Raw genomic sequence first — 83847 nt, 5'->3', positions numbered from 1 at the left:
CTCTTCCGATCTCGCGCGTTGCGCGGTCAACGCCACAAGGGCTATCAATGCACGGATGCACAGTGGAGAGACGGCAATGAACATGCAGGTGCCGCAAGCGTGGTGGCGCGACCTTTCAGTACCGGCCCTCGTTGCCGGCTTCATTACTGTGCTGGTCGGCTTCGCCAGTTCGGCCGTCATCGTGTTCCAGGCTGCACAAGCTGTCGGTGCCAATCAGGCGCAGATCGCTTCATGGATGTGGGCACTGGGACTGGGCATGGGTGTCACCTGCATCGGACTGTCACTGCGCTATCGGGTACCGGTGGTGACCGCATGGTCGACACCGGGCGCGGCGATGCTGGTGGTCGGTGCCGGCGGCGCATCTCTTTCCGAGGCCACCGGTGCATTCCTGCTCGCTGCGGTTCTGGGCACGCTGGCTGGCTTCTCCGGCATCTTCGCCCGGTTGATGCAACGGGTACCGATGGCGCTGGCCGCCGGCATGCTGGCCGGGGTGCTGCTGCGCTTCGGTCTGGACGTGTTCGTGGCCATGAACACCCAGCTGGTACTGGCGCTTGCCATGTTCGCCACGTGGCTGGCCGGACGCCGCCTGTTCCCGCGCTATGCGGTCATCGCCACCCTGCTGGTCGGCATCGCGGTTGCGGCCAGCCGTGGCCTGCTGCACGCACAGCAGGTGCAGCTGCAACTGGCGGTACCGCAATGGGTGACCCCATCCCTGTCCTGGACCGCGGTGGCCGGCATCGCCCTGCCCCTGTTCGTGGTCACCATGGCCTCGCAGAACATTCCGGGCGTGGCGGTGATGCGGGCATCCGGCTACGACGCCCCGGTGTCGCCGCTGATCGGCTGGATCGGTGTGGTCAATACACTACTGGCGCCGTTCGGTGCGTACGCGCTGAACCTGGCGGCAATCACCGCCGCGATCTGCATGGGCCGCGATGCCCATGAGGACCCGGCACGACGCTATACCGCCGCCATGGCGGCAGGTGCCTTCTACATCGTCATCGGGCTGTTCGGTGCCACCGTGGCCGCACTGTTCGCCGCCTTCCCCAAGGAGCTGGTGGCCTGCGTGGCCGGTATCGCGCTGTTCGGCACCATCGCCAACAGCCTGGCCAGTGCGCTGGCGGTAGAGCGGGACCGCGAGGCGGCACTGGTCACCTTCCTGGTCACCGCCTCGGGCGTCTCACTGGCCGGCATCGGCTCGGCGTTCTGGGGCCTGGTGGCCGGTGCGCTGTGCCTGCTGGTGCTGCGGCCCCGTCAGGACCGCTGACCCACCCTACCCGGCCAATGCTGCGCCGACGATGCTCAGCGCCACCGCGATGACGATGGCGATCAGTGTGGCGACCACGCTGGTGCCGCCACGCGCGGTCAGCTCGCTGCGCAGCCGTGCATCATCGTCGCCGGTGACGGCACGGGCCTGGGCGATCAGGCGCTGGCAGTGCGCCAGGTACCAGCTGTTGCCAAAGATGCCTGTGGTGATGCTCAGCGCGAAGGTGATGACCAGCGACAGGCCATCCGGCACATCCAGCAAGGTCTCCACCACGCTGATCAGCAGCAGCAGGCCAGCCCACATCGCCGCCAGGCGATACATCCGGCGGTACATCATCCAGATCAGGCCGAGCAGGAAGGCCGGCCAATGCCAGGTGCCACTGCCCGTGGCAATGCCCTGATCCAGCCGCCAGCGCTGGCGATAGATCGGGAAGTTGCCGCCGACCACGCTGGCGTACAAGGCCATCTCGCCCTCCAGCCCGGCAGCCGCAGCCCTGTCCGGTGCAGCGACCGGTGCACGATAGGGATCGGACGGGTCGCCGACATCCGGCGCGATGCCCTCAACCGCAGGGGCTGCGTCGATATCCAGGGCCGGAACCACCTCGACGGGGGTGGAAGCCTGCTCCAGTTCCGCCAACGGCCGCCATGAGGGCATGCCTTCGCACCAGAGCAGGGTGCGCGCCGTAACCGTCCCTTCCTGCTGCAGCTGGCGAAGACCGGCCAGATCCACCGGCCCACTGCTCTGCCTGCCATTGGCGTACCACCATTGTGCTTCCTGCATGTTTTCCGTCCTTGCTACCTGCATCGACAAACTGAAATCGTTGTCCGCGCCTACAGCGCGGTACTGCCCAGGGTCTGCACCAGCTGATGGCGCGCACCCGGCGCAAGCGTAATCTGCTCCGGGCCTGCGTTGGCCACTTCCAGGCATACGTAATCGCGCCAGCCCTCGCCGACATCGGCCATCCTGGCTGCCGCCTCGGCGCCCGGATTCCAGACCACCAGCGTCTGGCTGCCTTCGCTGCGGATCTCGATCCGCCGCTGCAGTACGGGATCATGCAGCACGTAGTGGCCCCCGGCACTGGTATAGATGCGATCGCTGCGACCGGGATCACGCGGATCGCGCAATGACCACGGTCCCTGTTGCAGGCGCAGCTGCGCATAGTCCTCGTACTTGTCCAGGTACTGCAGGCCGTCAAGGCCCTCGACCTCGACCCGCTTGGCATCGCCCACCCGGAAATAGCTGTGCAGGGCCTGGGTGAAGGTCACCGGCGAGGTTCCGGTGTTCTCGGTGACCAGCTGCTGGCGCAGCTGGCGGCCAATGCGCAACTGCATCTGCAGGCGCAGGCCGCGATCGGCGCTGGGCGCAGGCGCCAACTGCAGCTCGACCTCGCCATCATCGCGCTGGCTGGCCTGCAGAAGCTCCCAGCGCGCGGTACGTACCAGGCCATGCGCCGGTACATCGGCGCTCTGGCCCTGGCGACCGAACCACGGCCAGCACACCGGGACGCCACCGCGGATGGGCGTGGGCAGCTCGGCGCGCGTGGGCGAAAGCCACAGCAGATCGGGCTGCCCATCAGGAACGAACGACAGCAGCTGGCCGCCGAACACGCTGACGACCGCCGTGGCGTTGGCGGTTCGCACCTGCCAGACCTCCAGGCCGTGATACAGGCCGGTGCTGATGTCCGGATCCGACTGCATGCGATGACGCTCCTTGAAGACCGCGGCGATGATGTCGCGGTCAACGTGCCGCCGGCAAGGCTTTCTGCCCAGCGGGTGCGATGGCGGCCGCCTCTTCCTGCAGCGTGCGCAGGATGCGCTGGCCTGCGCGGCCGTCCACCTCGCTCCAGCCCAGGCGCTGCTGCTCGGCCTGGATCGCGCGGCGCGTGGCGGTACCGATCATGCCGTCGGCGGCACCGATATCGTGGCCGCGGGCCAGCAGCAGGGTCTGCAGCTGGCGGCGCTCATCGCGGCCCAGGCCCGGGTCATCGGTCGGCCAGGCGGTGGCCAACCCGTTGCCGCCACGCAATTGGTCAGCCAGCGTCGCGATCGCCAGCGCATAGCTTTCGGCGGCGTTGTAGCTGTAGATCGCGTCGTAGTTGCGGAACACCAGCAATGCCGGGCCCTTGTTGCCGGCCGGCAGCAGCAGCGCCGCGCGCGCATCCGCCGGCAGATTGGCCGGAGCCAACACGCTGCCATCCAGCGCAGTCACGCCCTGCGCACGCCAGTCGGCCAGGGCGCGACGCTGGGTGCGGCCGGCCTGGCTGGCGTGGAAGCCCGCAGGAACGCGGACTTCCACGCCCCACGGCTCGCCGCTGCGCCAGCCGGCGCGCTTGAGGTAGTTGGCGGTGGACGCCAGCGCATCGGGAATGCTGCCGACCAGATCGCGGCGGCCATCGCCATCACCGTCCACGGCGATGCGCGCATAGGTGCTGGGCATGAACTGCGTATGCCCGAAGGCACCGGCCCAGGAGCCGGTGAGCCCCTGGGCCTGCAGGTCGCCGCGGTCGATCAGCTTGAGCAGCGCCAGCAGTTCACCGCGGAAGAAGGGTTGGCGACGGCCGGCGCAGGACAGCGTGGCCAATGACTGCAGCAGCGGGCGCTTGCCGAACACGCGGCCGTAGTCGCTCTCCACGCCCCAGACCGCGACGATGGTGGCCGGATCGACGCCGTACTGCGCCGACACGCGATCGAGCAGGTCGCGGTGCTGCTGCAGCAGGGCGCGGCCATCAGCCACGCGCGGGCGATCGACCAGCGCGGCCAGGTAGTCCCAGATCGGCGTGGTGAATTCGGGCTGTGCATCGAGCAGGCCGAGCACGCTGGGGTCCGGGGTGAGGCCGGCGGTGATCGCGTTGAAACGGTCGGGACTGATGCCTTGTGTCGCAGCGGTGGCCTGCAGGCCCGACAGGCAGCGGCTGAACGCCGGATCGATGTCGCCGGCAGGCGCGGCGGGCGCTGTCGGCGCCGAGGCAAGAGCGGCCGCCAGGCCGAGCGTGGTCAGAATGGGCATGGCGTCCTCCGTGTTGCCGTTGCACGGCCATCTTAGGGGTAGCGGTGCTGCTGAACCTGAAGCGGTACCGGCTGGCCGTCCGCCCTAGATGGCACGCAACAGGCGCAGGCCATAGGCCGGGCCTTCAGCATCCCAGCGCTGCATGACCTGCAGGCCAGCCGGCTGCAGCAGCGCTTCGAAGCTCTCGTCGGTGTACTTGTGGCTGTATTCGACGCGGATCGGTTCGTCGGCCTCGAAATGGAAGGTCCGGCCATCCAGATGGACGTCCTGTGCCCGCTGGCTGACCAGATCGGTCTCGATGCGCAGCCGCGCGACGCTGTAGCGGGCACGATGACGGAAGCCCTGCAGATCGAAGTCGCTGCCGACCTCGCGGTTGAGGCGGGCCAGCAGGTTCAGGGTGAATGCGGCGGTGACGCCCTGCGCATCGTTGTAGGCCGCCTCGATCAGCGCCGGGTCCTTGTGCAGGTCGATGCCTACCAGGGCCAGGCCATCACGCCCCATGGTCTGGCGCATCGCGCGCAGCAGCGCGACCGCGTCCTCGCCTTCAAAGTTGCCCAGCGTGGAACCGGGGAAGAACAGCAGCCGTCGCGCGGGTTCGCGTTCGGGCATGGGTACGGCGACGGGACGGGTAAAGTCGGCACAGACCGGCAGCATCTCCACCTCGGGCAGCGCCGGGGCCAGGTGGTCGATGCTGGACAGCAGCGCGGCACGCGAGATTTCAATGGGCGTGTAGGCCACCGGGTCGTGCAGGGCGGCCAGCAGCAACGCGGTCTTGCGGCCACTGCCGCTGCCCAGTTCCACCACGTGCAGGTGCGGCCCGACGCTTCGGGCGATGTCCGGCAGTACCCGTGAAAGCAGGGCCAGCTCGGTGCGCGTGGGGTAGTACTCGGGGGTCTGCGTGATCTGCTCGAACAGGCGCGAGCCGCGCGCATCGTAGAAGTACTTGGACGGCAGCTGGCGCGGCGTGCGCGACAACCCGGCCACCACGTCGGTGAGGATCTGCTGGCGGCCGGGGGTGAGATCGGTCAGCGCCTGCAGTGCGTCGTGCACCGTACTCATGCGAGGTCCCTGGCCAGGCGCAGCCCGGAGAACTGCCAACGCGCCGGGGGCATGAAGAAGTTGCGGTAGCTGGCACGCACGTGGCCACGCGGCGTGGCGCAGCTGCCACCGCGCAACACCCATTGCCCGCACATGAACTTGCCGTTGTATTCACCGAGGTTGCCGGCGAAAGGGCGGAAGCCCGGGTAGGCGCCATACGCGCTGTGGGTCCATTCCCATACATCGCCGAACAGCTGACGCAGTCCACTGCCCCCTGCAGCCTGCGGGTGCAGCCGATCGTCATCGGCAAAATGACCGCGAGGCGGCAGCGTTGCGGCGGCAGCCTCCCACTCGAACTCGCTGGGCAGGCGCGCACCGGCCCAGCGGGCGCAGGCATCGGCCTCGTAGTAGCTCAGGTGGCAGACCGGCGCATGCGGATCCAGTTCGCGCCAACCGCCCAGGGTGTACTCGCGCTGCAGGGCGTCATCCCAGTACAGCGGGTGCTGCCAGCTCTCGGCTTCGCGCAGCGCCCAGCCTTCGCTGAGCCACCAGCGCGGTTCGCGGTAGCCGCCGGCGTCGATGAAGGCGCGGTACTCGGCATTGCTGACGGGACGCTCGGCCAGTGCGTGCGCGGGGAGCAGCACGCGATGCGCCGGCGATTCGTTGTCGTAGGCGAAGGCGGTGTGCTGCGGCCAGGCTGCGGCGCCGATGGTGACGATGCGCTCGGGCGACTCGATCCAGCCCTGCGCACTGGCAGCGCTGGTTGCAGGCTGCAGGTCCTCGCGGTAGGCCAGCTGCAACGGATTGCACCAGAACGCGTGCTTGATGTCGGTGAGCAGCAGTTCCTGGTGCTGCTGCTCGTGCTGCAGGCCCAACTGCAGGTGCTGCAGTGCCTGCTCATCAAGGTCGCCTGCCGCCAGCCGCGATTGCACCTGTGCATCGACCTGCTGGCGGTAGTCGCGCACCTGCTGCAGCGATGGCCGCGACAGCAGCCCACGCTGCGGCCGGGCGTGCGCCGGGCCGAGGCTCTTGTAGTAGCTGTTGAACAGGTAGTCCCAGGCAGGGTCATGCGCCGGTGCAGGTGGGAAGCCGGCCAGCACGAAGCGTTCGAAGAACCAGGTGGTGTGGGCCAGGTGCCATTTGCTCGGGCTGGCATCGGCCATGCTCTGCAGCATGGCATCTTCGGCGCTGAGGGGGGCTGCCAGGTGCATGCTGCGGTTCCGCACACATGCGTACTGGCGGGCGAGATCGCGCTGCGGGGCAGCGACGGCGGTGGCTACGCTGTCCATCCGGGCAGCATCTGCGCAACAGGGTGAGTGCGATGTCATCGTTCGACGTCAACGCGTTCACATGCGTGACCATCCCGCATTCAAGAAGCCGGTGCGAACGCCGCTAACGGCAATGCTGCGGCCGCGTCGTCACCGCGCTGGAATTCCTGCTTGCCCCTGCATCCGCTCCGCCAGCCTGCGCATTACCTGTTCGTGCTGCCCGCCGTGCTGGTTGCCGTGGTGCTGTGGGCAGCACTGGGCAACGAAGACGTTGCCAGCCCGGCCCAACGCATCCTGCCCTGGCTGCTGGCCTGCCTCGGCGCCGGCCTTGCCCTGCTCTACCACCAGGTGCGTACGCTCTGCCTGCTGCTGGTGGTGGCGGTCATGTTCGCGCTGCTGCACCAGGACGTGGGCGGCTACCTGCACAGCGGCCATGTCACGGCGCTGACACCGCTGCGCTTCCATGCCATTTCGGCCTGGTTGCCCTTGCTGTTCGCGGGCCTGGCATTGTGGCCCGAGCGCGGCCGCCGCCGCCGCGACCTGCTGCTGCGGGGTGTTGCCAGTGGCGCCGCGCTGGTGATCTTCCTGCTGCTGGCCACGCAGCAACCCCGGGGCATGCACGATCTGCTGTCCAACCGCCACTGGAGCTGGATTCCGGCCGACTGGAACGCGCTGGCACAGCTGCCAGCGCTGCTGTTCCTTCTGGCAACCGCCGCGCTGGGCTGGCAGGCCTGGCGGCATCCGCGCCCGTTGCACACGGCGATGCTGCTGGCCCTGCTGTGCCTGTGGTGGATGCTGCCACGGGTGTTCCTGCAGCCGGTGCTGCTGCCGGCACTGGCCAGTGCGGCCCTGCTGCTGATGCTGGGCGCGATGATGCAGGAGTCCTTCCATATGGCCTTCCGCGATGAGCTGACCGGCCTGCCGGGGCGCCGCGCCTTCAATGAGACCCTGCAGCGGGCGCGCGGCACCTACAGCATCGCGATGGTGGACGTGGACCACTTCAAGTCGTTCAACGACACCCACGGCCACGACACCGGCGACGATGTGCTGCGCCTGGTGGCCTCGCGCCTGGGCCGGGTGGGCGATGGTGGCCGGGCGTTCCGCTATGGCGGCGAGGAGTTCGCGGTGGTGTTCCTGGATCGTCCCGCAGCGGCCTGCGTGGATGCAGTCGAGGCGCTGCGGCAGACCATCGAGGACACCCGCATGCAGCTGCGCGACCGGAGCACACGCAGCCGCGACGATGAAACGGGGCGCCGGCAGCGCGGACGCGGCGGAAGCGGGCAGACGGTGCAGGTAACGGTGAGCATCGGGCTGGCAGACAGCCGCGTGGATGAGCGGCCAGCGGCAGTGATCAAGGCCGCCGACCAGGCGCTGTACGCAGCCAAGGACGGTGGCCGCAACCAGGTCCGCGCGCATGCCGGCCAGCGCGTGCTGGCGGCACGCGGCGGCTGAGGTTCACACTGCGTCGAGGTAGTACCAGCGGCCGTCGACGCGCAGGAAGCGGCTGTGCTCGGCCATCTTCACCGCGCTGCCGCCGCCCACGCGGTAGCGGGCGGTGAAGCGCACTTCGGCGCTGTCGGCGCCGGTGACGATGTGCTCGTGCACGGTCAGGCCCAGCCAATGCGTACGCTGGCCGGGCGCATCATCCAGCGACAACTCGGCCGGGCGGGTATCCGGATGCCAGCTCTGGCGCAGATAGTCCGCCAGCGCCCGCACATAGGCGCTGTAACGCGATCGCATCAGGCGCTCGGCATCGGGGGCGGCCTCACCGGCATGGAAACGGCCACAGCAGGCGGCGTACTCGGCGGGAAGGCCGCAGGGGCAGGGATCGGTGGGTTTTCGGCTCATGCGGACATTGTCGCCGGGTTGTGCGGATGGATCCACGCGGGGCACCGGTCAACCAGTGCATGACAGGCGTATGCTGTCGCGCCCCCATATCGATTGATCGCCGTGCTGGAACTGGTTCCCCCTGAGTTGTGGTGGCTGGTGGTCATCGCCTTCATCGCCGGGCTGGTCGATGCCGCCGTCGGTGGTGGTGGGCTGGTGCAGCTGCCTGGCCTGTTCACGGTGCTGCCGCAGCAGACGCCGGCGATGCTGTTTGGTACCAACAAGTTCAGTTCGATGTTCGGTACCGGTGCGGCCGCCTGGCGCTATGCGCGCAACGTGCGCTTCCCGTGGAAGCCGGTGTTGTTCGCGGCCGGCACGGCCTTCATCTTCTCCTTCGCCGGCGCCACCGCGGTAAGCCTGCTGCCCAAAGACGCGGTGCGCCCGCTGGTGCTGGTGCTGCTGGTCGCGATGCTGGCCTACACGCTGTGGAAGAAGGACTTCGGCGCGTTGCACCGGCCACAGGAGATCGGCCGCCGTGAACTGGTGATCGCGCTGGCGATCGGTGCGGCGATCGGCTTCTACGATGGCTTCTTCGGGCCGGGCACCGGCAGCTTCCTGATCTTCCTGTTCGTGCGCTTCTTCGGGCTGGATTTCCTGCGCGCCTCGGCGGCGTCGAAGGTGGTGAACCTGGCGACGAATGTGGCGGCGATCTCGTTCTTCGTGCCGACCGGCAACATCCTGTGGCTGTTCGCGCTGCCGATGGCGGCGGCCAACATCATCGGTTCGGTGGTGGGCACGCGCCTGGCGCTGAAGGGCGGCACGCCGTTCATCCGCAAGCTGTTCGTGGGGCTGGTGGTGGTGCTGATCGCGCGGATGGCGTGGGATACGTTCCGCGCTGCGTGAACGCGGTTGCCGGCCAGCGGCCGGCACTACCGGGTCATGAACCCCGCCCATGGGTAGTGCCGGCCGCTGGCCGGCATCCCCATCCGATCAGGTCATGAACCCCGCCCATGGATAGTGCCGGCCGCTGGCCGGCATTCCCCATCCGATCGGGTCATGAACCCCGCCCATGGGTAGTGCCGGCCGCTGGCCGGCATCCCCATCCGATCGGGTCATGAACCCCGCCCATGTGGTGCCGGCCGCTGCCCGGCATTCCCCTTCAATCGGCCAGGTCAGGCCTCGGCTTCTTCCGGTTCGTTGGCCTGCTGGCGGCTGCGCTCGGGCAGCTTCAGGCGCTTGCCTTCCTCGTCATACTCGATCAGCAGCACGCCGGAGTCGTGGCGACCGCTGATTTCGACGAAGCAGGCGCCGCCGATGAACGGTTCCAGCGTCATCACCGACTTCAGCGGGGTGGCAACCACCATCTGGAAGCCGAAGTTGTCGAAGATGTTCATTGCCAGTGCGGTGAACTCGTTGTCGGCCTTGTCGAAGGCTTCGTCGAGCACCACTGCGGCGTAGCTGGGCAGCTGGCTGTCAGCACCGCCGAGCTGGTAGCGCAGCGCCGCGGCCAGGCAGGTGGTAGCCAGTTTCTGGCGCTGGCCACCGGACTTGCCGGCGCCGCTGCGGTAGATCTCGACCTGCTGGCGCGTTTCCGCATCCAGCTCGACGCCGATGAACTCCACGTGCATGCGCACGTCCAGCACCAACTCCCGCCAACGCTTGTCCTCGCCTTCCTGCGAGCCCAGGCGGTTGACCAGCTGGCGCAGCACGGTGAACTGCGATTCGGCCAGCTCGCGCTGCTCGGTCTGCTGCTGCGACAGCACTTCGCGCAGCTGCAGCTGGAACTCGCCCACTTCCGACAGGCGGCGGTCGCTCAGCTCGATGGTCAGCAGCGTACCGCGGTTGAACGGCACCTGTTCCAGGCTGGCGTTCACTTCATCCAGGCGCTGGCCGATCGACTTGCGGGCCTCGGCGCTGTGGCGCTGCAGGGCCAGCAGGTTGTTCTTGCTCTGGTTCTGCAGCAGATCGAAGAAGCGCTCTTCGTGCTGCGGCAGGCCATCGCGCTCCAGTCGTTCGAGGCGTGCGAGGAAGTCCTCGGCCGAGGCCACCGACACGGTGAAGTCGCCCGATTCCTCCGGCCATTGCTGGATGAAGCGACGGAAGCAGCCGATCAGCTGGTTCTCGATGCGGTTGAGGTCCTGTTGCGAGGACGACAGCTGCTCGTTCAGCGCGTTGCTGACCTGGCGCATGTGCGCTTCCAGCGTTTCCAGGCTGAGCGGACCCTGCTCCTGCAGGCGCTCGGCAAGGCCGGCTTCCTGCTCCTGGGCCAGGCTCGGCAGCACCAGCGCACGGCTCTGCTGGCGCGCGCGGTCCAGGCGATCGCGTTCCTTGACCAGCTGCCCGCGCTCGACGCGGACGTCTTCATAGGTGCGGCGGGCCTGCTCGATGTCGGCGCGCACGGCGTCGATCTGCTTGGCCAGCTTGGCGAGGTCGGCATTGCCTTGGCGCAGGTCGCGCAGCGTGGCCTCGATGTCGCTCAGGCGCTGCTGCGGGGCGGCGATGTCGATCTCGTTCCAGCTGATGCTGACCAGCTCGTGGCAGGCCAGGCGGCGTTCGTTGTCGCGGTCACGCTGTCCACGCAGGCGCGCGATGTCGGTCTCGCAGCTGGCGATGCGCTTGGCCAGTTCCTGAGCTTCGCGCTCGAAGGCGCCCACCTTGTCGTGGTTGTTGAAACCAAGGATCCAGCGACGGCGGTCGCCCACCGCACTGCGGTCATCCTTCTCGAAACGGTCGCCCGGATGCTTGACCTGGCCTTCGCGGGTGATGCCGCGGTCGACGTTGCGCAGCTGCTTGGCGTCCACGCACTCGTAGTCGAATCGCTTGCCGAGCTCGCGGCGCAGCCAGCTTTCGAACACGTGTTCGCGCAGTTCCAGCTTGTGCAGCAGCGACTTCGCCGACGGCTCACGGGCGAACGCATCATCGTTGCGGCGCACGCGGTAGTAGGTGAAGCGCATGCCCAGGTGGGTACGGTTCACCCACTCGGCGACGTCGTTGTAATGCTTGTCGTCGACCAGCAGCGACAGCGCGAAGCCACCCAGCACGCGCTCGATGGCACCCTGCCAGCCCTGCTCTTCCGAGCGGACCTGGATCAGTTCACCGACGAACGGCAGCGCCGCTTCAGCGATGCCGGTTTCCTCGGCCAGGCGCGCGCGCAGCTTCTGCATCGGCGCCGGGATGTTGGAGGGCGTGCGCTGCATCGCTTCGAGTTCCGCACGGACTTCGCCGAAGCGGCGCTCGTCATCGCGCTTGCCACCCAGGCGATCGCTGATCGCATCGTCCAGCGCCGAAGAGGCGCGCTGTCGGTCCTGCAGCTCGTTCTGTGCGCGCTCGACCAGTTCGGCGAAGCCGTGTGCGTCGTCCGGCAGTTCGGCCCCCAGCTGCTGCGCGGCCAGGCTTGCCTGCTCGCGCTTGGCCTGGCGGCGGTCGCGCTCGGCTTCGGCGCGGCCCTGCTCGCGTTCCAGTTCTTCGATGCGCTCACCGCCCTGCTGGCGGCGCTGCAGTTCCAGTTCGGCCAGGCGCTCGGTGTGATTGTCCAGTGCGGCACGGCGCTGGGCTTCTTCGCCGAGCAGGCCACGGTCACGCACGTCCATCTCGCGCAGGCGCGCTTCGATCAGCGCCTGGCGGCGGCTTTCACGGAAGCTGTCGACGCCGAGCTTGAGGGCTTCGTCGTCGCCGCGCCGGCGGTGCATTTCCTTCAGGTCGTTGTAGTAGGCGCGTGCCGGCAGCAGGGTCTCCACCTGGCGACGGGCGGTGACCACCGCCTGGTGCGCGCCATCGAGCTCGGCGAAGTCGCTGACCAGGCGCTCGGCGGCGTCGAAGGTCTTCGGCGTGTCGAGCATGAAGTCGCGCAGGAAGACGTTGAGGTCGCCCAGGTTCTTCGCCGACTGCGTCTTGTGCAGCAGGCGCAGCGCCATCTCGTTGTCGATGCCGAGCAGGTCGCGGAAGCGCTCGGCGTAGCCGGAGAAGGTGTCGAAGTGGTGCAGGTCGGACAGCTTCTGCTTGAGCTTGCGCAGGTCCAGGTCGAACCCACCAAGATCCTTGGCGATGTCGAACGGGCGCTCGGCAATCATGTAGTGCTTGCGCACGTCACCGGCCGAGGTGCCGTTGCCGGAGATCCACAGCAGGCGCACCAGGCTGACCACGCGGCCATCGCCGGCGCGGTATTCCAGCACCAGTGCGGTCCAGGTGGCGCCCTTGCGCAGGTACTGGGTGGCGATTTCGCCGGTGCCGCTGTCCTGCTGGTCAGCCCACGCGCCACGCACGTAGGACACCAGGTTGCGGTCGCGGCCACTGCGCTCGGCTTCACGCGCAGCAGCGTTGAAGTCGACGATGGCCGGCGGCGTCAGCAGCGCGGACATGGCATCGAGCAGTGTCGACTTGCCCGAGCCGGAACGTCCGACGAACAGGAAGCCGCGCTCGGCGATCGGTACTTCGGTCAGGCCGTTGAAGGTGCCCCAGTTGTGCACCTGCAGGCGGCGCATGCGGAACTGCTGCAGGCGCGGGTCCGGCAGGCCTTCGTTGAACAGGGCGGGAGTGTGCTTGGAGATAGCCATGCGATGGTCGGGTCTCTCAGGCCTCGGCGGCCGGGGTTTCGCGCAGCTGGCGGTAGACCGCCGAGAGCTGGGACACGTCTTCGGCGGAGAACAGCAGCTTCAGCGCCGGCGAGACTTCGTGGCGGTCTTCCTGGCCGCTGAGGCGGGTCAGGATGTGGTTGTCCTTCATCTTCTGCACCGCCGAGGCGACGCGGCGGTTGAAGCCGGCGCGGTCGGTGGACAGGTTCTTTTCGTAGATGGCCAGTGCTTCGGCCATTTCGGCATCGGCGACCACCGCGCGGTTGCCGCGCGCATCGGCTTCGGCCAGCTGCTGGCGCAGGTACAGCAACAGCACCGAGTCGATGAAGGTCAGCGGCGAGGTGCGCAGCAGCACCGGCGCGTCGACGTCTTCGGTATCGGCCTGGCGGGTGAACGCCACGCCGCTGTCACGGTCGAGCACCAGTTCCAGGAACAGGTCCGCCAGCGACGAGCGGATGGCCGCTTCGCTGCGGATCAGTGCCGGCCACAGCTTGGCGTGGCGCAGCTGGTCGATGCTGGGGCCGATCAGCAGCTGGCACAGCGCGCGGCGCGCATCCAGCGGCAGGCGCCCGGTGTCGCCGAGGTAATAGACGTCGTTGCCACGGCGGGGCTGCGCCACGGCCGCCACCGGTTCGGCCTCGTAGGCGTCTTCCGCCACGTCGGCCTGCGCTGCGTCGATGGGATCTTCATGCCAGCTCATGGCGTCTCTCCTGGGTGAACCAAACCAGCGGGATGCGGGCGCGACGGACCTGGCCGTCGCCACCACGCCATTGCGCAAGCTCCTGCTCGCCGGCGACCACGTTGCCGAAGCGCGTGCCCAGCGACAGATAGCCGATGACGCTGCCAAGACCCTGCGGCGCCTCGCGCTGCGACAGGGCCTGGGCGATGCTGAGCCGCGGCTGTGCGTCGAGCAGGTCGTGCAGGTCGCGGCGCAGGGTGCGGAAGTCGATTTCGGACGAAGCGACCAGGTCGCCGACGCTCTCCAGGCTGATCGCGGCCGCGTCGTTGTACTCGACATTGCCGTCGACCTGGGCGCTGCGCGGATCATGCAGCTTCCACTGCGACCACGAGCGCAGGCGGCTGGTGGTCAGCTGCAGGTCGCGGCCGATGCCGCGTTGTGCGGGGAATTCGTCGCGCAGGGCCAGCGCTTCGGACTGCGCCTGCTTCAACAACTGGTTGAGGCGGCGCTGTTCCAGGTAGCCACGGCTCTGCACGAAGCCGCGCAGGCTGCGCGCGAAGTTCTGCAGGACGTCGTGCACCTGGCCACCGCGCTCGAGCATGGTGCTGGTGAAGCTGCGCAGGAAGTTGCGTTCGTTGCGGTCCAGGCGGCGGGCGAAGCCGCGCGCCAGCACCGCTTCCAGCGCGGCATCGAGCTGGGCACTCTGTTCGGCGTCGTTGAGCAGGCGCCAGAAGGCCTGGAAACTGCGCCCGGCGTCACTTTCGCCAATGACATCCACACCTTCGAACAGCTGCGACAGCACATCGCCGCGCTCGCCCTCGTCGTCGATGATGCGTTCGCGGAAATCGCGGTTGAGCTGCTCGAAGTCATCGCGCACGCGGCGGAAGTCCTCGGTCAGCTCGTCGGCCAGGCCGATGATCTGGCGGGTGCGTTCCAGCGCGCGCTTGCCGTCCAGCGCAACCACGCGGCCGGTACCGACCCGGGCGATTTCGGCATCGATGCGGTCGCGCTCGTCGTGCAGCGCGGACAGGCGCGCATCGGGATCGGCTTCGGTCTGCGCAGCCAGCGCCGAGAGCTGTTCAATGACCAGCGCCAGGCGGCTTTCGGTGGCGGCCACGCGGGCCTGCTCGAGGCCGTCGGCGAAGCGGATCGCCTGCAGTGCCGCGGTCGCCAGCTCGTACTGCTCCTGGTCGGCGCCTTCGGGCAGACGGCGTTCCAGCCAGCCCTGGGCCAGCCAGTGCGCGATGTAGGCCTGCGCGGTGCGCGGCAGCTCGCGCGAGAGTTCATCGCCGGCCAGCTGGTCCAGCGCGCGCTGCAGTCGCTCGTTCAGTACCGAGGACGGCAACGTGCGCTCGCCGTCCATCAGCAGGCCCTGCAGCAGGCCGATGATTTCCGGAGCGTGGTCGGCGGCAAGCAGCTTCCACTGGGGCTGTTCGCGCAGGTGGCGATAACGGGCAATGCGTTCGCGATGCTTCATGCAGCGAAAGAAGTCTGTAGGGCTGACAGGGACAAACCGCCATGCACAGCTGCCGCGTGGACAGCCGTGGGCATGCCGGCCTGCAGGAGCCGGCGTGGTGCGGGCAAGCGGCTCAGCGCTTGCCGCCCACTTCGATGAAGCGCAGGAACTCGGCGCGGGTGCGCGCGTCGTCGCGGAAGCTGCCCAGCATCTTGGAGGTGACCATGCTGACGCCGCGCTTGTGGATGCCGCGGGTGGTCATGCACTCGTGGGCGCCTTCGACGACCACGCCGACGCCGATCGGCTGCAGCACATCCTGGATACACTGGGCGATCTGCGCGGTCATCTTCTCCTGCACCTGGAAACGGCGGGCGTAGGCTTCGACGACACGGGCCAGCTTGCTGATGCCCACCACCTTGCCGGCCGGCAGGTAGCCGACGTGCACGCGGCCGATGATCGGGGCCATGTGGTGCTCGCAGTGGCTTTCGTACTCGATGTCGCGCAGGACGATCAGCTCGTCGTAGCCGGCCACTTCCTCGAAGGTCCGCTCCATGTAGGCGCGCGGGTCGTCGCGGTAACCGCTGAACCAGTCGCCATAGGCTTCGGCGACACGGCGGGGGGTATCCAGCAGGCCTTCACGGGACGGGTCCTCACCGGCCCAGCGCAGCAGGGTGCGCACGGCATCCTCGGCCTGGTCCTGGGTCACGTCGCCCTGCGGGGCGGCCTTTTCGTTGTTCTTGCTCATTGCGTACAGCGTCCCGAACGGGGGGCGAGCATCGTACCCGACCGGGGGGTGGGTCGTCCTGTTGGGACGGTTCATCGGGGGGCGTTGTTGGCGCGTCGTTGCTAACGGTTTGGAGTGGGAGAGGGGGCTGCGCAGGACACGCCGTAAACCCGTCCATGGGGGCTCGGTCGGCGCATCCATGCGCCTCACGGTCCTGCCCTGCCGCCCTTCCCCATCCCTGACAGTTTCCCGCGGGCGCGGCCGGACCGCCCGAAAGCGGGGGCAAAAGCGGGGGTTCATGGCTTCGGAAGCGGCGCGCCGCTGCTGTGGTGTTTTGTGCTTTGGTGGGTGCGGACCGTTGGTCCGCACTGCTTCTGCGCTTGCTTCTAAGAGCCAACCCGCCGCGCTCGCGGGGGGATGGGAAGGCAGCGGGGGCCGGGCGGGGCAGGACCGTCCGCGGCATGGATGCCGCGGCCGAGCCCCCAAGGATGGGTTCACGGCGTGTCCTGCACCGTCCGGCGCCCGCTGCCCCACCCGACACCAGGCAGGCGCAACGCTTTCCTCACTACACCCACCCATTCAGAAAAACCTATTGATAGGAATGAAATTAGTAGTATCCTATCTATCTCTTATGGACCGCCCCCTCGACGAGCGCACCGTGCTGCAGATGCAGCTCAGCTCCGGCCTGCTGTACGCAGGGCGGCAGTGGCAGCGCCTGGCCGACAGCCGGCTCGGCAGCTACGGCATCTCCACCGCCTGCACCATGCCGCTGCTGATGATCGGCCGCTCCGGCGGTGGCATCCGTCAGGTGGCGCTGGCGCAGCAGCTGGGCATGGAAGGACCCTCGCTGGTGCGCCTGCTGGACAAGTTGTGCGCCAGCGACCTGGTCCGCCGCGAGAGCGACGCCAGCGACCGCCGCGCCAACCTGCTGTGGCTGACCGACGCAGGCCATGCGCTGGTCAGCGAGCTGGAAGACCAGTTGATCGGCCTGCGCCAGGACGTGTTCGGCGAGCTTTCCATGGATGAACTGCACGCCGTGCTGAAGGCATGGCGCCTGCTGGCCGAGGCCGCCGACCGCATCACGTAAGACCGCTGCCCCTGGACACCGCCGCTGCCGTGCACACGCCAGCGGCTTTTGCCCGTTGTCGTTGTTTCGCTGTTCCTCCCCTCCCCCCACCTCGCCCCCGCCCCTACCGATGCCCGGTGAATTCAGTCTCCACGGAGTATTCGTCCCGACCCTGCTCGGGTTGATGTTGTTGGCCTACCTGGTCAACAGCGGCCTGCACGCGCTGCTGCAGCGTGCCGGCGCCTATCGCCACGTATGGCACCCGGCGCTGTTCAACCTGGCCCTGTACGGGATCGTGCTTGGCCTGCTGTTCCACTTCCTGCGTTGGATGCAATCGTGAACAAGATCGTGAAGAAGACCCTGCCGGTGCTGCTCACCAGCGCAGCCGTGATCATCGCCCTGCTGGTGCTGCGCCAGCTGTGGGTCTATTACATGGATGAGCCATGGACCCGCGATGCCCATGTCGGTGCCGACGTGGTGCAGGTGGCGCCGGACGTGTCCGGGCTGGTGGAAACGGTGCAGGTGGCCGACAACCAGGCGGTGAAGAAGGGTGACCTGCTGTTCGTGGTCGATCGCGCCCGCTACCGCATCGCGCTGGAGCAGGCCCGCGCCAACCTGGCCGAGCGCCAGGCATCGGTGGCGCAGCTGCGCCGCGAGATCGGCCGTGACCGCAGCCTGCAGGACCTGGTCGCCGCCGAGGACGCCGAAGTGCGCCGCGCCAAGTTGCAGGCCGCACAGGCTGCGCTGGCCACCGCACAGGCGGCGGTCGACCTGGCCGAGCTCAACCTGGGCCGCACCGAGGTGCGCGCGCCGGCCGATGGCCGGGTCAACGACCGCACCCTGCGCGTAGGCGACTACGTGGTGGCCGGCAAGCCGGTACTGGCGCTGCTGGATACCGGCTCGTTCCGCATCGATGGCTACTTCGAGGAAACCCGCCTGCGCGGCGTGGCCCCGGGGCAGAGCGTGGACATCCGCCTGATGGGCGAGTCGGCCCCGCTGCGTGGCCACGTGGAAAGCATCGCCGCCGGCATCGAGGACCGCTACCGCAGCAACGGCAGCACCCTGCTGCCGAACGTGACCCCGGCCTTCGACTGGGTGCGGCTGGCACAGCGCATTCCGGTGCGCATCGCCATCGACGAAGTACCCAAGGGCGTGGAACTGATCGCCGGCCGTACCGCCACGGTGACCGTGGACACCGGCCGCCATCCGCACAACGACAAGGCCGGCACTGCGCCGACACAGGCGGGCCTGTGAACGCCGCCCTGCCCCGTCTCGGTCTGATCGTTGCGCTGGCCAGCCTGGCGGCCTGCAGGACCGTCGGCCCGGATTACGCCCTGCCGGAAGGGTCGGCCTTCAAGCGCCCGGAGGCCAATACAGCCTTCATCGATACGCAGAACCCGCAGATTGCCGCCAACCAGGCGCTGCCCGACCGCTGGTGGTCGCTGTACAACGACCCGGTGCTGGACGGCCTGATCACCCAGGCGCTGCGTGACAACGTGGAACTGAAGGCCGCAGATGCACACCTGCGTCGTGCCGCGGCGGTGTACGAACAGGCGCTGGACGCCGGTGGCTTCGAGTACGAGGCCGAGGCCGGTGTCAGCCGCGCGCAGCTGTCGGCCGAATCGTTCCTGCAGGAGCACGAGCTGCCGGTGATAAACCTGGCCGATGGCAAGTTCGCGGTCAGCTACCAGTTCGACCTGTTCGGCAAGCTCAAGCGCGGCGCCGAGGCAGCGCGTGCCGACGAGCAGTCGGTTGCTGCGGCGCGCGACCTGGCCCAGGTCAGCGTGGTCGCGCAGGTCGCCGACAGCTACCTGGAAATCTGCCACGCCAACCACGAACTGCACGTGGCCGAGCATTCGCTGCAGCTGCAGCAGCGCAGCCGCACGGTCACCGAGCGCCTGATCGCGGCCGGCCGCGGCACGCCGCCGGAACTGGCCCGCGCCAATGCGCAGGTGGCACTGCTGGAGGCGGCACTGCCGCCGCTACGCGCGCAGCGTTCGGCGGCCGCCTATTCGCTGGCCGCGCTGCTTGGGAAAACCCCGGGCCAGCTGCCAGCCGGCGTGATCGACTGTGCGCACGCCCCCGGCCTGGCGCAGCCGCTGCCGGTCGGTGATGGCCGGGCGCTGCTGCAGCGCCGCCCGGACGTGCGCCAGGCCGAGCGCAAGCTGGCCTCGGCCACGGCGCGGATTGGGGTCGCCACCGCCGAGCTGTACCCGGACATCCGCCTGGGTGCCTCGGTGGGTGCCGCCGGCCTGCTGGAAGACTTCGGCACGCCGATGACCCAGCAGTGGTCGATCGGCCCGCTGATCTCGTGGACGCTGCCGTCGTCCGGCACGCACGCACGCATCCACGCCGCCGAGGCGGGTGCCGATGCCGCGCTGGCCGAGTTCGACCACACCGTGCTGCAGGCGCTGCGCGAGACCCAGACCGCGCTGGACCGCTATGCGCAGGACCTGCGCCGGCTGCAGTCGCTGCGCATCGCGCAGGAGCAGGCCGCACTGGCCGCCGAGCAGAACCGCCGGCTGTACCAGGGTGGCCGTACGCCGTACCTGTCCAGCCTGGATGCCGACCGCAGCCTGGCCACCAGCGACGCCACCCTGGCCGCCGCCGAAGCGCAGGTCTCGCGCGACCAGATCCATCTGTTCCTGGTGCTGGGTGGCGGCTGGCAGGCATCGGTTGCCCCGCCCGCGCCGTCCACCGCACAGGCCTCGGCGAAGTAAGCCATGAACGCGCTGACCGATCGCCAGGCCTGGCTGTTCTCGATCAAGACCTACCTGGCCGCGGTGGCCGCGCTGTACATCGCCATGGCCGGCAACCTGTCGCGCCCGTACTGGGCGATGGGCACGGTGTACATCGTCAGCCAGCCGCTGCTGGGCCCAACCCGCGCCAAGGGCGTGTACCGCATCGTTGGCACCCTGGTGGCCGGCCTGGCTACCCTGCTGGTGCTGCCGGCGCTGGTGGAAACGCCGCTGGTGCTGAGCGCGGCGATGTCGATCTGGCTGGCCGGGTGCCTGTTCATGGCCCTGCTCAACCGCGGCCCGCGCGGTTACGCGTTCCTGCTGGCCGGCTACACCACCGCCTTCATCGGCTTCCCGGCCGTGACCTCGCCGGAGACCATCTTCGACACCGTGGTGGCCCGCAGCGAGGAGATCATCCTCGGCACCGTGGTGGCAGTGCTGTTTGCTTCGCTGCTGTTCCCGGCCTCGGTACGCCCGATGCTGCGCGCCCGCATCGGCAACTGGATGGAGGACGCGGCGCAGTGGTGCCGGCAGATCCTCGAACGCGGCCGCGCGCACGCGCCGCGCAACCGGCTCGCCGCCGACCTGGTGCAGTTCGAGGCGCTGATCGAGTTCCTGCGCCGCGACGACCCGCGCCATGCCGGTTCGGCCGTGTCGATGGAGCGGCTGCGCGAACGCATGCTGCTGCTGTTGCCGGTGCTGTCCTCGATTGCCGATCGCCTGAGCGCACTGCGCAGCGATGGCCAGGCCCTGCCGGAAGGCCTGCCGGCGCTGGTCGACGACATCCATGACTGGCTGGACGGGCCCACCAACGCCAGCGAGTACGCGCGCCTGCGCGCGCGTATCAGTGCGTTGAAGCCGCAGGTGGACCGCGACCTGCAGCACCTGCAGCTGGCCAGCCTGCTGCTGCGCCTGGAGGAACTGGTGGACCTGTGGCAGGACTGCCGCACCCTGCAGCACGCGATCGACCAGGGCACCGCGCCGCTGGACCGTGCGCACTACCGCATCCGCACCGAACGCGTGGCCGCCGACAAGCACGTCGACTACGGCATGGCGCTGTTCTCCGCGCTCAGTGCCGGCGTGGCACTGATGAGCTACTGCGTGCTGTGGATCGCGCTGGGGTGGGAAGGCGGTGGCAACGGCGCGATGATGGCCGCAGTGACCGCCGCGTTCTTCGCCGCACAGGACGATCCGGCGCCGAGCATGGTGTCGTTCCTGGTGTGGGCGATGGTCGCCTCGGTGGTGGCCGGCGTGTACCTGTTCGGCGTGTTCCCGGCGGTGCACGACTTCGGCCTGCTGGCGTTGGTGCTGGCGGTGGCGTTCCTGCCGCTGGGGCTGATGCTGCACCACCCCAAGAGCGCGCTGTTCGCGCTGCCACTGACCGTGAACCTGGCCGCGCTGCTGAGCCTGCAGAATACCTACAGTGCCAACATCCAGACCTTCCTCAACTCGTCCATCGCGATGTTCATCGGCATTGGCTTTGCGGTAGTGATGACGCGCCTGTTCCGTTCGGTGGGTGCCGAGTGGACCGCGCGCCGGCTGGTGCGGCAGGGCTGGACCACGCTGGCCGAAGCCGCCGAAGGACGTGGCCAGCAGGACCGCCAGCGCTTCGCTGCGCGCATGCTCGATCTGCTGGGCCTGCTCGCGCCGCGTCTGGCGGCGACGCCGGAGGGCAGCGACATCGCCTCGGTGGATATGCTCAATGAAGCACGCATCGGCCTGAACATCCTGCAGCTGCGCCGCGCCCGGCTGGAACTGCCCGAGCGCAGCCGCGAGGCGGTCGAGCACATTCTGGAAGAGGTCGCCGTGCACTACCGGCGGCAGATCGCTGCGCGCAAACCGATTGTGGCGGCCGAGGCGCTGCGCGAGCGGCTGGATACTTCGCTGGGCCGGGTCGGTAGCGTGGCCGCCTGCAAGGCCCGCGATGAAGCCCTGATGGGCCTGATCGGCCTGCGCTTCGCGCTGTTCCCGGAGGCGAAGGCGCTGGCGCCGGGCTTGGCGATGAGTGCAGCCGGACAGCCGTAGCGCGATACCCTGTGCAGTCACAGGACCCATTGCCGGGGTCGGACCCTTCGCCGCGGGCGAAGGCTCTGACCCCCGCTCCGCACAGGAAGCTCCAATGAGTTACGACATGATGGTGTTCGAGGCCAGCGCCGCGCCACGCGAGGCGGCAGCCTTCATCGCCTGGTTTGAGAAGCAGACGCAGTGGAACGAGCGCCACGAGTATGACGACCCGGCGGTCAGCAGCCCGGCGCTGCAGGCGTGGTTCGCGGAGATGGCGCAGGACTTCCCGCCGATGAACGGCCCATTGAGCAACGACGATGACGACCGTGCCGAGGTGACCGAGTACAGCATCGGCCGCGAGGTGATCTACGGCGCGTTTGCCTATTCGGTGGCCGAGCGCGCGCACGGCCGCGTGCAGGACCTGGCCGAGAAGCACGGCGTGGGCTTCTTCGACGTGAGTGCTGATGAAGCGGCGATCGTGTTCCCGGATGGGCTGGTGCTGATCGCGGAATAGGTGTGGCGGCAGGGCTGCGCCTTGCACCTGCCGAATCAACGGCAACGTCAAATGCGCGCTATCCGTGGTTGGCGGGGCGGGTCCGGCTGCGGGGGGCGCTGCAAGTCCCCCTTCGGGGCCCGGCCCAGCCCCTGGCGGCTGTGCGTTCGGGCGCTTGCGAAGCAGTGCTTCGCAAGCAAAGCGCCCTCACCCATGTAAGCTCGGTCGCCGCTTGCTCGTGTGCGCTGTCCTGCGCACACGGCAAGACCGGGGTTGGGCGTCCTGCCCAACCCGCCCGAGGCATGCCTCGGGCCCATGCGGCTCACGCCCCCTCAACCGGACCCACCCCGCCGTCGACAGTTTCCTGCGATCTGCCGGCACGGCGTTCTGCTCTGGTGGGTGTCGACCTTGGTCGACACGGTAGATCCACGGCATGCGTGGATGAACGTCGGAATGATCGAAGTACGCTGTTGTAAAGTCGAGCCATGCTCGACTGCTTCTGCCTGGCGATCAGGTGAAGGGGTCAGAGCCCGTTCCCGATGGGAACGGGATCCGACCCCGATTCAGAACAACTGGCCCTGCACCGTGGGCTGTTCGATGCGCGCCGGTGCTTCGGCCACCGCTTCCGCACCCAGCCGCCAGGCCAGGCCACCCAATCGGCTGGCGTGGCGTTTCAACGCGGCCTGCAGCACCTCTGCGCTGCCTGCCACATGCAGCACCTGGCGGGCGCGGGTCAGGCCGGTGTAGACCAGCTCGCGCGACAGCACGCGGCTGTCCTGGCGCGGCAGCTGCAACCACACTTCATCGAACTCCGAGCCCTGCGCCTTGTGCACGGTCATCGCAAAGGCGCTTTCGTGCGCGGGCAGTGCGGCCGGGTGGAAGGCGCGCGGCTGATCGACGCTGTCGCCAGGGAACCAGGCCACCATCGCGCCGCTGCCATCGCGCAGGCAGATGCCGATATCGCCGTTGAACAGGCGGTGCCGGTAGCTGTTCTCGGTGACCAGCAGCAGGCGGCCCTGGAAGTAGCCCGGGGTGTTGCCAGCCAGCAGCTGTTCGATGCGGCTGTTGAGCCCGCGCGCACCCTGCGGGCCTTCGCGCAACGCGGTCAGCACGCGCAGGCGCCCGGCCTGCTGCAAGGCAAGCACTGGATCGGCCGCGTCGGCCAGTGCACGCCAGTGGCCCAGCAGGTGCTCGCGCTGGCCACGCAATGGATCGGCCTCGCCTTCGTGGAAATGCACGCCTGCCAGCGACCCACCGCGCAGCAGCTGCAATGCGGTGCTGCTGTCGCCTTCGCGCACGGCATGCGCCAGCGGTGCCAGGTCCAGCGCATCGCTTTGCCGGTAACCACGTTGCAGCTGCACGCGGCGGCCGGCGAAGGCGCGCGGCGTGGCCCGCGGCTGCAACGTGGCCGGTGCCAACAGACCCTGCAGTGCCTGCGCATCATCGGCGCGGGTGCCGATGCCATCACCGCTGGCGCGCAGGATCGCGCTGAGCACATCACCGGCTTCGACCGAGGGCAACTGATCGGGGTCGCCAAGCAGGATCAGGCGGGTGCCGCTGGCGATCGCGTCGACCAGCTTGGCCATCATCGGCAGATCGATCATCGAGGCTTCGTCGACCACCACCACGTCCACCGGCAGCGGGTTGTCGGCGTGGTGGCGGAAGCGCGGCGAATCCGGGATCACGCCGAGCAGGCGATGCAGGGTGGTGCCGGTACTGGGCAATGCCGCGCATAGCGCCGGGTCCACGCCGTTCTCCTGCAGGCGCTGCACGGCCAGACGCAGGCTCTCGGCCATGCGCTCGGCGGCGCGTCCGGTAGGCGCGGCCAGCGCCACTTCGGGCAGCGGCTGGCCGGCATGCCGCGCCTGCGCCGCCAGCAGCAGCAACAGGCGCGCGATGGTGGTGGTCTTGCCGGTGCCGGGGCCGCCAGTCACCAGCGCCAGCGGATGGCGCAGGGTCACGCCGGCGGCACGGGCCTGGTGATCCTCGCTGCCCAGTGCCTGCGGGAACAGCTGCGCGAACAACGGTGCCAGCGCGGCCATGTCCGGTGCCGGCAGCGGATGCCGGCCGATGCGCTGCAGCCCGGCGGCCAACTGCCGTTCGTACTCGCGGTAGCGGCGCAGGTAGAGCAGGCCGTTCTCCAGCACCAGCGGCGCATCCTCGGCGATGGCGTCGGCCTGCTCGGGTATAGCCACCCAAGGCGATGCGCGCAGTTGTGCCAGCCAGTCCTGCGAGGCGGGCCACTCGGGCACCCCTTCCAGCAGGCGCTGCGGCTGCGCCGGATCGAAGCCGGCGTGGCCCTGCGCCACCGCCAGCGAGGCCAGCGCCGCCGCCAGCGCCACGCTCTCCGGCGTGTCGCCGCGCAGCCGCATCAGGCTGGTCGCCAACGCGTGGTCGAGGGTGCGCAGCAGGCCCTTCTGGTGCAGTTCCTTCAGCAGGCTCATGCGCCGGCCCCACGGGCACGTGCGGCCAGTTCGGCCTGGGCCTGTTCGCCACCGGCGAACAACGCATCCAGTGCATCCACCAGCGCCAGCGGGAAACGGTCCACATGCACGCCGTTGCCGGTGCCATCGAGGCCGCGGCAGAACAGGTAGCGGATGCCGCCCATGTCACGCTCGTAGTCGTAGGCCGCGCCCAGGCGGAAGCGCAGCCAGCGATGCAGCGCCACGGTATAGATCAGCGCCTGCAGGTCGTACTCGCTGTGGCGCATGGCGATGGCCAGCAGGTCCTGGCTGTAGCCGGGCAGACGATTGGATTTGTAGTCGAGCACGTACCAGCGCCCGTCGCGCACGTAGGTCAGGTCGATCATGCCGGTCATCAGCCCTTCCAGGCGGCGGCGCTGGCCGAAGCCTCGACGACCACTGGAAACACCGTGGGCATGCAGCACCTGCAGCAGCGCAGGCACCGTGGTCGGCTCGATGGCGAAATGGAAGTCGATTTCCGCGCGCCGCTCGCCTTCGCCCAGGCTGTAAAGGGCGCCGCCTTCGGGCAGCGGCACGGTGAGCGTGTGGCCGACCAGCGGCACCAGCACGGCCACGCCATCGTCCAGGTCGACGTCGGCATAGCCTTCGTCATGCAGCGCCTTGCGTAGCACCTCGGCCTGTCCCTCGGGCGCCTCCCGGCCCGGCTGCCAGTCACCCCAGGCAGCGAAGTCGACGTTCTCCATCGCCTCGTGCAGCACGTTGCCGAAGCGGCTGCCCATGAAGCGCGGGTCGATCGGCGCGCTGTCTTCGACGACGGCGGTGGGTTCGGGCAGCGCCGGTTCCAGCGGCAGCTCCGGGCCGGCCGGTTCATCGGCGGCCGGTGCCGGCAGCTCGGTGGCGGCGGCTTCAATATCACTGCCAGCGCCCGCATCGGCATGCGCCAGCTGGGTGAAGCTGTACACCCACCAGTCATGCGGCACGCGCCGGGTCAGTGCACGTACCGCCGGCAGGTCACCTTCCATTTCGGCCGCCAGCTGCGGCAGCGAGGCTGGTGCCTCGCTGTCATCAATATGCACATCGGCATGCGCGCGCAGCGCCTGCAGGTCACCCAGCAGTGGCGCCAGACGCGTCCTGCCGAGCCCGGCCAGATCACCCACGGCGATCCACAGCGCATGCTCGGCGCGGGTCAGTCCTACATAGAGCAGGCGCGCATCCTCGGCACGCTGCTCGCGCTCACGCTGCGCGTTGGCCGCTTCCCAGGCCTCGTCCTTGTCCAGCTTCCAGTGCAGCTGGCGCTGGCCCCCAAAGTGCACGGTGCAGTGCGAGGCGGTGTTCGGCGCGCCGCCGTCGATGCCGACGAAGGGCAGGAACACCAGCGGATACTCCAGGCCCTTGCTCTTGTGCAGGGTGATGATCTGCACGCGGCGCGCATCCGACTCCAGGCGCAGGAGCTGCTGCTCGTCATCCCGGTCGGCACTGGCCATCTGCCCCTGCAGCCAGTCCAGCAGGCCATGCATGCCCAGCGCCTGCGCCGAGGCCTCCTGCAGCAGTTCACCCAGCTGCAGGTAATTGGTCAGGCGGCGCTCGCCATCGATCAGCGCCAGCAGGCGTTCACCCTGTGCGGCACAGACATCGGCAATCACTGCGAACGGTCCGCCGCGCTGCCAGCGCTCGCGCCAATGCAGCAGCTGTGCCTGGAACCCTCGTTGCAGGTCACCTTCGCGTTCCATCGCTGCGATCGCGCTGGCCCGCTGGCCAAGCAGCACGGTGGCCAGCGCTGCACGCAGGCGGCCTTCGTCGGCCGGTTGCAGCAGTGCCAGCAGCAGCGCACGAAGGTCGCGGGCTTCAGCAGTGGCGAACAGGCTCTGCTTGCCGGCCGCCACTGCGGGAATGCCGACCGCGGCCAGCGCACGCTGTACCAGAGTGGCCTCGCGATGCGAGCGCACCAGCACCGCGATATCACCGGGCTGCACCGGTCGCCCACGCAACACGGCATTGCCCGCGCGCGCATCGACCAGGATCTGGTGAATCGCGGCGACGCAGGCCTGGGTCGCCGCATCGCGCGAGGCATCGGCGCTCATCGCCTTGTCACCGCTACTGCGCAGCACGCGCAGGGTGAGTGCCTTGGCGGCCTGGCCGGCGCGCAGGTAGTCCGCATCGCTGCGCACGCCACCGGGCCGCACCGGCTCGAACCGGATGTCGCGTTCCAGGAAGGCGTCTTCGCCACCGTTGTCGTACAGCGCCTGCAACGCGCGCAACACAGACGGTCGCGAGCGGAAGTTCTGGTCCAGCACCGGCGCCTGCTGCGCCACCTGCTTGGCCTTCAGGTAGGTGTGGATGTCGCCACCGCGGAAACCGTAGATCGCCTGCTTGGGGTCGCCGATCAGGAACAGCGCCGGCGTCAGGCCGAGTTCGCGCACCTCCGGCGAATCTCCGAACACGGTGTGGAAGATGCCCCACTGGCGATCGTCGGTGTCCTGGAACTCATCGACCAGCGCGATGCGGTACTGCGCACGCAGTTGCCTGACCAGCGTCAGCCGCTGCGGGCCTTCCAGGGCGAGCGCTACGCCATCAATCAGATCGTCGTAGGTCTGTACCCGGCGCGTACGCTTCAGCGCCTGCAGGCGCTGCGTGGCTTCGGCGCGAAGCGTGTGCAGGAAATCCAGCGCGGTGCCACGCAGCCAGGCATCGCGTTCGGCCAGCAGCGCAACATAGCGCGCCAACGGCGCCTGCAATGGCGACGACGGCGTGCGATCAGGGAATTTCTTGTTGGTCTTGTCGGACAGCACCTCCGGCAGCAGTGCCGGCAGGCGATCGCTGGCCAGCAGCTCGCGCGGGTCGGCGCGCTCGGCCCAGGCCAGCAGCTGCCGGCCCAGCGGGTGCAGCCAGCCCAGCTTGTATGACACGCCGTTGAGCCACTTGTTGTCGACGGCATCGCAGAGGTCGATGAAGAACTGCTCGCCATGCTCGCGCACGCTTGCGGACAGGGCTTCCGCCGCGCTCTGCAATGCCGGGCGTGGATCGGCCAGCGCCGCCGGCCGTGGCAGCGGATGCAGCGGCGGCGTGCCCAGCAGCGCGCGCAGATCGGCGGCCAGCGCGTCGGGGTTGGACCACAGCCAGGTCAGCGGCTCCAGCGTGGCCGGGTCGTTGGCATGTACGCGCCACAGATCGGCCGCGAGCTCCTCCAGCAGTTCACGGTCGCTGGCCAGCAGTTCCGGCGGATCAAAGGTGTGGCCGCTTTCCAGCGCATGCTCGCGCAGCACGCGGGTACAGAAACCATGAATGGTGAAGATGGACGCCAGATCGATCTCGTCTGCGGCCACCTGCAGGCGGCGTTTCAGTGCGGCGGCGCTCTCGGTGCCGCCCCGCAGATGGCGCTGCAGCACGCCACGCGTCAATCGTACCTCCGGTGCTTCACCGTCGGCCGCTTCCAGGTCGACCAGGCGCGCGGCCAGCGCCAGGCGCTCGCGGATGCGCTTGCGCAGTTCCTGGGTGGCGGCATCGGTGAAGGTCACCGCCAGGATCTGGCCGATGCGCAGGCCCTGCTCCACCACCAGGCGGGTGAACAACGTGGCCAGGGTGAAGGTCTTGCCGGTGCCGGCGCTGGCTTCGATCAGCCGGATGCCCTCCAGCGGCAGCGCCAGATAGGGATCGCGGCTGAGGGATTCGTGGCCGTCTTCGGCGATGGCGGTGTTCATGCGTTGCCCTCCTGGCGTGCTTCGGTGCCGAGAGCGCGGCCTTCGCGCACCGCGCTGAAGACCAGCTGGCTGTTGCGCAGCAGGTCAGCGTAGCCGGCATCGGTAGCGAACGGGTCGGCACCCCGCAGCAGCAGCTGCCAGGCGTCGCTGCTGGATTCACCCCAGCTGCGGTCGCTGCCGTGCCACTGCTTCCAGCCTTCGCTGCGCTGCTTTTCTGCTGGCGCGTTGTACAGCACCCAGCCGGTGTACGGGGCAAAGCGCAGCGGCTCGCGCAGGCCACGCTGGCGCAGCTGCAGCAGCGCACGCAGCGCCGCACGTGCAGCGGGAACGCTCAGTGTCGGCAGTACATGCGGGCCGGGACCGGCGTCGCCGCCATCATGGAACTGCACAAGCGGCAGCGCGTCGCCCGCCGCGTTCGCCAGCAGCCAGTCCAGGCCGTGGCGGATCACTGCATTGCCATTGAGCGTGCCGGCACGCAGGCGCACCAGCCCTTCCGGATGCCGATCGGCCACGCGGCCATGCAGGCGCACGCCATCGATGTCCACTTCGTAGCGACGGCTTTCCAGTGGTTCGCCCTGCATCCAGCCCAGCAGCGCACTGGCATACGGGCGTGTCTTCAACTGCTCCACCTCGAACTGACGCTCGCCCAATGGACCCGACGGCAGCAGGCCACGCGCGCGCAGCCGCGGGTACAACGGCTCGGTATCGCCGCTGAGCGTGGCGCGCACTACCGCCGCCTGCACGCTGCGCTTTTCCGGCCCGCGCGAGGACAGCACCAGCGGTTCCAGGTCATCCACCTCCTCGACCTCGTCGGCCAGGCGCAGGCCCAGCGACTGTGCGAGGAACTGCCCGGCCGGGTCGCACAGGAAGCGGCGCAGGGTATCGAGCGCGACCTCGTTTTCCACCGCATCGTCGGCCGGCGGCGGCAACGGTGCATCGAACCACGGCTGCAGGCCACCGCGCTGGCCGGTGAGGCGACCGGCGGCCGGATGCCACTGGCGGCGATAGCTGAAGCGACGCGGATCGCCATCGCCAAACGCCGCCGGTGAGAACGGCTGCAGGGCGTGGCGCACGGTGAAGTCGCGGACCGCCGTAGGCGGATCGAGGTGATACGCGGCGGCGGCATCGATCAGTTCGCTGACCAGCACCGACGGCTCGCGCGCGCTGCCATCGCGCGGATCGGCGCCGAGATAGCTGAGATAGAACACCTCCTGCGCGGCGGCGAACAGCTGCAGGAACAGGAAGCGGTCATCCTCGCGGGTGGAGCGGTCGCCCGGACGGCGGCGCGGCGTATCCAGCTCGGCGGTGAGTTGGTTGAGACCGGCAGCGGGGTCACGGCGCGGGAAATCGCCATCATTGAGGCCGAGCACGCAGATCACCCGGAACGGCAGCAGGCGCATCGGCACCATGCGGCCGAAACTGATGCCACCGGTCAGCAGCGGTGCGCGCGTATCGGCCTCGCCCAGCGCGCCGGCGAAGTGCGCGCGCACCACCTCCGGCGGCACGCCTTCCTCGAAGCCGGCCTTGGCGGCATCTTCGGCGAACTGGTTGAGCAGCTTGCGCAGGCGCTCCAGCGCGCGCTGGCTGTTGGGGGAACTGGGCGCGGTGGGCAGCAGTGCATCCAGCAGCGACAGCAGGCGTTGCCGCCACTGCGCCGGGGTCAGCAGCTCGCCCAGTCGGCGCTGGTAGATGGCCAGCACGCGCAGCAGGCGCAGCAGCCGGTCCAGCGCGTCCAGCGCGCCGCCTTCCAGTTCGATCCACGGCGCCACGCCGGCCAGGTCGGCCTCGCTGCCGGTGGCATGGCCGAGTACCAGGCGATCCAGCGCGAACTGCCAGGTGTAGGCGTCGTCGGCCGGTGCCTGGTGCTGGTTGCGGTGTTTCGCATCCAGGCCCCAGCGTGCACCGGCCTGTTGCAGCCAGCCATGCAGGCGGTCGAAGTCCACCGCTTCCAGCCCGGCCGCCTCGGCCAGCGGCGCGCTGGCCAGCAGGTCCAGCACTTCGTTCAAGCCAAAGCGCGAGACCGGCAGGCCCAGCAGGTGCACGAACACATCGGCCAACGGCTCGCCGGCCAGCGGACTGCTGTCGGCCAGCGCATACGGAATGTGTTCCTCCTCGCCGCCGCGACCGCCGAACACCGCTTCCAGGTACGGCACATAGGGATCGATGTCCGGCGCCAGCACCGCGATCTCGCGCGCCTGCAGCGGCGGGTCGAAGCGCGGGTCCTGCAGCAGGCTGCGCAGCTGGTCGTGCAGCACCTGCAGCTCGCGCAGGCGGGTATGGCAGGCATGCACCTGCAGGCTGGGGTCGTCGCTGCGCAGGCCGTCGCGCAGCTCGCCCGAGGGCAGCGCGCGGCGGTGGAACAGGTCACGCTGCAGGCGATGCAGCAGGCTGTCGGACAGGCCGCCTTCGTCCAGGGTCGGGCGGGTGTCCTCCTCCGGATCGGAATAGGCAGCGATTTCGCCGGCCGGATGCACCACCTCGTAACTGCCCAGCACCGCCATGAAGTCGCGCCCGGCCGCACCCCAGGCTTCCAGCAGGCGGTTCTCGCCGGCCGCTTCGCCGAAGGGGTCCGGTGCGCCGCTGCGCAGGCGTTCGGCCAGCGTCTGCAGGTCGCCCCAGTACGACTGCACCGGGGTAGGCATATAGAAATGCAGCTCGCCCACCCGCGCCTGGGTGGCCATCACCCGCAGCACGTCGGGCGAGATGTTGAGCGTTGCGAACGCAGACATGCGCGGTGGCAAGCCCTTCGGCAGCGGTTGGCCGGCCCCTTCGAAACGGTCCAGGTATTCCTGGATGCGGCGCGCGCGGTAGTCGTGGCCTTGGGTGATGGTGCGCCACAGGATCGCCTGCGGGTCGGCAGGATCGGCACCGGCTGCCCAGCGCAGCAGCCAGTCACGGCGCCACGCCTGGTACTTCTCGAATACCGAGGCCAGCTCGCCGGCCAGCGCCCAGGGTTTCAATGCGTCACCGCCGGCAAGATAGGACTGCAGCGCACGCATCGGTGGCTGCGCCAGCAATGTCGGGTCGCGCAGGGCCTGGTACAGCTTCCAATGCAGGCCGGCCGCGTCCAGATCGTCCTGCTCGCCGCTGACGTTGGCCTTCAGCGCGCGGGCCACGAACTCGCCCGGGGTGAGGAATTCGAGGTTGGCGGCGACACCGAATTCGGCGGCCAGTGTCGCTTGCAGCCAGCGGCGCATCGCCACCTGCGGGATCAACACCACTTCCGGCGCCAGCAACGGCTGGCCTGGCACCGGCGCACGCACGTTGCGCGCCAGCAGCGCGGCCAGCACGTCCAGCGAGTTGGAATGGTAGAGGCGGAAATCGCTGCCTGGGTCACTCATCATGCACAGTGTGCAGGACGGCAGGCAGTATTCAATGGTCGGCCCATCGACGGTACGGATTGTTCCGGGCTGCCGGCCGATTGTCCCGGCCTGCGCCACGCCCTGCCGTGCAACAATACTGGACCGTCCAGTCTGCTTATGTTCAGCCGGCTGGCCCGATCCTTCGATGTCTAAAAAACGTTAATGGTGCCCATGTCGGCTTCCACCTCCAGTCTGGTGCAGTTGTCCAACGTCCGCATCGACCGGAGCGGACGCACGATCCTGCGTGACGTGTCGCTGCAGGTGCCGCAGGGCAGCATCACCGCCGTGCTCGGACCCTCCGGCAGCGGCAAATCGACCCTGCTGGCGGCGCTGACCGGCGAACTGCGACCGGTGGCCGGCGACGTCACCCTGTTCGGCAAGTCGATCCCGCATGACAGCAGCGCGCTGCTGGAGATGCGCAAGAGCGTGGGCGTGCTGCTGCAGGGCAATGGTCTGCTGACCGACCTCACCGTGGCCGAGAACGTCGCCCTGCCGCTGCGTACGCATACCCGCCTGCCGGCCGCCGTGCTGCGCCGGTTGGTGGAGATGAAGCTGCATGCGGTGGGCCTGCTGGCCGCCGCCGACGTCTGGCCGCGCGAACTGTCCGGCGGCATGGCGCGCCGCGTGGCGCTGGCCCGTGCGCTGGCGCTGGACCCGCCGCTGATGATCTACGACGAGCCGCTGACCGGGCTGGACCCGATCGCCTCCGGGGTGATCATGAGCCTGATCCAGCGCCTCAACCACAGCCTGGGCCTGACCAGCATCATCGTCAGCCACCACGTGCACGAGACCCTGCCGATCTGCGACCAGGTGATCGCCATCGCCAATGGCGGCGTCGTGTTCCAGGGGACGCCCGAGGCACTGCAGTCCAGCCAGGATCCGCTGCTACGGCAGTTCCTGCATGGCCAGCCGGATGGCCCGATTCCGTTCGATGCCGCGCCACGCGCGAGGGTTGCCTGATGCCGTTCGTCCAAGCCACCCGCTCGCTGGGCCGCGCCGGGCTGTTCTCGCTGACCGTGCTGCGCGGTTCCCTGCCGACCCGTGATTTCCTGGCCGAGCTGACCCGCGAGATCTACAAGATCGGCGCGCGCTCGCTGCCGATCATCGCCGTCGGTGGCGCCTTCGTCGGCCTGGTGCTGACCCTGCAGGGCTACCGCACGCTGACCACCTTCGGCGCGGCCGACGCGTTGTCGACCCTGCTTGGCCTGTCGCTGTACCGCGAACTGGCGCCTGTGCTGACCGCGCTGCTGTTCATCGGCCGCGCCGGCAGTTCGATCGCCGCCGAGCTGGGCCTGATGCGCGCCACCGACCAGATCAAGGCGCTGGAGCTGATGGCGATCGACCCGGTGGCCAAGGCCGTGGCGCCACGCTTCTGGGCGGCGGTGCTGACCGTGCCGCTGCTGACCGGCATCTTCTGCTCGCTGGCGATCAGTGCCAGCTACTTCGAGGCCGTGCACGTGCTGGGCCTGGACAATGGCGTGTTCTGGTCGGCGCTGCGCAACAGCGTCGATTTCTGGGATGACTTCGGCGTGGCGATGCTGAAGTCGGCGATCTTCGGCGGCACCGCCGCGCTGGTCGCCGCCTATGTTGGTTTCCATGCCGAGCCGACCATCGAAGGCACGTCGGTGGCGACCACCCGTGCAGTGGTCAACGCTTCGCTGCTGGTGCTGATGTTCAACTTCGTTCTGTCGGCAATGTTGTTCACCTAACCCCTCCACCGGCGGTGCGCAGGCGCGCGCGGCCACCACGACTCGATCAGGTAATCCACATGGCCATCCGCGGTCCCAGACTCGAATTCTCCGTCGGCGCTTTCCTGCTGCTGGCCCTGGCCTCGCTGATGGTGCTGGCGGTGGCCTCGACCAACCAGCGCTGGAGCTGGGGCAGCCAGGGCTACGAGCTGAAGGCGCGCTTCTCCCAGGTCGGCCAGCTGCGCAAGCAGGCGCCGGTGAAGATCGGCGGCGTCACCGTCGGCCAGGTCGCCTCCATCGACCTGGACCCGGTGAAGTTCGAATCGATCGTGACCCTGCGCATGGACAGCAAGGTCAAGGACCTGCCGGCGGACACCTCGGCCGGCATCTTCACCAGTGGTTTGCTCGGCGAGAGCTATATCGGACTGCAGCCGGGCGGTGATCCGGACGTGCTGAAGGCCGGCGACGAAATTGTCTTCACCCAGCCGGCGGTTGACCTGATCCAGCTGGTCGGCAAGTACATGTTCAGTGGCGGTGCCGGTGGCGGCGCTGCTCAGAAGCCCAACGATGGCGCGCAGGCGCCTGCAACGGAACCGCAACCATGAAGATGAAACTGATCCCGGCCCTGCTCGCCTCGGCGCTGCTGGCGGCCACTCCGTTCCTCGCCCAGGCCCAGGCCGCCGCCCCCGCCGCTGCCGCGGCGCAGGGCCAGGCCGGCAAGGTGGTGATCGATGCCAGCACGCGCATCCTCACCACCCTGCAGCAGCGCAGGAGCGAATTCGGCAGCAACCCGGCCAGCCTGCGCAACTACATCGACAGCGAACTGAACCGCACCTTCGACCGCGACTATGCCGCGCGCCTGGTGCTGGGCCCGCACGCCCGTGGTGCCTCGGATGCCGACATCAAGCTGTTCGCCGATGCCATGGCCGACAGCCTCATGCAGCGCTACGGTTCGACCCTGCTCAACATCCAGGGCAAGCCGAGCTTCCGCCTGAAGGGTGAAAGCCCCCTGCCGGGCAACCGCGGCGTGCGCGTGAGCACCGAGCTGGTGCGTGCCGGCAGCGAGCCGACCCCGGTCGAGTACTGGATGCGCAACGTGAACGGCCAGTGGAAGATCTTCGACGTCAACATCGAAGGCATCTCCTACGTGCAGACGTTCCGCAACCAGTTCGACACCCCGCTGCGCCAGAAGGGCATCAAGCAGGTGGCCAGCGAGCTGCACAGCGGCAGCATGCAGGCCGGGCCCGCGGGCAATGGCAAGTAACGCACTGGCACTGCTGGAAGGCGACACCCTGCGCCTGCGCGGGGTGCTCGACCGCGCTGCGGTGATCGCGCTATGGCCGCAGCTGCAGGCCCTGCCGGCAAAGCTGGCACGGCTGGATCTGGCTGAGGTCGAACGCGTGGACAGCGCCGGCCTGGCCCTGCTGGCCGAGCTGGCGGCACGTGCGCGCAAGGCCGGCCATCCGCTGGTGATCGCCGGCGCGCCGGCTGGCTACAACGAACTGAGCGCGGCCTACCGGCTGTCGCCCAACCTGGATTTCAACGCTACTTCTGCTGCGAGCTGACATGAACGTCGTGCGCACTCTCCCCCTGATCGTCCTGGCCACCGCCCTCACCGCCTGTGCCGGCAAGCCCGCGCGCAGCGATGCACCGGCAGCCAGCACCGTGGTCCCGGCCAGTTCTTCCACCTCGCCCGCCGTCGCGGCCACCGATGCCGGCACGGCTGACGCTGCTCCGGTCGCGCCGGTGGCCAATCCGCCGGCTGCTGCCGCATCGTCGCCGGCTGCGCCCACCGACAGCGGCGACGGCAGCGCGGCGAAGACCTCAGCCGCCACCGCGCCCGGTGGCGATGACGACTTCGATGCCCTCTATGGCGGTGCCGGCAACACCACCAACGCAGCGGCCTACGATCCGTGGGAACCATTCAACCGCAAGGTGCACAAGTTCAACAACGCGGTCGACCGCGGCGTCGCGCGTCCGCTGGCCACCGCCTATACCCACGTGGTGCCGCGCTTCGCCCGCACTGGCGTCAGCAACTTCTTCAGCAACCTGCGCGCGCCGGTGACCATCACCAACCAGCTGCTGCAGGGCCGCGGTGCCGATGCATGGGACAGCCTCGGCCGCTTCCTGATGAACAGCACGCTGGGCATCGGTGGCCTGTTCGATCCGGCCAGCAAGGCGATGGTACCGCGCCGCAATGAGGACTTCGGCCAGACCCTGGGTGCCTGGGGCTGGCGTCGTTCACGCTACGTGGAACTGCCGTTCTTCGGCCCGCGTACCGTGCGCGACGTGTTCGGCCTGGCCGGCGACATTCCGCTGTCGCCGATCCGCCGTATCGAAGAGGACAAGGTCCGCATCGGCCTGCAGGGCCTGCAGCTGGTCGATACCCGCGCGCAGCTGCTGGCGATCGACGACCTGCGTGACACTGCCGTGGACGAGTACTCGCTGGTGCGCGATGCATGGATGCAGCGTCGCAACTACCAGATCGAGAACGATCTGCGCAGCAAGCGCGAGCGTGGCCACGACGACGCCAATTCGCCGATCCCGGTCGATGCGATGCCGATGCCGCAGTGGACGCACTGAGTCCTGTCAGCGACGCATGAAAAACCCCGCCTCGGCGGGGTTTTTCTTTGGCGCCGTGGGTGGGGTCGGAGCCCTTTCCCGTGGAAAGGGATCCGACCCCGGCCGATCAGGCAGCCAGCGCGGCTTCGATGGCTTCGCGCAGGCGCGCGTCGTCAGCCGCCACGTCCGGGGCGAAGCGGGCGATGACCTTGCCGTCGCGGCCGACCAGGAACTTCTCGAAGTTCCACAGCACCGCCGGCGCGGCGTGGATCGGAATCTCCTTGCTGGCCAGGCGCTCGCGCAGCGGGCCTTCGCCGATCGACTGCGGCTGCGCAGCGGTCAGCTGCTGGTACAGCGGGTGGGTGTCGTCACCGGCCACGCTGATCTTGGAGAACATCGGGAAACTGACATCGTAGGTGAGCTGGCAGAACTGCTGGATCTCCGCTTCGCTGCCCGGCTCCTGGCCGAGGAAGTTGTTGGCCGGGAAGCCCAGCACTTCCAGGCCCTGTGCGTGCTTTTCCGCATACAGCGCCTGCAGGCCTTCGTACTGCGGGGTCAGGCCGCACTTGGAGGCGACGTTGACCAGCAGCAGTACCTTGCCCTGGTAGTCGGCAAGCGAGGACGGCTGGCCGTCGATGGTGGTGAGGGAAATGTCCTGGATCGAAGTGCTCACGCGGGGGCTCCGGCAACAGCGGGGAATGGCCCACCAGCATAGCGCCGCGCGATGTCGGTCGTGCCGGCCGCTGGCCGGCAATCGTGCGATCGTTCGCAAGGCTTCATGAGGCTGCCGGCCAGCGGCCGGCACTACGATCAGTCCACGCAGATCATGCCCTGCGCCTTGCCCTCATCAATGCGCTGGCGGCAGCCGAAGTTCTGGCGGGCATCGCGCTGGCAGGTGCCGGTGGCGGGGCCGCCAACCGCCACTTCGCCGCCGGCAAGGCACTGGCCTGTGCAGTCGCTCTTGCGGCTGCAGGCCTTGCCGGCATCGGCGTAGGGAATCACGCACTGTTCGCGCTGCAGCCGGCCCAGCCGCTGCAGGGTGCCGCCAGCGGCCTGGCAGTCCACATCGCGCGCTTCGCGGTAGGCCTCGGCCGCTTCGGGGCTGGTGGCTGCGGCAGGTGCCGCCGCCGGATTGGCAGCCGGCGGTGCGCTGCTGCAGGCGACAAGCAGCGTGGTCAGGATGAGACTGGTGCAGAGGCGCAGGCGCATGGCGTTACCTGATCCAGTAGGACAGGCCGCCAGCATACGCATCGACCATGCAGGCGGCGTGTCGACGTAGCTCAGGCTTCGTCGCCGTCGTCGCCTTCGTCCTCGGCCGTGGCATCAGCATCGGCCAGGCCGCCCAGCAGGGATTGCGCCTGCTCTGACGCCAGCGACTCCACGCCGCGCAGGCGCCGTTCGATGGTGCGCGTCTTGCGGCTGGCTTCGCCGATGCTGCGGCCGACCGTGGTGATCTGCTTCTCGGCCTTCTCGAGAATGCCGGCGAACTTGCCGAACTCGCTCTTCACCGCACCCAGCAGGCTCCACACCTCGCTGGAACGCTGCTCGATGGCCAGCGTGCGGAAGCCCATCTGCAGGCTGTTGAGCAGCGCGGTGACCGTGGTCGGTCCAGCCACCACCACGCGGTGCTCGCGCTGCAACAGGTCGACCAGGCCCGGGCGCCGGATCACTTCGGCATACAGGCCTTCGGTGGGCAGGAACATCACCGCGAAGTCGGTGGTGTGCGGCGGCGCGATGTACTTGTCGCAGATCGACTTGGCCTGCACGCGCACCGCGCGTTCAAGCTGGATGCCCTGCAGGCGCACGCCCTCGGCGTCACCCTGTTCCTGCGCGTCGAGCAGGCGCTCGTAGTCCTCGCGCGGGAACTTGGAGTCGATCGGCAGCCACACCGGCGTGTCGTCGCTGCTGCGACCCGGCAGGCGCACCGCGATATCGACCATCTCGCCACTGTCCGGGCGTACCTTCACTGCCCGCGCGTACTGTTCCTGGGTGAGCGTCTGTTCGAGGATGTTCTCCAGCTGTACTTCGCCCCAGCTGCCACGGTTCTTGACGTTGGTCAGCACACGCTTGAGATCGCCAACGCCGGTGGCCAGCTGCTGCATCTCGCCAAGACCGCGCTGCACCTGTTCCAGGCGCTCGGAAACCAGCTTGAAGGAGTTGCCCAGGCGTGTTTCCAGCGTCGACTGCAGCTTTTCGTCCACGGTGTGGCGCATCTGCTCCAGCTTCTGCGCATTGTCGTTCTGCAGCGCGCGCAGCTGCTCTTCCAGCGTGGCGCGCATCTCGGCGATGCGCTGTTCGTTGCGCTGGGTCAGTTCCTGCAGGCGCAGGCCAAGGCTTTCGGTCAGGCGCTGCTGCGACTGCGCACCTTCCTCACGACCCTTGCGCGCATCGTCCACCAGGGTCTGGCGCAGCGCGCCCAGCTGGGTGTCGGTACGCCCGGTGAGTTCCTGCAGCTGCTGGCCGAAGGCGTGGATGCGCGCTTCCTGCTGCTGGCCGAAGGTTTCCAGCTGGCCGCGCAGTTCCTGCAGGCGCTGCCCCATGAGTGCGGCGCCACGCTGCTGGCTCTCCGCCGCCTCGGCACGCGCCTTGCGGGCGTCCTCGCCCAGCGCCTCGCGCAGCAGGTCCAGGCGCTGGTCGGTGCGGGTGGACAGATCGGTCAGCGCGCGGGCAAAGCCATCGAGCTGTTCGCGCAGCTCGCTGCGCCCGGCGCGCGCCTCCTCACGCACCGCCTGTTCGAGGCGGTCGTGCGGCGGGCGGCGCAGCAGGGCGACCAGCTGCAGGATGAGCACGGCCAATAGAAGGCCGCCAATGAGCAGATATTCGGTTTGCATGGGGCAAGTGTAGGCTGGCGGAGTCTCAGCTGCTGCGCCAGAACCATGCTCGCTCTGTACGGAAAGCCCACCTCCATCAACGTGCGCAAGGTGCTGTGGCTGTGCGCGGGGCTGGATCTGCCCCTGCGCCACGAGCCTGCGCCACCCGCGGACCTGCTGGCCGCACTGAATCCGAACCGGCAGGTACCGGTGCTGCGAGATGGCGACTTCGTGCTGTGGGAGTCCAACAGCATCTGCCGCTACCTGGCCGCCCGCGCCGGCCGTGACGACCTGTTGCCCGCAGCAACGCAGGCCCGGGCCCGGGTGGAGCAGTGGATGGACTGGCAGGCCAGCGACCTCAACAGCGCCTGGCGCCATGTGTTCATGGCGCGCGTACGCCAGCATCCGGACTACCCGGACAATGCCCGCGCCGAGGCCAGCCTGGCGCAGTGGAACCGGTTGATGGGGGTGCTTGATGCACAGCTGGCCGCTTCCGACGGCTATGTGGCGGGCGACACCTTTACCCTCGCCGATATCGTGCTGGGGCTGTCGACCCAGCGCTGGCGCAGCACGCCCGGCCACAAGCCCGCGCTGCCACACCTCGCGGCGTGGTTCGAACGCCTGCGCCAGCAGCCCGGTTTCGCCGAACACGTCGACAATGGCGTGGCCTGAGGCAGGGGTCAGATCCCTTTCCCGGGGGAAAGGGATCTGACCCCAAGAGCGACCCCAAGGGCGCGGGAACGACCCGGCCTTACCAGCCTTCCAGCACGATCTTGCCCTTGGCGCGGTGACTCTCCAGCAGCGCATGCGCGCGCCGCAGGTTGGCCGCGTCGATGCGCCCGAAATGCTCGCCCAGGGTGGTCTGCAGCACGCCGGCATCGATCAGCTCGGCCACCCGGTTCAGCAGGTCGTGCTGGCGCTGCATGTCCGCGGTCTTGTACAGCGGGCGGGTGAACATCGACTCCCAGTGCAGTGACAGTGCCTTTCGCTTGAGCGCCATCACATCCACCTGGCCGGGGTCGTCGATCAGGCCGAACTGGCCCTGCGGCGCCAGCAGCTCCACGATCTGCGCGTAGTGCTGGTCGGAGTGGGTCAGGCTGGCCACGTGCTGCACCTCGCTGATGCCCAGCCGTGCCAGTCCCTCGGCCAGCGGCAGGCTGTGGTCGATCACGTGGTGCGCGCCCATCGCATACACCCAGTCCTGGGTGTCCGGGCGCGATGCGGTGCCGATCACCGTCAGTTTCGTCAGCTTCCGCGCCAGCTGCACCAGGATCGAACCGACACCGCCAGCAGCACCGATCACCAGCAGGGTCTGGCCTTCACCGCCGCCCTCGGGAATGCGCAGGCGGTCGAACAGCAGCTCCCAGGCCGTGATCGCGGTCAGCGGCAGCGCGGCGGCGGCCGCATCGCCGAGACTGGCCGGCTTGCGACCGACGCTGCGCTCGTCCACCAGCTGGTACTCGGCATTGCTGCCCGGGCGGTCGATCACGCCGGCGTAGTAAACCGCGTCGCCAGGCTGGAACAGGGTGACTTCGCTGCCCACCGCGTCGACGATGCCGACCGCATCCCAGCCCAGCACGCGCGGGCCGTCGGTGGCCACGCCGCGGCGGACTTTGGTGTCGACCGGGTTCACCGCCACCGCGCGCACCGCCACCCGCAGGTCGCGTGGGCCGGGCTGCGGCAGTTCCAGTTCGATATCGATCAGGGCCCGGATGTCGTCGATCGGCAGGCCGGCGTGGGTGTAGGCAATGGCGCGCATGGCAGCGGTCCAGTGGGGAAGGAGTGCACAGGTTGCGCCGCGCACGGTCGCTCAGAAAGGCGCAGAATCGGGCAGCACTTTCACTCCGGCAATGAAGATGATCCGCTTCGACGACCTGCAGTTGTTCGTCCGCACGGCCGCACTGGGCAGCTTCTCGCAGGCGGCCCGCGAGGCCGATCTGTTACCCGGCCAGGTCGCTGCAGCCGTGGCGCGGCTGGAACGCGAACTGGACCTGCGCCTGTTCGTGCGTACCACCCGCAGCCTGCGCCTGACCGGCGAGGGCGCGCTGTACCTGCCGTATGCGCAGGAGGTGCTGGCTACCCTGCGCGAAGGGCGGGCCCGCGTGCAGGGCGAGGACACCGAACTGCACGGCACGCTGCAGCTGTCTGCACCGTCGGACTTTGGTCGCAACCTGCTGCTGCCGTGGCTGACCGCGTTCCGAGCCGCGCATCCACGGCTGCGCCTGCACCTGCGGCTGTCCGATGAAGTGGCCGACGTGTTCCGCGATCCGGTCGATGTGGCGATCCGCATCGGCCACTTCGACGACGCCAGCTACGTGGCCCTGCCCCTGCTCGAAGGCAACCGTCGTGTGCTCGCGGCTTCGCCCGATTACCTGCAGCGACGGGGCACGCCGGTGCGCCTGGACGAACTGCGCGAGCACGATTGCCTGGTCTACCAGCTCAGTGGCCGTGCCTACGATCGCTGGTCGTTCGAGGTCGACGGGCGCCGCACCGTGATCCCGGTGCGCGGCCCGCTGGTCTGCGACGACGCCGACGTGGTGCGGCGCTGGGCGGTGGCCGGCGAAGGCATCACCTACAAGTCCTGGCTGGACCTGCGCGAGGACGTGCTGGCCGGGCGCCTGCAGCTGCTGCTCGACGGTGTTGGCAGCAGCATTCCGTTGCAGCTGGTATGCCCGCACCGCAAGCAGTTCTCGCCCGCGGTACGGCAACTGCACGCGCAGCTGCGCCAGCACCTGCAACCGCTGCTGTCTGGCATGCCAGATGGACTTCCCCGCCCCCTGTCGCCCACCCCGGTGCTGGCCGACAATGGCGGCCCCCCGTAAGAGAGAACACCGCCATGCCGTGGATGGGCATCCAGGACCTGTGGACGTTTCTGGTCGCCGTGCTGGTGTTTCTCGCCCTGCCTGGCCCCGGCACCTTCACCCTGCTGACCGCCACCGGCCGGGGCGGCGTGCGCGGCGGCTACACCGCACTGGCCGGCCTGCTGGTCGGTGACCAGATCCTGATGTGGCTGGCGCTGGCCGGTGTGGCCGCACTGCTGAAGGCCAATCCCTTGGTCTTCCACGCTGTGCAGTACCTGGGTGCGGCCTACCTGGTATGGGTGGGCATCAGCCTGCTGCGCACGCCGAAGCACGAGGGCGGTGATGCTGGTCCGATCCGCATGCAGCCGGGCCGCTACTTCCAGCAGGCGATCCTGGTCAGCCTGCTCAACCCGAAGGCGATCCTGTTCTACATGGCCTTCCTGCCGCTGTTCATCGATCCGAAGGCGCACCAGGGCATCGCGACCTTCGCGGCCCTGGCCGGCATCATCCTGGTGGTCAGCATCGCCTACTGCTCGATGCTGATCGGCGTGGGCAACCTGGCCCGCCGCCGGTTGATCCAGCATCCGCGCATCAGCGATGCGCTGCGCCGGGTGGCCGGCCTGTTCCTGGTCGGGTTCGGCATCCGGTTGGGGCTGAACGGATGATCCGGCGCGCGCTGGTGCTGGTGTTCATCGGGCTTCTGGCCGACACCGCAGCGGCCAGCGTGCAGGACCATCGCTGCCTGACGGGCGGTCGCAACGACGGCATCCACCTGCTGTGGCGCTGGCTGGACGATGGCAGCGCCGACGTGCAGTACGCCGGGCAGCGCGGCCGCCTGCAGCTGCAACGGGTGTCGCAGGAAACGACGGTGCTGGACGAAGACCGCCCGTACCAGTTCGACAGCGTCTGGGAAGAACGCATCGATGGGCGCCTCAACGGCCGCTACCTGCTGAGCACGCAGGGCGCGCTGGTGCTGGACCTGAGCTACGAACGCGCCCGTGATGGCCGTCGCACCACCTTCCACGATGACGGCGAGGCGTGGCAGGAGGATGGCTGCCATTGGCCGGGAGGCGTAGCGGCGCGCGTGGTCGATTGAAGCATGCCAACCAAGGTTGGCATCTACCGGTCGTGCATCTCCGCGCGCAGGTGGTCGATGAACACCCGCAGCTTGGGCGCCATCTGCTCACGCGCGGGGTAGTACAGGTGGAAGCCGGGGAATGGCGGCTGCCAGTCCTGCAGCACGCTCTGCAGTCGCCCAGCGTTGATGTCGTCGGCCATCAACGAGGCGAAGCCCTGGGCCATGCCCAGACCCGCCAGCACGGCACCATGGGCGACGCCGGCATCGTTGAACACCAGCCGCCCGCTCACTTGCACGTCCAGGTCGTGGCCTTCGCGGCTGAACTCCCAGGGCATCAGCCGGCCGTTGGCCAGCCGGTGCACGATGCAGGCGTGGCCCTGCAGGTCATGCGGGGTCTGCGGCACGCCATGGCGTTCGAAATAGGCCGGCGTGGCCACCACCACCTGCCGCTCGGGTGGCCCGACCGGCACCGCGATCATGCCCTGTGCGAGTGATTCGCCGAGGCGGATGCCGGCATCGAAGCCCTCGGCCACCAGATCGGTCAGCGCCGGGTCGACGCGCAGTTCCACCTGCACCTGCGGGTAACGCGCAAGAAAATCGGGCAGCCGCGGCAGGACCATGCGATCGGCGACGATGCGCGGCAGGGTCACACGCAGTCGCCCGGCAGGCACCGAGCGCGCGCTGTCCAGTTCGGCAAAGGCCTGGTCGATCTGGTCCAGGCCGCCGCGCACGCGTTGCAGGAAACGCGCGCCGTGTTCGGTCAGGCTGACCCGCCGCGTGGTCCGCTGTAGCAGGCGCACGCCCATCCGCGCTTCCAGCGCGCGCACGCTCTGCGACAGCGCCGAGGTCGACACGCCCAGGGCATCGGCGGCGCGGGTAAAGCTGGCATGCTCGGCCACGTGGACGAAGGCGACCACAGCGGTGAGGGGGACGGAGGCATCCATTGTGAAGCCAGCCTTCAAGGTAAGTCCGGTGATCGGCAGTTTATCCACATGATGGCGTGGAGGATGCTGTGCCCCTCGCCGCTGCCCCTCCAGGCGTGGCGCCCTTCCCCTAAGGAGATCCGCATGAAGACCCGTACTCTCGGCCCTGCCGGCCCCACCGTGTCCGCCCTTGGACTGGGCTGCATGGGCATGAGCGCCTACTACGGCGGCCGTGGCAGTGACGATGACGGCATTGCCGTCATCCGGCACGCGCTGGACCGTGGCGTGAGCCTGCTCGACACCGCCGATGTGTATGGCCCGCACACCAACGAGGTGCTGGTCGGCCGCGCGATCGCCGGCCGCCGCGACCAGGTGTTCCTGGCCAGCAAGTTCGGCATCGGCCTGGACCCGGCTGACCCGAAGGCGCGGCAGGTCAACGGCCATCCGGACTATGTGCAGGCCGCCTGCGAGGCCAGCCTGCGCCGGCTGGGCGTGGACCACATCGACCTCTACTACCAGCACCGCGTCGACCCCAGCGTGCCGATCGAGGACACCGTCGGTGCGATGGCACGTCTGGTGGAACAGGGCAAGGTGCGCTGGCTGGGCCTGTCCGAGGCCTCGGCGGCCACCCTCCGCCGCGCCCATGCGGTGCACCCGATCACCGCGGTGCAGAGCGAGTACTCGCTGTGGTCGCGCGAGCCGGAACAGAACGCGGTGCTGGCCACCACGGAGGAACTGGGCATCGGCTTCGTGCCGTATTCGCCGCTGGGCCGTGGCTTCCTGACCGGCGCCATCCGCAGCCCGGATGACTTCGACACCGACGATTACCGGCGCACCTCGCCCCGCTTCGAAGGCGAAAACTTCCAGCGCAACCTGGCACTGGTGGATACCGTGCAGGCGCTGGCCGCCGAGCGCGGCATCGCCGCCTCGCAGCTGGCGCTGGCCTGGGTGCTGTCGCGCGGCGAGCACATCGTGCCCATCCCGGGCACGACGCGGCGGGCACGGCTGGACGAGAACCTCGCTGCGCTGCAGGTGGAACTGGACACGGCCACGCTGGACGCACTGGACGCGGCCTTCCCGCTGCATGCCGCGGCCGGTGACCGCTACTCGGTCAGCGGCATGGCCAACATCGAGTCGTAGCAGCGGCCGGGACGGACGCACACCGGTGGCTACCGCCGGATTGTGCCGATTCCGGCAGCCTGGCCGGGGCGCAGCGCGCGCCCGGCCATGCATGACCCCCGTCAGTGGTAATGCTGCGCTGCGTTCGGTCACACTCGGGAACTTGTCGTTCTTAGTCACCCCTTCCGAGGCCTGCATGTCCCTGTTCCGGCGCAAGTCCCTAGATTCCGTCACCGTCCACGAAGCCGGCAGGCGCCTGATCCCGACGCTCAGCTGGCCGCACCTGATCGCGCTGGGCATCGGCGCCATCGTCGGTACCGGCATCTACACGCTGATCGGCGTGGGTGCCAACCTGGCCGGCCCGGCCGTGCTGATCTCCTTCGCGATTGCCGGTGCGGTCTGCGCCTGCGCGGCACTGTCCTACGCCGAACTGTCGACGATGATGCCGGCCGCCGGCAGTGCCTACACCTACAGCTACAGTGCGCTGGGCGAGGTGTTCGCCTGGGTGGTGGGCTGGAGCCTGATCCTGGAGTACTCGCTGGTGGTGAGTACGGTGGCGGTGGGCTGGTCAGGCTACTTCGTCGGCTTCCTCGAATGGGTCCATACCCAGTTCGGCTGGAATGTGCACCTGCCGGCCTGGCTGGCCGCCGGCCCGCACGTGGAAGGCGGCATGATCAACCTGCCGGCGATCATCATCACCTGGCTGGTGGCCGGCATGCTGATGGCCGGCACCAAGGAAAGCGCCACGCTCAACGCCATCCTGGTGGTGTTCAAGCTGATCGCGCTGGCCATCTTCGTCGCCGTGGCCCTGCCCGCCTTCGACAGCGCCAACCTGCAGCCGTTCATGCCGTATGGTTTCGCCAAGTCGATGGGCCCCGACGGCGTCGAGCACGGCGTGATGGCGGCGGCAGCCATCATCTTCTTCGCCTTCTACGGCTTCGATGCGATCTCCACCGCCGCCGAGGAGACCAAGAACCCGGGCCGCGACCTGTCGATCGGCATCATCGGTTCGATGATCGGCTGCACCATCGTCTACGTGCTGGTGGCGCTGGCGGCCGTCGGTGCGATGAGCTACGCGGTGTTCGGCCACAGCGCCGAGCCGCTGGCGCTGATCATGCGCCAGCTGGGCCATCCGACCGCGGCAATGGTGATCGGCGTGATCGCGATCATCGCCCTGCCGACGGTGCTGCTGGCCTTCCTGTACGGCCAGAGCCGCATCTTCTTTGTGATGAGCCGCGATGGCCTGCTGCCGCGTGGCCTGTCCAAGGTCAACGCACGCACCGGCACGCCGGTGGCGACCACGCTGTTCACCGCAGTGGTGGTGTCGGCGCTGGCCGGTGTGGCGCGCCTGGACGAGATTGCCGCGCTGGCCAACGCCGGTACCCTGGCCGCGTTCACCGCCGTCGGCATCTGCCTGGTGGTGCTGCGCCTGCGCGAGCCGAACCGCGAGCGCACGTTCCGCACGCCGCTGGCCTTCGTGGTCGGCCCGCTGGCCGCGCTGGGCTGCATCTACCTGTTCCTCAGCCTGCCGCACACCACCCAGCTGTATTTCCTGCTGTGGAACGTGGCCGGCCTGGTGCTGTACTTCCTGTACAGCCGTCGCCACGCGCTGATCGCGAAATAACCGGATCGCCGGTAGTGCCGGCCAGCGGCCGGCACTACCGCAGGGCGGTCAACCGCCCTGCTTTGCCGCGTAGTCCTGCGCCTGGCGCATCACCCGCAGCAGGTTGCCGCCCCAGATGCCGGCAATCTGCTGCTCGGTGTAACCCTTGCGCAGCAGCCACGCGGTGATCTTCGGCAGCTGGCTGACATCGGGCAGGTCGCTCAGGCCACCGCCGCCATCCCAGTCCAGGCCGATGCCCACGTGCTCGGGGCCGACCACCTTGAGGATGTGCTCGAAGTGGGCGAAGAAGTCGTCGAGGCTGGCATGGCGCACCGGGTGCTCGTGGTCCAGCGCCTGTTCGGCCTTCAGCAGGGCAACACCCTGCTCGATGCCCATGCCTTCCCAGCCACCCAACTGCTTGCTCAGCGCTTCCTCGGCCTGCTTGCGCTCGGGTGTCTTCGCCGTGTCGATCAGGTAGCCGCCATAGGCGTTCACCTGGATCACGCCGCCGGCCTTGGCCAGCTTGCGCAGGCGCGGGTCATCAAGATTGCGCGGGTGGTCGTAGACCGCCTTGGCTGAGCTGTGCGACAGCACGAAGGGCACCGGCATCATTGCCAGCAGGTCATCGAACACCGCGTCGGACGCATGCGACTGGTCGATCACGATGCCCAGCTTCACCGCCTGCTGCACCAGGCCCTTGCCGGCCGGGCTCAGGCCTTTCCATTCCGCTCCCTTGGGGTCGGTGGCCGAATCGGCGAACTCGTTGTTGGCGAAGTGCACGGTACTGAGCAGGCGCAGGCCGGCACGGTGGTAGAACGAGAGCAGGCTGGGGTCTTCCACCAGCGGGCTGGCGTTTTCCATGCTGATGTAGACCACGCGCTTGCCGGCGGCCTTGATGCGTGCCGCGTCATCGGCGGTCAATGCCAGCGCGAAACGCTCGGGATTGGCGGCCAGCATTTCGCGGATCTCCAGCAGCCGCTGCAGGCCATGGTCACGCTCGGCGAGGTGCGCGGCTGGGCTGCGGTCGCCCTGATCGGTGTAGATCGCCCAGAAGCCGCCGTCCAGCGCGCCCTCGACCATGCGCGGGTAGTCCACTTGCGAGAGTGCGTTGCGGTCGTGGCGCTGCTCGATGTCGAAGCCGGTCCGGCCGAAATTGGCCGGCGTATCCAGGTGGCTGTCGAGCGTGACCAGGCGCTGCTGCAGGGCCTTGGCGCGGGCCAGTTCCTGTGCGCTGAACTCGATGGCATGAGCCGACAGCGGCGCACACAGCGCCAGGGCAAGCACGACGGACAGGTGGCGCAACGATGGCATGGGCTCTCACCGGCAATGGGAAGAGCCCGACCATAGCGCTGCGGCCGGCAGATTTGTAGAGTCGGGCTCACGCTCGGCTGCCAGGCACCGCGAGTCGAGCATGAATCGTATTCACGGCCCAGCGGCCAGCTTCCCGCGCATTGCGATGCGTTCGAAACAATGGCGCCCCCAGGATCAGGTGGCTCGGCTCGCCTCTACATCGTCCCGCGGTCAGTCGACCACGCGGCAGAACACGGCCTTCAGGTAACGCGATTCCTGCACGTGGGCCATGAACGGATGGTCCGGACCCGCACCAGCGACCTTCAGGATCTGGATCGTGCGGCCGGAGAAATAGGCCGCGCGGCGCAGCATGTCGAGGAACTGGTCCTCGGCCACCAGGCCGGTGCAGGAGAACGTGGCGAACAGGCCGCCCGGCTTGACCACGCCCAGCGCCAGCTTGTTCATGTCCAGGTACTTCTTCAGCGCGGTGATGACCTGGTCGCGGTCGCGGGTCATCTTCGCCGGATCCAGGATCACCACGTCGTACTGCTCGCCGCGGTTGGCGGCGTCGCGCAGCCACGGGAAGATGTCGGACTGGATGAACTTCGGGCGCACGTTGTTCAGGCGCGAATTGCCCTTGGCGATCTGGATGACGTCCTCATCGATGTCGATGCCGACCACTTCCGAAGCGCCACGCGCAGCGGCATACACGGCGAAACCGCCGGTGTTGCAGCACAGGTCCAGCACGCTCTTGCCTTCCACCTGCTGGCTCAGCCACTCGCGGTTCTCGCGCTGGTCGGCGAAGAAACCGGTCTTGTGCGCGCCGGCCGGGTCGGCGCGGAACTTGATGCCGTACTCGGTGATCACCGACGCCTCGGTGGTGGTGTTGCCGTGGAAGTCGAAGCTCTCCTGCTTCTGCACGTGTTCGTCGGCGAAGCTGTGGAAACGGCAGCCCGGGAACTGCTCGCGCAGGGCGTCGTAGATCCATTCGCGGTGGCGGAACATGCCGGCGGCGAAGAACTCGACCACCACCAGGTCGCCGTAGCGATCCACCACCAGGCCGGACAGGCCGTCGCCTTCGCTGTGCACCACGCGCCAGGCGTCGGAGACCGCGTCGAGCTTCAGCACCTCACGGCGCAGCGACACCGCCTGGGCGATCTTGCGCGAGAACCAGCCGGCATCCACCGGCACGTTCTGATCGGTTTCAAGGATGCGCACGGCAATGCGCGAGTGCCCGTTGTAGAACCCGCGGCCAATGAACTCGCCATCGATGCCGACCACGTCGACGATGGAACCAGGCTTGGGCCGGACGGTCGGCTTCTCGACCAGTTTCTGGAAGATCCACGGGTGGCTGGAACGCCACGCATTCTTGAGGCGGACAATCGGAAGGGGGGTATTCATCCACCCATTGTAAACCGGGCGCCGGGGTCGGATCCTCGCAGGGGCTCTGACCCCGGTGTGGCGACGATGGGGTCGGAGCCCCTTTGGGGATCCGACCCCTGGCCTCCCCCCCATTTGACGGCGGCGGGGCCAGACGGCAGAATCGGCGCCAGAAGGGGAGTAGCTCCCAGACGTTGTCGCCGTCATTTCGAGCCCGCAGGCTCCGGTGCAACGGCAGTTCCAGCCGACTGGAACTGCGAGCGAGACCTTCGCCGTACTGGCGAAGCTCTGTCCCTGGATCCCCCTCCCGATCCTCCGTTGCAGATCCTCGCCGTCCGGCCTGGCATTCATCTTTCCAACGGACATTCCCAATGCAGACGATCGGTAACGTGTGGTTGTGGGGCGGCTTCGCAGCGGTGGTGGTCATCGCCCTGCTGGTCGACCTCGTGTTGATGCGCCATGGTGGACCGCACAAGGTCACCTTCAAGGAGGCCCTGTGGTGGTCCATCGGCTGGGTCGCGCTGGCCCTGCTGTTCAATGCGGGCCTCTGGTACTACCTGAATGAGACCGCCGGCCAGGTGGTGGCCAACAAGGTCGGCCTCGAATTCCTGACCGGCTACCTGGTCGAGAAGGCGCTGGCGGTCGACAACATCTTTGTGTTCCTGATGATCATGAGCTACTTCGCGGTGCCGGAGGAGCAGCGCCAGAAGGTGCTGATCATCGGCATCCTGGGTGCGATCGTGCTGCGTACGATCATGATCTTCGCCGGCAGCGTGCTGATCAGCCAGTTCCATTGGCTGCTCTACGTGTTCGGCGCCTTCCTGCTGTTCACGGGCTGGAAGATGTGGTTCGCCGCCGGCCAGGAGCCAGACCTGGAGACCAATCCCGCCCTGCGCTGGATGCGCAAGCACCTGCGCCTGCTGCCGGACTATGCCGGCAACGCACTGAGCGTGAAGCGCGACGGCGTGCGCTGGTTCACCCCGCTGTTCGCGGTGCTGATCCTGATCGCGGTCACCGACGTGATCTTCGCCGTGGACAGCATCCCGGCGATTTTCGCGATCACCACCGACCCGTTCATCGTGCTCACCTCCAACGTGTTCGCGGTGCTGGGCCTGCGCGCGATGTTCTTCCTGCTGGCCGGCATGGCCGACCGCTTCCACCTGCTGCCGTACGGGCTGGCGCTGGTGCTGGGCTTCATCGGCATCAAGATGATGATCATCGACCTGTTCAAGATCCCGACCCCGGTCTCGCTGGGCGTGGTGGCGGTGATCATCGCCGCCACCGTGGTGCTCAGCTTGAAGTACCCGCCGAAGGAGGGCGAAGGCCAGGCCTGAGCCTGAACGGCTGAACGGCGCGGCCGGTGGGATTGTCCCGCCGGCCGTATCCACTTTCCCGCCGCGGTGGCCTTGGTTTCGCGCCAGTCACCGCCATTGCTGAGGTATGGACAACAACGCGCCCCTGCCTGCCGGCGACGTACCGGCCCCCCGCAATGACCGCTCGCGCATCCTGCGGGCGTTCAATGTCAGCCTGGCCGCCGTGCTGGTGCTGGTGGCCGTGTTCGCCCTGCAGGGCACCTTCGACTGGCGGCTTTGGGCCGTGGCGCCACTGGAAGCGAAGGGACTGCTCGGCCTGATCGGCGGCCCGATGCTGCATGCCTCGGTCGAGCACATCGTCGCCAACAGCATCGCCATCCTGATCCTCGGCACCCTGGCAGGCAGCGTCTATCCGAAGGCCACCGTGCGCGCCCTGCCCCTGCTGTGGCTGGGTTCGGGCCTCGGTGCATGGATGCTGGGCAACCCCGGCAGCGTGCATTTGGGCGCCAGTGGCGTGACCCACGGCCTGATGTTCCTGCTGGCCAGCCTGGGCCTGCTGCGGCGCGACCGTGCGGCAATCGCCACCGGCCTGATCGGCATGCTGTTCTACGGCGGCATGCTGATGACCATCCTGCCACACGCCGATGGCGTGTCCTGGCAGTCGCACATGGGCGGTGCCTTCGCCGGCATCATCGCCGCGCTGCTGTTCCGCAACGCCGACCCGCTGCCACCTCGCCAGCGCTACAGCTGGGAAGACGAAGAGGACGAGATCGAACCGCTGGCCGACGACGAACTGGAGCCGCCGGCGCCAAAGCGCGTGCCGGTGCTGTGGCAGCCCCGCGAAGGCCAGGACTACGTGGTGATCCCGTTCCGCCGCCCGGACGAGCCGCGCGGTTGAAAATGCCCCGGTAGTGCCGGCCGCTGGCCGGCACCCTCATGATCCGGTAGTGGCCGACCTTGGTCGGCGCGGTTGTTGTGTGCCAACCAAGGTTGGCACCTACCACAGCACACCGGCACCCCGGGTAGCGCCGGGCCATGCCCGACGGCGTTGATCGCTCAGTTCCCCGCCGCGCCCATGCCATCCACCGCCTGCCGGCCCAGTGCCGGGTCATCGGTGAAGAACGCATCGATGCCGGTGGCCAGATAGGCACGCATCTCGGCAATCGAACCCTCGGCATTGCGCGCGTTGTCGGCGCCCTTGCGCAGGTTGCTGGCCTGGAAGTGGTTCTCCGGACGGAAGGTGTACGGAATCACCATCAGGCCCACTGCATGTGCGTCCTGTACCAGCGTGGTCGGAGTGCTCAGCGCGCCCTTGGCGTCCAGCGGAATGATCGAGCGCAGTTCCGGGCCGATGCTGTCGGCGTAGCTGGCGATGTCCTTCAGTCCTGCCGGGGTCATCATCTGCGCGTAGGTCAGCTTTCCACCGGCCTTGGCGATGTCGGCCGGCTGGGTGTCGCCCTTCCACAGCAGTTGCAGCAGGCGGATGTTGCTGCCGCGCGGGATCTTGCCGCGCAGGTAGCGCAGGTTGGCGGTCTCGAACGACTGGATGGTGACCGGGCCGACGTTGGTATAGGCATTGCCACGCAGCGCGGTCAGGAGCTTGTCTTCCATCGGCAGGCCGATCGACTGGAAGTAGGTCGGGTGCTTGATCTCCGGCACCAGGCCGATGCCACGGTTGGCACGCCCGGCCTGCTGGACAAGGAATGCGAGGATCTCGTCCAGGCTGGCGATGCGGAACTGGCCGTCATAGGCGGTGCTGCGCAGTTCCGGCAGGCGCTCGCGCGCGTACAGGGTCTTCAGCTCGGCCAAGGTGAAGTCTTCGGTGAACCAGCCGTCCACCTTCTGCCCGTCGATGACCTTGCTGGTGCGGCGGCTGGCGAATTCGGGATGCGAGGCCACATCAGTGGTGCCGCTGATCTCGTTCTCGTGGCGGGCCACCATCACTCCGTCCCTGGTCATCACCAGGTCCGGCTCGATGTAGTCGGCGCCATCGGCGATCGCCTGCGCATAGGCGGCCAGGGTGTGCTCGGGCAGCAATGCGCTCGCCCCGCGATGGCCATAGACCGACACCTTGTGCGCGGCCGGGGTGGAGGATTCAGCACTCATGGCCACCGATGGTGCCACGGCCAGCGACAACAGCAACGCACAACCCCACGACTTCACTGCGACTTCCCCAATCGGTATGTGATGGGCGTCAGTATGCGGCGGCAATGTGACAGGTGGGGGACCTGGGGTCGGATCCCCGCAGGGGCTCCGACCTGAGCGCTCCCCCCATTCTTCAAACAATTCTGATTGAAGCGCTGCACGGCCCGCGACTAGCCTCGGATGACCAACAGCGAAGTTGTCAGGGGCAGATCATGAAACAACTGATGTACATGCCGATTCTCAAATGGCGACAGGGAGAGTATCTCGCGGTGGGTCGTACCAGCGAAGGAGTCAAGGATGGGATCTATCCCCTGTTCGAGATCCCGATCGAGCAGTGGGACTTCGAGAACGATGCACCGGCCAAGTCACTCGATGACCACCTGAAGAACGTAGGCAGGCGTCTGAGCAGTAACTGGAAGGCGCGGCGCTGCCTGTTCGATTCGCCCTATCTTGCCGGTGACGACACCATGGCGGACGGCCAGCACCATCTGGAGCGGATCTTCCACCTCACTCGCACCGCAGGATGCCAGGCCATTCCCGTGACCGGCATTGACCGGCATGTCGACTACCAGCAGGCGGTGGCACGCATCGTCGCCCGCGATGATCGTGGCTGCGGATTACGGCTGGTGCCGGATGATCTTGAAGGAGGGCACCTGGCCCGGATCTCAGGGTTGCTGAAACTGTTGGGCGTGGTATCAGGTCAGGTGGACCTGATCCTCGACAGCTCGACCGATGTCGCCGACTCGCCCACGCTGCAGGCATCGACCTGGCAGGCATGGATTGCGGCCGTTCCGGATCTGGCCGACTGGAGATCGATCACCCTCGTGGGTGGTAGTTTCCCTGCCAGCCTAAGCCCCTCTTCAAGCTATCGCCCACATGGCGATGTGAACCGCCGGGAATGGCGCGCGTACACGCGGCTAGCCCGCATGCACACTGAACGAATGCCGTGGTTTGGTGACTATGGCTGCGCTTCTCCACAGACGGAATTGATGGATCCTCGCCTGTTCGACCCCAACGCCAAGATCAAGTACACGATCGATGATCAGTGGCGGATCGTTGTAGGTACCCAGATCAAGCGCAACGGCCGCGACCAGTACCGTGATCTGTGCCGGCACCTGGTCTCCGATCTGCCGGTGGTCTTCATGGGGCGCGGCTACAGCTGGGGCGATGCGTACATCGAAGACTGCGCAATCAGTGTCACCAGTACCGGGGGAAGCTCGACCTGGCCAACGGTGGCGACCAACCACCATATGACTAAGGTTGTTCGCGACCTCGCCAGTCTGACCGGCGCTTCAACTGTTCCCTGACCAGCGCACGGATTTCCGCAAGACTGTAGAGCTCCGACAGACGTTCACATAGCGCTGCGCGGTTGCCGCGCAGCGCTGATTTTTCAGGCGTCCGCCTGCCGATCAGAGCAGAAATTTCATCGCGCCAGAGCAGTGCTGCGACGGCCGTCGCGCTCACTGATGGATTGAGTTTTGCAGGCCGCACTAGTTCTAGCCTCACTGCGTTGCGCGCTCCACGTGATGCCAGCCTGACCCCCCACCAAGCAGGCAACGTATCCAGGGCATGGTCCAAATGGCGCTTGCCCACCACGATCGTCGCCTTGTCGAGGACATCGGAGTAGAACTGCTGCTGCAATGGAAGTCTCCGCAGGGTGTCTACATCACTCTTGATCTCGTAGCCGTGCAGATGGCCATTGATGACACAGACATCGACCCGGCAGGCGCCGCGCGCAAGCCCCATTTCCTCCACCACAAGCGTGTTCGGATTTGCGACATGCTCAGCAATGACCTTGCCCAGCAGAGCTGATCGCACGTCACTGTCGGTTATCGGGTTCATGGCGGGAATGATATCAAGGAGGTGTCGCGCACAGGATTGAAACCCCCAGCCGTCAGTCATGAGTAAGCGAGGCGGTCAGAGCCCCTTCGGAAATCTGACCTCGGATCTACTTCCCGATGCAGAAACTGGAGAAGATCCTTCCAAGCAGGTCATCGGCACTCATCTGCCCGGTGATCTCGCCCAGCGCGTCATGCGCCAGCCGCAGTTCCTCGGCGGCCAGTTCCAGGTGCTCATGCGCCAGCTCGCCATCGGCGCGCTGCGCGTGCTCCTGCGCACGCTCGATTGCGTCCACATGCCGCGTGCGCGCGGAGAACTCGCCATCCACCTGCTCCCCTGCCCCGGCCGAAGCAATCGAACGCAGACGCGCATGCAGATCGTCGAGCCCGGCGCCGGTGGCGGCCGAAACGAACACCCGGTCCGGATCGTCCAGCGACGGCAACGCCTCCAGCAGGTCCGACTTGTTGTGGATGTAGACCTTGTGCGGCACCGCCGCCACGGCCTCGCCCAGCGCCGCTTCGCCAGCCGCCGGATCGCGCGCATCCAGCACGATCAGCGCCAGATCGGTGCGCTCGATTTCCACATGGGCGCGGCGCATGCCTTCGCGTTCGATGGCGTCACCGCCGTCGCGCAGGCCGGCGGTGTCGACCAGGGTCAGCTCCAGGCCGTCCAGGCGGATGGTCTCGCGCAGGGTGTCGCGGGTGGTACCGGCGATGTCGGTGACGATGGCGCGTTCGCTGCCGGCCAGCGCGTTGAGCAGTGAACTCTTGCCGGCGTTCGGCGGACCGATCAGCACCGCGTGCAGGCCATCGCGCAGGCGACGGCCGCGTTCGGCATCGCGGCGCAGAATGGCCAGATCGCTGCGCGCCTGTTCCAGCCCACGCCGCACCTGCGCGCCACCGAGCGTATCCAGCGGTTCGTCGGCGAAGTCGATGGCCGCTTCCACGTGGATGCGCAGCAGCACCAGCTGCTCGACCACGGCGTCGATGCGGCGCGAGAACACGCCATCCAGCGAACGGCGTGCCGCGCGCGCGGCGCGGTTGTCGCCCGCGGCGATCAGGTCGGCGATGGCCTCGGCCTGGGCCAGGTCGAGCTTGCCGTTGAGGAATGCCCGTTCACTGAACTCACCCGGCCGCGCCTGGCGCGCGCCGAGCGCGATGCAGCGCGCGACCAGTTGCTGCAGCAGCACGGGGCTGCCATGGCCCTGCAGTTCCACCACCTCTTCGCCGGTGAAGCTGTTCGGTGCCGGGAACCACAGCACGATGCCATCGTCGATGACCTCGCCGTCGGCATCGCGTAGGCGCGCGTAGTGCGCGTGGCGCGGGCGCAGTGCAGGCGCGCCCAGCGCGTTGGCGATGGCCGCGGCACGCGGGCCGGACAGGCGCAGCAGGCCGACACCGCCGGCGCCAGGGGCGCTGGCGATGGCGACGATGGTGTCGGTGCGGATCGCGTCGTTCATGGCTCAGAGTTTCTCCAGCTGTGCGCGCGCCTGGGCCGCGCCACTGCCCTGCGGCTGCAAGGCCAGGTAGGTGGTGTAGGCCTGCTTGGCCTTGGCCTTGTCGCCGGCGTTGAAGTAGGCATCACCCAGGTTGAGATAGGCCACTGCACGCGAGGGGTCGATCTTCAGCGTGTTCTCCAGCCAGCGCGCCGCTTCGGCATAGCGCTGCTGGCGGTAGTAGACGAAGCCGAGGTTGTTGGCGGCCTGGGCGAAGTCCGGACGCAGCTTCAGTGCCTCGGTGAACTGCGCCACCGCCTCGTCGTACTGCTTCTCGCGGTACAGCTGCAGGCCGCGGTCATTGGCCTGCTGCGCGCGCTGGCGGTCGGACGCCGGGCCCGCAGTGGGCACCACCAGCTTGGCCTTGCCGCCCTGCAGGTCGGCCACCGTCACCGGCGCCTGGCTGCCCTTGGCTTCGCTGGCGGCTTCAACCTTGTTGTTCAGGGCGATCGCATCGGCGGTCAACTGGCGCGTATCGGCATTGAGGAACTCCTGGCTGTCCGGCACCTGGAACACGAACTCGCCGCCCTGCGAACCGGGCAGGCTGCCGAAGGCCGGGGTCTGGTGTGAAACGGCTGAGACGGCCGGCGCAACGTAGGCGGCCAGTTCGGTACCGGTGATCAGCCCATCGCCGTTGAGGTCGCCCTTGCCGGCCAATGCCTGCAGCAGCACCCAGGTGAACACCGAGTGGCCGTTCGGACCGGCGTCGGCCACCTGCTGGTCGGCACCGCCGGCGGTCAGCATCTGCCGCGCGCTGCGCCGCGCGTTCTCGCGCAGGAACGACGACGACGATGAACCGCCACGGGTCAGGCCCAGGCCGCTGTAGCAGGCATCCATCACGAACATAACGTGCTTGGCCTGCATGCTCTCGGCGATGTTCTGGATGTCGGTCATCGCGATGGCGTCGGTAGCGAATTCCTTCGGGTCCGAATCGACCGGGATGATGTAGCCGAGGTCGCGCCCGGAGGCGAGCTGGCGGGTCGCGCCATGGCCGGCGAAGAACACGAACACGCGATCGTTCTTGCCAGTGCGGTCATCGGCCAGGCGGTCGTGGAAGGCAGCCAGGATGTTGTTGCGCGTGGCCTGCTCGTTCTTCAGCACGATCACCTGCGAGGACGGGAAGCCGAACTGCCCGGTCAGGGTATCGGCCACCGCCTGCGCATCGTGGCTGGCGTACTCCAGCTTCGGCCACTTGGCGTAGTTGTCGATGCCGACCACGATTGCCCAGGACTTCTCGTAGCCGGTGGTGACGGTGGCGGCACCGGTATCGCCCTTGCGCGCACGGGCCACGGTGAAGTCGCGGCCGTTCCAGCCAGCGAACTGGTAGCCATCGGCGATCAGCCGGTCGAGGATCTGCGGCAGCGCCTTCACCGCACGATCGTGAATGTCGTGGAACAGGATGATGCCGCGCTGTTCCTTGTTCACCTGGTCGAGCACGCGCTGCACGATCGATTCCGGCACCGGGTCAGCCCAGTCCATCGAGTCGATGTTCCACATGATCGACTTCAGCCCGGCTTCGTTGAGCAGCTGCAGGCCTTCGGCATTGCGTGCGCCATAGGGGAAGCGGAACAGCGGCGCGCGCTTGCTGTCGACATCCTTCAGCAGCGTGTCGGTATCCAGCACCTGCTGGCGCAGCGCGTCACCGGTGGCGCGCGACAGCTGGGCGTGGGTCAGGCTGTGATTGCCGACCGCATAGCCCTCTTCCATCAGGTTGCGGCTGATCCTGGCCATCGGGCCGAGGCTGACCTTGCCGTCGGCCTCGACCTTGCCCAGGTTGCGGCCCACTTCGAAGAACACGCCCGGCACGTCGTAGCGCTTGAGGATGGCCACCACTTCATCGGTATAGGCCTTGTGCGGGCCATCGTCGAAGGTGAGCACAACAGTCTTGGCCGGCAGGTCGCGTCCGAAGATCTCGCGGTCGCTGTCCTTCATCGACATCGGGTACGGCTCGATCACGCCGTAGTCGCGCAGGATCGCTTCGCGGCTGTAGTCCTTGTGCAGGTGGGCGATGTAGTCGTCCCACTTCTCGCGCTTCAACTCGATGGCGCGGGTGCGCTCGAAGCGGCTGAAGATGCGGGTCAGTTCCTGGTTGTAGTTGCGCTCGATCTCATCAAGCGCCTCCAGGTCCTCACCGATGCGCTGGTGCAGCTTCACCGCCGGCAGCGACGAATCGGTGCCGACCCGTTCATGCAGGTCACGCAGCACTTCGCGGAAGGCCAGGCGGTCGGCGTCGAACAGTTCCGGCGCCGACTCGATGTAGTCCAGCACGGTGCCGAGGGTGGCGAAGCGCTGCGGACTGGAGTCGCGCAGCAGCGTGTCGAACTGCGCGGCGATGGCCGTGCGCTGTTCCAGGCCATCGTGGAACAGCTGCTGGCCCACGCGCGTGGAGGTACCGCGGTCGGCAGCCGACTGCTGTTCCTCGTCGGCCAGCAGCACGATGATGCGGCGGTAGCCGTCGAGCTGCTTCTGCAGCGCGGCCAGCAACGGTGCAGCGGCGGGATCGGCGGCGGCCGCGGCCTGCGCGCTGGGCTGGGTGACCGTGGTCGCCGGCGCCTTCGCGTCCTTGTCGCCACAGCCGGCAACGACCAGGGTCAACAACAGCGACGGCAGGAACAGGCGGAACGACGGCGCACGCTGCATGGAGGACTCGAAGGTGGGAGGAACGGTGTGCCGGCGATTCTAACGCCGCATGCGAAAAGCCCGCCTTGCGGCGGGCTTTTGCTGGTCGGTCGGGCCAGGTGCAGTCGACTGACAGTCGACTCTACCAAGCAGGTGACCTGCGGTCGGGATTACTTCTTTTTGACCGGGGCCGGCGCGGTGGTGGCCGGGACCGGCTCGCCGCCATGGCGCTTGGTCATCCACCACTGCTGCAGCAGGCCCAGGCCGCCGTTGACCACCCAGTACAGGACCAGGCCGGACGGCATGAAGGCCATCATGACGCCGAACACCAGCGGCATGAACTGCATCATCTTCTGCTGCATCGGGTCCATGCCCGGTGCCGGGGTCAGCTTCTGGGTGAACCACATCACTGCCACGTTGATGACCGGCAGGATGAAGTACGGGTCGCGTGCGGTCAGGTCCTGGATCCAGCCGAACCAGGGCGCCTGGCGCAGTTCGACCGATTCCACCAGCACCCAGTACAGGGCGAAGAAGATCGGCATCTGGATGAGGATCGGCAGGCAGCCCCCCATCGGATTGATCTTTTCCTTCTTGTACAGCTCCATCATCGCGGTCTGGAACTTCTGGCGGTCATCGCCATAGCGTTCCTTCAGCTGCGCGATGCGCGGCTGGAAACGACGCATCTTGGCGCCGCTCTTGTACTGGGTTGCCGACAGCGGGTACAGCACCAGCTTCAGCAGCACCACCAGGCCGACGATCGCCCAGCCCCAGTTGCCGACCAGCTTGTGCACCTGGTTCAGTACCCAGAACAGGCCCTGGCCGATCACCGCCATCATCGAGAAGCGGCTGTAGTCGACCACGCGGTCCAGGCCCGGCACGTCTTCCTTGGCGATCAGGTTGACCAGCTTCGGGCCGACCCACAGGCGGGCTTCGGTGCTGGTGGACTGGCCCGGGGCCACGGTGAAGGCCGGGCCACGCGCTTCGATCAGGTCACGACCGGCCACCTGCGACAGCACGTAGTGTGCGGTCTGGTCCTTCTGCGGGATCCAGGCGGTGAAGAAGTGGTGCTGCAGCATCGCCAGCCAGCCGCCGGTGATGTTCTGGTTCAGCGTGCCGTCTTCCAGGTAGTCCTTGAACGCACGACGCTGGTACTTCTTGTCGTTGTCGTACCAGGTGGCACCGTTGAAGCTGAAGGAATCCGGGTTGGTCATGCTCCGCGACAGGATGGTCGGGGTGCGGTCCAGGGTGCGGTAGACGTAGCCGTTCCACGGCGCGGCGCCAGCGTTGCTGACTTCGTCCTTGAAGCGCACGGCGTACTCGTTGCGCGAGACGGTCAGGGTGCGCTTGATGGTCACGCCGTTGTCGGCGGTCCACACGAACGGGATCTGCAGCTCGTTCTGGCCCTTGGCCAGCACGAAGTCCTTGGTGCCACCCACCAGCTTGAAGCCGTCAGCGCCGGGGACCGGGGTGTTCTTGTCTTCGCTGGCCCAGCCACTGATCGCGCTGTACGGGTGCGCGGGGTCTTCGGTCAGCAGGCGGACCGGCGGGCTGCCTTCGTCCTTGGTCTGCGGGAATTGCAGCAGCTCGGCGTCGAGCACGCGGCCGCCGTCGAGCACCAGGCGCAGCACGTCGGTGGTGACGGTCACGCGCTGGCTGGCCGGGGTAGCGCTGACCTGGGCCTGTGCGGCGGCCTGGCCGGGGGCGCCCGGCACTTGGGCGCTGGGGATGGCGCCGGGGTTCGCGCCCGGAACACTCTGTGCGGCTGCCGGGGCCGACGTGGTGGTTGGTGCCGGGGTCGGAGCAGCCTTTTCACGGCTCCACTCCATCCACAGCAGCACGGCCACCATCAGCCAGGCAAAAACGAGGAATACGCGGGTCTGGTTCATCAGCGGACAGGCTCGGCGGGGCCGGGACGCGATGCCGGCTCGGTCAAAGAAGGAGTTGCGATGCCATCAGGCGGCGGCATTGTGCCGTCCACGCCCGGCGTGGGCAATGCACGCAGGCGACGCAGCAGGCGCAGGAAGGCCTGGCGGATCTCGTCGTTGCTGGCGGAACGCGCAGCACTACGAGCCACGACGACAAAGTCGCCTGGCTGGATGTCGGTACGTGTCTGACGCAGGATGTCGCGCAGGACGCGCTTGATCCGGTTACGCCCGACGGCGTTCGGATCAACCTTGCGGGAAACCGCCAGACCCAGCCTGGCCGGCCGGTCAGCCGGCAGCCAGTGCAGGGTCATCAGCGGATCGGACACACGGCGGGCGCCGTTGAAGACCGTTGAGTATTCGGCACGCGTGCGAACCCGCGCAGAGCGAGGGAATCGCTTGCGCGGGTCTGCAGTATTCACTGTCGAAGGGATTGCGTCTGCCGCGGGGTGCGGCATGGCAATCAGGCGCTCAGGACTTTGCGGCCCTTGGCGCGGCGACGCGACAGGATCTTGCGGCCGTCAGCGGTCTTCATACGGGCACGGAAGCCGTGGTCGCGCTTACGCTTGAGGTTGCTGGGCTGGTAGGTGCGCTTCGTGGCCATTGGGGGCCTCTCGTATGAATGGGACGGAAAGAACCGGAAATTCTAGAGAGGTACCCTGCCCAAAGTCAACCCCTGGCAGCTACGCGAATTCACCGGGCTGTGCAATAGCTGTGGATGTTTTTGTGAATAAGTAGGGGACAAGCATTCCGAAGGCGGGCGCTCGGTGGTAGTCTGAGCCATCCATTTCCCCCCTTTCAGGCCTGTGTTTGGGCGCCTTGTCGCGTCCATGCCCCGGCCACCGGACGATTATTGCTGATGGATGCTTGGTCCCGTAGTCTCGAGCGCCTCGAAGCGGAGTTCCCGCCGGAAGACGTTCATACCTGGCTGAAGCCACTGCAGGCCGATCTGCGCGTGGACAGCCTGGTGCTGTATGCACCGAATGCCTTCATCGTCGACCAGGTCCGCGAGCTGTACCTGGCCCGGATCCGCGAACTGCTGGCGCACTTCGCCGGTTTCAGCGACGTTTTTCTTGAAATCGGCTCGCGCCCGCGCCCCGTGGAGGCGCAGAACGCGCCGGTTTCCACGCCGTCGGCGTATGTGTCCAGCGAACCGCAGGTGCCGTTCGCCGGCAACCTGGACAACCACTACACGTTCGCCAACTTCGTCGAAGGCCGCAGCAACCAGCTGGGCCTGGCCGCCGCCTTCCAGGCGGCGCAGAAGCCGGGCGACCGCGCGCACAACCCGCTGCTGCTGTACGGGGGCACCGGCCTGGGCAAGACCCACCTGATGTTCGCCGCCGGCAACGCCATGCGCCAGGCCAATCCGGGCGCGAAGGTGCTGTACCTGCGTTCGGAACAGTTCTTCAGCGCAATGATCCGGGCCCTGCAGGAAAAGACCATGGATCAGTTCAAGCGCCAGTTCCAGCAGGTGGACGCGCTGCTGATCGATGACATCCAGTTCTTCGCCGGCAAGGACCGCACCCAGGAAGAGTTCTTCCACACCTTCAACGCGTTGTTCGATGGCAAGCAGCAGATCATCCTGACCTGCGACCGCTATCCGCGCGAAGTCGAGGGCCTGGAAGCGCGCCTGAAGTCGCGGCTTGCCTGGGGCCTGTCGGTCGCGATCGAACCGCCGGACTTCGAGACCCGCGCCGCGATCGTGCTGGCCAAGGCACGCGAACGCGGTGCCGAGATTCCCGATGATGTTGCGTTCCTGATCGCCAAGAAGATGCGCTCCAACGTGCGCGACCTCGAAGGCGCGCTCAATACCCTGACCGCCCGCGCCAATTTCACCGGCCGCGCGATCACCACCGAGTTCGCCCAGGAAACCCTGCGCGACCTGCTGCGCGCCCAGCAGCAGGCGATCAGCATTCCCAACATCCAGAAAACCGTTGCCGACTACTACGGCCTGCAGATCAAGGATCTGCTGTCGAAGCGTCGGACCCGCTCGCTGGCACGCCCGCGCCAGGTCGCCATGGCCCTGACCAAGGAACTGACCGAGCACAGCCTGCCCGAGATCGGCGATGCCTTTGCCGGTCGCGATCACACCACGGTGCTGCATGCCTGCCGCCAGATCCGGACCCTGATGGAAACCGACGGCAAGCTCCGCGAGGACTGGGACAAGCTGATCCGGAAGCTGAGCGAATGATGCACGGATGCCGATGAGGCGTCATCGCACAAAACGGTGCAGAATCCGGTAGCAAGCGCGGGACACGTTGTGGATAAAAATGGCGTTTGAAATCGCGTCGGTTTTATCCACAGCTTTCCCCACCCTCTGGGGGTCGGTAATGCAGAGGGTTTCGATGCCTGAAATCCTTTTATTTACAAAGACTTAGCGTTGTTTTCCAGCGATTCTGTCTCTACCAGCACCACCAAGCTTTTGATTTATTCCACATTTTTTAAAGCATAGGGGCACGGAACCACATGCGTTTCACACTGCAGCGCGAAGCCTTTCTCAAGCCGTTGGCACAGGTCGTCAACGTGGTCGAACGCCGCCAGACCCTTCCGGTTCTGGCCAATTTCCTGGTCCAGGTGCAGAACGGCCAGCTGTCGCTGACCGGTACCGACCTGGAAGTGGAGATGGTGTCGCGGATCGCGGTTGAAGATGCCCAGGACGGCGAAACCACCATTCCCGCCCGCAAGCTGTTCGAGATCATCCGCGCCCTGCCCGACGGCAGCCGGATTACCGTCTCGCAGACCGGTGACAAGATCACCGTGCAGGCCGGCCGCAGCCGCTTCACCCTTGCCACCCTGCCCTCCAACGACTTCCCGTCGGTGGACGAAGTGGAAGCCACCGAGCGCGTGGCCATCGGCGAAGCAACCCTGAAGGAACTGATCGAGCGCACTGCGTTCGCGATGGCCCAGCAGGACGTGCGCTACTACCTCAACGGGCTGCTGTTCGACCTGCGCGGCGATGCGCTGCGCACGGTCGCCACCGACGGCCATCGCCTGGCCCTGTGTGAAACCGATCTGGCCAAGCCCAGCGGTTCCAAGCGCCAGATCATCGTGCCGCGCAAGGGCGTGACCGAACTGCAGCGCCTGCTGGAGAGCGGCGATCGCGAGATCGAACTGGAAGTCGGCCGCAGCCACGTGCGCGTCAAGCGCGACGATGTCACCTTCACCTCGAAGCTGATCGACGGTCGTTTCCCGGATTACGAAGCGGTGATTCCGATCGGTGCCGACCGCGAAGTGAAGGTGGATCGTGAAGCACTGCGTGCCTCGCTGCAGCGCGCCGCGATCCTGTCCAATGAGAAGTACCGCGGCATCCGCGTGGAAGTCTCGCCGGGCAACCTGAAGATCAGCGCGCACAATCCGGAACAGGAAGAAGCCCAGGAAGAGATCGAAGCCGACACCACGGTCAGTGATCTGGCTATTGGCTTCAACGTGAACTACCTGCTGGACGCCCTCTCCGCGCTGCGCGATGAGGAGGTCATCATCCAGCTGCGCGACTCCAACTCTTCTGCGCTGGTTCGTGAATCCAGCAGCGAGAAGTCGCGCCACGTGGTGATGCCGCTGCGTCTCTGACAGCAACCTGTTCCACGTGGAACCGAAGGACGCCCGGGATCTCCCCGGGCGTTTTTTTTTGCAGGTTCCACGTGGAGCATCGGCGATCGCGGAATCTCCGGGTCTGGGCGAATGTCTTGCTCGAGATTGCTGCTTGCCGATTGTTCTTGGTTGCCCCTCCGATGCAATCGGCCCTGCGCGGTAGGAGTCCAGATTGCTGACCTGGGCGCTGCTCAGCCAACTTCGATCGAGTACGCAGTTCCAGGTCTTCAGCCTGATTGCAGGTGACCCGACCTGGTCGGATGGATGAAGCGGATCGCATCCGCTATCGCAGTGGTTGCTTCATCTGCAGACGTCACTGTCCACAGGGCTGATTGGGGCCGGATCAAAGCTGGCCTAGCTTCTAAATCTGGGTATAAATCTAAAGCATGGTGGTGATGGTAGGCCCAGATTTCGTGGAAAAATGCATTATCCAATTGATTTTGAAGAGATTTATGCAGCTGAAACCCCCTGTATAGAGGCCCCTCAGGCTGGGGGGGAACCTGTGGATAGTTTCGCAGTTCGGGCAAAAGGGCTTTTTTATCCACAGTTTGTCCATATCTTGTGTATAAGTCATACAGGCCCGCTGTGGACAGCGTGAAACTAATGGGCTGAATTCTTTGAAATCTGTGGAACCCTCCACGGCATCGCATCGTAGATTTCAAGAAATCCGCGCGGTGTTCGCGCAACCCACCGTCGGGGGCACCTGGCGATGCTCGCGGAATGAGGCTGAAATCGCTGAAATCTGAAGGCCTGTACTCTGCGCCGCCGCTCAGAATTCAAGGATTCCCGGGCATATCCAGACCCAGGCGAGCCCAGGTGAGGGAGCGCCACCACGTGGAACACGCGTGGGGTTGCCAGGCGGAGGCTTCAGCACAGTGGCGATGTCTGGCGCGTCACGGCTGGCTTGACCGATGCAGTAAGCTGATGGATTCCCTGCCCCACTACCGCCTCGTGCGGATGGTCTTTCGCGCCCCATGCTTATCCGCCGCCTCGCCCTGCACCAACTGCGTCGCTTCAGTGCGGTGGACCTGTCGCCCCAGCCGGGATTGAACCTGCTGACCGGCGACAACGGTGCCGGAAAGACCAGCGTGCTCGAAGCGTTGCACCTGATGGCCTACGGGCGCAGCTTCCGTGGCCGGGTGCGCGACGGTCTGGTGCGCCAGGGTCAGGAAGCGCTGGAAATCTTCGTGGAATGGGACGAACAGCGTGCCGATCACCCGCCCCACCGCCGAAAGGCCGGGCTGCGCCACAGTGGCCAGGACTGGAAGGGTCGATTGGACGGTGAAGACGTCGCACAGCTGGGCAATCTCTGCGCAGCGCTGGCCGTGGTGACGTTCGAGCCGGGGAGCCATGCACTGGTCAGTGGGGGGGGCGAACCCCGCCGGCGTTTCCTCGATTGGGGTTTGTTCCACGTGGAACCGGATTTTCTCTCCCTGTGGCGCCGCTATTCCCGGGCGCTGAAGCAGCGCAATGCTCTGCTCAAGCAAGGCGGGCCGTCGCGGATGCTCGATACCTGGGATCACGAGCTGGCCGAGGCCGGGGAACCGCTGACCAGCCGCCGTCAGCACTACCTGGAGCGTCTGCAGCAGCGCACGGTGGCCCTGGCCGCCCGCCTGGCTCCGCAACTCGGCATCCAGGGGCTGGAACTGAGCCCCGGTTGGCGGCGGCATGAGCTTCCCTTGGCCGATGCCCTGCTGCTGGCCCGGGAACGTGACCGGCAGGCCGGCTATACCTCGGTCGGCCCACACCGGGCAGACTGGAGTGTGGATTTCCACAGCATTCCGGGGCGTGATGCGTTGTCCCGTGGCCAGGCCAAGCTGACGGCATTGGCCTGCCTGCTGGCGCAGGCCGAGGACTATGCGGAACAGCGCGGCGAATGGCCGGTGATCGCGCTGGACGATCTGGCCTCGGAGCTGGATCGCACCCATCAGGCGCGGGTGCTGGAGCGCCTGCTCAATGGGCCGGCACAGATTTTCATCACCGCTACCGAAACCCCGGCGGCGCTGCTGGACCTGACCCACATCGCCCGGTTCCACGTGGAACATGCACAAATCGTGGCTGTGCCATAGTGGGCACACCAGGGCCGCTCGACCCCGGCTGGTATAATTCGGGTTGGAATCCTTTCATTCTCGGCACATCGCGCCAAGCGGTGGCCGACCTGCGGAGCCTACGGCAAGCGCAATGAGCGACGAACAGAACACCCCGGCAAACAACGGCAATTACGACGCCAACAGCATTACCGCCCTGGAAGGCCTGGAGGCTGTCCGCAAGCGTCCCGGCATGTACATCGGTGACGTGCATGACGGCACCGGTCTGCACCACATGGTGTTCGAGGTCGTCGACAACTCGATCGACGAAGCGCTGGCCGGCCACGCCGACCACGTTGCGGTGACGATCCACGCCGACGGTTCGGTCTCGGTGTCCGACAACGGCCGTGGTATCCCGACTGGCAAGCACGAGCAGATGAGTGCCAAGCTCGGTCGCGAAGTGTCTGCAGCCGAAGTCGTCATGACCGTCCTGCACGCAGGCGGCAAGTTCGACGACAACAGCTACAAGGTTTCGGGCGGCCTGCACGGCGTCGGCGTCAGCGTGGTCAACGCGCTGTCGCAGAAGCTGCTGGTGGACGTGTTCCAGAACGGCTTCCACTACCAGCAGGAATTCAGCAACGGCGCCGCAGTGACCGCGCTGGCCAAGCTGGAAACCACCACCAAGCGCGGCACTACCGTGCGCTTCTGGCCGTCCACCGTCGCCTTCCACGACAACGTGGAGTTCCACTACGACATCCTGGCCCGCCGCCTGCGCGAACTGTCGTTCCTGAACTCCGGCGTCAAGATCGTCCTTGCCGACGAGCGTGGCGACGGCCGTCGCGATGACTTCCACTACGAGGGTGGCATCCGCAGCTTCGTGGAGCATCTGGCCCAGCTGAAGACGCCGCTGCACCCGAACGTCATTTCAGTCACCGGCGAGCACAACGGCATCGTCGTGGATGTGGCGCTGCAGTGGACCGACTCCTATCAGGAGACGATGTACTGCTTCACCAACAACATTCCGCAGAAGGACGGCGGTACCCACCTGGCCGGTTTCCGCGGTGCGCTGACCCGTGTGCTCAACAACTACATCGAGCAGAACGGCATCGCCAAGCAGGCCAAGATCAACCTGACCGGCGACGACATGCGAGAAGGCATGATCGCGGTGCTGTCGGTGAAGGTGCCGGACCCGAGCTTCTCCAGCCAGACCAAGGAAAAGCTGGTCAGCTCCGACGTGCGTCCGGCGGTGGAAAACGCCTTCGGTGCGCGCCTGGAAGAGTTCCTGCAGGAGAACCCGAACGAAGCCAAGGCGATCGCCGGCAAGATCGTCGACGCCGCGCGTGCACGTGAAGCGGCGCGAAAGGCCCGCGACCTGACCCGCCGCAAGGGCGCGCTGGATATCGCCGGCCTGCCGGGCAAGCTGGCCGACTGCCAGGAAAAGGATCCGGCGCTGTCCGAACTGTTCATCGTCGAGGGTGACTCGGCAGGTGGCTCGGCCAAGCAGGGCCGCAACCGCAAGAACCAGGCGGTGCTGCCGCTGCGCGGCAAGATCCTCAACGTGGAACGCGCGCGCTTCGACCGCATGCTGTCCTCCGACCAGGTCGGCACGCTGATCACGGCGCTGGGCACCGGCATCGGCCGAGACGAGTACAACCCGGACAAGCTGCGTTACCACAAGATCATCATCATGACCGACGCCGACGTCGACGGCGCCCACATCCGCACCCTGCTGCTGACGTTCTTCTACCGTCAGATGCCGGAGCTGATCGAGCGCGGTTACGTCTACATCGGCCTGCCGCCGTTGTACAAGATCAAGCAGGGCAAGCAGGAGCTGTACCTGAAGGACGACCCGGCGCTGGACAGCTACCTGGCCAGCAGCGCGGTGGAAAACGCCGCGCTGGTGCCGGCCACCGGCGAGCCTGGCATCGAAGGCCTTGCGCTGGAAAAGCTGCTGCTGGCCTACGCAGCCGCGCTGGATTCGATCGAGCGCAACGCACATCGCTACGACCGCAACCTGCTTGAAGCGCTGGTCGATTTCGTGCCGATGGACCTGGAAAGCCTGCGCGCTGCCGGCGAAGGCGAGGGCCTGGATGCACTGGCCAAGCGCCTCAACCAGGGCAGCCTAGGCAGCCCGCGTTTCACGCTGGAACTGCAGGAAGCCAACGACGAGCGCCCGGCCGCTGTGCTGGTGACCCGTCGCCACATGGGCGAACAGCACATCCAGGTGCTGCCGATGTCGGCCTTCGAAAGCGGCGAACTGCGCGCGATCCACCAGGCATCGAAGCTGCTGCACGGTCTGGTCCGCGAAGGCGCGACCATTTCCCGCGGCGCCAAGTCGATCGAAGTCGACAGCTTTGCCAAGGCACAGAACTGGCTGCTCGAGGAGGCCAAGCGCGGCCGCCAGATCCAGCGATTCAAGGGTCTGGGTGAAATGAATCCGGAGCAGCTGTGGGACACCACGGTGAATCCGGAAACCCGCCGACTGCTGCAGGTGCGTATCGAGGACGCTGTCGCAGCCGACCAGATCTTCAGCACCCTGATGGGCGATGTCGTCGAACCGCGTCGCGATTTCATCGAAGACAACGCGCTGAAGGTCGCAAACCTGGATATCTGACACAATCGGGACACGGCCGGCGCGCGGGGAGGCGCGCCGGCCTTCGACTCTTGAACACAGGTACCTGATGTCAGCATCCGCCCCGGTTTCCGCTCCGCCCCCGGTTCCGCCGGCTTCTCCGCCGGCTTCTGCCGCGCCGCGTGCCGTTTCGCCGTTGGCGGGGTTCTTCATCGACCTGGGCATCGCCGCTGTCACCCTGTTCGGCCTGAGCCTGGTCAGCGGCCTGCTGTGGGGTCTGTACCGTGGCGTGGTGGTTGGTTACGCGAACGCGCAGGCTGGCGCTGGCGCACCCGACGCCAGTTCGGTAGCGGCGTCACTGGGCCAGCCCGGCGCGCTTGCGCAGATTCTCATGGCGCTGTTCGCCACCGGTGGCGCCGCGTTGCTGCTGTACTTCTGGCGACGGCCGGCCAACGCCGCCGAGCGCCACGCCTCGCGCCAGGCGCTGCGCCGCCCCTCCACCTGGGGCTGGACCCTGCTGGTGGCGACCCTGATCGTGCTCGGCAGCAACGGCATCGCCTTCCTGGCCAAGCAGGTCGGCGTCGAGCCGGTCCCCACCAATCTGGCGCTGATGCAGAGCGCGATCGCACGTTTCCCGTTGTTCCTGGTGCTGTTCGCGGTGGTCCTGGCGCCGGCCTACGAGGAACTGCTGTTCCGCCGCGTGCTGTTTGGCCGCCTGTGGCAGGCCGGGCGGCCAGGGTTGGGCGTGGTACTGAGCAGCCTCGCATTTGCCCTGATCCATGAGATCCCTGGCACGAGTGCCAATGGCCCGGCCGAAATCGCACAGCTGTGGCTGGTCTATGGTGGCATGGGGGCCGCGTTCTGCTGGCTCTACCGGCGCACCGGCACGTTGTGGGCGGCGATCACCGCCCATGCACTGAACAATGCGGTCGCCCTTGCCGCGATGGTGTTCCTGGGGTCAACGTAACGCCGCGTCCGCTTGACGAAAGATTAAGCCGCTACGCTACACACTCCGCATATGAACACGGGGGAGTTTCCATGAAACAACTGCTGCTGGCCCTTGTCATCACTACCCTGGTCAGCGCCTGCGCGACCACCACCTCCCCTACCGGTCGCCGGCAGATGGTGGGCGGCGTCTCGCAGGCGCAGCTGGACCAGCTCGGCGCACAGGCGTTCGCCGAAACCAAGCAGAAGGAAAAGATCAGCACCGACGGCCGCCAGAACGGTTACGTGCAGTGCGTGGTCAACGCCCTGGTCGCGCAGCTGCCAGCTCAATACCGTGGCGTACGGTGGGAGACGGCGGTATTCGTCGACAAGGAGCCCAACGCCTTCGCCCTGCCCGGCGGCAAGGTCGGCGTGAACACCGGCATCTTCACCGTGGCCAAGAATCAGGATCAGCTGGCTGCCGTGATCGGCCATGAAATCGGCCATGTCATCGCCCGCCACCACGAAGAGCGGATCACCCGCCAGATGGGCGCACAGACCGGGCTGGCCGTGCTCGGCGCGCTGGCTGGCGCAGCCTACGGCGAAGGTGCTGCCAGCACCGTCAACCAGCTCGGCGGCATGGGCGCGCAGACTGCCTTCCTGCTACCGGGCTCGCGGACGCAGGAAAGCGAGGCTGACGTGATTGGCCAGCGGCTGATGGCCCAGGCCGGATTCAATCCGGCGCAGGCGGTCGATCTGTGGCAGAACATGATGGCCGCCAGCGGCGGTCGCAGCCCGCAATGGCTGTCCACCCACCCGGATCCGGCCAACCGGATCCAGGAACTGCGACGTGATGCCCCGGGCCTGACGCCTGTCTATCAGCAGGCGCAGGCGGCCGGGCTACGGCCAAAGTGCGGATGAGTGCGCAGTTCTATGCTGTATTGCAGCACATAAAACGATTTCTCACGCCATCTGTTTCTGATACGTTTGGCGGCTCAGATTTTTCTGACAGTCCGACTTTGCCGCTAACCGGCGGTTCGATCGAGGTGAACGATGATTTTCCGTAACCACAAAGCTGTGCTTTCCGTCCTCGTCGCGACCGCCCTGACCGGCGCCGTGGTCACCGATGCCTTCGCGCAGTCCTCGCGTTCCTCCGAGCGCGGCAACCGTGGCGGCAAGCAGGCCAAGGCCGAGGCGCTGTACCCGAACGCGACCCGCCAGGAGCCGACGGTCAAGGCTTCGGCCAAGATGGGCAGCAAGCTGCAGAAAATGATCGACAGCTACAACAAGGAAAAGTTCCCGGAAACCCGCACCCAGGCCGACGCCATCCTGGCTGACAGCGCCGCGAACGAGTACGACAAGTCGCTGGCCGCGCAGCTGGCCTCGCAGGCTGCCTACCAGACCGATGACGCTCCGGCTGCCATCGCCTACCTGAAGCAGGTCCTGCAGTTCAACGGCCTGGACAACAACGGCCACTTCCAGTCGATGCTGATGCTGGGCCAGTTGCAGCTGCAGGAAGACCAGACAGCCGAAGGCCTGGCAACCCTCGACAAGTACTTCGCCGAGAGCAAGTCGACCAAGCCGGAAGAACTGATCGCCAAGGGCCAGGCGCTGTACCAGCTGGAGCGCTACCAGGAAGCGATTCCGGTGCTGAAGCAGGCCATCGCCGGCTCCGCCGAACCGAAGGACAACTGGAACCAGCTGCTGATGGCGGCCCTGTCCGAAGCCGGCCAGTCCGGCGAAGCGGTCAAGGAAGCCGAGGCGCTGGCCGCCAAGAACCCGAACGACAAGAAGGCCCAGCTGAACCTGGCCAGCATGTACATGCAGGCCGACCAGATGGACAAGGCGGCCGCGGTGATGGACAAGCTGCGCAGCAGCGGCCAGCTCACCGAAGAGCGCGAGTACAAGCAGCTGTACTCCATCTATGCCAACACCGACAAAAAGGAAAAGGACGTCATCGCCGTCATCAACGAAGGGTTGCAGAAGGGCATCCTGAAGCCGGACTACCAGGTTTACCTGGCGCTGGCCCAGTCCTACTACTACTCCGACCAGGTGCCGCAGGCGATCGATGCGTGGCAGAAGGCTGCCCCGCTGTCCAAGGACGGTGAGACCTACCTGAACCTGGCACGCGTCCTGCATGCCGAAGGTCGCATCCCGGAGGCCAAGCAGGCCGCCCAGCAGGCGCTGGCGAAGGGTGTGAAGAACCAGGCTGATGCCAAGAAAATCATCAACCTGAAGTAAGTAGGAATAACGCCTGAATGCCTGCCCAGTTGATGCGCAGGCGCTCAGGATTGGTATAAGCTTGGAGGTTCCTGCGGTGTCATGCACCGCTGATCAGGGATTCCGCCCCCGGCATCCCGGCCCCACTATTGAGCTCTTGGCGCATGACGGAACAACTAGTCGTTCACCGGTACGAACAACCCGATGACAAGGGGCTGAGCTGGCCTCGCATCGTCGGCATCGCGTTTGTAATTGCCCTGCATCTGGCCGCCTTCATGATGCTCCTCATTCCCGCCGTGGCTCCCAAGGCCGTGGCTGAGAAGGAGCGCAACGTCATGGTGACCATCGTCGATGCGCCGCCGCCGCCGCCCCCGCCGCCGCCGCCGCCGCCGCCGACCGATACTCCGCCGCCGCCGGTGAAGAATCTGTCGCCGCCGAAGCCGTCGCCGGTCCCGCCGCCGCCGCAGGCGCCGGTCGTGGACGTGCCGGAGCCGCGCCCGAGCGATATCGTCACCCCGCCGTCGCCCCCCGCGCCGCCGGCACCTGCGACCTCGATCGAGGCCAGCGTGGACATCTCGTCGAAGGCCATGAATCCGCCGCGCTACCCGCCGGCAGCCTTCCGCGCGGGTATCCAGGGCGAAGTGATCCTGATCATTGATGTCGATGCCAGCGGCAACGTCACCAATGTCACGGTGGAAAAGTCCAGCCGTAACCGCGACCTGGACCGTGCCGCGATGGAAGCGGCTCGCAAGTGGCGCTTCAACGCCGCTGAATCTGGCGGTAAGAAGACGGCAGGTCGCGTTCGCGTCCCGGTCAACTTTGCGCTGAACTGATGCGCCCGGGTGGCCGCTTGGCCACCCCTGCTCCCGGTTCGATTGTTTAGCTTAGCTACACCCTTTATCACCACACACAACAAAGGTAAGCGTCATGCTGCAGGAAATTTTCATCGCCGCTGCTGCCGGGGGCAATCCGTCCAACGCCCTGTCGCAGATGGGCTTCGAGCACCTGATCCACGAAATGACCACCAAGCCGGGTGATTTCGCGGTTTCCTGGGTCGTGCTGCTGACCCTGATCGCCATGTCGGCCATGTCCTGGTACTGGACCGTCATCAACATCTTCCGTGCGACCCGCCTGAAGAGCGCTGCTGATCGCGTCGTCAGCCTGTTCTGGGATACCCCGAACGCGCAGGACGCCATCCGTGCCATGGAAGAGCAGCCGGCTTCGGAGCCGTTCTCGAAGATCGCCCTGGACGCTGCCCAGGCTGCTGCGCACCACCAGCGCGCTGAAGGCGGCGCCACCGGCGGCGTGGGTGAGAACCTGAGCCGTTCGGAGTTCGTCGACCGCGCCCTGCGTCAGGCCGTCACCCGCGAAAGCAACAAGCTGCAGTCGGGCATGACCCTGCTGGCCACCGTCGGCGCGACCGCTCCGTTCGTCGGTCTGCTGGGTACCGTGTGGGGCATCTACGGCGCCCTGATCAAGATCGGTGCCACCGGCTCCGCTTCGATCGACGCCGTTGCCGGCCCGGTGGGTGAAGCGCTGATCATGACCGCGATCGGTCTGTTCGTCGCGATCCCGGCCGTGTTCGCCTTCAACTTCTTCAGCAAGATCAACAGCGCGACCATCAGCAAGTTCGATACCTTCGCGCACGACCTGCACGACTTCTTCGCCACCGGCTCGCGCGTCCGCTAATTGCGGCGCGCGTCACCCAGCGACGAACGTAAGTAGTCACCAAGATCTAGACGGAGCCCGTTATGGCTTTCAGTAGTGGTAACAGCGGCGGCCCCATGGCCGACATCAACGTTACGCCCCTCGTGGACGTGATGCTGGTGCTGCTGATCATCTTCATCATCACGGCGCCCCTGATGTCCCACAAGGTCAAGGTGGATCTGCCGGAAGCCAACCTGATCCAGAAGCCGGAAGACGCTGAAAAGCGTTCCGGACCGATCACCCTGGCAGTCAAGGAAGACGGCTCGATCTACTGGAACGACGAAGAAATCAACAAGCAGACTCTCGAGTCGCGCTTGGCGACCGCCGCCCAGCAGACCCCGCAGCCGCCGCTGAACCTGCGTGGTGACCGCACCACCAAGATGCGCGTCATCAACGACCTGACCAAGGTCGCGCAGGAGCAGGGCATGCTGGACGTCGGCTTCGTCGCGACCAAAGAAAAGGGGCAATAAGCCATGGCATTCAGTAGTGGTGGTGGCAAGGGCCCCATGGCAGACATCAACGTCACGCCCCTCGTGGACGTGATGCTGGTTCTGCTGATCATCTTCATCGTGACCGCGCCGATCATGACGTACCCGATCGCCGTCGACCTGCCGCAGCGCGTGCTCAACCCACCGCCGCAGCTGGTCGAACCGCCGCCGCCGATCGAACTGAAGATCGACGCCAGCAACCAGGTCTCGTGGAACAACAGCCCGATCAATACCAGCGAGCTGCAGCAGCGGATGGAGCAGGAGGTCCAGCGTGACCCGACCAACCAGCCGGAACTGCGCATCGACGCCAGCCCGGATTCCGAGTACGACGTGATGGCCAAGGTTCTGGCCGCCGCGAAGAATGCTCAGATGAAGAAGATCGGTTTTGTGCAGCAGTAATCGCTACACCGCAACACAACAGTCATGACGCGACTGCAGACGCCCCTGGAGACAGGGGCGTTTTTTTTTATGCCTGCCGGCCTGGACCGCTATGATCGGCGGATGCTCGCCCTCTTCGACTCCCTGCGTCATTGGCTCGACGGCATCGCCCACCTTGGCTCGATCCTGGCGGTGGCCTACCTGCTGTATCTGTTCGCGCTGGCGGGCTGGATCATGCTGCAGAAGCGTGAGCCGGTCGCCACGTTGAGCTGGATCCTGTCGTTGGCGCTGCTGCCCTACCTCGGCTTGTTCATCTACTACCTGCTTGGCCCGCAGAAGGTGAAGCGGCAACGGCTGCGCCGCGGACGCGCACGTTCGGGCATGGAGCACTACAGCGATGTCTGCCCACCGGATGCCGACTGCACCGAGCTGGCCAAGATCGCGCAGGCCACCACGGGCCTGGCGCCGAGCAGCGCGACCGAAGTGACCTGGCTGGTGGATGGTGCCGCTACCTACGCCGCTCTGTTGGAAGCGGTGGCGCAGGCTCGCGATCACGTGCACCTGGAGTACTACATCTTCAATCCGGACCATGCCGGCACCGCCCTGCGCGACGCCCTGGTCGAGCGCGCCCGTGCCGGCGTGCAGGTGCGCCTGCTGCTGGATGCAGTGGGTTCTTCCGCCCTGCCTAGCCGCTTCCTGCAGCCCCTGATCGATGCCGGTGGCGAGGCGGTCTGGTTCCATCCGCGGCAGCTGCTGAAGCCGTTCAAGCGGCCGTGGTTGAACCTGCGTACGCACCGCAAGCTGGTGATCGTCGATGGCCGGCTGGCCTTCACCGGTGGCATCAATATCACCGACGATGAAGACGAGAGCCGCAAGCCGAACGCCTACCGCGACCTGCACATGCGCATCCGCGGCCACGTCGTGCGCAGCCTGCAGCTGGTGTTCGCCGAGGACTGGCTCTATGCCAGTGGCCAGGATCCCTCGCGCATGGACATTGCCCGTCTGTGGCCGGCCGACATGCCGCTGCGCGGCGATGGCGCGATCAACGCCCAGGTGCTGGTCTCCGGCCCGGACTCCGGCTGGGAAACGATCCACCGCCTGCACGTGGCGGCCATCCAGGAAGCACACGAGCGCGTGTGGCTGGTGACGCCCTACTTCGTGCCGGGCGAAGCGGCGCGGATGGCGCTGACCTCGGCGGCACTGGGTGGACTGGACGTGCGCCTGCTGGTGCCGAAGATGAGCGACTCCTGGTTTGTCACCCAGGCCGCGCGCTCCTATTTCGACGAACTGCTGCACGCCGGGGTGAAGATCTACGAGTACGGCCCGCGCATGCTGCATACCAAGGCTTTCATCGCCGACGACGATGTCTGCATCGTTGGCAGCGCCAACTTCGACCACCGCAGCTTCCGCCTGAACTTCGAGCTGTCGATGATGATCAGCGACCGTGACCGCGTCGCCGCTCTGGCCGGGCTGCTGCAGGGAGAGTTCGACCGCGCCATCCGCGTGCACGACCAGGCCGGCCGTTCGCTGTGGCTGCACCGCCTGCCCGAGGCCTTCGCCCGGCTGGCCTCGCCGCTGCTCTGACGCAGCGCTACACTGCGGCGATCATCCGGGGAGCCCGACTATGTACTGGTTGTACCTGCTGCTGGCGCTGGGCTGTTTCGCCTTCGCCCTGAAGACCCCCAGCGCCGCATTGATGACCCTGTGCCTGCTGGCCGCCCTCGCCTTCCTGCTGGCCTGGGTGCGCGGTCGCTATGTAGCCCGCTTCGGCGACCTTCAGCGGGACCCTGCCACCCTTATCGACGCCGAAGAGCTGCGCCGCCTGCGCGAGCAGGCCCAGGCCCGCCGCAATGCCGACGCCAACGACCACGATCCGTCCCCTCTTTCCAAGTAGTTCCGTTCCATGACCCAGCTCAGCGTCAACGTCAACAAGATCGCCGTCCTGCGCAATTCGCGCGGCGGCGCCGAACCGGACGTGGTGCGCGCCGCCCAGGCCTGCCTGGATGCCGGTGCGCATGGCATCACCGTGCACCCGCGGCCGGACCGCCGCCATATCACCGCCGAGGACGTGCTGGCGCTGTCCACGCTGACCCGCGCGCGTGGCGTGGAATTCAACATCGAAGGCAATCCATTCGCGCCGCCGCGCGAGGGCTACCCAGGCCTGCTGCCGCTGTGCGCGCAGACCCGCCCGGCGCAGGCGACGCTGGTGCCGGATGGCGATGGACAGATCACCTCCGACCATGGCTTCGACTTCGAGCGGGATGCCGAGCGGCTGCGACCACTGATCGCCGAACTGAAGGCGATGGGCTGCCGGGTCAGCCTGTTCGTCGATGCTGGCAACCCACTGCTGGAGCAGGCGGCCGAAGTCGGTGCAGATCGTGTCGAGCTGTATACCGGCCCCTACGCCGAAGCACACGCGGCCGGAGACGCTGCGGCGATGCTGGAACTGTTCGCCACTGCGGCGCGGCGGGCGCAGGCGGTGGGCCTGGGCGTCAACGCCGGGCACGACCTGTCACAGGACAACCTGCGCGATTTCCTGGCCCACGTGCCGGACGTGCTGGAGGTGTCGATCGGTCACGCGCTGATCGGTGAGGCGCTGTACGACGGCCTGGATGCCACCGTGCGCGAGTACCTGGCGTTGCTCTGACCGCTCCCCTGTAGCGTTGAGCCATGCTCGACGCAGCACCGCGCTGAACCCTTCAGGCAGCCGTCGCAGCCATTGAGACGGCTGCGGCGTAACCTGCCGCAATGGGTATCGCGATCAAGGGCCGAGGTTCCACGTCCCACCTTGCCGGGCGCTTTGAAAGCACCGTCAGCGAGGCGGTGGACGACGGCTGGGCGGTCGATGAGAGCGAGGAATTCCTCGCCCCACGCCTGCGCACTGAAGTACGTGCCGAGACCGCACGCAGCATCATCAGCCGCAACACCTCACCGGACGTCGGCTTCAGCCAATCGGTGAATCCGTACCGCGGTTGTGAGCATGGCTGCTCCTACTGCTTCGCGCGCCCCTCGCACGCCTATCTGAACCTGTCGCCAGGCCTGGACTTCGAGACCAAGCTGTTCGCCAAGACCAATGCGCCGCAGCTGCTACGCAAGGAGTTGTCGAAGCCGGGTTACGTTCCGCAACCGATCGCGCTGGGCATCAACACCGATGCGTACCAGCCGATCGAACGCAAGTTCAAGCTCACCCGCCAGCTGATCGAAGTGATGCTGGAAACCAAGCATCCGTTCTCGCTGATCACCAAGAACGCACTGGTCGAGCGTGACATCGATCTGCTCGCACCGCTGGCGGCGGAGAACCTGGTCAGCGTGCATTTCTCGGTTACCTCGCTGGACCCGCATCTCTCCGCAAAGCTGGAGCCACGCGCATCGGCGCCGCATGCACGGCTGCGTGCGATGAAGCGCCTGCATGAAGCGGGCATTCCGGTGGGTGTGATGGTGGCGCCGGTGATTCCGTGGATCAACGACAGCGAGCTGGAAGCCGTGCTGGAGGCCGCGCACGACGCAGGTGCGAGCACCGCCGGCTACGTGCTGCTGCGCCTGCCACTGGAAGTGGCGCCACTGTTCCGCGACTGGCTGGATACGCACCATCCTGATCGCGCCGCGCATGTGATGAGCACCATCCAGCAGCTGCGTGGCGGCAAGGACTACGACAGCCAGTTCGGTACCCGCATGCGGGGCCAGGGTGTGTATGCCGATCTGTTGAACAATCGCTTCAAGCTGGCGCGAAAGCGTCTCGGCTTCAATGCGCAGAACAGCCATTGGCCGAAGCTGGATTGCAGCCGGTTCCAGAAGCCGTTGCCGCCGAAGAAGGATTCGCCACAGGGGTCGTTGTTCTGAGTCCATCAGTCGAGCATGGCTCAACTCTACATCCGAGGCCGACGAGCAGCTCGGCGTCACCCCCCAAACAACTTCTGCGCGCTCTGGAACAGGATCCAACTCGTCGCGATGAACTTGTCCCCACCCTGCGGCCTGTTGCCACGATGGGTATGCGTAAACGCCGTCGGAGCAATCAGCAGGCTGCCGGTGCGTGGTGCGATCTTCCGCCCCTGGAACAGGAACTCGGTTTCGCCCTCTTCGAATTCGTCGTTGAGGTACAGCGTCCACAACACGTGCCGGTGCAGGGTCTCGGCCTGCGCATCCTTGGGGTACAGCTCGCAGTGCCAGTACGGATAACCGCCCTCGCCCGCCGCATACCACTGCAGGTTGATGGCGCCCGGGCGCAGGCAGGTGCGGGCCAGGTCGGCCAGCTGCTGCTGCGGCATGTCAGGGAAGTCCTCGGCAGACAGGCGTCGCGGTTGGCCCTTGCTGTCCTGGATCTGCAACATCAGCGGCGCGATCAACGCCTGTGGATAACGGCGTAGATAAGTCAGCAGGCCGTTGAACACCGCGTGCTGCAGCTGATGGTCCACATCCTGCCAGCCATCAAGGCCGCTGATGCGCAGATCCTTGCTGTGCTTGAGTTCCGGGAACACGCCACTGCCCACGGCACCGGGCTGCAGGCCACGCGCCGCCCGCATGCGCTCAACGATCGCCGCGCAGACCTCGCTGGGGACCGCGTTGTGGATGACCTCGATGAAATCGACCGGGCCCTGCTCGTGCATGCGTGCATTCCTTAGGCGGCAACGGCTTGATGGTGCCGCTTGCCGCCCTCGGTGTCACCCCACGGTCATGGTCATCGATCTGCCATGACCGTGGTCAGGCAACCGCCAATCAGCCCTGCGCGTCGTCGTGCGCGTGGTGGTAGCGCACGGCTTCGGCCACTTCCTCGCGCGAACCCAGGAACACCGGCACGCGCTGGTGCAGCTGGTCGGGCTGGATGTCGAGGATGCGCTCGCGGCCGGTCCAGGCGGCGCCGCCGGCCTGTTCGACCAGCAGGCCCATCGGGTTGGCCTCGTACATCAGGCGCAGCTTGCCGGCCTTGGACGGATCCTTCTTGTCCCACGGGTAGATGAAGATGCCGCCGCGGGTCAGGATGCGGTGCACGTCGGCGACCATGCTGGCGATCCAGCGCATGTTGAAGTTCTTGCCGCGCGTGCCTTCCTTGCCCGCCAGCAGATCACCGACATAGGCCTGCATCGGCGCTTCCCAGTGGCGCTGGTTGGACATGTTGATCGCGAACTCCTGGGTAGCCGCCGGAATCTGCATGTTCTCGGTGGTCAGCACGAACTCGCCCTTCTCGCGGTCCAGGGTGAAGGCGTGGGTGCCATGGCCGACGGTCAGCACCAGCTGGGTGCTGGGCCCGTAGATGCAGTAACCGGCGGCGATCTGCTTGCTGCCCGGCTGCAGGAAGGCGTCGTCGCCTGGCAGTTCCACGTTGGTCGGGCAGCGCAGCACCGAGAAGATAGTGCCGACGGAGACGTTGACGTCGATGTTGGAGCTGCCGTCGAGGGGATCGAACAGCAGCAGGAAATCACCGCGCGGGTAGATGTCCGGCACCGGCTGGCTGTGGTCCATTTCCTCCGAGGCGCACGCGGCGAGGTGGCCACCCCAGGCGTTCGCTTCAAGCAGGATCTCGTTGCTGATGACGTCCAGCTTCTTCTGCGCCTCGCCCTGCACGTTACCGGTACCGGCATCGCCCAGCACGCCACCGAGGGCGCCCTTGCTGACGGCGATGGAGATGCTGGTGCAGGCGCGGGCGACGACCGCGATCAGCTGGCGCAGGTCGGCGTTGATGCGGCCGGCGTGCTGTTCCTGGATCAGGAAGCGGGTCAACGAAGTACGGGACATGAGCGGGCAGGTCTCGGCAGCGGGAAAACGCTTATTGTCGCCCGTATGGCGGGGGCGTGCGTGAGCGCGGGAAGGCGTAATCGTTTCCATATGCGTTTGCGCTCGTGGCGCATTCCTTTTGTCGAGGCTCGTGGGAGGGGGAGGCGATGCAGGACACGCTGCAAGTACGTCCATGTAGCTCGATGGCGCCTTGCTCGTGTGCGCAGTCCTGCGCACACGGCAAGACCGGGGTTGGGCGTCCTGCCCAACCCGCCCGAGGCATGCCTCGGGCCCATGGCGCCAACGGTCCTGCAGCGCCTCCCCCTCCCACGCGCTTCAGGGTTCGCCGCGAGCGCGGTGGGGAGGGCAAAGGCAAGAGCAAGAGCAAGAGCAAAAAACAAAGGCGCCTTTCGGCGCCTTTGTCTTCAAGCTACTGGAGCGTTGTTTCAGCCCTTGGCGACGGTGGCCACGGCCTCGGCGACGTATTCCAGGTTGTTCTGGTTCAGCGCGGCCACGCAGATGCGGCCGGTGCCGACGGCGTAGATGCCGAACTCGTCGCGCAAGCGCTCGACCTGCTCGCGGCTCAGGCCGGAGTAGGAGAACATGCCGGCCTGCTCGTTGATGAAACCGAACTGCGGTGCACCGGCAGCGGCCAGCTTCTCGACCAGCCCCTGGCGCAGGGCGTGGATGCGCTCGCGCATCTCGGTCAGCTCCTGCTCCCACATCGCACGCAGTTCCGGATTGGTCAGCACGCCGGCCACCAGCGCGGCACCGTGGGTGGACGGGCTGGAGTAGATGGTGCGGATCACGCGCTTGACCTGCGACTGCACCGCCTTGGCGTCAGCGGCGGTCGGTGCCACCATCGACAGCGCACCCACGCGTTCGCCGTACAGCGAGAACGACTTGGAGTACGAGTTGGCGACGATGAAGCTGTCGATGCCGGCTTCGGCGATGATGCGCACGGCGGCGCCGTCCTGCTCGATGCCCTTGTCGAAGCCCTGGTAGGCCATGTCGATGAAGGGGAACAGCTGCTTGTCCTTCAGCAGCTGCGCGACCTGCTTCCACTGGGTGACCGTGAGGTCGGCACCGGTGGGGTTGTGGCAGCAGGCATGCAGCAGCACCACGGTGCCGGCGTCCAGCTTGCCCAGGTCGGCCAGCATGCCGTCGAAATCGACGCCATGGGTGGCCGGGTCGAAGTAGGTGTAATCCAGCACGTCGAAACCGGCGGCGCTGAACACCGCACGGTGGTTTTCCCAGCTCGGGTTGCTCAGCGCAACGGTGGCGTGCGGCAGCAGCTTCTTCAGCACGTCGGCGCCGACGCGCAGCGCACCGCTGCCGCCGACGGTCTGTGCGGTAGTGACGCGGCCGGCGGCCAGCAGCGGCGAGTCCTTGCCGAACACCAGCTCACGCGTGGCCTGCGTGTACGCCGGCAGGCCATCGATCGGCAGGTAGCCGCGCGGTTTGGCCTCGGCGGCGAGCTGCTGCTCGATCTGCTTGACGGCGCGCAGCAGCGGAATGCGGCCGCTCTCGTCGTAGTAGATGCCCACACCCAGGTTGACCTTGGTCGGGCGGCTGTCGGCGTTGTACGCCTCGGTCAGGCCCAGGATCGGGTCGCCTGGGACCAGTTCCACGTTTGCAAAGAAGGACACGGCGGTACTCGTTCGGTAGACGGAAAGGGGGAGGAAGTGCGCTACGCGGTCCGCGGCTTTTCGGCCGGAAACAGCCCATCGTAACAAAGCCTGCCGGGGCTGGCCGCCGCCATCGTCATCCGCGGCCCCGTACCATGGCGTGCGTTGCCGCCCGATCCATCAACCTGAATCATGAATCCCGCCGCACGACGCCGTTGCCTGCCGCTGTCCGCCCTGCTGCTGTCGCCCTGGACGGCCGTGGCCGAGCCTGCGCCCACCGCCCTGCCTGCGGTGCAGGTACAGGCCGCCCGGGTGCCGGGCATCGATCCGTTCGCGCTGCCGGCCAGCCAGGACACGGTCTGGATCGACGCCAGCCGCGCGGGCACCGGCGCGCAGCTGTCTGAGGCCTTGGCCGGAGTCCCCGGACTGCTGGCACGTGACCGGCAGAACTTCGCCCAGGACACGCAGCTGTCGATTCGTGGCTTCGGCGCACGCTCGACCTTTGGCGTGCGCGGGGTGCGGGTGCTGATCGACGGGGTGCCGGCGACCATGCCTGACGGCCAGGGTCAGCTGTCGCATGCCAGCCTGTTGGGCGCCGAGCGCATCGAGGTGCTGCGCGGGCCGTTCTCGGCGTTGTACGGCAATTCCTCCGGCGGCGTGCTGCAGGTCTGGAGCGCGCAGGGCCAGGCCGCTGACCCGTGGCGGTTGCGCGTGAATGCCGGCGCCGACAACACGCTCAGTGTCGGTGCGCAGCTGAAGGGTGCCGGTCAAGTGCTGGACTACAACATCGCCGCCAATCACTTCCGCACCGATGGCTGGCGGGACCATAGCCGCGCGCGCCGTGAATCGCTCAACGCACGCATCGGTGGAGAGCTGGGCGGTGGGCGGTTGGAGCTGCTGCTCAATGCGCTTGACGCCCCCGATGCGCAGGATCCGCTGGGCTTGACCCGTGCCCAGGTGGCGGCTGATCCGCGCCAGGCCACGGCAGTCGCGCACCAGTACAACACCCGCAAAACCGTGCGCCAGCAGCAGGCCGGCCTGCGCTGGACCCGTGAAACGGGAGCGCAGCGCTGGCAATTGATGGGCTATGCCGGCCAGCGCGCGGTACGCCAGTACCTGCCGATTCCGCCGGCCCCCCAGACCAACAGCCCGCTGCATGCCGGCGGCGTGATCGATCTGCAGGGCGGCTATGGCGGGCTGGACGCGCGCTGGGGCTGGCACGGTGATCTGGCCGGGCGACCGCTGGACCTGGTAGCCGGGCTCAGCGCCAACCGCCAGCGCCAGCACCGCACCGGCTTCGAGAACTTCATCGGCAGCGCCCTGGGCGTGCGTGGGCGGCTGCGTCGTGACCAGATCGACGTCGTGCAGAACGTGGATCAGTTCGCCCAGGCCTGGTGGCAATGGAGCCCGCGTTGGTCGCTGCTGGCCGGGCTGCGCCACAGCGCCGTGCGATTCGAATCGAATGACCGCTACATCGTCGGCGCCAACCCCGACGACAGTGGCCACCGCCGCTACCAGGCGATCACGCCGGTGGCAGGCGTCAGCTTCGAGGCCAGCCCGCAGTGGCGGCTGCACGCGGCCGTGGGGCGTGGTTTCGAGACCCCCACCTTCAACGAACTGGGCTATCGCGCCGACGGCCAAGCCGGGCTGGCACTGGATCTGGCCGCCGCGCGCAGCCGCTCCATCGAGGTTGGCAGCAAGTGGCATGCACAGGATGGCAACCAAATCGATATCAGCCTGTTCCGTGCAGATACCGACGATGAGCTGGCCGTTGCCAGCAATATCGGCGGACGCAGCACCTACCGCGACATTGGCCGCACTCGCCGCCAGGGGCTGGAGCTGCAGTACCGACAGCCGCTGGCCGAGCAACTGGAACTGCAGCTGGCGTGGACCTGGCTGCAGGCGCAGGTGCGCTCGCCGTACCTGACCTCGAACACCCTGGTCGCTGCAGGCAGCCGTCTGCCCGGCGTGCCGCGCCAGCAGGCCTTCGCCCGGCTGCAGTGGAGCCCTGCCGATTGGCAGTGGGCGCTGGAGGCAATGGCCAGCAGCGATACCGTGGTCAATGACGTGGCCACCGAGCGCGCGCCGGGCTACGCCCTGCTGCACCTGGAAGCCGGCCGTCGATGGACGCTGCCGGGCGGCGAGCTGCGCGCCTTCGCCCGACTGGAGAACGTGCTGGACCAGGCCTACATCGGCTCGGTGATCGTCAATGACGGCAATGGTCGCTTCTACGAGCCGGGACCGGGACGGCGAGCCAACGTCGGCCTGCAATGGTCGTGGCGCTGAAAGGGGTAGTGCCGGCCGCTGGCCGGCATCGCTCTGTGTAGGGCAGCCCAGAGGTTGCCGGCCAGAAGATGATGAAGGCCGGCATCGACGTGCCGGTGCCCAGGGACAAGGGCGGC

General features: G+C 67.2%; 69 protein-coding genes and 1 pseudogene. 40 read left to right on the top strand and 30 right to left on the bottom strand.

What is annotated here, in order from left to right; all coding sequences use genetic code 11:
* Positions 1-76 precede the first annotated feature (76 nt).
* Entirely contained in the window at positions 77-1264 is a 1188-nt protein-coding gene (locus H4O10_RS17415; protein WP_033834561.1) for a benzoate/H(+) symporter BenE family transporter, read from the top strand.
* 6 nt (positions 1265-1270) lie between these two features.
* On the opposite strand, the gene H4O10_RS17410 is transcribed toward H4O10_RS17415, so the two are convergent.
* From H4O10_RS17410 to egtB, 5 genes are all read right to left on the bottom strand, one after another.
* Positions 1271-2044: a DUF2628 domain-containing protein gene (locus tag H4O10_RS17410; RefSeq protein WP_033834562.1), complete on the bottom strand. Its 774-nt coding sequence runs from the start codon at positions 2042-2044 to the stop codon at positions 1271-1273.
* Between the two features lie 50 nt (positions 2045-2094).
* Positions 2095-2961 (bottom strand): D-hexose-6-phosphate mutarotase, encoded by an 867-nt coding sequence (locus tag H4O10_RS17405; RefSeq protein WP_049453139.1) that lies wholly within the window; start codon positions 2959-2961, stop codon positions 2095-2097.
* A gap of 40 nt (positions 2962-3001) precedes the next feature.
* Positions 3002-4270 (bottom strand): lytic murein transglycosylase, encoded by a 1269-nt coding sequence (locus H4O10_RS17400; RefSeq protein ID WP_033834564.1) that lies wholly within the window; start codon positions 4268-4270, stop codon positions 3002-3004.
* Positions 4271-4354: 84 nt separating this feature from the next.
* The gene (gene egtD / locus H4O10_RS17395) at positions 4355-5329 is read right to left on the bottom strand and encodes an L-histidine N(alpha)-methyltransferase (RefSeq protein WP_049403456.1); all 975 of its coding nucleotides are present in this window, start codon (positions 5327-5329) and stop codon (positions 4355-4357) included.
* Positions 5326-6597, bottom strand: coding sequence for an ergothioneine biosynthesis protein EgtB (egtB, locus tag H4O10_RS17390; RefSeq protein ID WP_049454827.1), 1272 nt, complete (start codon positions 6595-6597; stop codon positions 5326-5328). The genes egtD and egtB overlap by 4 nt, the downstream gene beginning before the upstream one ends.
* A gap of 150 nt (positions 6598-6747) precedes the next feature.
* Here egtB and H4O10_RS17385 point away from each other — a divergent pair, with 150 nt between their 5' ends.
* Positions 6748-8028 carry a GGDEF domain-containing protein gene (locus H4O10_RS17385; RefSeq protein WP_049403454.1) on the top strand — a complete coding sequence of 427 codons (1281 nt, stop codon included), beginning with the start codon at positions 6748-6750 and terminating at the stop codon, positions 8026-8028.
* Between the two features lie 3 nt (positions 8029-8031).
* Here the strand turns inward: H4O10_RS17385 and H4O10_RS17380 are convergent, their stop codons facing one another.
* The gene (locus tag H4O10_RS17380) at positions 8032-8424 is read right to left on the bottom strand and encodes a YchJ family protein (RefSeq protein ID WP_049403453.1); all 393 of its coding nucleotides are present in this window, start codon (positions 8422-8424) and stop codon (positions 8032-8034) included.
* Between the two features lie 102 nt (positions 8425-8526).
* On the opposite strand from H4O10_RS17380, the gene H4O10_RS17375 reads away from it, so the two are divergent.
* Positions 8527-9306, top strand: coding sequence for a TSUP family transporter (locus tag H4O10_RS17375; protein WP_005411690.1), 780 nt, complete (start codon positions 8527-8529; stop codon positions 9304-9306).
* A 269-nt stretch (positions 9307-9575) separates the two neighbouring features.
* Here the strand turns inward: H4O10_RS17375 and H4O10_RS17370 are convergent, their stop codons facing one another.
* The 4 genes from H4O10_RS17370 to folE form a co-directional block, all read right to left on the bottom strand.
* Positions 9576-12956: an SbcC/MukB-like Walker B domain-containing protein gene (locus tag H4O10_RS17370; RefSeq protein WP_180845710.1), complete on the bottom strand. Its 3381-nt coding sequence runs from the start codon at positions 12954-12956 to the stop codon at positions 9576-9578.
* 16 nt (positions 12957-12972) lie between these two features.
* On the bottom strand, positions 12973-13674 hold the full coding sequence (locus tag H4O10_RS17365; RefSeq protein WP_005411692.1) for a DUF4194 domain-containing protein: 702 nt from the start codon (positions 13672-13674) through the stop codon (positions 12973-12975).
* Positions 13661-15130 (bottom strand): DUF3375 domain-containing protein, encoded by a 1470-nt coding sequence (locus tag H4O10_RS17360; RefSeq protein WP_005411693.1) that lies wholly within the window; start codon positions 15128-15130, stop codon positions 13661-13663. Before H4O10_RS17360 ends, H4O10_RS17365 begins: the two co-directional genes overlap by 14 nt.
* 112 nt (positions 15131-15242) lie before the next feature.
* A complete protein-coding gene (gene folE, locus H4O10_RS17355; RefSeq protein ID WP_004141296.1) occupies positions 15243-15854 on the bottom strand; it encodes a GTP cyclohydrolase I FolE in 612 nt (203 codons plus the stop codon).
* Between the two features lie 610 nt (positions 15855-16464).
* Here folE and H4O10_RS17350 point away from each other — a divergent pair.
* The 6 genes from H4O10_RS17350 to H4O10_RS17325 all read left to right on the top strand — a co-directional run bounded on the left by H4O10_RS17350 (position 16465) and on the right by H4O10_RS17325 (position 22155).
* On the top strand, positions 16465-16920 hold the full coding sequence (locus tag H4O10_RS17350; RefSeq protein WP_012481667.1) for a MarR family transcriptional regulator: 456 nt from the start codon (positions 16465-16467) through the stop codon (positions 16918-16920).
* 109 nt (positions 16921-17029) lie between these two features.
* A complete protein-coding gene (locus tag H4O10_RS17345; RefSeq protein ID WP_049452333.1) occupies positions 17030-17239 on the top strand; it encodes a DUF1656 domain-containing protein in 210 nt (69 codons plus the stop codon).
* The gene (locus H4O10_RS17340; RefSeq protein ID WP_005411697.1) at positions 17236-18153 is read left to right on the top strand and encodes an HlyD family secretion protein; all 918 of its coding nucleotides are present in this window, start codon (positions 17236-17238) and stop codon (positions 18151-18153) included. The genes H4O10_RS17345 and H4O10_RS17340 overlap by 4 nt, the downstream gene beginning before the upstream one ends.
* Entirely contained in the window at positions 18150-19619 is a 1470-nt protein-coding gene (locus H4O10_RS17335) for an efflux transporter outer membrane subunit (RefSeq protein WP_049452332.1), read from the top strand. Before H4O10_RS17340 ends, H4O10_RS17335 begins: the two co-directional genes overlap by 4 nt.
* Before the next feature lie 3 nt (positions 19620-19622).
* On the top strand, positions 19623-21662 hold the full coding sequence (locus H4O10_RS17330; protein WP_049452331.1) for an FUSC family protein: 2040 nt from the start codon (positions 19623-19625) through the stop codon (positions 21660-21662).
* Between the two features lie 94 nt (positions 21663-21756).
* Positions 21757-22155: a hypothetical protein gene (locus tag H4O10_RS17325; protein ID WP_033834573.1), complete on the top strand. Its 399-nt coding sequence runs from the start codon at positions 21757-21759 to the stop codon at positions 22153-22155.
* Positions 22156-22697: 542 nt separating this feature from the next.
* Here the strand turns inward: H4O10_RS17325 and recD are convergent.
* The 3 genes from recD to recC are packed head-to-tail and all read right to left on the bottom strand — an operon-like array spanning position 22698 to position 31599.
* On the bottom strand, positions 22698-24578 hold the full coding sequence (gene recD, locus H4O10_RS17320; protein WP_049453528.1) for an exodeoxyribonuclease V subunit alpha: 1881 nt from the start codon (positions 24576-24578) through the stop codon (positions 22698-22700).
* Positions 24575-28255 (bottom strand): exodeoxyribonuclease V subunit beta, encoded by a 3681-nt coding sequence (gene recB / locus H4O10_RS17315; protein WP_049453526.1) that lies wholly within the window; start codon positions 28253-28255, stop codon positions 24575-24577. The genes recD and recB overlap by 4 nt, the downstream gene beginning before the upstream one ends.
* Entirely contained in the window at positions 28252-31599 is a 3348-nt protein-coding gene (gene recC, locus H4O10_RS17310) for an exodeoxyribonuclease V subunit gamma (RefSeq protein WP_049453524.1), read from the bottom strand. Before recC ends, recB begins: the two co-directional genes overlap by 4 nt.
* A gap of 189 nt (positions 31600-31788) precedes the next feature.
* Between recC and H4O10_RS17305 the strand changes: the two genes are divergently transcribed.
* From H4O10_RS17305 to H4O10_RS17280, 6 genes and pseudogenes are all read left to right on the top strand, one after another.
* The gene (locus H4O10_RS17305; RefSeq protein WP_049453532.1) at positions 31789-32577 is read left to right on the top strand and encodes an ATP-binding cassette domain-containing protein; all 789 of its coding nucleotides are present in this window, start codon (positions 31789-31791) and stop codon (positions 32575-32577) included.
* Positions 32577-33326: an MlaE family lipid ABC transporter permease subunit gene (locus tag H4O10_RS17300; protein ID WP_005414955.1), complete on the top strand. Its 750-nt coding sequence runs from the start codon at positions 32577-32579 to the stop codon at positions 33324-33326. The genes H4O10_RS17305 and H4O10_RS17300 overlap by 1 nt, the downstream gene beginning before the upstream one ends.
* Before the next feature lie 59 nt (positions 33327-33385).
* Positions 33386-33850, top strand: a pseudogene (mlaD, locus tag H4O10_RS17295) (outer membrane lipid asymmetry maintenance protein MlaD); the annotation flags it as partial.
* 56 nt (positions 33851-33906) lie between these two features.
* Positions 33907-34569, top strand: coding sequence for an ABC transporter substrate-binding protein (locus H4O10_RS17290; protein WP_005411707.1), 663 nt, complete (start codon positions 33907-33909; stop codon positions 34567-34569).
* Positions 34559-34870: an STAS domain-containing protein gene (locus tag H4O10_RS17285; protein ID WP_033833548.1), complete on the top strand. Its 312-nt coding sequence runs from the start codon at positions 34559-34561 to the stop codon at positions 34868-34870. Before H4O10_RS17290 ends, H4O10_RS17285 begins: the two co-directional genes overlap by 11 nt.
* A 1-nt stretch (position 34871) precedes the next feature.
* Positions 34872-35888 (top strand): VacJ family lipoprotein, encoded by a 1017-nt coding sequence (locus H4O10_RS17280; protein ID WP_005414957.1) that lies wholly within the window; start codon positions 34872-34874, stop codon positions 35886-35888.
* Between the two features lie 106 nt (positions 35889-35994).
* On the opposite strand, the gene H4O10_RS17275 is transcribed toward H4O10_RS17280, so the two are convergent.
* The 3 genes from H4O10_RS17275 to rmuC all read right to left on the bottom strand — a co-directional run bounded on the left by H4O10_RS17275 (position 35995) and on the right by rmuC (position 38698).
* The gene (locus tag H4O10_RS17275) at positions 35995-36540 is read right to left on the bottom strand and encodes a glutathione peroxidase (RefSeq protein WP_005411710.1); all 546 of its coding nucleotides are present in this window, start codon (positions 36538-36540) and stop codon (positions 35995-35997) included.
* Between the two features lie 137 nt (positions 36541-36677).
* The gene (locus tag H4O10_RS17270; RefSeq protein ID WP_033833550.1) at positions 36678-37076 is read right to left on the bottom strand and encodes a hypothetical protein; all 399 of its coding nucleotides are present in this window, start codon (positions 37074-37076) and stop codon (positions 36678-36680) included.
* A gap of 71 nt (positions 37077-37147) precedes the next feature.
* Positions 37148-38698 carry a DNA recombination protein RmuC gene (gene rmuC / locus H4O10_RS17265; RefSeq protein ID WP_033833551.1) on the bottom strand — a complete coding sequence of 517 codons (1551 nt, stop codon included), beginning with the start codon at positions 38696-38698 and terminating at the stop codon, positions 37148-37150.
* Between the two features lie 45 nt (positions 38699-38743).
* On the opposite strand from rmuC, the gene H4O10_RS17260 reads away from it, so the two are divergent.
* A complete protein-coding gene (locus tag H4O10_RS17260) occupies positions 38744-39349 on the top strand; it encodes a glutathione S-transferase N-terminal domain-containing protein (RefSeq protein ID WP_033833552.1) in 606 nt (201 codons plus the stop codon).
* 79 nt (positions 39350-39428) lie between these two features.
* Here H4O10_RS17260 and H4O10_RS17255 read toward each other — a convergent pair whose 3' ends face one another.
* Positions 39429-40436 (bottom strand): zinc-binding alcohol dehydrogenase family protein, encoded by a 1008-nt coding sequence (locus H4O10_RS17255; protein WP_033833553.1) that lies wholly within the window; start codon positions 40434-40436, stop codon positions 39429-39431.
* Between the two features lie 91 nt (positions 40437-40527).
* Here H4O10_RS17255 and H4O10_RS17250 point away from each other — a divergent pair, with 91 nt between their 5' ends.
* The 3 genes from H4O10_RS17250 to H4O10_RS17240 are packed head-to-tail and all read left to right on the top strand — an operon-like array spanning position 40528 to position 42574.
* Entirely contained in the window at positions 40528-41499 is a 972-nt protein-coding gene (locus tag H4O10_RS17250) for a LysR family transcriptional regulator (RefSeq protein ID WP_049453521.1), read from the top strand.
* A gap of 14 nt (positions 41500-41513) precedes the next feature.
* Entirely contained in the window at positions 41514-42143 is a 630-nt protein-coding gene (gene leuE, locus H4O10_RS17245) for a leucine efflux protein LeuE (RefSeq protein WP_005411716.1), read from the top strand.
* Positions 42140-42574 carry a hypothetical protein gene (locus H4O10_RS17240; RefSeq protein ID WP_033833555.1) on the top strand — a complete coding sequence of 145 codons (435 nt, stop codon included), beginning with the start codon at positions 42140-42142 and terminating at the stop codon, positions 42572-42574. Before leuE ends, H4O10_RS17240 begins: the two co-directional genes overlap by 4 nt.
* A gap of 23 nt (positions 42575-42597) precedes the next feature.
* Here H4O10_RS17240 and H4O10_RS17235 read toward each other — a convergent pair whose 3' ends face one another.
* On the bottom strand, positions 42598-43500 hold the full coding sequence (locus tag H4O10_RS17235) for a LysR family transcriptional regulator (protein WP_049402901.1): 903 nt from the start codon (positions 43498-43500) through the stop codon (positions 42598-42600).
* Positions 43501-43623: 123 nt separating this feature from the next.
* On the opposite strand from H4O10_RS17235, the gene H4O10_RS17230 reads away from it, so the two are divergent.
* Both H4O10_RS17230 and H4O10_RS17225 read left to right on the top strand, forming a co-directional pair.
* A complete protein-coding gene (locus H4O10_RS17230; protein WP_049402903.1) occupies positions 43624-44619 on the top strand; it encodes an aldo/keto reductase in 996 nt (331 codons plus the stop codon).
* 175 nt (positions 44620-44794) lie between these two features.
* Entirely contained in the window at positions 44795-46222 is a 1428-nt protein-coding gene (locus H4O10_RS17225) for an amino acid permease (RefSeq protein WP_005411719.1), read from the top strand.
* 48 nt (positions 46223-46270) lie between these two features.
* Here H4O10_RS17225 and H4O10_RS17220 read toward each other — a convergent pair whose 3' ends face one another.
* Positions 46271-47512, bottom strand: coding sequence for a dipeptidase (locus H4O10_RS17220; RefSeq protein WP_033833558.1), 1242 nt, complete (start codon positions 47510-47512; stop codon positions 46271-46273).
* A 210-nt stretch (positions 47513-47722) separates the two neighbouring features.
* A complete protein-coding gene (locus H4O10_RS17215; RefSeq protein WP_005411721.1) occupies positions 47723-48892 on the bottom strand; it encodes a class I SAM-dependent rRNA methyltransferase in 1170 nt (389 codons plus the stop codon).
* A gap of 350 nt (positions 48893-49242) precedes the next feature.
* Between H4O10_RS17215 and H4O10_RS17210 the strand changes: the two genes are divergently transcribed.
* The gene (locus tag H4O10_RS17210; protein WP_010487446.1) at positions 49243-50205 is read left to right on the top strand and encodes a TerC family protein; all 963 of its coding nucleotides are present in this window, start codon (positions 49243-49245) and stop codon (positions 50203-50205) included.
* 106 nt (positions 50206-50311) lie between these two features.
* Positions 50312-51082: a rhomboid family intramembrane serine protease gene (locus H4O10_RS17205; protein WP_049453518.1), complete on the top strand. Its 771-nt coding sequence runs from the start codon at positions 50312-50314 to the stop codon at positions 51080-51082.
* A 158-nt stretch (positions 51083-51240) separates the two neighbouring features.
* Here the strand turns inward: H4O10_RS17205 and H4O10_RS17200 are convergent, their stop codons facing one another.
* Positions 51241-52347 carry a glycerophosphodiester phosphodiesterase gene (locus H4O10_RS17200; protein WP_049453517.1) on the bottom strand — a complete coding sequence of 369 codons (1107 nt, stop codon included), beginning with the start codon at positions 52345-52347 and terminating at the stop codon, positions 51241-51243.
* Positions 52348-52541: 194 nt separating this feature from the next.
* Here H4O10_RS17200 and H4O10_RS17195 point away from each other — a divergent pair, with 194 nt between their 5' ends.
* Positions 52542-53636 (top strand): beta family protein, encoded by a 1095-nt coding sequence (locus H4O10_RS17195; protein ID WP_231522871.1) that lies wholly within the window; start codon positions 52542-52544, stop codon positions 53634-53636.
* Here the strand turns inward: H4O10_RS17195 and H4O10_RS17190 are convergent.
* The 6 genes from H4O10_RS17190 to rpmH all read right to left on the bottom strand — a co-directional run bounded on the left by H4O10_RS17190 (position 53584) and on the right by rpmH (position 60808).
* Positions 53584-54171, bottom strand: coding sequence for a sce7726 family protein (locus tag H4O10_RS17190; RefSeq protein WP_080264262.1), 588 nt, complete (start codon positions 54169-54171; stop codon positions 53584-53586). The two genes, H4O10_RS17195 and H4O10_RS17190, sit on opposite strands and share 53 nt — an antisense overlap.
* A 106-nt stretch (positions 54172-54277) precedes the next feature.
* Complete coding sequence (mnmE, locus tag H4O10_RS17185; protein WP_049453515.1) at positions 54278-55627, bottom strand: tRNA uridine-5-carboxymethylaminomethyl(34) synthesis GTPase MnmE; 1350 nt, start codon at positions 55625-55627, stop codon at positions 54278-54280.
* Positions 55628-55630: 3 nt separating this feature from the next.
* Positions 55631-58303, bottom strand: a complete 2673-nt coding sequence (locus H4O10_RS17180; RefSeq protein ID WP_049453513.1) for a polysaccharide deacetylase family protein — start codon at positions 58301-58303, stop codon at positions 55631-55633.
* 149 nt (positions 58304-58452) lie between these two features.
* Entirely contained in the window at positions 58453-60168 is a 1716-nt protein-coding gene (gene yidC / locus H4O10_RS17175) for a membrane protein insertase YidC (protein ID WP_049453512.1), read from the bottom strand.
* A complete protein-coding gene (gene rnpA, locus H4O10_RS17170; RefSeq protein WP_005411728.1) occupies positions 60168-60662 on the bottom strand; it encodes a ribonuclease P protein component in 495 nt (164 codons plus the stop codon). The genes yidC and rnpA overlap by 1 nt, the downstream gene beginning before the upstream one ends.
* Before the next feature lie 5 nt (positions 60663-60667).
* On the bottom strand, positions 60668-60808 hold the full coding sequence (rpmH, locus tag H4O10_RS17165; protein WP_005411729.1) for a 50S ribosomal protein L34: 141 nt from the start codon (positions 60806-60808) through the stop codon (positions 60668-60670).
* Positions 60809-61063: 255 nt separating this feature from the next.
* Between rpmH and dnaA the strand changes: the two genes are divergently transcribed.
* The 15 genes from dnaA (at position 61064) to H4O10_RS17090 (ending at position 77948) form a co-directional block, all read left to right on the top strand.
* Positions 61064-62395: a chromosomal replication initiator protein DnaA gene (gene dnaA / locus H4O10_RS17160; RefSeq protein ID WP_049453530.1), complete on the top strand. Its 1332-nt coding sequence runs from the start codon at positions 61064-61066 to the stop codon at positions 62393-62395.
* A gap of 275 nt (positions 62396-62670) precedes the next feature.
* Positions 62671-63771 carry a DNA polymerase III subunit beta gene (dnaN, locus tag H4O10_RS17155; RefSeq protein WP_005411731.1) on the top strand — a complete coding sequence of 367 codons (1101 nt, stop codon included), beginning with the start codon at positions 62671-62673 and terminating at the stop codon, positions 63769-63771.
* A gap of 995 nt (positions 63772-64766) precedes the next feature.
* Positions 64767-65861 (top strand): DNA replication/repair protein RecF, encoded by a 1095-nt coding sequence (gene recF / locus H4O10_RS17150; protein ID WP_049432454.1) that lies wholly within the window; start codon positions 64767-64769, stop codon positions 65859-65861.
* A gap of 112 nt (positions 65862-65973) precedes the next feature.
* The gene (gyrB, locus tag H4O10_RS17145; RefSeq protein ID WP_005411733.1) at positions 65974-68433 is read left to right on the top strand and encodes a DNA topoisomerase (ATP-hydrolyzing) subunit B; all 2460 of its coding nucleotides are present in this window, start codon (positions 65974-65976) and stop codon (positions 68431-68433) included.
* A 67-nt stretch (positions 68434-68500) separates the two neighbouring features.
* Complete coding sequence (locus H4O10_RS17140; protein WP_049453510.1) at positions 68501-69358, top strand: CPBP family intramembrane glutamic endopeptidase; 858 nt, start codon at positions 68501-68503, stop codon at positions 69356-69358.
* A 71-nt stretch (positions 69359-69429) separates the two neighbouring features.
* The gene (locus tag H4O10_RS17135) at positions 69430-70236 is read left to right on the top strand and encodes a M48 family metallopeptidase (protein ID WP_005411735.1); all 807 of its coding nucleotides are present in this window, start codon (positions 69430-69432) and stop codon (positions 70234-70236) included.
* A gap of 132 nt (positions 70237-70368) precedes the next feature.
* Positions 70369-71556 carry a tetratricopeptide repeat protein gene (locus tag H4O10_RS17130; protein ID WP_005411736.1) on the top strand — a complete coding sequence of 396 codons (1188 nt, stop codon included), beginning with the start codon at positions 70369-70371 and terminating at the stop codon, positions 71554-71556.
* A 254-nt stretch (positions 71557-71810) separates the two neighbouring features.
* Positions 71811-72368, top strand: a complete 558-nt coding sequence (locus H4O10_RS17125; protein ID WP_172958446.1) for an energy transducer TonB — start codon at positions 71811-71813, stop codon at positions 72366-72368.
* Positions 72369-72462: 94 nt separating this feature from the next.
* Positions 72463-73224 carry a TonB-system energizer ExbB gene (exbB, locus tag H4O10_RS17120; RefSeq protein ID WP_005411738.1) on the top strand — a complete coding sequence of 254 codons (762 nt, stop codon included), beginning with the start codon at positions 72463-72465 and terminating at the stop codon, positions 73222-73224.
* 62 nt (positions 73225-73286) lie between these two features.
* Positions 73287-73712 carry a biopolymer transporter ExbD gene (locus tag H4O10_RS17115; RefSeq protein WP_005411739.1) on the top strand — a complete coding sequence of 142 codons (426 nt, stop codon included), beginning with the start codon at positions 73287-73289 and terminating at the stop codon, positions 73710-73712.
* A 3-nt stretch (positions 73713-73715) separates the two neighbouring features.
* The gene (locus H4O10_RS17110; protein WP_005411740.1) at positions 73716-74129 is read left to right on the top strand and encodes a biopolymer transporter ExbD; all 414 of its coding nucleotides are present in this window, start codon (positions 73716-73718) and stop codon (positions 74127-74129) included.
* Positions 74130-74231: 102 nt separating this feature from the next.
* A complete protein-coding gene (gene cls / locus H4O10_RS17105; RefSeq protein WP_088470438.1) occupies positions 74232-75692 on the top strand; it encodes a cardiolipin synthase in 1461 nt (486 codons plus the stop codon).
* 40 nt (positions 75693-75732) lie between these two features.
* Positions 75733-76002: a hypothetical protein gene (locus H4O10_RS17100; protein ID WP_049452999.1), complete on the top strand. Its 270-nt coding sequence runs from the start codon at positions 75733-75735 to the stop codon at positions 76000-76002.
* Between the two features lie 9 nt (positions 76003-76011).
* The gene (locus H4O10_RS17095; RefSeq protein WP_049432449.1) at positions 76012-76755 is read left to right on the top strand and encodes a pyridoxine 5'-phosphate synthase; all 744 of its coding nucleotides are present in this window, start codon (positions 76012-76014) and stop codon (positions 76753-76755) included.
* 101 nt (positions 76756-76856) lie between these two features.
* Positions 76857-77948, top strand: a complete 1092-nt coding sequence (locus H4O10_RS17090; protein WP_024958794.1) for a PA0069 family radical SAM protein — start codon at positions 76857-76859, stop codon at positions 77946-77948.
* A 56-nt stretch (positions 77949-78004) separates the two neighbouring features.
* Here H4O10_RS17090 and H4O10_RS17085 read toward each other — a convergent pair whose 3' ends face one another.
* The 3 genes from H4O10_RS17085 to H4O10_RS17075 form a co-directional block, all read right to left on the bottom strand.
* Positions 78005-78712: a 2OG-Fe(II) oxygenase gene (locus tag H4O10_RS17085; protein WP_033833520.1), complete on the bottom strand. Its 708-nt coding sequence runs from the start codon at positions 78710-78712 to the stop codon at positions 78005-78007.
* A 109-nt stretch (positions 78713-78821) separates the two neighbouring features.
* A complete protein-coding gene (locus H4O10_RS17080; protein ID WP_049402951.1) occupies positions 78822-79838 on the bottom strand; it encodes a class 1 fructose-bisphosphatase in 1017 nt (338 codons plus the stop codon).
* 425 nt (positions 79839-80263) lie between these two features.
* Positions 80264-81466 carry an amino acid aminotransferase gene (locus tag H4O10_RS17075; protein ID WP_049454335.1) on the bottom strand — a complete coding sequence of 401 codons (1203 nt, stop codon included), beginning with the start codon at positions 81464-81466 and terminating at the stop codon, positions 80264-80266.
* A 171-nt stretch (positions 81467-81637) separates the two neighbouring features.
* On the opposite strand from H4O10_RS17075, the gene H4O10_RS17070 reads away from it, so the two are divergent.
* Positions 81638-83731 (top strand): TonB-dependent receptor, encoded by a 2094-nt coding sequence (locus tag H4O10_RS17070; protein WP_049454337.1) that lies wholly within the window; start codon positions 81638-81640, stop codon positions 83729-83731.
* Positions 83732-83847 lie beyond the last annotated feature (116 nt).

It is taken from the genome of Stenotrophomonas sp. I18B00994, from assembly GCF_014145825.1.
In the GTDB taxonomy this organism is placed as follows: Bacteria; Pseudomonadota; Gammaproteobacteria; order Xanthomonadales; family Xanthomonadaceae; genus Stenotrophomonas; species Stenotrophomonas maltophilia.
Note: the sequence above shows the minus strand (reverse complement) of the source record. Positions and strands in the feature narration are given on the sequence as shown.

Bases quoted from the DNA above. Each gene is read 5' to 3' on its own strand.
- H4O10_RS17370 (WP_180845710.1), bottom strand. From the start codon at position 12,956: ATGGCTATCTCCAAGCACACTCCCGCCCTGTTCAACGAAGGCCTGCCG.
- H4O10_RS17190 (WP_080264262.1), bottom strand. From the start codon at position 54,171: ATGAACCCGATAACCGACAGTGACGTGCGATCAGCTCTGCTGGGCAAG.
- exbB (WP_005411738.1), top strand. From the start codon at position 72,463: ATGCTGCAGGAAATTTTCATCGCCGCTGCTGCCGGGGGCAATCCGTCC.
- H4O10_RS17330 (WP_049452331.1), top strand. From the start codon at position 19,623: ATGAACGCGCTGACCGATCGCCAGGCCTGGCTGTTCTCGATCAAGACC.
- H4O10_RS17325 (WP_033834573.1), top strand. From the start codon at position 21,757: ATGAGTTACGACATGATGGTGTTCGAGGCCAGCGCCGCGCCACGCGAG.
- H4O10_RS17290 (WP_005411707.1), top strand. From the start codon at position 33,907: ATGAAGATGAAACTGATCCCGGCCCTGCTCGCCTCGGCGCTGCTGGCG.
- recC (WP_049453524.1), bottom strand. From the start codon at position 31,599: ATGATGAGTGACCCAGGCAGCGATTTCCGCCTCTACCATTCCAACTCG.
- H4O10_RS17230 (WP_049402903.1), top strand. From the start codon at position 43,624: ATGAAGACCCGTACTCTCGGCCCTGCCGGCCCCACCGTGTCCGCCCTT.
- rpmH (WP_005411729.1), bottom strand. From the start codon at position 60,808: ATGGCCACGAAGCGCACCTACCAGCCCAGCAACCTCAAGCGTAAGCGC.
- H4O10_RS17135 (WP_005411735.1), top strand. From the start codon at position 69,430: ATGAAACAACTGCTGCTGGCCCTTGTCATCACTACCCTGGTCAGCGCC.
- H4O10_RS17125 (WP_172958446.1), top strand. From the start codon at position 71,811: ATGATGCTCCTCATTCCCGCCGTGGCTCCCAAGGCCGTGGCTGAGAAG.
- rnpA (WP_005411728.1), bottom strand. From the start codon at position 60,662: ATGCCGCACCCCGCGGCAGACGCAATCCCTTCGACAGTGAATACTGCA.
- H4O10_RS17360 (WP_005411693.1), bottom strand. From the start codon at position 15,130: ATGAAGCATCGCGAACGCATTGCCCGTTATCGCCACCTGCGCGAACAG.
- cls (WP_088470438.1), top strand. From the start codon at position 74,232: ATGCTCGCCCTCTTCGACTCCCTGCGTCATTGGCTCGACGGCATCGCC.
- H4O10_RS17070 (WP_049454337.1), top strand. From the start codon at position 81,638: ATGAATCCCGCCGCACGACGCCGTTGCCTGCCGCTGTCCGCCCTGCTG.
- H4O10_RS17080 (WP_049402951.1), bottom strand. From the start codon at position 79,838: ATGTCCCGTACTTCGTTGACCCGCTTCCTGATCCAGGAACAGCACGCC.
- H4O10_RS17350 (WP_012481667.1), top strand. From the start codon at position 16,465: ATGGACCGCCCCCTCGACGAGCGCACCGTGCTGCAGATGCAGCTCAGC.
- H4O10_RS17400 (WP_033834564.1), bottom strand. From the start codon at position 4,270: ATGCCCATTCTGACCACGCTCGGCCTGGCGGCCGCTCTTGCCTCGGCG.
- H4O10_RS17260 (WP_033833552.1), top strand. From the start codon at position 38,744: ATGCTCGCTCTGTACGGAAAGCCCACCTCCATCAACGTGCGCAAGGTG.
- H4O10_RS17100 (WP_049452999.1), top strand. From the start codon at position 75,733: ATGTACTGGTTGTACCTGCTGCTGGCGCTGGGCTGTTTCGCCTTCGCC.
- H4O10_RS17250 (WP_049453521.1), top strand. From the start codon at position 40,528: ATGAAGATGATCCGCTTCGACGACCTGCAGTTGTTCGTCCGCACGGCC.
- H4O10_RS17305 (WP_049453532.1), top strand. From the start codon at position 31,789: ATGTCGGCTTCCACCTCCAGTCTGGTGCAGTTGTCCAACGTCCGCATC.
- H4O10_RS17415 (WP_033834561.1), top strand. From the start codon at position 77: ATGAACATGCAGGTGCCGCAAGCGTGGTGGCGCGACCTTTCAGTACCG.
- H4O10_RS17210 (WP_010487446.1), top strand. From the start codon at position 49,243: ATGCAGACGATCGGTAACGTGTGGTTGTGGGGCGGCTTCGCAGCGGTG.
- H4O10_RS17220 (WP_033833558.1), bottom strand. From the start codon at position 47,512: ATGCCATCGTTGCGCCACCTGTCCGTCGTGCTTGCCCTGGCGCTGTGT.
- H4O10_RS17115 (WP_005411739.1), top strand. From the start codon at position 73,287: ATGGCTTTCAGTAGTGGTAACAGCGGCGGCCCCATGGCCGACATCAAC.
- H4O10_RS17205 (WP_049453518.1), top strand. From the start codon at position 50,312: ATGGACAACAACGCGCCCCTGCCTGCCGGCGACGTACCGGCCCCCCGC.
- yidC (WP_049453512.1), bottom strand. From the start codon at position 60,168: ATGAACCAGACCCGCGTATTCCTCGTTTTTGCCTGGCTGATGGTGGCC.
- H4O10_RS17130 (WP_005411736.1), top strand. From the start codon at position 70,369: ATGATTTTCCGTAACCACAAAGCTGTGCTTTCCGTCCTCGTCGCGACC.
- H4O10_RS17285 (WP_033833548.1), top strand. From the start codon at position 34,559: ATGGCAAGTAACGCACTGGCACTGCTGGAAGGCGACACCCTGCGCCTG.
- H4O10_RS17110 (WP_005411740.1), top strand. From the start codon at position 73,716: ATGGCATTCAGTAGTGGTGGTGGCAAGGGCCCCATGGCAGACATCAAC.
- H4O10_RS17235 (WP_049402901.1), bottom strand. From the start codon at position 43,500: ATGGATGCCTCCGTCCCCCTCACCGCTGTGGTCGCCTTCGTCCACGTG.
- H4O10_RS17095 (WP_049432449.1), top strand. From the start codon at position 76,012: ATGACCCAGCTCAGCGTCAACGTCAACAAGATCGCCGTCCTGCGCAAT.
- H4O10_RS17410 (WP_033834562.1), bottom strand. From the start codon at position 2,044: ATGCAGGAAGCACAATGGTGGTACGCCAATGGCAGGCAGAGCAGTGGG.
- H4O10_RS17085 (WP_033833520.1), bottom strand. From the start codon at position 78,712: ATGCACGAGCAGGGCCCGGTCGATTTCATCGAGGTCATCCACAACGCG.
- H4O10_RS17240 (WP_033833555.1), top strand. From the start codon at position 42,140: ATGATCCGGCGCGCGCTGGTGCTGGTGTTCATCGGGCTTCTGGCCGAC.
- recD (WP_049453528.1), bottom strand. From the start codon at position 24,578: ATGAGCCTGCTGAAGGAACTGCACCAGAAGGGCCTGCTGCGCACCCTC.
- folE (WP_004141296.1), bottom strand. From the start codon at position 15,854: ATGAGCAAGAACAACGAAAAGGCCGCCCCGCAGGGCGACGTGACCCAG.
- H4O10_RS17195 (WP_231522871.1), top strand. From the start codon at position 52,542: ATGAAACAACTGATGTACATGCCGATTCTCAAATGGCGACAGGGAGAG.
- recB (WP_049453526.1), bottom strand. From the start codon at position 28,255: ATGAACACCGCCATCGCCGAAGACGGCCACGAATCCCTCAGCCGCGAT.
- H4O10_RS17300 (WP_005414955.1), top strand. From the start codon at position 32,577: ATGCCGTTCGTCCAAGCCACCCGCTCGCTGGGCCGCGCCGGGCTGTTC.
- leuE (WP_005411716.1), top strand. From the start codon at position 41,514: ATGCCGTGGATGGGCATCCAGGACCTGTGGACGTTTCTGGTCGCCGTG.
- H4O10_RS17215 (WP_005411721.1), bottom strand. From the start codon at position 48,892: ATGAATACCCCCCTTCCGATTGTCCGCCTCAAGAATGCGTGGCGTTCC.
- dnaA (WP_049453530.1), top strand. From the start codon at position 61,064: ATGGATGCTTGGTCCCGTAGTCTCGAGCGCCTCGAAGCGGAGTTCCCG.
- mnmE (WP_049453515.1), bottom strand. From the start codon at position 55,627: ATGAACGACGCGATCCGCACCGACACCATCGTCGCCATCGCCAGCGCC.
- H4O10_RS17280 (WP_005414957.1), top strand. From the start codon at position 34,872: ATGAACGTCGTGCGCACTCTCCCCCTGATCGTCCTGGCCACCGCCCTC.
- dnaN (WP_005411731.1), top strand. From the start codon at position 62,671: ATGCGTTTCACACTGCAGCGCGAAGCCTTTCTCAAGCCGTTGGCACAG.
- H4O10_RS17255 (WP_033833553.1), bottom strand. From the start codon at position 40,436: ATGCGCGCCATTGCCTACACCCACGCCGGCCTGCCGATCGACGACATC.
- H4O10_RS17180 (WP_049453513.1), bottom strand. From the start codon at position 58,303: ATGCAGCGTGCGCCGTCGTTCCGCCTGTTCCTGCCGTCGCTGTTGTTG.
- H4O10_RS17365 (WP_005411692.1), bottom strand. From the start codon at position 13,674: ATGAGCTGGCATGAAGATCCCATCGACGCAGCGCAGGCCGACGTGGCG.
- egtB (WP_049454827.1), bottom strand. From the start codon at position 6,597: ATGGACAGCGTAGCCACCGCCGTCGCTGCCCCGCAGCGCGATCTCGCC.
- recF (WP_049432454.1), top strand. From the start codon at position 64,767: ATGCTTATCCGCCGCCTCGCCCTGCACCAACTGCGTCGCTTCAGTGCG.
- H4O10_RS17140 (WP_049453510.1), top strand. From the start codon at position 68,501: ATGTCAGCATCCGCCCCGGTTTCCGCTCCGCCCCCGGTTCCGCCGGCT.
- H4O10_RS17380 (WP_049403453.1), bottom strand. From the start codon at position 8,424: ATGAGCCGAAAACCCACCGATCCCTGCCCCTGCGGCCTTCCCGCCGAG.
- H4O10_RS17090 (WP_024958794.1), top strand. From the start codon at position 76,857: ATGGGTATCGCGATCAAGGGCCGAGGTTCCACGTCCCACCTTGCCGGG.
- gyrB (WP_005411733.1), top strand. From the start codon at position 65,974: ATGAGCGACGAACAGAACACCCCGGCAAACAACGGCAATTACGACGCC.
- H4O10_RS17345 (WP_049452333.1), top strand. From the start codon at position 17,030: ATGCCCGGTGAATTCAGTCTCCACGGAGTATTCGTCCCGACCCTGCTC.
- H4O10_RS17405 (WP_049453139.1), bottom strand. From the start codon at position 2,961: ATGCAGTCGGATCCGGACATCAGCACCGGCCTGTATCACGGCCTGGAG.
- egtD (WP_049403456.1), bottom strand. From the start codon at position 5,329: ATGAGTACGGTGCACGACGCACTGCAGGCGCTGACCGATCTCACCCCC.
- H4O10_RS17270 (WP_033833550.1), bottom strand. From the start codon at position 37,076: ATGCGCCTGCGCCTCTGCACCAGTCTCATCCTGACCACGCTGCTTGTC.
- H4O10_RS17225 (WP_005411719.1), top strand. From the start codon at position 44,795: ATGTCCCTGTTCCGGCGCAAGTCCCTAGATTCCGTCACCGTCCACGAA.
- rmuC (WP_033833551.1), bottom strand. From the start codon at position 38,698: ATGCAAACCGAATATCTGCTCATTGGCGGCCTTCTATTGGCCGTGCTC.